Genomic DNA, 114,923 nt, shown 5'->3' with positions numbered 1-114,923 from the left:
CGGTCGCGTTGATGGGCGCAGTCAATGCCGTCGCCACCGCCGCCGCCGTTCTGGTGGCCGTGATCTGGATGTTGTCGCATCGGCCGAACAAGCGTTGGGTCGTCTTCGGTGCGTGGTGGTCGGGCTTTCTCGTACTCGCGACGCTGTGGTGGATCGTTCCACTGCTGTTGCTGGGCAAGGTCTCTCCACCGTTTCTCGATTACATCGAATCCTCCGGCACCACCACACAGTGGACGTCACTGACGGAAGTGCTGCGCGGCACCGGCAGTTGGACGCCGTTCGTCTCTCCCGAGCGAGTGGCCGGTGCCGTTCTGGTGACTCAGCCGGCGGCCGTCATCGCGACGGGTCTGATCGCGGCTGCTGGAATCGCGGGCCTGGCGATGCGCTCGATGCCCGCCCGCGGCCGATTGACGATCATGTTGTTCGTCGGTCTGGTCGGCCTCGGTGCCGGGTTCGTCGGCGAGCTGGACGGTCCGTTCGCGGGTGCCGTCCGGGTGTTCCTCGATTCGGCGGGCGCACCGCTGCGCAACATCCACAAGCTCGAGCCGGTCATTCGAATTCCGTTGGTGCTGGGCCTGGCTCACCTGTTGGCCCGAGTTCCGCTGCCGGGTTCCGCGCCGCGGACGCAGTGGCGATCGGCCGTCGCGCATCCCGAGAAAAATCCGATGATGGCAGTGACCGCGTTGATCCTCGTGGCCCTGACGCTGTCCACCTCGTTGGCATGGACGGGCAAGCTCGCGCCCCGAGGAGCGTACGAGGCCGTTCCGCAGTACTGGCACGACGCGGCGGACTGGCTCACCGAGAATGCCTCGGGATCCAGCCCGGACGGTTCCGACGCGCAGCGGGCCTTGATAGTGCCCGGCGCACCGTTCGCGCTGCAGACCTGGGGATTGACCCGAGACGAACCACTGCAGGCGTTGGCCACCACGCCCTGGGCCGTCCGCGACGCGGTACCGCTCACCCCGCCCGGTGCCATCCGCGCACTGGACTCCGTGCAACGACTGTTCGCCGACGGTCGGCCGTCGGCCGGGTTGGCCGATACCCTTCTGGGACAGGGCATCAGCTACGTCGTCGTGCGCAACGACCTCGATCCCGAGGACTCCCGATCCACCCGTCCCGCATCGGTGCACCAGGTGCTCGACGGTTCGCCGGGACTCGAGAAGGTGGCCGAGTTCGGTGAGGACGTGGCTCCGGGTCAGGTCGACGGCGTCGTGCTCGACGGTGATCTTCGACCGCCGTATCCGGCTGTGGAGATCTACGCGGTAGGTGATTCGGCAGGCATTCCCGCGTCCGGTCCCTACACCGTCGATCTCGATCGCGTCCCGGTGGTCCAGGGTGGTCCGGAGTCCATCCTGCGCTCGAACGAACTGCGGGAAAACGGGATTCGCAATCCTGTGCCGTCGGGCCCCACCCTGCTGGCCTCGGATGCAGCGGCGGCGGGCATCGCCGTGAACTCGGTGACGGTGACCGACACCCCGATGAACCGCGAGACGGACTTCGGTCAGGTCGACAATCACAGTTCTGCCCTACGGGCCGCCGACGAGCCGCGCCGTTCGCTCAACGAGGTATCCGATTACCCGGTGTACGGGGCCGAGACCGTGGACGCCGAGTGGGAGGGCGCGACCCTGACGGCGTCGAGCTCGGCGTCGGACGCAACGCAGATCGGCGGCAGCGCCCCGGGCAGCGGTGTCGCAGCGGCGGTGGACGGCGATCTGGCCACCAGCTGGATCAGCAACGGTATCGAACGTGCTGTGGGGCAATGGCTTCAGCTGGACTTCGATACTCCGGTGCGCGGCGGGCTGCTGCGCATGCGTACCAGCCCTGGGACGATCGGCGACCCGGTGAAGTGGGTGGAGATCACCACCCCGAACGGCTCGACCGCGGCGCGCGTCGACGAGCCGGGTGAGCCGATGACGGTGTCACTGCCTGGCGGTGAGACCCCGTGGCTGCGCATCACCGCGAAGTCGACGGTCGACGGAACCCGTGGCAGCCAGTTCGGCATCAGCGAGGTGTCGGTGGACGACTACTCCGACCGGGACAACCCGACGCAGGTACCGATCGTGCACCGCGCGGTACTGCCCGCGACTCCCGCCGGGGCGAGCGTCGACGCCTGGGAACTGGGCCAGGAATTCCCCGGCCGTTCCGGGTGCCTCGACACCGAGGATCGAATCCGTTGCAGCAGTGGACTGTCCAAGTCACCCGAGGAACTGGGCCGCTTCTCGCGCACGATCGACGTGCCGATGGGCACCGCCGTCATTCCGGACCTGACGGTGCGCACGCGTCAGTCCCCCGAACTCGAAGCGCTGCTGGCGCAGCCGGGGCGGCCGTTGGCCAGCGGCGCGTCGGACGTCGCCGATCTGCACGGTTCGGCGTTCGCCGCCACCGACGGTGATCCGCGCACGTCCTGGACCGCGCCGGAGAAGTCGATCACCGATCGAGCCGGAACCAACCCCACCCTGACCATCCAATTGCCTGCTCCCACACTGGTGGACGGGCTCGAACTCACCCCCAGCCTCGGCGAACTTCCGGCACACCCCACCCGGGTCGCGGTCAACCTCGGCAACGGCCCGATGGTGCGCGACGTCGACACCGACGGCTCGACGACCCTCGAGCTGGCACCCTTCGCGACCGACAGGATCGTGCTGTCGATCGTCGACTGGGACGGCGTCCTGGACCGAAACTCGTTGGGCTTCATCCAGTCTCAGCCTCCCGGCTTCGCCGAAGTGACACCGCTGTCCGGTGGTGAACCGATCGGCGCACCGTACGACGGCGATCGCCGGATCACCGTCGACTGCTTCGACGGCCCCATCGTCTCCATCGCCGGGCAAACGGTGCGCACGTCGGTGACGGCCACCGCGGACCAGTTCCGCTCCGGCGAGCCGCTGAAGGCGTCGGTGTGCGACGCCGACACCCCTTTGAACGAGAACTTCGTCAACCCGGTATCACTGCCCGAAGGACGCCAGGACGTGGTGGTGCAGCCGGGAGCATCGTTCTTCGTCGACGGTATTCGGTTGCGCACCATGCCCATTCCCGCCGATTGGCCGACGAGTTCGGCACCGCAGGCCGCGCGGACCACCGCCTGGAGCGCCGATCACCGCGAGGTGACGCTCACCTCCGCGACGGAGGATCGCTTGCTGGTGATTCCGGAAAGCAACAACAGTGGTTGGCGCGCAACAGCTCCCGGTGGCCTCGAGCTGTCCCCGGTAGTGGTCGACGGGTGGCAGCAGGCCTGGATCGTTCCGGCGGGGGCGTCGGGCACGGTCTCGCTGGATTTCGCCACCGACCGCTGGTACCGACTCGGCATCTTCGGTGGGCTTCTCCTACTGATCCCGTTGCTGTTCGCAGCGCTGCGTCGGCCACGAGGAGCGCGTGATGTCGGTCCGTCGCCGCGGCCGTGGCAGAGCGTTCCGGTCGCAGTCGTGGCGCTGCTGGGAGCAACGATCGTGTTGGCCGGAATCGCCGGTGTGGTCACCGTGGCCGTGATCGGCATCGTCGCGGTGTTCCTGGACCGCCGTTACGGTCGCACGGCGTCCTCACGTGTATTGGCCTGCACTGCAGGCGGACTCACGCTGCTGGCACCAGCGCTGCTCTCGCTCGGACCATGGCGATCTCCCGACGGCTACGTCGGCGGTTCCTACTGGGTGCAGCTGGCGTCCCTGATCGGAATCGTCGCGTTGGCGATCACGGCGATACGGAAGCCCTGACCGCTTTCTTGCGGGGGCCGAAGCGTCGTCGAGCAGGATCTTCCACCAGGGCGTAGCTCGCCGCTGCCACCGGAATCGACAGTGCGAGAGTCACCGGCAACACGAACCACATCCCACCGGAGAACGGGACAATGCCGAACACCGGGAACACGACGGCAAGCACAGCCAGATGCCAGATGAACAGTCCGTACGACCAGCGGCCCAGCGTCAGCATCACCGGATGCTCGAGGAAGCGATGCCGGCTCCCGTCCTCGGCGAGAATCAGCGGGGCGAGCATCGCGAAGGCCAGTATCGCGCCGAGCAGGATCTTGATCTCGAACTGCCAGGCCGCCGGACGCACCAAACCCTGCGGACCCGCCAGAGGAGTTGCCGACAAGGCGAACGCGGCAACCGCGATGGACGCCATGACACGTCGGCGACGAGCCAACCGATGCACCCAGGTCGTCGGCCCCACCGAGATCTCGGCGAGCAGCATCCCCGCCGCGAACCACGGGAAATAGCCGGGGAGCCAGTTGTCATGGTGAATGCCGTCGGGGGTCGACACCGGAACGAACGCCCACGACAGTGTCAGCACCGCAGCGCCCAGAATGACCGGGATACGGCGGGCGGCGGCCGCACCGCGCATACGCACCATCAACCAGGCGAACACCGGCAGCAGAAGATAGAAAGCGATCTCGACCGACAGCGACCACATCTGCGTCAAGCCCTGGGTCAGGGTCAGCGGCACGAACACCTGAGTGAACGACAGGTTCGCCAGCCACACGCGGTAGTCACCGCCGGCATCGGGAAGAAACAGCAGGATCAGCACCACGCCGACCCAGTAACCGGGCAGAATCCTCGCGAACCGCGAACGGAAATAGCGGCCGATCGGCTGGGCAGTCCCATGACCGCGAGCTGCCGCAGCGTGCGGACGCCACAGCAGGAATCCCGACAGCGAGAAGAAGATCGCCACAGTCAGGTCGAACCGTCCCCACACATGACCCAAGATCGGGGAGGTCGCGCCACCGGTCTGAAAGGCCACGTGGGTGACAACGATGCCGATACACGCGACGGCACGCATTCCCTCGAGTGACGGTACGAACCCACGAAGCGGGACAACGCTTGCCGAACGGGTCTGTGTGCTCATGGTGGCCTCAAGTGTGCCGTGTCGAACCGGCGCAGACGAGACCGGTGCCACTGTCGACTGTTACTGTCACCTGCGACGTGTCGTAATAAATCGGGCATCGGGTCGGGGTGAACGTGTTTCCCGCTCGCGGTGTCTTCCATGAAGCGGTCAACTAAGGAGATTCAGCATGGCGGAGCGCTCAGGGCCGAGCCGGATACTTGCCCTCGTACTCATCGGCTTGGGCGCGTTTCTGGTGGTCGCCGCCATTCTCATTCCCACATACACCATTTCGGCACTCGAGAAGACGCCGCTGGATCTCGAGGTGACCACTGTCTCCACCGGTGAGGGCAGCGTGCTCGATGCGACCTCCCTCGCCGCCGGCCGCGCAGTCGTCGACCAGAACGTTCCCCTCGTCTCGCAGCGATTCGTCACCGTCGAGGACCCCTCCGACGCCGACATCATGACGCTGCAAGCGGGCCAGACTCTGCGTCGCAGCGACAAGCAGGCCGACACCGGACTGCTGACCGCAAGCGTCGACCGCGTCACCATCGACCGCAAGACGTCCATGCCCGTCGAGAACCCGATCGGCACCATCCAGGTGGCCGGCAACGCGCCCGCCGAAGAGGTGGCCCACACCGGTCTGCAGTACAAGTTCCCGTTCAACTCGGAGCAGAAGAGCTACCCGTACTTCGACGTCAACGCGCGTGCGACCAAGGACATCGATTTCGTCGAGGCAACCGAGATCAACGGCACGCCGGTGTACCAGTACCAGCAGACCGTCGGCCCGGTCGACCTGTCGACCGTGGTGAACCTGCCGACCAACAAGGTCACCCTGCCCGCCGACACCTGGGGTGTCGAGGGTGGAGCCGCGCCGGTGACGATGACCCGCTGGTACGAGAACACCCGCACCCTGTGGGTCGAGCCCGAGACCGGCGTCGTCGTCAAGGGCGAGGAGCAGATTCACCAGTACTACGGACGTGAAGCGGGCAACGCCGAGGTCGACGTCCTCAACGCACCGATCACGTTCGACGAGAACACCGTCGAATACCAGATCCAGCAGGCCAAGGACGGCCAGGATCAACTCTCGCTCTTCGGCCGCACCGTCCCGATCATCGCCGGAATTCTCGGTGTCATCTCGCTGATCGCCGGAGTGTTCCTGCTCCTGCGCGGCGGCGGAAACGGCGGACATCGTCAGCCGGCCCGAACGGACAACACTCCGCGACCGACCCCCGGCGGCGGAACTGCACCCGCACCCGCGAGCAACCGCGACTGGACGACGGATCGCACGGAAGAGATTCCGAGGACGAACCTCAACAAGGAGTAAGTGCGCTACGCGCAGGAGTGGAGCCTGCGGAACGACGCAGATGAGCAGTGGCGTGGTTGAGTGCCTGTGGGGGGGCACGCAACCACGCCACTGGTCTATCTGGAGACGGGACCCAAACCAGCGATGCTCCCCGAATCGGTGCGGTCGTGTTGGCCGGGTCTCGTAGTCGACGGTCCGTTGTCCGGTGGTGTGCGGTTGACCTCGTTGTGGCCGAATGTCTTTGGTGCTGAAGCAGGATCTGCGATCAGGTTTTCAGGTCGACGGGCGATCCATGCGGTTTCCCCACAGCGCCAAACCACAGACCACCACCATGGTCACCGCGGCAGTCACTGCCGCGACGACGACGAACTGCGCGAGTGTCGACGCCACGAACAGCAACAGCAACACCTCGACACCGAGGGCGAACCAGGCGACGAGAGCGAGGTGGGTGTGCTCGCCCGCGATGGCCCACAGCAACGCGCTCTGCAGCACGGCCAGGCACGCGCCCTGCAGCACGAACAGCCAGACATATTCCTGCACACCGGAATACGTATCGCCCACCACCAACGGCAACAGCGGAGACGCCAGCGCACCACCGATCACCAGAACGGTACCGAGCCCCGCGACGACGGCCAACGCCGATCGCACCGCGGACGCAGAATGCAGCGGGTTCGCCATCCGCGGATACAGCACCACGCCGACAGCCTGCGGCAGCCAGAACGCCGCCTTGGACGCAACGGCCCCGACGGCGTACAGCCCGGCTTCGTTGGAGCTGAGCAGCGTGCGCGCCAGCACCAGATCCAACGCGGACATCGCGATCAACACCAACTGCACCTGCGACGCCTGCAGCACGGCCAGAACGGTGACCTTGGTTTCCGACACCGAGTTCACCGGTACCCCGGCCGTCCATCGCGCACCGAGTGCCACCACACCGATACCCGCGGCCGTGGCCAGCAGAACCGAACCGGGACCACCGCCGAGCACCAACACCAGCACCGCCGGTGCCACCTTGCCGAATCCTGCTGCGGCCAGCACGATACTCAGGGCTCCGAATCGCCCACGCCCCTGCAGCAAACCCTGCTCGGCAGCCAGCAGCACCAATACCGGCGCAGCGATGACCGCCGACACGGTCGCCGTCATCGAGACGTCCATGGCCGCGGACAGTGCGGGTGCCAGTGCCAGAGCAAGCACCCCCACCACCGCCGCACACCGGTACCCCACCGTTCGCAATTCGCGAGAACTGCGCCCGCGCACCACTTCACGCGCAACGACGGACTGCAACGCCAACGCCGGAACCGCGAGAACCAATTGCGCAGCAAGCAGACTCGCGAATTCTCCGTAGCCCTCGACGCCGAGCATCCGGCTCGCGAGCACCTGCAGCAGGTACGCCGCAACGTTCGCGAACATCGAACCGGCCGTCACCATCCCCATCCCGGCGACCGACGCACCCGCCGTGTGGTCTGCCTCGGACGAGGCGCGGAAAGACATGAGCCCACGGTATAGGGTGCCGATCATGGCGTGGTCGAGGTCGAGGTGGACACCGCCGCTCTACAGCCTGCTGCTCGCCGTGGTGATTGTCGGCCCGCTGCTCGACCCCGGCTACCTCCTGCTGCGCGACGCCGTCAGCACTCCCCGTTCCTACTTCACCGACTCCGCCTGGGGAATCGCCGACGCGGCCGCGCGGGCCGTCCCGCAGGACGCCGCGATCGCCGCGCTGTCGACGGTGTTCGACGGCGGACTCGTGGTCAAGACCATTCTGCTGCTCGCCCTGTGGCTGACCGGGTGGGGTGCGGCGGTCATGGCACGAACGGTACTGCCGACAGCCCCACTGCCCGCGCTGCTCGTGGCGTCGACGGTGGCCGTGTGGAACCCGTACGTCGCCGAGCGACTGCTGCAGGGACACTGGAGTCTGCTCGTCGGATACGCCACTCTGCCGTGGACGGTGGTCGCTGCACTCGCGGTCAGAGAGGGCCGTTCCTGGTGGGCACTCGCGGTCTGTCTCGCCGCCGCCGGGCTCACCCCCACCGGCGCGTTGCTCGCCGCGACCATTGCGCTGGTCGTCCTCGCCCTCCCCGGGGGTGCCCGACGCGGCCTGCGCGTGGTCGGCGCCCTCGGACTGGCGGCGGTGGCGTCGGCACCGTGGCTGGTGGCGACGGCGGTGTCAGGGAGTGGCGTCGAGCAGGCGGATCCGGCGGGTTGGGCGGCGTTCGCGGCGCGGGCCGAGCCGGGCTTGGGCACCCTCGGCAGCCTCGCCGGTCTGGGCGGAATCTGGAATTCCGATGCGGTACCCGCCTCTCGCACAGGGGCTTTCGCGTTCGTGGGCACGGCGCTGCTGCTGACCGTGGTCGCGTTCGGGGTGCGCCCGCTGATCAGGCGTCGAAGAAATCCGGTGATCCTGGGACTCGCTGTCGTCGCGTTGCTTGCCATCGCAGCGCCTGCGCTGGCAGCGACGGGACCAGGGTTGGCGATGGCCCGCGCGCTGGGCGAGACGGTGCCCGGTGCCGGTCTGCTCAGGGACTCACAGAAGTGGGTCGCGCTGGCGATGCCGATCTATGCGCTGGCGGCGGCGGCCGCGTTTTCTCCCCGTCGTCGACCGAATCGGGTGCAGCCAGCCGCGCTGAGCGCGGTCCAACGCACCCGATTCGGCAGTGCCGTGGCAATAGCGGCCCTGCTGATCGCACTACCCGACCTGGGCTGGGGCGTCGGGAACTCGATGCGGCCCGTGGTGTACCCGGAGTCCTGGCAGGCGGTCGCAGCCGAAGTGCAGAGCGGCGACGGCGATGTCGCGGTGCTACCGGCCGGGATGTTTCGCCTCTTTCCCTACAGCGGCAGTGCTCCCGTCCTCGATCCCGCGCCGCGCATGCTGCCACTGGATGTGTTGCAGACCGGCGAGCTCATCGTCGCGGGCGGCACGGTACGCGGTGAGGGAGTGCGCGCGACGGAGGTCCAGAATGCGCTGCTCGCAGGCGAACCCGTGGACGTCGTCGCAGAGCTGGGTGTCGGCTGGGTACTGGTGGAGAACACCACCCCCGGCGAACTCGGCGAATCCGCGCAAACGCTGAATTCACTGGACATCGCGTACTCCGACGACCAGCTCACGCTCTATCGAGTGCCCGATCCCGTGCTCACCGAGAGCAGGCCAGTGGCAGCCGTCGTCGTTGCCCACCTCGCATGGGCACTGCTACTTCTCGGCGGACTAGCGATAGGACTGCTGAGCCGAATCCGAGTGCTGCGCACCCACCAGACCTGACGACCACGTGCCACGCGTCGTGGCGGCGAGCACCGAGTACACACCGTCGGCGCACTGCTCCCAGGAGAACTCCCCCGCGCGCACTCGCGCCTTCTCGCCCAGGCGAGTTCGGGCTTCGGCGTCCTGCAGCAGCTCCGAGACGGCAGCGGTCAGACCGGAGACGTCTCGGTCCTCTTCACCATCCGAAAAGTCGCCCACCAGCACACCGGTGACGCCGTCGATGATGGAATCGGTGAGGCCCTTGGAACTTCGGTAGCCGACGGTCGGTACGCCGTGCTGCGCTGCCTCGACGACCGCGAGGCCCCAGCCTTCTTTACGCGAAGGCATCACGTGCACCCATGAGCGACCGAGCAGCGCGTGCTTGCGGTCCTCGTCCACGTGCCCGTGGAAGGTGACGTACTGCTCGATGCCCAGTTCGCTCACGTAATCGCGGAGGTTCTGCTCCCACCAGCCTCCGCCGATGACGTCGAGGTGGATATCGGGGATCCGTCCGCGCAGCGCAGCAACGGCGTCGAGCGCGTCCTCGATCTGCTTGTGCGGAACCAACCGGGACAGCACGGTCAGCGACGGGTGCGCGGTGCGGGTGCTCTCGTCACCCTCGGGCACAGACCTGGGAATCTCGTCGGCTCCGTTGCGCACCACGGCGATGCGCTCGCGGTCGACGCCCAGTGCGACCAACTCGTCCGCGGACGGCAACGACACCGTCAGGTACTGATTGCGGCGGTGGACTCGCGGAGACACCGTCGATTCGAGCCACCAGCCGAGCTTGGCCATCATCGGCCCCGCAACCGGCCACTGCTCCCGATGGCAGTGGTGCACCAGCAACGTCACCGGAACGCCGAAAGCAGCACGGGAGAAGAAGGGAATGCCGTTCTGGGTGTCGATCACCGCGTCGGGTGCGATGCCCTTGAGCGGGCCGAAACCGAGCCTTCCGGCCGCGATGGCGGCCAGCGCGCGGGGATACACCGACAGGCGTCCACCACCGCGACTGATGCGGATGCCGTCGACGATCTCCTCGGCGGGTGCTCCGGGATACGACGCCGTCCTCAGCGTGACGCGGACGCCGCGTCGAGCCAGACCTGCGCCCACCTGCTCGAGGTATCGCTCGCTGCCGCCGCCCTGCGGGTGCCCGGTATCGCGCCAGCACAGCAACAGAACCTCGCGCACAGCCCGCTTCACCCAATTTCCGCATGTTCGTTTCACGACCGCCGTCGATTACCGTTGCCACACTAACCGCTAGGGTTCGTCTTCGTGACTTCCGCCGTGACACGTTTGTTCGCCTCTCGCGCGACACTGCGTCGCTCGGTGAGTCTGCTGAAGGACTTCGGACATGAGCAGAGCGCTCCCGACATCTTCTACGGCGCACTGGCCCGCGATTCCGTGGAGCTGATCGGCGATCTGTACCGGGGCCTGACCGGCACCGACATGTCCGCGGCAACCGTGTTGGACGTCGGCGGCGGACCCGGATACTTCGCCGAGGTCTTCGGGGCCGGCTGCGCACGCTACCTGCCCGTCGAGCCCGACGCGTCCGAGATGCATGCGGCGGGACTGCAGATACCCGGTTCGGTGCGCGGCTCCGGGATGGCACTGCCGTTCCGCGACAACAGTGTCGACATCTGTTTCTCCTCGAACGTCGCCGAGCACGTCCGCGAACCGTGGACCATGGCCGAGGAGATGCTGCGGGTCACCAAGCCCGGCGGGTTGACGGTCCTCTCGTACACCATCTGGTTCGGTCCTTTCGGCGGCCACGAAACCCGGCCCTGGCATTACCTCGGCGGCGAGTACGCGGCCCGCCGCTACGCCCGTACCACCGGTCACGAACCGAAGAATCGATTCGGCGAATCACTGTTCGACATCAGCGCCGCAGACGGATTGCGTTGGGCACGAAGCACTCCCAACGCCACGCTGCTGGCTGCATTCCCGCGCTACCATCCCCGCTGGGCATGGTGGATGATGCGCGTTCCAGTACTACGAGAATTCCTCGGCAGCAACCTCGTCCTCGTTCTGAAACCCAACCCATAACCTGGAACGATGACGGCACTCGCACTCGACATCGGCGGCACCAAGATGACGGCGGCACTCGTCGGCGACGACGGGCGGCCGGAGAATCCGGTCACGGTGCCGACTCCCGAGTCCGATGTCTGGAACGCCTGTGCCGAGCTGCTTCGGAACACGGCCGAACCCGCCGCTGTCACCCGGATCGGCGTCGCCTGCTCCGGTCCGGTGGATCTCGAAACCGGGTCGGTTGCACCGATCAACATCGACGAATGGAAGAACGGCTTCGGTCTGCGCGATCACCTCGCCGAACTCTTCCCCGAAGCCGACATCCGCCTCGCGATGGACGGCAGCGCAGCGGCACTCGGTGAGCACCGCTTCGGTGCCGCCGTAGGAGTTCCGGACGTGCTGAGTCTGGTGGTGTCGACCGGCATCGGCGGCGGGTTGGTGCTGGGCGGGCAGATCGTCGCCGGTGCCAGCGGCAACGCCGGGCACATCGGACACATCGTCGTTCCCGGTTCTACGACGCCCTGCGCGTGCGGCGGAATCGGATGCGTGGAAACCGTGTCGAGTGGACCATCGGCGGTGCGGTGGGCGCGCGAGCTGGGGTGGACCGGAAGCACCGGGACCGAACTGGCCGCCGATGCGGCCGCCGGGGAGCCGGTCGCCATCACCTCGTTGCAGCGCGCCGGAGTGGCTCTGGGTCAGGCGATCGCGTCAGCCGTAGCCCTGGTGGACGTACGCATGGTGGTGATCGGTGGTGGCTTCGCCCAGGCCGGCCCGCCGCTGTGGAATCCGATTCAGGAGTCGATCGCGCTACATGCCCGTCTGAAATTTCTCGACGGCCTGCAGGTGGTTCCGGCGGCATTGGGTGGACTCGGAACGCTGGCGGGGGCAGCTGCGCTCACGGCCTGACCGGGGCATACCCACACAGCCAGAACGGGGCCCACCCCTCGGTGAGCCCCGTTCTGTGTTGTGAATACTACGCGCCCAGGCGCTGCTTGAGGGCGTCGAATTCGTCCTGAATTCCGGTGGGCAGCTTCTCGCCCACGAAGTCGAACCACTCCTGGATCAACGGGATTTCGGCCTTCCACTCGTCGGAGTTCACCGCGAGTGCCTCGGCCACATCCTCGACGGTGGTGTCCAACCCGTCGATGTCGAGTGCCTCGGCGGTGGGGACCACACCGATCGGTGTCTCGACGCCTGCGGCCTTGTGCTCGATGCGCTCGACGATCCACTTGAGCACGCGCGAGTTCTCACCGAATCCGGGCCACAGGAAGCGCTTGTCGTCGCCGCGGCGGAACCAGTTGACGTAGAACACCTTCGGCAGCTTCGACTCGTCGGCGTTCTTGCCCAGGTCGATCCAGTGCTGGAAGTAGTCGCCCACGTTGTAGCCGAGGAACGGCAACATCGCCATCGGGTCGCGTCGGACAGTTCCGACGGTGCCCTCGGCAGCAGCGGTCTGCTCGGAGCCGACGGTGGCTCCCATGAACACGCCGTGCTGCCAGTCGCGGGCCTCGGTCACCAGCGGAACGGTGGTCTTGCGACGTCCACCGAACAGGATTGCCGAGATCGGCACGCCCTGCGGGTCGTCCCACTCGGGAGCCATCGACGGGCACTGGGCCATCGGCACGCAGTAGCGCGAGTTCGGGTGCGCGGCATCGGTTCCGGACTCGGGGGTCCAGTCGTTGCCCTTCCAGTCGATCAGGTGATCGGGCTTGCCTTCGAGGCCCTCCCACCACACGTCGCCGTCGTCGGTCATGCCGACGTTGGTGAACACCGAGTTGCCCTGGTCGATGGTCTTCATCGCATTCGGGTTCGAGTCCCAGTTGGTGCCGGGTGCGACGCCGAAGAAGCCGAACTCGGGGTTGACGGCGTAGAGACGGCCGTCCTCGCCGAAGCGCATCCATGCGATGTCGTCACCGATGGTCTCGGCACGCCAGCCCGGGATGGTCGGCTGAATCATTGCGAGGTTGGTCTTGCCGCACGCGGACGGGAACGCCGCGGCGATGTAGTACGCCTTGTCCTCCGGGGAGATCAGCTTGAGGATCAGCATGTGCTCGGCGAGCCAGCCCTCGTCGCGGGCCATCGCCGACGCGATACGCAGCGAGTAGCACTTCTTGCCCAGCAGAGCGTTGCCGCCGTAACCGGATCCGTAGCTCCAGATCTCGCGATCCTCGGGGAACTGAGTGATGTACTTGGTGTCGTTGCACGGCCACGGCACATCGGCCTGGCCCTCGGCGAGCGGAGCGCCGAGCGAGTGCAGTGCCTTGACGAAGAATCCGTCGTCGCCGATCTTGTCGAGCGCGGCCTTGCCCATACGGGTCATCACGCGCATCGACACCACGACGTACTCCGAATCGGTGAGCTCGACGCCCAGCTTCGGGTCGGCTGCGCCGAGTGGGCCCATGCAGAACGGGACGACGTACATGGTGCGTCCGCGCATGCAGCCGCGGTAGAGCTCGGTCATGAGCGACCGCATCTCGGCCGGGTCCATCCAATTGTTGGTTGGACCGGCGTCGATCTCTTCCTTGGAACAGATGTACGTGCGCGACTCCACGCGCGCGACGTCCGACGGATCGGAGTTGCCGAGGAACGAGTTGGGCTTCTTCTCGTCGTTGAGACGAGTGAAGGTGCCTGCCTCGACCAGCTTGCCGGTCAGGCGCTCCCATTCGGCGTCGGATCCGTCAGCGAACACCACGGAGTCCGGTTCGGTCAGTTCGGCTACCTGAGCAACCCAGGCAAGCAGTTCTTTGTGTCGAGTCGGCACATTGTCGGTGCCGCTCAAACCGGGAATGGTCGCTGAGGTCATCTAACTCTCCTGGGGTTAGCCGGAACCGGGAAGAATCCGCACGATCGCTGTGGGCGACTACGCGCGAATGAATCTCGGTTTTCCCCTCTCGGCGGGGCGCTGCTCGGCCGTTCGAGCTGCAGTACACCATGTTACCGCGTACAGCAAGCCGAGGACCGAGCGCCGGATGTCCTGTTCATCAGGTTAACGCCGAGCGACGTGAATCCAGAAACAGGGTGTTGTCCGATTGGTCACAAGACCGATTCAGATAGGGAAAGTTCCGTGCAAGAAGGCCTCTACCAGCAACGATGCCAGGCCCGTGCACACGAGCTACAGCTCGCCCGATTCGGTCATTTCACCCCGGCCGATACCGTTCGCTTCTCGAAAAATCTCCCACGTTCGGTATTGCCCGTCACGTCCGAAGGCGGTGAACTTGTCTGTCACACCGTCTCCGTCGACGTCCGTCGCCACCGTCATCCCGGCGTCGGTATGCCGCACGGTGGTCTCGTAGTGGCCGTCGCCGTCGAGATCGAACAGGTCCGTCGAGACCGTGGGCGCGCCCGGATCGTCGACATCGTGGGGCTCGACCTCCTCGGTGAGGAAATCCCCTGCTGCGAAGCCATCCACCGCGATCATCGACGCCCCTCACTTCGAACCCGACACTGCACCTACTGACTCCGACGCACCGGCTCGTCGAACGGTTCCACGTGCTCGGAAGAGAAAGGAACGGATCCGCGGAATCGCTCGAGGCCCCGCTCCAGCGCAGACAGATCGCGATCGCAGGCAGACAGCAGCGCCGATCGGTGGTCGGCGAGCCGACGCAGCTCGGTGTCCACCTCGGCGAGTGCGACATCGATGCGGGCCACTGCGTCCCGGTCCGCACTCGCGACAGCGGCCGCGAGCATCGACTCGGCGTCGAGAATCCGCGAGAGCAATCGCTGCTCCACCGACGATTTCACCCGAGCCACGGTTTCCTGCGTCCAGCCGCGCAGGTGGGCGCGGTCGGCCACCAACGACCTCGAGCGCGTGATCCACCAGGCGAGCGCACCACCGAGAACGAGGGTGATCACGGTGTTGGCAACCGCCCAGGCCGGCACCAGCGCCATCGGCGACACCACCAGCCGCCCGAGTCCCACCCCCGCCGACGCGCCGACCACGATCATGACGACATCCTCGACGCCCCGACGCCGGGACGGCTCCCCGATATCGAGCGGGGCGTCCGCGACCGACTCCGCCTGCAGCGGCGTGAGCCCGAGCTCGGTCTCCACCGCCCGCAATCGGGCCGTGAGCGCCGCGTCGGCTCGATTCCGAGCGCCGCGCGCGGACTCGGCGACGTGCGCTGGAAGGTGAGTGAGTTCGGCACGCCCGGCTCCGTCGATCGTGCGCTTGACCTCGGCGGTCAGAGCTCGAAAGTCTTCGGCGGCGGTATGGACGGACTCCACGCGCACTCGTTGAATTCGATTGTGCAGCAGCGCCCGTCGATCACCACCGAGCTTGTCCCGTTCGCTGACGAGCTCGGCTCGCCGCGCACGGAGTTCGGCCGTATCACTGCCCCCGGTCACCGCGCGCGCTCTCGCCACGATCGAGGCTCTGGCTCCGGATGCGCAGTCCTGCACTGCCGCAGCATATTTACGCTCGGTTCCGAGAGCCGCGGTCTGCAGCAGCAACGCGCCGAGCCGGTCCGCCACTGCTCCGAGACCCGACTCAGCGGACATCGCCGCGTCACCGCTTTCCCGGCCGATCCGCGCCAACCGCACTGAGACCGGGTGGAACGTGCACCCCACCGCCCGTGGGACGCACTCGGCTACTACGTCGGCGTCGGCAGAAACCACCTCACGCCAATGCCGATGCACGTCGATCTTGTTCACCACGAACACGACCGGTGTGGATTCGAGGGCTGCTCGCCACTGCTCGACCTCGACGCGACCCACCGGAGCCGACGCGTCGACGACGATCATCACGACCGCCGCATCTGCCACCGAGTCCGTGAATTCGATGGTGGAACCGACGAGCCGGGACAGCTCACGGCGCAGTTCGGACTTGCCCGACCCAGCAGTACCGGTGAGGTGAACCCCGGCAGGTCGACTGACCCTGGCGCGCTCGATCTCGTCCAGGGCACCGGAATTCCAGCGTCGCAGAACGCTTTTCATGTCCTCCGACAGCGGGGTCATCGGCGCAGCATTCGCACGTGCCCTCGACACAGCGCGAGTGCCGCGCGGCGCACGTCGGGGTCACCGGCAGCGGCCGCCCGCCTCTTCCACAGCACCGCCTGCTCCAACGCGACCTGCTCCGAACCGGTCTCGATCGGCACCCCCAGACGTAGAGCCGCGTAGCGCATCTCGGCAGCCACCGCTTCGTCGGAGGCCAGGTACGACTCGACGGCGTCACGAACCCGCCGGTGGCCGGCGGAGATCTGTTGCACTGTGCGATGCAGCTCGGCGTCCCGAGCCGCTGCGGCCGCCGACACGGCCGTGCAGACCGCGGCGATCAGGGCGTCGGCACCGGTGGCGTCGGCCAGCATGCGCACCGCATCGCCGTCGGACACGGCGGGTCGCTGCCGCAGTACGTCGACCAGCAGGGCGAGACCACGCAGTTCGATGCATTCGATCAGAGCTTCTCTGCGACGCGTCGATACGTCGATGTCGACGGCGCGAAACCGATCGACGGTCATCAGATCGGCCGGGGACAGATCCGCTGCCGCAACGGCTCGCACGTCGGCCATGTCCAGAGGCGCGCCGGCTCCCCGCAATCCCGCCGCGGTCGCTCCCATCACCGGCAACACCGTCCGCCCCAGCTGCTGCGAGGCCGCTGCTGCGTCTGCTGCGGGATCGTCGAGTGTGTCCGCCTTCGTCAGCACGACGACGGTCCCGTCCAGAACATTCCTCGGCCTCGAACTCAGCAATGCGGTGTCGACCGGCGACACCGCTCCCGCGATCACGTGGACGAGCACTTCGCCGTCGCTGCTGTCCGTTCTGCCCTCGCGCCATCGGACATCGAGGCCGTCGGCGTCGAGCGGCACCGACTCGAGAACGGCGAGAACAGCGGATTTCCCGACGCCGGCGCGGCCGGTCACCCGTGCGATCAGCGGCCGCAGGCGATCCTGGACGGCGTTTTCGACGGCCTCGCGTGCGTCGGTCGACGCGACCCGGTCACGCAACAGGCCCAGACCGGCCTCGGCGACATCCATGATCGATTCCCCCCAGAACGATCCCGCCGCCACTTTCAGGACGCGACGCACAGCCCCCTGCTGCGGCACCGATTCTGGCACATGCTGGGGCTCGCGAGCCTATCGAAACGAATTGCATCGTTGTAATTAGTCGGGTGCGTCCTACCGCTGATCAGCGGTGGGACGGCAAGTCTCAACTTCAACTCGAGACCCACCTGTCACACGCCCCGCCGATGCGCGACAATGGACCGGTGAACGAGCCCCAGGACACCTCTGTCGACACCGAGGAGAACGCCGTGCAGACCCAGGAACGGGGCTCGCGGCTCTACCCACGCGTGACGAGTTTCCGCTCTCGGCGCGGAGCGCTGACCGAGGCGCAGCAGACCACATGGGACAGCCTGTGGCCGCGCATCGGTCGCGACGTCGCCGACGAGCAGATCGACATCGACGCCTGGTTCGGGCGCAGCGGCCCGGCGATTCTCGAGATCGGCTCGGGTACCGGCACGGCCACCACGGCGATGGCCTCGGCCGAGCCGCACGTCAACCTCATGGCCGTCGAGGTCTACCGCCCCGGCCTGGCGCAGACACTGCAGCAGATCGAACGAGAAGGCATCGAGAACGTTCGATTGCTGCGCGGTGACGCGATGGACGTGCTCGAGAACATGCTGTCCTCGGAGTCGCTGACCGGCGTCCGTGTCTTCTTCCCGGACCCGTGGCCCAAGGTTCGGCACCACAAGCGTCGGCTGCTGCAGGGGCCGACTTTCGCGATGATCGCGGATCGGTTGAAGCCCGGTGGCGTTCTGCACGTGGCAACCGATCATGCCGAATACGCTGAGTGGATTGCCGAGGCCGGGAACGCCGAGCCCGGTCTGACCGTTCTCGATTGGGAATCGCCCATGACACACGAGCGACCGGTGACCAAGTTCGAGGGCAAGGCACAGCTGGTCGGTAGCTCGGTGACGGAATTGATCTGGGGAAAGAAGACAGCATGAGCGTCAGTACGGACATGCCCGACACCGTGGTCGACCCCTCAGAACTCGGCGCCATCGGTGAAACGCGCCACAGCAAACGCGTCCTGCTGGTCTGGGATGCCCCGAACCTGGACATGGGACTGGGCGCAATTCTGGGTGGCCGACCCACCGCCGCCTACCGTCCGCGCTTCGATGCCCTGGGCCGATGGCTGCTCAGCCGCACCGCCGAACTCTCCACCTCGGGCACCGCGACGCTCGAACCCGAGGCCACGGTGTTCACCAACATCGCCCCCGGCAGCGCAGATGTGGTCCGACCCTGGGTCGAAGCATTGCGTAACGTGGGATTCGCGGTGTTCGCCAAGCCCAAGGTCGACGAAGACAGTGACGTCGACGCAGACATGCTCGACCACATCGACTTCCGCAACCGTGACGGCGGCCTTGCCGGTGTCATGGTCGCGTCCGCCGACGGTCAAGCGTTCAAGGGGCCGCTGGAGGCCATCGCAGCAACCGGAGTGCCCGTACAGGTACTGGGATTCCGGGAGCACGCAAGCTGGGCTGTCACGTCGGACATCCTGGAATTCCTCGATCTCGAGGACATCCCGGGCGTCTTCCGTGAGCCACTGCCTCGGGTGAGTCTCGATTCGCTCCCCGACGAGGGCGCGTGGCTGCAGCCCTTCCGACCGCTGTCCGCCCTGCTCGTCGGGCGCCAAGGAGTTTCTTAAGTGTTCGCCAGATGGGGAGACATCGTCTACCGGCTGCGGTACACCGTTATCGGTGTCATGGTGGCCGGACTGCTGGGCTTCGCCGCCTACGGTCTCGATCTCAACAGCCATCTCAGTCAGAGCGGTTGGGACGATCCGACGTCGGAGTCGGCTCAGGCTGCCCGTCTGGCAGACACCACGTTCGGTCGCGACAAGCAGGGCGACGTCATCGTCCTCTACACCGCTCCCGAGGGCTCGACCATCGACGATCCGGCGTTCCAGTCGGCGATCACCAATAATTTGAACTCCCTGGTTGCCGACCATCCGGACCAGATAGAGAAGATCAACGGCACGTACTTTCCCGGGACGGGCGCGCCCAACCTCGCTGCACTCGGCACCACCGACAAACAGCACGCCATCGCCAGCATCGCCATCGCCGGTGCCAACGACACCGAACTGACCAACAACTTCCAGGCCGTCAAGGACGTCTTCTACATCGACGGCGTGAACGTGCAGGTGACCGGTCTGCAGGCCGTCGCGGGGGCATTGCAGTCGACGATGGCCGGCGACATCCAACGCATGGAAATTCTGGCCATACCTGCTGTGGCGGTGCTGCTGTTCTTCATCTTCGGTGGCGTCGTCGCCGCCGCTCTTCCGCTGATCATCGGTGGCCTGACGGTCGTCGGAGCCAACGGCATCGTGAAGGTGTTCACCAACTTCACCGAGGTCAACTCGTTCGTCGCGCCCGTGGTCTCGCTCGTCGGACTCGGCTTGGCGATCGACTACGGATTGTTCATCGTCTCGAGATTCCGAGAAGAACTCGGCGACGGATACTCGACGCCACAGGCCGTGCGCCGGACCGTCATGACGGCCGGTCGCACCGTGGTGTTCTCCGCGACGATGATCGTCGCGTCCCTCGGTGGTCTGTTGCTGTTCCCGCAGGGCTTCCTCAAATCGGTCGCCTACGGCTCCATCGCCACCGTCGCGCTCGCAGCCCTGACGGCCATCACGATCCTGCCCGCGATGCTCGCCATTCTCGGCCCTCGCGTCGACGCGCTCGGTCTGAAGTTCATGCGCAAGACCAAGTCGAGCGAGGAGATCGAGAACGGCATGTGGGGCCGGCTCACCCGCTGGGTGATGCGCAACCCCGTCAAGGTCACCGTGCCCATCGTGCTCGGCCTGGTGCTGCTGACGCTGCCCGTCGGCAACATCAAGTTCGGCGGTATCAACGAGACCTATCTGCCTCCGAACAACGTCACCCGCGAGGCGCAGGCCGAGTTCGATTCGCTCTTCCCCGGCCAGCGCACAGAGCCCATCAAGCTGGTGATCAGCAATGCACAGGGGCCCAACCTCGCAGCGATCACCAACCAGGCCAACAATGCGCCGGGATTGATCGAGCAGTTCACGCCCAACGGGGCCAGCAAGGACGGCATCATCGTCTTCAAGGCCGGACTGGTCGATCGCAACGACTCCAAGCCCGCCATCGACTTCCTGCGCAGTATCGACGTGCCCGAGGGAGCGTCGGTTCTCGTCGGCGGAACCCCTGCCATCGAGCAGGACTCCATCAGTGCACTCATCGACAAGCTGCCGTTGATGGCCGTGCTCGTGGTGTTCATCGTGACGTTGTTGATGTTCCTGACGTTCGGATCGTTGGTGCTGCCGATCAAGGCGGTGCTCATGACCGTCCTCGGGCTCGGTGCCACCATGGGCATATTGACGTGGATATTCATCGACGGCAACGGGGCGGGGCTGATGAATTTCACCCCTGGTCCGATCATGGCTCCGGTGCTGGTGCTGATCATCTCGATTGTGTTCGGCTTGTCCACGGACTACGAGGTGTTCCTGCTCTCTCGCATGGTCGAAGCACGCGAAAAGGGTGCCAGCACAAGCGAAGCCATCCGCATCGGGACCTCGCATACCGGACGCATCATCACCGCCGCGGCCCTGATCCTCATCGTCGTCACCGGAGCGTTCGCGTTCTCAGACCTGGTGATGATGAAGTACATCGCCTACGGCATGATCGCCGCCCTCATCATCGACGCCACCCTCATCCGCATGTTCCTCGTGCCGGCCACGATGAAGCTGCTCGGCGACGACTGCTGGTGGGCTCCGCAATGGATGAAGCGAATCCAGCAGAAACTCGGACTGGGCGAGACCATCCTCGAGGACGAGCTTCTCCCCATGGGAGATGTGCCCGAGCTCGCGCTCGCAGGCGGTGCACCGTCGAGTACCGTCGCGCCGCCGATGCGTCCGGCACCGCGCCGCAACGAGCCCCTCACCGAACCCATTCCAGTGGTCGCACCGCAGGGTGGGGGTCCCATTCGGGCCACCCACGCCGCGAAAGAAGAATCCCGACGCAGTGTGACGGGGCGTCCGGCAACCCCACCGGAACCGACCCGCGCGGCGCCCACCACACCTCCGGCACCGGCTGCACGACCGACTCCGACGCCTCCCCAGGCCCAGACTCCTCCCCGGGCCCAGGCTGCTCCGCAGGACCGACCGGCTGCTCGGCCCGCCCCGAGCCGGCCGGTGGCACCGCGCCCGAACGTCGAGCCGGAGCCGACCCAGGCAGCAGAGATCGTCCGGCCCGCACCGCCGGTCAACCCGGTGGCTGCTCCCCCGTCGGCGGAGCCGCCTCGTGCACCGAGCGCACCGCGTCCGACCGTCGAGCCGCCGAGCCGAACCCGTGCTGCTCGCGCACCTCGCGCGGAGGAACCGGATTCGCGTTCCATCGAGAGCTGGCTCGCCGACCTGCGAGCACCCAGCGCATCACCGCCCCCGAGCACACCGCGCAACGGTTCGACCGCGAACGGTTCGAACCACAACGGTACGAACCACAACGGTTCGACTGCGAACGGCTCGAACCACAGCGGTGACGACGAGAACAGGTCGCCGCAGAACGGTTCCGAGCGCAACGGCCACAGCGGCGTCGAGTCCGAACGCAACGGCACCGAGCCGAACGGCACCGAACGCAACGGGTCCGCGTCGAGCGAGACACCGTCCGAGAAGCCGTCGGGCCGCCGGGCCGCACCGACCACCGAGGGCGGCGACAGCGGTCGTCATCGCGGCGGGGAGAACGGACACGTTCTCAGCGTCAGCGAACTGCTCGCGCGCGAGCGCAACCGTTCACGCTGACCCCGATGTGATTGGGGCGAAACAACTCCCGAGAACTCCCCCCTCCCCCACGCCGCGTCAATGAACCACTGCACCGTCGAGACGTATGCAACGGTCCATTCACGCGGTGCGGCCGGCCCAGGTCGGACGCGTCAATGAACCACTGCACCGTCAAGACGTATGCAACGGTCCATTCACGCGGTGCGGCCGGCCCAGGTCGGACGCGTGAATGAACCACTGCACCGTCGAGACGTATGCAGTGGTCCATTGACGCAGCAGGGGGATCAGCGGGAAGCCGCTGCACTTTCTCGGTCCGCGAACACCTTGGCGTATCGGGTACCGGCGATCAGGAGCAGTAGTCCCACGGCGATGAAGGCGATGACCCGGAAGAGTCCGTCCAGAGCGACGAGGTCGAACAAGAACAGTTTCGCGATGGCTGCGGCGGTCAGAGACAGTCCGGCCAGCAGCGCCAGATGAGCGTGGGTGACGCTGCGCAACCCGAAGGCCAGTAGCGCGAAGGCTGCGATCATCCACTCGATGGTTGCCGCGGTGTGGCCTGCGGTGAATCCTGTTGTTTCGCCGCCGATTCCGATGCCGAGGGTCACCGTTGCCGTCGTCAGGCCGTACAGCGCGAAGACGCCGGAGACGATGCCGAGGGTCTGCAGTCCGTCGTCGACCAGTTTCAGTTCGGCCAGTACGTAGACGAAGGCGAGTGCCGTTGCAGCGAGCAGGATTCCACCGAGAGAGATACCGACACTGCCGACGGCTAGATCGGAGTCGAGCAGCGCCTGCGGCGGGCTGACCGAGACGAACATCAACGTACCGATCACGCCGAATCCGCTGCCGATCGAGTATGCGAGAGTCGAGCGGGTGCTGTGGGCCACCGCGATCAGAGCCGAGGCGACTGCGAACATCACGACCGGGCGAATCTCGAGGGTCGTCGACTCGACTGCGGCCTGCAGCGTCGCCAGGGCTCCGACCACCGCGACGGTGATGCGAGCGTGCCCCGGCAACCAGTTCACCAGAATCACGATCGCCACAGCCGCAGCAGCAAGAACCAACTGGAGGGCGACGGTGGCCCCGCGATCGAAAACGTCCGCGGAGACCAGTACCGGCAGAGACGTGAGAGCGATCATCACGGTGGCGACCACATCGGAGACGTTGCGGCGCAACAACTCCAATGACGTGCCGATGCCGAGGACGGCCACCGCCACGACGATCAGGAACAGCCAGAGGTCGCCGGTGGATCCGGACAGATCGGCACTCGCGATGGCAGCCAGTACCGCGCCGACGAGCGGTACGGTCCGAACGACCTGCAGGAGTTGCCAATTCCGACCGATCTGCGCCGGGAAGCTCGAGACGTAGGTGGCGACGAGGAACGCGATCAAGGTCAGGGTCAGGCCGTCGGTCAGCACCGGTCCGCACACTGCGACTCCGGCGAGAATCAGCACCGCCATCGGCTGCGACTTCCACTGCACTGCGAGTGCCGTTCCGGCTGCGGCAATTCCGAATGCGGTGATCAGACCGAGCACCGGATCGAGCCAGCCGTACAGGACAGATGTCGCGAGTACATCGAGGTACAGGCCCGCGATGCCGGTGGCGGCCAGGGCGATCCCACCGATGCGCCCACCCGAGCGACCGAACACTCGAACGCCCGCACCGATCAGCGCGAGTGAGAACACTGCGCCCGCCGCAACCCGCAGCGGAGGGCCGAACCACCCGGCCTGGGCGGCGAGAACGAGCAGCATCACGACACCGACGAGAGTGACGCCTGCACCGGCGACTGCCAGCAGACGGCTGATGACACCGTCGCGCTGCCACCACGGTTCCCGCGGTGGAGCCGGGGGCCTGGGTGCGACGACCGGTCCCCTCGGCGGCGTGGGGTAGGGCGGGGCGGGCTGGGGCCGAACCATCTGCTGTCCCATCGGCTGACGGACAGCTTGGCCGAACGGCCGACCGTAGGGCTGAGGGGGCAACGGTGGCGACGCCACCGGCTGCGGCGCAGCAGGGGCTGGAGCAGGGGCCTGACGAGGGGCGGCACTCGCGGCACCGAGCTGCGACTGCAGTGTCTGCAGATCGACGGCCACCTGGCGCATGTGGTCGCCCAGGGAATCGAAGCGGCTGGACAGTCGCGCCACGAGTTGCGGATCCAGCCCGGAGTTCTGGGAAGAAGTCATGGGTTAGATCCTGCGAGCATTGCTGCCGAAAAGCGTGAGTAGTGCTACTCGGATTCCTCGAGTAGAAGCGCCTCGCTAGCCGAACATGCGGCGGAACGAGCTACCGAACGGATGCTTGGCGGTCACCGAGCCCAGGCGGACCTTGCCCGAGACCACGAGGTGCAGTGGCCCGTACGGCGGGCCGGTGCGGACCTTGTTGGTGGCGCTGCCCGCCACCGTGTCGACACCGTTGAGGTCGACGGTCGCCTCGGTCGGCACGATCAGGGTCACGGTGCTGCAGTAGTCGTCGACGTGTATCTCGACCACCTGGGTGGACATGACCGCCTGGGTGAAGTCGAGTGTCACCGTGGACATGCGGGTGGAGAGACGCAGGTTCGCCGGCACGTTCCACGGTCCCTTGCGGGTGATGGTGGACATGGTGCCGCGCAGTGTGTCCGACGCGCCGCTGCCGTGCCCCCAATGCTCCTGAACGACGCGGCGCGGGGTCGGTTGCGGGGTGGGCGCGGCGAAGGATCTCGGTGCCGGGCGATGTTCCTCGGCGATCTGCATCCCGGGCAGGTCGGCGAGGACCGAGTTCAGTTCACCGCGGGTCTTCGACGCCAATGCGGTGTCCATTCGCTCGGTGAACTCACCGAGCGAGAGCATGCCCTGGCCCACGGCGCGCTGCAGCAGCTCTCCGACGTGCTCGCGTTCGGCATCGGACACTCGCAGATCCCTTGCCTCCATGTGATCAGGGTAGCGAAGATCTCACGCTGCGCGACCGCCCAGGACGGAGAGCATTCCGGACACCGACGCGGGCCATCCGAACTGTTCGGCGCGCAACCTGGCGGCGATGCGGCGGCCGTCGACCGGCAATTCGAGTACTCGTTCTATCTCGGCGGCGAATCCGTCTGCGGTGTTCTCGGAGGATCCACCGCAGTGCGGGGTGACGATCTGCGCCAGCGCCGAGGTCTCGGAGACGACGACGGGCGTACCTGCGGCGAGCGATTCCAACGCGGCGAGCCCGAATGTCTCGTGCGGTCCAGGCGCGAGAGCGATGTCCGCGGAAGCCAGCAGGGCTGCGACGGCCGCTCTGCCGTCGACGAACCCGAGAAATTCGACGGGTAGACCGCGGGCGCGTCGTTCGAGGCCGGCTCGGCGGGGGCCGTCGCCGGCGATGACGAGCCGCGCCCGCATTCCCAAATCACAGAGTGCGGCAAGCGAATCGATGCTTCTCTCGACGTGCTTCTCCACCGACAGCCGGCCGCAGTGCACGAGCAGCCGGTCGGCGCTACCCAGCCATGCGGATCGTTCGCCGGCAATGCGGCGACGCGGATGGAACAGGTCGAGATCCACACCGAGCGGTACCCGATGCACGTTGCGAACGCCGATGCGCTCGAACTCCTGTTGCGCGAACTCGGTGGTGCACACGACGGCGTCGTACTGATCGGCGGTACGCCGGTTGGCCACGTCGGCCAACGGACGGGCACAGCGCATCGGCATCGTCTGGGCGAGCAGTCGGTCCAGGCGTTCGTGGGAGATCATCACGCTGCGTACGTCTCGTCGCGCTGCCCAGCCGCCCATGCCGCGCAGCGTCAGACGGTCCGATACCTCGATCACGTCGGGCCGCAGTCCGGCTGCCACCGAGGACACCCGGCGCGGGTCGGCCACTCGATACCCACCGGTGAGCGGGATCTGCGGGGCAGGCACCTCGATCCGCACCACTCCCGACGGCAGAAGCGTCTCGTTCCGTCGATCTCCCGGCACGATCAGAATCACCTCGTGGCCGGCCGCAACGTACCCCGATCCGAGCTGGTCGACGGCCGTCCGCAATCCCCCGGACCTCGGTCCGTAGAAGTTGGCGAGTTGGACGATGCGCACTCGACCAGTCTTCCCAGCGACAAGTCCGCCCGACGGCGTGGCGATGGATGGTGACCGAACCTTCGCGGAATTTCTGTGTGGGGATCGCTACCAACGGGTAGGTGGAACAGATGCGAGTGACACTGCAATCCACCGGTAACGCCCCCGCCGCCGAGGTCTGGGAGCGCTACATGGAACCGACGGCCTGGAGAACCTGGGCACCGCAGATCATCGGCGTCGAGTATCGCGGCGAGCGTTTGGACGCCGACACCACCGGCCGAGTGCTGGGGCCGTTGGGTGTGCCGATCGACTTTCGGGTGCATTCGGTCGACGAGCAGTCGTGGACGTGGGCGTGGTCGGCGTGGTTCCAGAACCAGGCCATCGGGGTCGACCTGACGCACGGCGTCGTCTCACGCCCCAACGGCACCAGGGCGTGGCTGACGATCGACGGCCCACTGCCGCTGGTTCTGCCGTACGTGCCGGTCGCCAAATTCGCGCTCGGCAGGTTGTGCGCCCAGTAGCTACTCGGACCGTGTGACGGTCTTCTCGTCCGACTTGTCGGCGACGTCGGTCGGCTCGGGCGTCGGTAGCGAGGAATCCTCACCCGATCCGTCCAGATGGCCGTCGAACTCGTCGATCGCCTCGTCACGCTCGTCGCCGGTCTGATCGAGATCGGCGTCGACACCCTTCGAGTGCTTCGCCGGGTCGACGGTGGTGTCCACTGATTTTTCGTTGTCGGTCATGGGATGCAGAGTGCCCCTGAGCTACCGACGCAAACCCTCACAGCCCTTTTTCGATGACGTATCGGGTCAGTTCGACGCGGTTGGCCAGTTGCAATTTTCGCAGGGTCGCCTGGACGTGATTTTCGACGGTGCGATGGCTCAGCGTCAGTCGGGTCGCAATCTGCTTGGCGCTCAGACCCTTTGCGACCAGGCGTAGCACTTCGGTTTCGCGGTCGGTCAGCGTCGGGCGAGTGTCGGATTCCGGTTGCGGCGACGACGACATCCGCCGGAACTCTCCGAGCACCAGGCCCGCGAGGCCGGGAGTGAACACCGCCTGCCCGGCCGACGTGGCGCGGACCGCGTCGAACAGCTCCTCGGCCGATGCACTCTTGACCAGGTAACCCGTCGCTCCGGCCTTGATGGCGTCGAGCACGTCGTTGCGTTCCGCGGACGCCGAGAGCACGAGAATCCTCGTCTGCGGCGACGCCTCCAGGACGGCGACAGTGGCGTCGGCTCCGTTGCCGTCGGGCAGATGCATGTCCATCAGCACTACGTCGGGAGTGGTGGCTCGGGCGCGGCGGCCGGCAGCGGCGACACCGTCTGCCGTCGCGACAACCCTGAATCCCGCGGCCTCGAGATCTCGGGCGACGCCGTCGCGCCACATCGGGTGATCGTCTACGACCATCACCGCGATGTCGGCATTCGTGTCCTCGGTCATCGAAGTCCCTTCGTTCGAGGAATGCGGATCTCCCATTCGGTTCCTTCGCCCTCCTCGGTGTCGAGTATCGCAGTACCACCGAGAGATTCGACGCGGCCGAGTATCGATTTCGAGACGCCCATCCGGCCCTCGGCTTCGGCGGCGGCGAGCCGTCCGGCCGGGATTCCGCGGCCGTCGTCGCGAATACTGACGATCAATTCCCCGTCGACGTCCTCGAGCAGCACGTAGGCCTTCGCATCGGCTCCGGCGTGCAGCTCGACGTTGGACAGTGCGGTCGCTACGACAGCGGCGAGCTCGTCGGCGATGTCGGAGTCGACGAGCACCGGATCGGCCGGAGTCGAGACAGCCACGGAGGTACCCGCCTGGGTTCGCAGCAGCGCCCTGACGTCGACGATCGAATCGGTGTGATCACCGCGCGGAGCTGCCTGTTCGGAGATCAGCACGCGCAGAGCGACTTCCTGCTCGCCGGCCAGCTCGGCGAGTTCGGCTGCCGGCCCGCCTATTTCGAGCCCACGCCGGCGCACCAGGGCCAGTACCTGCAGCACTCCGTCGTGCACCTGCCGGGCCAGCCGTTCACGCTCTTCGGTGATCGCAGCCGAACGTGCTGCCCGACGCAGTTCTTCGTGGGCGCGCCGGGCGGTGTTCGACGCCATCCCCAGCGCCAGTCCAGCAGAGAGCAGCACCGGGGCGGTGGCGTCGGACCAGAGGTCGGAGTCGAACCGGTCGCGGACGAGTGCGCTGACCACCGACATCGCCACTCCCGACGCGATCCCGCCCTTGGGACCCAACAGGATTGCGGCGGAGATGACCGCGTTGGTCGCCCACAGTGTGGTCGGCAATGTTTGCCGGGTGCTGTACCAGTCGTAATCGGCCACCAGCCGTGTCGACGCCATCAGGGCGACGACGATCACCTGATCGGCGAGCACCACCTGCCAGCGCGGAAGCGAGGCGCGCGCGAGCATCAGAGCCGACGCCCCCGACCACACGGCCATCAGCGCCACCAGCATCCAGCTCAACCGCGGATTGGTGTAATTGTCGACGGTGGCCACCTGGTAGCCGACGGCGTAGACGAGGGTGACCAGCCGAAAGACCTGGGAGGCACGCCACAGCGGGGTGTCGGGATCGGACGAGGTGAGCGTGGTCCTGGCCCGATCAGCCGTCTGCATCGGTCTTCTCGTTCGGAGTCTTCAACTCTCCCTTGGGGAGTCGCTCCGGCTCGTCGCTACCGGGAGGAGTGTGCGGGTCGCTCGGCTCGGCGGAGTACAGCGGGTCGGGCACCTCGAGTTCCTCGTAGACCTCGTCCGGGTCGGCGGCCAGCAGCGACCGCACAGCGGTGTTGAGGACGGCGACGATCGGTACGGCCAGCAGGCCTCCGACGATGCCCGCGAGCAGAATGCCGACGGTGATGGACAGGACCACCGCCAACGGGTGCAGTCGCACGGCGCGGCCCAGCAGGAGTGGTTGCAGCACATGGCCTTCGAGCTGCATGACGGCCACCACGATGCCGAGGGTGATGACCGCGGTGATCAGGCCCTTGGTGACGAGTGCGATGAACACCGCGACGAATCCGGTCAGCACCGCACCGATGATCGGGATGAACGCGCCGATGAACACCAACGAGGCCAGTGGGAGTGCCAGTGGCACACCGAGAATGGCCAGCCCGGCTCCGATGCCGATGGCATCGGCGGCCGCGACGGCAACCGTCGCCCGGACGTATCCCACCAGCGACCCGAAGCCCTGGATGCCTGCGGTGCGGATTCTTCTGCGTGCCGCGGTCGGCGCGAGGCGGGTGACGAACTGCCAGATCTGATCTCCGCCGTACAGGAAGAAGATGAGGACGAAGAGCGTGAGCAACGCGCCGGTGAGTATCTCGCCGATCACCGCCGCAGTGGTCAGCGCTCCGCTGGTGACGGCCTCCTGATTGTCCTGAACGACCTTCACGAGGCTGTCGGTGGCCTGCCTGATCTGATCCTCGCTGATGTGCAGCGGGCCGTTGCTGAGCCATTCCTCGATGCCGTTGATGGACTGGGTGAACTGATCACCCACCTGCGGTAGGCCCTCGATGAACTGCTCGACGATGAAGGTCATGATGCCGGCGACGACACCGATGCTGGCGATGATCACGACGATCACCGCGACGGCGCGTGGCACTCCGCGTCGGTGCATCCAATCGACGACGGGAACGAGCATCGCCGACGCCAGGAGCGCAAGTCCGAGCGGAATGACGACGGTGCTGAGTTTGGCCACCACCAGGCAGAACGTGATGAATCCGGCAAACAGGACAAGCAGTCGCCACGTCCATTCCGCGCCCACCCGCACCAGCGGATGCACCGAATCCGCAGCCGAACTGGGGCCCGGGGACGCCCCCGTACCTTGCGCCCGCAACTCGTCGGTGCTCACCCGCTAAATTTAACCCGTGCTGGCATCTTTCCGAGCGGTCTCGCTCACCCTGAAGAGTCGCTGGCCGCTCTATATGCTTTCGATGCTCATCGCCAACGTCTTCGGTGCGGTGCTCGTGTTCGCCTTCGTGCGATACGGCCTGCCCATCCCCGAATCGCAATCGATCGTCGCCGACCGCGTCCGCAACGTGTACATCTTCGGGGCGTACCTGCTGGTGGCCCTGGTCGTCAGCCTGATCTACGCGTACTTCCTCCTGCGTTCGGTGATCCGGTGGCAGCTCCGCGGTGGCCCACCCACCCGCAAGGAGCAGATGACGACGCTGCACGCGCCGTTGCGTCAGGCGATCGTGCACCTCATTCTGTGGATCATCGGCGGCATCATCTTCGTGCTGTTGACCATCGCGGAAATGCCGTCGCTGTCCATCGCCGTCATCGTCACCGTCGGTATGGCGGCCACCGTGACGTTCGGATTCACCTACATGCTCGGCGAGCGAATCCTGCGACCGGTCGCGGCACTGGCGTTGAGCGAGGGCAGATTCGACCGCACGATGACCCCCGGCGTCGGTACCCGCATGGCGATGACCTGGGGCCTGGGCACCTTGATGCCCGTCATCGGCATCATTCTGCTGTGCGCCACACAGCTGACCACCGATCTGGTGTTCTCCCCCAACGCGCTCGCCGTGGCCATCATCCTGCTCAGCGTGCTGGCCATCGTGCAGGCATTCGTACTCTCGATGCTGACCGCGAGCCAGATCTCCGACCCGATCAGTCAGCTGCACAGCGCCATCGAGCGAGTTCAGCGCGGCGAGACCGATGTCGAGGTCGACGTGTTCGACGGTTCCGAGATCGGACGCCTGCAGGTGGGCTTCAACCGAATGATGGAGGAATCGGCCGAGCGACGCGTCCTGCGAGAGTTGTTCGGCCAACACGTCGGTGAGGACGTGGCGCGTCGGGCATTGCAGTTCGGAACCGAGCTCGGCGGCGAGACCCGATTCGTCGCAGTGCTGTTCGTCGACATGGTCGGCTCCACCGCCACCGCGTCCGAGCGCCCACCGAGCGAGGTCGTGGTGTTGCTCAACGAGTTCTTCCGAGTGGTCGTCGACGTCGTCGGGCGTCATCACGGGTTCGTCAACAAATTCATGGGCGACGCGGCCCTCGCGATCTTCGGTGCCCCACTGGATCGTCCCGACGCGCCGACCGCCGCGCTCGCCGCCGCGCGTGAACTACGGTTCGCGTTGGACGAGATCACCGGGCTCGACATCGGCATCGGCGTATCGGCAGGACTGGCCGTCGCCGGCAACATCGGTGCGTCGGAGCGCTTCGAGTACACGGTCATCGGAGACCCGGTCAACGAGGCGTCCAGGCTCACCGAGCTGGCAAAACTGCGACCAGGACGCGTCCTGGCATCGACGTCGGCCCTGTACTTCGCCGACGACGAGGAACAGGAACAGTGGGAGCTGGGAGACCAGGTACAACTGCGTGGTCGACGACGTGCCACCCATCTGGCCTGGCCGGTGGAGTATCCCGACTCCTCTTCCAGCGACGGTTAGTCTGACAGGGTGCCCGACCCCAGCTCCACCAGCGGACCCGCAGTACGGCGTCCGCGCAACCGACTCCGGTGGGTCAAGTGGATCGCCGGAATCGCCCTGGTGGCCCTGCTGGTGGGCGAGGCGATCTACCTCTGGCCGCGGCTGCACGAATCCTGGACCGCCGTCCGTGAAATCCACTGGGGTTGGCTGGCGGCCTGTGTCTTCGCCCAGGCCGTGTCGCTGAGCGCATTCGGCCGAGTGCAGAAGCAACTGCTCGACGCAGGCGGTGTGAAGGTCCGCCAACGTAAGTCCGTGTCCGTCATCTACGGCAGCACCGCAATGGCGCTCACCCTCCCCGCAGGCCAGGTGTTCTCCACCGCGTTCACCTACCGCGAGACCCGCCGCTGGGGTGCGAGCCCGGTCGTCGCGTCCTGGCAGTTGGCCATCTCGGGCGTGATCGCCGCGGCAGGCCTGGCCGTCCTCGGCGTGGCCGGCGGACTGGTGGTCGGAAGTTCGTTCAACACGTTCACCCTGGTTCTGCCGATCGCCGGTGTCATCGCGATCGTCGTCGCCGTCCGCTACATCTCGAACCATCCGCAGTCGATCAAGAACATCGCGCGCTGGGGGCTGCGCCGATACAACGCGTTCCGCAACCACGAACTCGACGCCGGTGCCGAGGGTATCGACAAGATCATCGGTCAGATCCAATCCGTCCAGCTCGGCAAACGCGACGGCGCTCTCACTCTGTCGTGGTCCGCCGTGCATCGACTCGGCGACGTCGCATGCCTGGCGTTCGCCTGCTTCGCCGTCGGCGCGGATCCCCGATTGTCGGGATTGCTGATCGCATTCGCCGCGGGCAAGGCCGTGGGATCGGTTCCTCTTGCACCCGGCGGCCTGGTGGTGGTCGACGCGACCCTGATCGCGTTTCTCACCAGCGCTGCCTCGATCAGCGCATCGCAAGCCGTGGCCTCCGCCCTGGTGTATCGCGGCGTGAGCTTCATCCTCGTGGCCATCGTCGGATGGATCGTGTTCCTCGTGCTGTTCCGGGGGCATCAGCACGCCGATCTGGAATTCGACATCGCGCTCGAGCAGCAGGAGACCGCCGAGCTGCGGCGCACCGAGGGCATCCGCGACAGCAAGGGCGATCCGGAACCCGCATAGCTACCCCGCCCGGTATGGCGTCCGTCACTTTCTGTTCACCCGGAATATATACGGACCCCGGTCCGCTTGTGTACTATGAGTTTGAACCTTCAACCCAACTAGGAGTCCTCATGACCACCGCCATCGCACTTCCCGAGCTCACCGCGGGCACCTGGGCCATCGACCCGGCCCACTCCACCGTCGGATTCACCGTCCGCCACCTGGTGGTCAGCAAGGTCCGCGGCCGTTTCCAGGCCTTCACCGGCACGATCACCGTCGACGCCGACGGCACCCCGTCCGTCGACGCCGAGATCGACGTCGCGTCCATCACCACCGACAACGCGCAGCGCGACGGCCACCTCAAGACCGCCGACTTCTTCGAGGTCGAGAAGTTCCCCACCGCGACGTTCAAGTCCACCTCGGTCAAGGCCGACGGCGGAGACTTCATCGTCACCGGCGACTTCACCCTCCACGGCGTCACCAACTCCATCGACCTGAAGCTCGAGTTCAACGGCGTCAACGCCGGCATGGGCAACGGACCGGTCGCCGGCTTCGAGGCCAGCACCGTCATCAACCGCAAGGACTTCGGCATCAGCATCGACATGCCCCTCGAAGGTGGCGGCGCTGTCGTCGGCGACAAGATCACGCTGAACCTCGAAATCGAAGCGGGCCTGCAGGCGTAATCCCGCCCCGCTTCACCCCCGCCGCTTCACCCCCTCCCCCGCCGGATCAATGCGACTTCATTGCAGTCCAACTGACTGAAACCCACATTGATCCGCCCTGGGTGGACCTGCGAAAGGCCCGCATCGCATTCGTCGGTGCGGGCCTTTCGCCGTCGGTGTCTACAGTGGTGCGCGTGAAGTTTCGTTCTCCTGTAGTTGCCGGCGTCTTCGATCTGGCCATGGTTCTGCTGTTCGCCGCGATCGGTCGGCGCAGTCACGCCGAAGCCACCGCACTGTCCGGCCTGTTCCACACCGCGTGGCCGTTCGTCGTCGGTGCCGTCATCGGCTGGATCGTCGCGTTTGCTCTGTACCGCAACAAGTTCGACGCTTTTCTCATCGTTCCGACGGGCATCGTCGTGTGGGTGATGACGGTTGTCGTGGGCATGGTGCTGCGTGCACTGACCGGGCAGGGAACAGCCGGGTCGTTCATCGTCGTGGCAACGCTGGCCACGGCAGTTCTGCTACTGGGTTGGCGTGCACTGGCGAAATTCGTGCCGAGCGTTCGTTGACTCCGAGCTCGTCGAGTTCGTCGGGAACAGCCTCGACGCGATAGGATGATCCACGGTGCGCCGGGAAGTCTGGTCGGCAACAACTCTGTGCTGCGTACCCACTGCCTGATGTTCGGTCGGTTCGCAGCTCGACGAAGCTACCGAAAGGCGTTCTCTCCGTGACAGATCCATCAACCCCGAAAACGCGATTGCCGCTGTTCTCCCGGGGCTCCTGGTCCGAGGCAGATCGCGTCGCACAGATCCTCCGCAAGGAGACCGTCGGTGGCGCACTGCTCCTCGTCGCCACCCTCATCGCCTTGGTCTGGGCCAACTCACCGTGGTCCGCTGCCTACGACTCGCTGATGAGCACCCGCGTCGGACCGTCGGCGTTGCATCTCGATCTGACGCTCTCGACATGGGCCGCCGACGGACTGTTGGCCATCTTCTTCTTCGTCGTCGGACTCGAACTGAAGCGAGAATTCGTCGCAGGCGATCTCCGCGATCCCGCACGTGCCGCACTACCGGTGGCCGCGGCGATCGGCGGAATGGCAGTTCCGGCAGTCATTTTCGTGCTGATCAACCTCGGCACGGGAGACGGTGCCCTGCTCGGTTGGGCAATCCCCACCGCGACCGACATCGCGTTCGCCGTTGCCGTCCTCGCCGTGATCAGCACCCACCTGCCGACCGCGCTGCGTACCTTCCTACTGACGTTGGCTGTGGTCGACGACCTCCTCGCTGTAAGCGTCATCGCCATCTTCTATACCGACGACATCAACTTCATCGCGCTCGGACTGACACTGATTCCGCTCGCCCTGTTCGCGGTGGCCGTACAGATGCGCGTCCGCTCGTGGTGGATTCTCATCCCGCTGGCGGTCGTGACCTGGGTACTCATGCACGAGTCCGGCGTTCACGCCACCGTCGCGGGCGTGCTGCTCGGCTTCGCCGTCCCGGTCATGCGCAGCAAGGCCAACGGTGGTCCCGAAGCGGGCCCCGGCCTCGCCGAGCACTTCGAGCACAAGATTCGGCCGATCTCGGCGGGCATCGCGGTCCCCCTGTTCGCATTCTGTGCGGCCGGTGTCACCGTGGGCGGATTGTCCGGCCTGGCCAGCGCACTGACCGATCCGATCGCCATCGGCATCATCGCCGGCCTCGTCATCGGTAAGGCCATCGGCATCTTCGGCACCACCTACCTCGTATCCCGATTCACCCGGGCGACGTTGGACGCCGGACTGAAATGGCTCGATGTCCTGGGCGTCTCGATGCTCGCGGGTATCGGATTCACCGTCTCGCTGCTGATCGGCGACCTTGCCTTCGGCGAGGGAACTCAACGCGACGACCATGTCAAGGTCGGCGTCCTCACCGGTTCGATCATCGCGGCATCGTTGGCCGCCATCATCCTGCGCAGCCGCAACAAGGCCTACCGCGACATCCACACCGAAGAGACCCGCGACGACGACCACGACGGCATCCCGGACGTGTATCAAAAGTAGCGAGCGCTGGAATCCGGACCGATCCGATGACACGATGAGCCCGTGAGCGAAACCGTGCGCGAACTGTTGACCCGGCACATCGACGCTGGACTGATGCCGGGGGCAACAGCGCTCCTGGGTGGCCCCGATGCGGAACCCGTCGCGGTCGGGTCATCGGCGGTCGGCGGTCCACCGATGGCGGTCGACGCACTGGTCCGGATTCAGTCGATGACCAAGATCGTCACCAGCGTGGCCGCCCTGCGCCTCGTGGAGGCGGGGCGACTGACGTTGGACGACGACGTCGTGCCCTGGCTTCCCGAACTCGCCGGCTGCCCTGTACTCACCCGCCCCGACGCTGCACTCGACGACACTGTTCCTCGGGATCGACCGATCACGTTGCGGCACCTGCTCACCAACACCAGTGGGTACGGAATTCAGATGGGAGACACCCCGCTGGCCGAGGCGATGAGCGCCAACGACACCGAAGCCGGCCCAGCGCCGTCGCCACTCGGTGCGGACGAGTGGTTGGCGAAGATGGCCGAACTTCCTCTGGCTTTCCAGCCCGGTGCCGGGTGGCGCTACCACCACGGCTTCGCGATCCTCGGCATCCTCGTCTCTCGCATCGTCGGCCGGTCTCTGCAGGACCACCTCCGCGACGACCTGTTCGAGCCACTCGGCATGCCCGACACCGGACTGTGGGTTCCGAGCGACCGGTGTCATCGCCTGACGGCGGCCTACCGGTTGGAAGACGGGTCGTTGATCGAGACCGAACCCGCCGCGGGCGGATCCTATGCGGGACCGCCCCCAGTCGACGTGAGTCACGGTGAGCTGGTGTCGACCGTGACCGATTTTCACCGCTTTCTCCGTGCTGTCCCGACATCCGTGTCGACCGAGCACCTGGAGCTGATGACACACGACCAGGTGCCCGCGTCGATCAAGACCGACGAGAGTTTCTACCCGGGCTTCTGGCCGGGAACGGGGTGGGGATTCGGAGTCTCGGTCGTCACCGAAGGAGATCACCTCGGTCGTTACGGATGGTCCGGCGGGCAGGGCACCGACTTCTTCGTCGACCCGGACGGGACGATCGGCATCCTGCTGACGCAGACCGAATTAAGCGAGGCCACCTTCGCGCTGCTGTCGGAGTTCCAGGAACTGCGCTGACAGGATCTACGCTGAATCAAGTGCAGCACCTACAGTTGTCGCCGTGATCGAGAACCGGTTTCGGCCATGACGCAGCCGCTGGCCCGTCGCCTCGGGCTGTTCGACGCCATCGTCATCGGTGTCGGCTCGATGGTCGGGGCCGGGGTGTTCGCGTCGTTCGCGCCCGCGTCGGCCGTTGCAGGAGCGGGTTTGCTCATCGGTCTTGCCATTGCCGCGGTGGTCGCGTTCTGCAACGCCACCTCGTCTGCTCAGCTCGCCGCGCAGTATCCGACGTCGGGCGGCACGTACGTCTACGGTCGTGAGAGGCTCGGCGAGTGGCCGGGTTTCCTGGCTGGGTGGACGTTCGTCATCGGCAAGACTGCGAGTTCGGCGGCCATGGCACTGGTGTTCGCGGCCTACGTCGCACCTGCCGGTTACTCCGAACTCGTTGCGGTCCTTGCCATTGTCGCGTTGACGGCGGTGAACTACTTCGGCATCACCCGCACGGCCATGCTGACGAAGATCCTGGTCACCGCCGTGCTCACCGTCCTCGTCATCGCAGTGGTCCTCGGCCTCACCGGCTCGTCCGGTCCCGCCGTCGGCGGCCTCGGCTCGTTCACCGAGGACGGGTGGTACGGAATTCTGCAGTCGGCCGGCCTGTTGTTCTTCGCCTTCGCCGGCTACGCCCGCATAGCGACCCTCGGCGAGGAGGTCGTTCGACCCGAACGCACCATTCCGCGCGCCATCGTCTCTGCCCTGGGTATCGCATTGCTGGTCTATGCCGTGAGTGCCTTCACCCTGTTGTCGGTACTGGGCCCGGACTCACTGGCGTCGTCGTCGGCTCCTCTGGTCGATCTGGTTGTCGCATCGGGACATTCGTGGGCGTCACCGCTGATGCGCATCGGCGCAGCGCTGGCCGCGCTGGGCGCCCTCCTCGCGCTGATCGCAGGCATCGGCCGCACGTCGCTGGCAATGGCCCGCCACTACGATCTGCCGTCGTACCTGACCGCGGTGCATCCGCGCTATTCGGTTCCGCATCGTGCCGAAATCACTCTGGCAGTGATCGTCTGCGTCCTCGTTCTCGTAGTCGATCTGCGGAACGCCATCGGCTTCTCGTCGTTCGGGGTGTTGCTGTACTACCTGGTTGCGAACCTGAGCGCCTATACCCAGGACACCGAGAACCGGCGGTACCCGAAGGTTCTGCAGATCGTCGGCAGTATCGGATGCGTCGTCCTGATTGCCACGCTGCCCGCCACCTCCATCGCCGTCGGAACCGTCGTGGTCGTGCTCGGTGTCGCCTACCGACTGATTCGCGTTCGTCAACTGTTCGCTTGACGGCTGGTTCGATGAACGTCAATATAGACGCATGTCGAACCAAGACCGGTCGTCCGTCGACGGCGAGTGCTGCTCGCCGCTGATCCACGAACCCCTGACCGAGGACTGGGCCGGAGATCTGGCCCGGATGTTCAAGGCACTGGGAGATCCAGTCCGCCTGCGTCTGCTCAGCCTCGTTGCCAGCCATGCAGGCGGCGAAGCGTGTGTCTGCGACATCTCCCCCGCATTCGACTTGTCGCAGCCCACCATCTCCCATCACCTCAAGGTATTGCGCGAGGCGGGGTTGCTCGACTGCGAACGACGCGGCACCTGGGTCTACTACTCGGTGATTCCCGCTGCGCTGCAGCAACTGTCGGCAGTGCTGAACGCTGCAGAGTCAACGGAGGTCATGGTATGAGTACGACGACCGATACTGCCGTAGTCGGCAAGCTCTCCACCCTCGACCGGTTCCTGCCCGTATGGATCGGTGTGGCCATGGTCGTCGGCCTGATCCTCGGACGCATGATCCCCGGGCTGAACGACGCACTGTCGTCCATCTCCATCGACGGCGTGTCGCTCCCGATCGCCATCGGCCTGCTGATCATGATGTACCCGGTGCTGGCCAAGGTGCGCTACGACCGCCTCGACACCGTCACCGGAGACAAGCGCCTGCTGATCGGGTCGCTGGTCCTCAACTGGATCCTCGGCCCGGCCCTGATGTTCGCTCTCGCATGGCTTTTCCTGCCGGACCTTCCCGAATACCGAACCGGGCTCATCATCGTCGGCCTGGCTCGATGCATCGCGATGGTCATCATCTGGAACGACCTCGCCTGTGGAGACCGAGAAGCTGCCGCCGTGCTGGTGGCGATCAACTCGGTGTTCCAGGTCTTCATGTTCGCCATCCTCGGATGGTTCTACCTCTCCGTCCTGCCCGGCTGGCTCGGGTTGGAACAGACGACCATCGAAGCCTCGCCCTGGCAGATCGCAAAATCGGTGTTGATCTTCCTCGGAATCCCGCTGATTGCGGGATTCGCCTCGCGCTTCTTCGGTGAACGCGCCAAGGGTCGCGAGTGGTACGAGGAGAAGTTCATCCCCAGGATCGCCCCGTGGGCGCTCTACGGCCTGCTGTTCACCATCGTCATTCTCTTTGCGCTGCAGGGTGATCAGATCACGTCACAGCCCTTCGACGTGGTGCGTATCGCGCTGCCTCTACTGGTGTACTTCGCGGTGATGTGGGGCGGCGGCTACGCCCTCGGTGCCGCGATGAGTCTGGGCTACGAGCGCACCACCACCCTCGCGTTCACCGCTGCAGGCAACAATTTCGAGCTCGCCATCGCCGTCGCGATCGCGACCTACGGCGCGACATCCGGGCAGGCACTCGCCGGAGTCGTCGGACCACTCATCGAGGTGCCGGTACTGGTCGGCCTCGTCTACGTCTCGCTCGCACTGCGTAAACGCTTCGCCCCGAGTTCGTCCGCGACCACAGCGACAAAGGAGTCCTGATGTCCGACAACCCTTCTCCCAGCAGCCACCGCGCCCAGCCCGAACTGTTGATGCCCCAAGCAATTCTCTCCCGCACCGCAGAGAGACTCGCTGCGGAATACGAGGGCATCTTCTCCACCCAAACCGTCGAGCGTTACGTCTTCGAGTCCTACACCGCACTGCGTCGAACCTCGAAGATTCACACGCACCTGACCACTCTGGCCGGCAAGTTCGCCGCGGACCGTCTCACTGCACTCGCCCAATCACAGGGTGACGCACCGAAACTCGTGCCCGAGGTGCTGTTCATCTGCGTCCACAATGCCGGACGCTCCCAGATGGCCGCGGCCTTGCTCGAACACCACGGACGGGGACTGGTCCACGTCCGATCCGCGGGCTCGGCCCCGACCTACGAAATCAACCCGATCGTCGTGCAGGCGATGGAAGAACTCGACATCGACCTGGGCAGCGAATTCCCCAAGCCGTTGACCGACGACGTCGTCGCCGCCGCAGATGTCGTGGTGTCCATGGGATGCGGCGATGCGTGCGCGGTCTACCCCGGCAAGCGCTACCTGGACTGGCAACTGACCGACCCCGACGGCAAATCCATCGACGAAGTGCGTCGCATCCGCGATGATCTCGACGCGCGTGTCCGCCAACTGCTCACCGCGCTGACCACCACCACCGTACCGGCCTGAGGCATCGGCCTCCGCGCTCGAAAGGCATACGAATCCATGTCCGACACACCCAGCGTTCTCTTCGTCTGCGTCCACAACGCCGGTCGATCTCAGATGGCCGCCGGATTTCTGTCCCACCTCGCCGGCGATACCGTCGAAGTGCGTTCTGCCGGTAGCGCACCCGCAGAGACCATCAATTCCGCAGCGGTCGAGGCCATGGCCGAGGTCGGCATCGACATCTCGTCGCAGTCTCCGAAGATCCTCACACCCGAGGCCGTCGAGACATCCGACGTCGTCATCACCATGGGCTGCGGCGACGCCTGCCCGGTGTTCCCCGGAGTGAGTTACCGCGATTGGGCACTGGCCGATCCGGCGGGCAAAGGCGTCGAAGCGGTGCGGCCGATTCGCGACGAGATCAGAGGCCGAATCGAGGACCTGATCGCCGAACTGGTTCCAGCGAAGCAGGGTTCGGCGTCATGACGACACCCAGCGTGTTGTTCGTCTGCGTCAAGAACGGCGGCAAGTCTCAGATGGCCGCCGGTCTGATGCGCAAGGCGGCGGGCGGTTCGGTGGAGGTGCACTCTGCCGGAACGAAACCGGGTGGCGCCGTCAACGCGCTGTCGGCCGAGTCTCTTCTCGAAGTCGGCGTCGACCTGTCGGGCGAAGCACCCAAGCCGATCGATCCCGATCTGCTCGCCCGCATGGACTACGTCGTCACCCTCGGCAGCGAGGCACATGTGGAACCAGTGGACGGTCCGACGTTCGAGAACTGGAACACCGACGAGCCGTCCGAACGCGGTATCGACGGCATCGAACGCATGCGTCTGGTCCGTGACGATATTGCCGCTCGCGTCGAGGAACTCGCATCTCGCATGCGCGGCACCGACGCTTGACTCGAATGAAGTACGACGTGGTGGTGATCGGCGGCGGTCAGGCAGGACTGGCCGCCGGTTACTACCTGCGACGAGCCGGGCTCGAGTTCGTCGTTCTCGACGACCAGACGCATGCCGGAGGGTCCTGGCAGGACTACTGGCCGTCGCTGCACCTGTTCTCACCGGCGGAGTACTCGAGACTTCCCGGCTGGCCGATGCCTCCGTGGCACAACGGTTTCCCACCCGCGTCTCATGTGGTCGACTACTTGCGAGCGTACGAGAAGAAGTACGAACTGGCGGTGCACCGGCCCGTCCGGGTGACGGCCGTGCATCGGGTCCCGGGCGGCTACCGAATCGACACCGACGGTGAGTCGTACACCGCCACAGCAGTCGTCAACGCCACGGGAACATGGTCTCGACCCTTCTGGCCGAGCTACCCGGGCATGCGTGAATTCGGTGGGACCCAACTGCATGCCGCCGACTACCGCACATCGGATCGATTCGTGGGCAAGCGAGTAGGAGTCGTCGGGGGCGGAAACTCGGCTGCTCAGATACTTGCCGAGATCTCCACCGTGGCCGAGACCCTGTGGTTCACCGCCCGCGAACCGAAATTCCTGCCCGACGACGTCGATGGGCGTGTGCAGTTCGATGTCGCCAGCGACCGCGCCCGAGCGCTGGCAGCGGGTGACTCCGATACCGGCGGGGTCGCAGGCTTGGGCGACATCGTGATGGTCCCGCCGGTGAAGGAGGCCAGGGATCGCGGCGTCCTGCAGGCCCGGCCGATGTTCACGGCGATCACAGCCGACGGCGTGACGGACGGGCACACGACGGAGAAACTGGATGCGATCGTCTGGTGCACCGGCTTTCGGCCCGCGCTGCGGCACCTGCAGCCGCTGCACCTGCACACCGACGGACCTCGGATCACGTTGGAAGACAATCATATTCACGGCGAGTCGCCCCTGATGTTCCTGGGGTACGGCGACTGGACCGGACCGGCATCGGCAACGCTCATCGGCGTCGGCCGTACCGCACGCGCAGCAGTGAACACTCTCGCTCGACGAGGAAAGGTAGATCAGTCATGAACGAATACCCCGTAGTGGTGATCGGCGCAGGCCCCATCGGCCTTGCCGCCGCAGCACATCTCACCGAAACCGGCTCTGCCGTGGTCGTTCTCGAACGCGGGCCGTCCGCAGGCGCGGCAGTGTCCGAATGGAACCACGTGCGATTGTTCTCCCCGTGGTCCGAGGTCGTGGATCCTGCTGCCGCACGGTTGCTCGAGCCGACCGGCTGGACTGCACCGGACGGCGACACCTACGCCACCGGACGGGAATGGGTGGAGCAGTACCTCGCGCCCCTTGCCGCTGCCCTCGGAGACGCTGTTCGAGTCGACTCCGAAGTGGTCGGCGTAGCCCGCCGTGGACGCGACCGCGTCGTCGACGCCGGCCGCGACACCGAGCCGCTGTCCGTGCACATCCGGCATTCCGACGGCAGCGAGGAACGCGTTCTCGCCCGCGCGGTCGTCGACGCGTCGGGCACCTGGGGATCGCCGAATCCACTGGGTAGCGAGGGGCTTCCGGCCATCGGTGAGAAGTTCTCCGCCGACAGAATCGACTACCGGGTCCCCGATCTGACCGATCCGGCGATTCGCGCCCAGTTCGCGGGCAAGCACACGGTCATCGCAGGCAGCGGCCACTCCGCCCTGACCGCCGTCATCACCTTCGCCGAACTCGCGGCCGATGAACCGGGAACGACGCTCACCTGGGCCGTGCGCCGAGGCGTCACCGCAGACGTGTTCGGCGGCGGCGAAGCCGACGAACTCGCCGCCCGCGGCGCTCTGGGGCAACGCGCCAAGAAAGCCGTCGGCGACGGCTTCCTCACCGTGCAGTCGGGATTCCGCACCGAAACCGTTGCGGTCGAGGGTGATCGGATGACCCTCGTCGGCGATACCGGCGCTCGCATCGGAAATGTCGATCGCGTAGTCGCACTCACCGGCTTCCGACCGGATCTGTCGTGGTTGTCCGAGGTTCGCCTCGATCTCGATCCCACCCTGCAGGCACCCAAGTTCGTCGCCGAATTGGTGGACCCCAACATGCATTCGTGCGGATCGGTGTCACCGCACGGAGTCGAAGAACTCACCCAACCCGAGCCCGGCTTCTACCTGGTGGGTATGAAGAGCTACGGCCGCGCGCCGACGTTCCTCGCAATGACCGGATACGAGCAGGTTCGCAGCATCGCAGCCGAACTCGCCGGCGACCACGAGGGCGCACGAAAGGTCGAGCTGACGCTGCCCGACACCGGTGTCTGCGGCGGCGCGGGCCTGTTCGACGAGCCCGACGCCCCGTCGAGCGGCGGTTGCTGCGGTGCCCCTGCTGCGCCGGAGTTGATCACTCTCGGCGCACCCTCGCGTGACTGACTCTGCGGCAGTGGATTCGGCGTCGCCCTTGGAAATTTCGCACCCGGGGCGACGCCGAATCCTGTCGGTTCTGTGCGTCACGGAGATCACCAGCTGGGGAATTCTGTACTACGCCTTCCCCGTTCTGTCGCCTGCGATCTCCGCGGATACCGGATGGTCGACGACGTCGATCGTGGCCGCGTTCTCGATCAGCCAGTTCGTTGCAGCACTGGTCGGAGTTCCCGTCGGTCGCATCCTGGACCACCGCGGACCGCGCTGGGTGATGAGTGCAGGGTCGATTCTCGCGATACCCGCGCTGGTTCTCATCGCGACGTCCCCGACACTTCCGCTGTTCTTTCTCGGATGGTTCGTGGCCGGTATCGCCATGGGGGCGGTGCTGTATCCCCCTGCCTTCGCAGCATTGACACGGTGGTGGGGCACCGACCGCGTCCGAGCCCTGATGATCCTCACTCTGGCCGCGGGACTGGCCAGTACGGTCTTCGCTCCGCTGACCGCGATCCTGTCGAGCCACTCCGATTGGCGTCGAACGTATCTCGTACTCGCGGTCGTCCTACTGGTCGTTACCGTTCCAGCGCACACGATCGGGTTGCGCGGACCGTGGCCGTCGACGGATGTGTCCGCGCACGCGCGAGCAGTACCTACTGCTGCACAGACCGTCCGTAGTCGTCCGTTCGTCATGCTCACCGCGGCGATGAGCGTCACCGGCTTCGTCGCGTTCGCCGGAATCTTCAATCTGGTTCCGCTGCTGATCGAACACGGTGCCGATACCGCTCTCGCGGCAACGGCTCTCGGTCTCGGCGGAGCCGGGCAGGTGCTCGGCCGAATCGGTTACCTTCCGTTGCAACGCTTCACCGGTACCCGAACCAGGACCGTAGGGATCATCGCCGCAACTGCCCTGTCGACCATCCTGCTCGGCGTCGCCACCTCGGTCGTGGCGCTGATCGCCGTCGCGATCGGTGCCGGACTCGCGCGCGGACTGTTCACACTCGTCCAGGCCACCGCCATCACCGATCGCTGGGGTCCGAGCCAGTACGGGCATCTGAACGGCATCGTGTCTGCGCCGATCGTCATCGCGATGGCCTCGGCCCCCTGGGCCGGTGCCGTGCTCGCCGAATGGACCGGAAGCTACTCGGGTGCGTACGTGATTCTCGGCCTTCTGGCGCTGACCGCCGTCGGGCTGGCCGCGCTGAGCATGCCGACCACCGACCATCAGCCGAAGGCCTGATACCCCAGCCACCCGGCGAGGCCCAGTCCCAGAATTCCGACGCCGACGCGCAGGATGATCGGCGAGATCACCTTGACCGTCGGTGGCCCGCAGGCACCGCCGACGAAACATCCGATGGCCAGCGCAAGTGCCGCCCACCAGTGCACCTGACCGAAGAACGAAAAGATGATCGCCGCAATGAGATTGGCGATGCCGAGGAAGAAGCTCTTCAGAACGCTTGCGCGCCAGAAGGTATCCGAAGTACAGATCAACGCCAACGCCAGGAAGATGACGCCTGCCCCGGCCCCGAAGTAGCCGCCGTAGATCGCCACGGCGAACAGGGCCAGCGGATAGAGCGTCGGAAACTCTCTGCCGCCGGACAGCTTTCGAATACTCGGCTGCAGCAGGAGCGCAATGGCTGCCATCGCCACCAGGAACGGTACGACCACCTCGAACGAACCGTCCGGCGTATTGAGCAACAGAACCGCACCGGTGGTACCGCCGAGAGCCGAGTAGATCGCGTACCGAACCAGCTGCTTGCCGTCCTTGGCGAGCTCGGCCGAGGAACTCGCCGTCGCCCCGACACCTGCCGCGACCAATGCGACCGTGTTCGTCACGTTCGCAGACACCGCAGGCAGACCAACCGCAAGCAGCGCAGGATAGGAGACCAGCGATGCGAGCCCGGTGACGAACCCGATGAGCCCGGCGAAGAACCCGGCCACCACCAGGAGTCCGAAATCGAGCACAGTCACCGAATAAAACTACCGTGCCTAACGATCGACCCGAATCCCTGGTCATTTCGCAGGCTCCATTCCTGCCCTACTCGACGGGGTTCGCCATCTCCTGCAGCAACCGGCTCGTCATGCGCACTGCCTGATCCCCGCCGTCCGCGTCCTCGATGTAGACCGCGAACGCGACATCACCGCTGGTGGCGAGCACGAAGCGATCGTCGCCACTTTCCCCGGCGAATCCCTGCACCCCGTCGAACGTGTCGAGACCGCTACTGCGGGACGAGTCGGCAAGTATGCCGCGCAACCGATTTGCTGCATCCGACCCGAGTGCCCGGGACTCACGATTGGCGACCGCGGTCTGACCGGCGACGATCGTCGGAGTCGGAGCGCTGCCCCGTGAGATCGCGGCCGCCATCTGTGCGAGACCGAACGGAGTCACCGTCGCCTCGTCGCCGGAGGCGGTCGACACGGCCCTGATGCCGTCGATCGCGCTGCGACTGTCGGCGGGAGTTCCGGTGTAGGCGTCGAGTCCGGGCATCGAGTAGCTGATACCGAGACCCAGTGCCGCAGCTGCATCCTCGGCGCTGTCGTCGCCGCGATCGGACTGTGCCGCCTTGAGCAACTCCGACGCGGTGCCGGCCGGGTAGGAGCCCCCGAACACCACGTCGCCCTGCTCGTTCGCGTAACTGTTCTGTGCCGCAGCGAGAATCGCACCGGTCGAGGTGGACAGGGCGACGATCGACGCCGACGACCCCGCCATGACCACCGCATTCTCGGCGGCGAGTTGAACGCGCGGATCGAGCGTCGCGTGCAGGTCCGGGCCACCGGGCCCCTGGAAACCGACACGACGTTCACCGATTCCGTCGACGGTGTAGGTGTCGACGGCCCAGCCTGCGGTGGCGTCGCGTCCTTCCTGCCATGCGCTTCGCAACGAGTCGAGCACGGGTGAGGTGATCCGGCGGTCGTCGACGATGAGCTTGGGTTGCGGAGAAACCACCACTCCCGGCACGGCGCGCAGGTCGTCTTCGAGGACGGCGAAATCGTCGTCACGCAGGGTCACTGCGGTGATCGGTGCACCGCCGGACGAGTTCAGCTCGGCCAGCATCGATTCGGAGGTGATGAGCGGTGCGACGACATCGATGACGTCTGCGAGTTGCGCGGTGGACGCCACTGGATCGCTCGTCTGCGCCGGGTCGAGGGAGATGGCGTTGATGGTTCGCTCGCTCATCAGCACGTTGTTCGCGGCGTCGAAGATCAGCGGCGGGGCAGCGTCGGTCCGGGTGTATCGAACCGATCCGCCCGAGGTGAGGTCCGGGACGAGAGTGGCCGGATCCCACGCGATGCGCCAGCCGACGCTGAGTTTCTTGGTCGAGCCCTGAGCGCTGTACTTCCAGTCCTTGCCCTCACCGAAATTCCATGCCGACGCGAGAGTGAAGTAGCCACTCTCGTCGGAGAGGTCCATGTACTGGGTCAGGGCGAAATCCCCGGTGGACGTGCCGTCGGCCGACAAGCCGTCGAACATCTGGTTCAGTGCGGCCGTCGCGGCGTTGGGGTAGGTCGTCATCGCGGCAGCCGCAGCGACGTCTCGGTTGTCCAGGGCGTCGACGAATTTCGAGACCAGCATCTCGGCCTCGCTCGGCGGGCGATCGACCATCCAGAACGCTGCCGAGACCGTCAACGTCGCCGATGCTGCAACGGCGACGAGGTAGCGACCGCGGACCTTGCGCGGGCCACGACGGGCACGACTCATAGAACTCATGAGTCACAATATTCACTGTAGTCACACGAGTAACAAGCACGGGATTCATACGAGCCGGTCACGATTGGGATACGCCGTGGTCGGTTCACCGCAGGCTGTTCACCTCAGGAAGCGACCCGCAGCTTCGATGGCCGGGGTCGAACTGCCTGCGTCGTTGACGAACACCGCGAACGCGAGATCGCCGGAGATACCGACGAACCAGCCGTGCGCTCCTTCGTTGTTCGCACCGAATTCGGCGGTGCCGGTCTTGCCGAGCAACCCGGGGATGTCGTTCAGCGCTGTGGCCGTGCCGCCGGTGATCGTTTCGCGCATCATGGCTTTGATCTGCTCGGTGACCTGGGGGTTCACCGCTGCCGGCTGCATGTTTCCCACTCCCGGCTCACTGGGGACCACCGTCGGTGGGAGCAATCCGTTGTTCGCGATCGACGACGCGACCAGCGCCATTCCGAACGGCGACGCGGTCACCTGCCCCTGACCGATGGCGGATTCGACCCGCTGCGCCGGGGTGTCGGCGGACGGCACCGAACCGGTGACGGTCGTCAGACCGGGGGTGACGTAGTCGACGCCGAGGCCGTACTGCGCGGCCGCGTCGGTCAGCCCGTTCGGTGGGAGTGCCACGCCCAGGCGGCCCATCGTCGTGTTGCAGGACCTGGCGAAAGCGGTGTGCAGCGGCACGTTGCCGAGATCGAAGTTGTCGTCGTTCGGGATCTGCCGACCCTCGATGTTCTCGGTCGCCGGGCACGGCAGCACGGTATCGGGGGTGACTGCACCGGACTGCAGTGCAGCCGAGGTGGTCACCGTCTTGAACGTCGACCCCGGCGGGTACAGACCGGTGAGGGCGATCGGACCCTCGGCGTCCGCGGCGGCGTTCTGCGCCACGGCGAGAACCGCACCCGTCGACGGCCGAAGCGCAACGATGGCCGCCTGCTGCGGCAGCGACGCGAGAGCATTCTCGGCTTTGAGCTGCAGTGCCGAATCCAGGGTGGTCGCGATGTCGTCTCCCGTTGCGGCGTCGCGGCCGGCAAGCGGGGTGATGGAGCCGTCCGCGGCAACGGCCTGCACAGCCCATCCACGATTGGCGGCCTGCTCCTGCTCCCACAGCGTCGTCAGGTCGTTGAGGACCGGCGAAACGAGGTTCCGGTCGGTGGCGAGCAGCCGCGTCTGCGGAGCCAGGGTGACTCCGGGGACGGTCGCGAGCTGAGCCCCGATGGGGTCGATATCGGACTGACGAAGGGTGACGATCGTCGCTGAGTTACCTTGCGCGCCGGCAACAGTCGCTGCCACCGATTCGGCCGTGACACCCGGAACGACGGAGCCGACGAGATTCGCGACCGCTGCCGGATCGGCCGTCGCATCGGCGTTGACGAGGGTCACCACCTGCTGCGACATCAACTCGACGCCGTTGCCGTCGAAGATGCGCGGTGCGACGAGCGCATCGGTGGGAGTGAAACGCACCGACGAGTCGGCGGTCAGGCCCGGAACCAACATCGCCGGATCCCAGGTGATCTTCCAGCCCTGCTCGGTCTCGGCCGCTGTCGCAGAGGTCGTGTAGTTCCACTCCTTCGGTTCGCCGTCGGGTTCGGCGGTGCCGTCGGTGGTCGTCGAGAAGCGCCAGCCGGCATTCAACGTGAACGTGCCCGCATCCTCGTTGGCGTCGACGGCCTCGAAATCGGGAGTGGCCGTCACCGTTCCGCCGGCCGACAACCCGTCGTACAGCTCGGTGAGCGCTGCCGTCGCGCCTGCCGGGTCGGTGGTCAACGCGGCGGCCTGATCGATGTTCGAGCTGTTCACCGCCTCCGCGAACTGCTCGGCGACAGTCTGCGGCTGATCCGGCCCACTCTGCCCGCAGGCGGCGAGAACCAATGCCAATACGGACACGATCGCGGCCAGAGTCGTCGGTCTTCTCGAAGTGCGCACGGGGTCGATCATGCCCCAGTGCATCCGCGAAATACCGGTGGCACGATCTCGAAATGGGGTGTAATTATGTAATCAGTCTTACAACACCCACCGAGGAGTCCCCATGAAACCCAACGGTCGCTCGTTCGGTCGCCCCGGCGGCTGGCAGCACGCAGACATTCCGGATGCCACCGATGCAGCCGATTGGTTCGGTGGCCGACTCCCGGACACCTGGTTCGACGGTGCCGCCTCGGTCGAGGTCGACCGAGAGGAAATCGTCGTCGTCGGAACACTGCCCGTGGAGCAGGACAGTTCATCCGCAGCCACCGAGGGCCGCATCGCGCGATTCCGCGAAACCACCCGGGGCGACCGCATGCAGATCGCCGACGAGGCCGAGAAGCGATACGGCCGCAAGGTCGCGTGGGGCGTTCGGACCGGGTCCGAGGTGGTCCTGTTCACCCACCTCGCCGTCCCGGTCATGACACGCCTGCGTCAGCCCGAGCGTCGCGTCCTCGATACCCTCGTCGACGCCGGGGTCGCTCGCTCCCGCGCGGACGCCTTGGCCTGGGCAGTGAAGCTCGTCGGCGAACACACGCAGGAATGGCTGGACGAGCTCCGCGGGGCCATGGAGACTGTCGACGAGCTACGCAAGAAGGGGCCGTCGGTCTAATTCGATTGCGCGAACGTCAGGCTCAGGGTTACCGTGATCTTTGCCTTGTCGTCCACAGATTCGGAGAGGCCATTGCTCTTCCAAAGGTTCTAGACGCCTGCAGATCGTCCGCATGCACACCTTTGGAGCGCCCATGCCTCAATCATCCTCCCTTTCTGTCTCGAACCTGTCGTTCTCCTGGCCCGACGGCGACCCCGTGTTCGACGCCTTGTCGGCCATCTTTCCCAGCGGCACAACAGGTCTCATCGGCTCCAACGGTGCCGGAAAGTCGACGCTGCTGAAGTTGCTCGCCGGGGAGTTGACTCCACAGCGCGGTTCGATCTCGACTCCCGGCGTGCTGGGCCATCTACGCCAGGACGTCGCACTGGACCCCGATCTACCCGTGGATAGGGTGTTGTCCATCGAGTCGGTGCGAAAAGCATTGCATCGCATAGAATCCGGCTCCTCCACCGAGGACGACTTCACAATCGTCGGATCGGCGTGGGACGTCGAGGAGCGCGCTCTGGCACTGCTGGGCAAGCTCGGCCTCGGCAGCATCGTCGGGTCTGCGGGCGACCTGGATCGCCGCGTCGGCACCCTGTCTGGCGGCGAGACGACACTGCTGGCACTCACCGCACAATTGCTCGCCCAACCCGACGTACTGCTACTGGACGAGCCGACCAACAATCTCGATCAGGTTGCGCGAGAACGGTTGTACACGGCGGTCGACGGCTACCCAGGTGTGCTGATCGTGTGCACTCACGACCTCGAGCTGCTCGAACGCGTCGACACCATCGCCGAGGTGCGAGCAGAGCGCAGCGGAGTGTCCCGGCTGCGCATGTTCGGCGGCAACTACCAGCACTACCGCTCGATCGTCGACGCGGAACAGCAGGCGGCACGGGCGACGATCCGCGACGCGAAGAACGATGTCCGCAAACAGGAACGCGAATTGATCGACACCCGAATCAAACTCGACCGACGCCTGCGCTTCGGCAAGAAGATGGAAGAGCACAAGCGCGTGCCGCCGATCCTTGCGGGCCGACGCAAGCGGGCGGCCCAGGAATCGGCAGGCAAACTCCACGGTACCCACAGCGACCGCGTCGACGACGCCCGATCGTCCCTGTCGGCCGCCGAGGATCTCCTGCGCGACGACCGCGAGATACGCGTCGACCTCCCGGCGACGAAGGTCCACGCGGGACAGGTGGTTCTCGACCATCAGGAGCTCAGAGTCGTCGGACCCGAGCGCATTGCACTGATCGGACCGAACGGCAGCGGCAAGACCACGCTGCTGCGGGCCCTGGACGCCACCGGGGCAGAGGTGCCGTGGAAGTATGTGCCGCAGCGACTCGACGTCTTCGACGAATCCCGCACCGTCGCCGAGAACATTGCCGACGTCGCTCCGCAGGCCACGGCCGAACAGATCCGCGGCCAACTCGCCCGCTTCCTGTTCCGCGGATCCGACGCCGACGCCGTCGTCGCCACCCTCTCCGGTGGCGAACGACTGCGGGCCGCACTGGCCCGAATACTGCTGGCCGAGCCTGCTCCGAAACTCCTGATACTCGACGAGCCGACCAACAACCTCGACATCACCAGCCGACAACACCTCATCGACGCGCTCGACACCTTCGAGGGTGCGCTGATCATCGCCAGCCACGATCGACCGTTCCTCGACGCCATCGGACCCACCCGCACCGTCGACCTCACCCCGACCGTCGAGTCTCCCGAGTCCGCCGAAGAAGCGCCCGCCCGTAGGGAGTCAATGTGACTGTGGACGGGAGTGGAGCCTGCGGAACGACCCACAAGCGCAGTTCGGGGGTCAATGTCACATTGAGTGGACTTCGTTCGGGAGGATTGCGGGGTGGAGTACGCCTCGAATGCAGACGATGGGACACGGATCGCGTACACGGTGGTGGGGTCCGGGCCGCCGTTGTTGATGGTGCACGGCAGTTTTCTGACGCACACGATCTGGCGGACGTTCGGCTATGTGAAGGCGCTGCGCGGGGCTCGGCAGTTGATTCTGATCGACAGTCGGGGGCACGGCCGCAGCGAGAAGCCCCGCACTCCCGACGCGTATGCGATGAGCAAGATAGTCGGCGATCTGACGGCGGTGCTCGACGCGGTAGACGTCGATACCGTCGACTATCTGGGGTATTCGTTCGGGGCTCGGGCCGGCTTGGCGTTGACGGCGGCGGCTCCCGAACGAGTCCGATCACTGGCCGTCGGCGGCGGTAGTCACGGCGCTCAGGCCGGCGCGTTCGATCGCCTGTTCTTCCCCGGATGCGCAGACGTATTGGAGCAACGCGGCATGGACGGATTTCTCGAGGTCTGGACCAGCCACCGTATGTTCCCGATCGATGCCGGCACGCGAGCGGTGTTCTCCGCCAACGACGCCCAGGCCATGGCCGCGTACATTCGAGCATCCGACGCCGATCCGGGCCTATCCGACGACGCGTTGCAGCAGTTCACCCAGCCGTCACTGTTCTACGTCGGCAGTCAGGACGGCACCAGGCTCGACGACACCCGAGCTGCCGCGGCGCTGGTACCGAACTCCGAATTGCATGTCATCCGCGGATTCGATCACGCGACAACGATGGCGGCCACCCCGGAAGTGCTCGGGATTCTCGAACGGTTCTGGGACAAGTGACCTCAGTGTCACATCACCTCTTCAGTGCAGGGAACTGGTCGTCACGCCACTCGGTCTCCAGCGGTCCGACGGCCGCGTCCTCGCGGGCGCGCAGTTCCACTCGGCGGATCTTGCCCGAGATGGTTTTCGGTAGCTCGAAGAACTCGATTCGGCGCACCCGCAGGAACGGTGCCAGGTGCTCGCGGGCGTACTTGAGAATCTCGAACGCTGTGTCCTCGTTGGGTTCCCAGCCCGACGCCAATGCCACATACGCCTTGGGGACGGCCAGTCGCGTCTCGTCGGGGGCGGGCACCACCGCGGCCTCGGCAACAGCGGGGTGTTCGATGAGCACGCTTTCGAGCTCGAACGGGGAAATCTTGTAATCCGAGGCCTTGAACACGTCGTCGGTGCGGCCGACGTAAGTGATGTAGCCCTCGGAGTCCCTCGATGCGACGTCGCCGGTGTGGTAGTAACCGTCGGCCATGACAGCGGCGTTGCGTTCGGGGTCGCCGAGGTATCCGGTCATCAGGTTGAACGGCTGCTGCGCCAGGTCGAGGCAGATCTCGCCTTCGTCGGCGAGTTCGCCGGTGGTGGGGTCGACGATCACCACCGGTACGCCCGGCAGCGGCCTCCCCATCGAGCCGGAATTGAGTACCGCGCCGGGTGTATTGGCAACCAGCGCAGTGGTTTCCGTCTGGCCGAACCCGTCGCGAATGTTCAGACCCCACTCCTGCTGCACCCGCGAGATCACCTCGGGGTTGAGTGGCTCACCTGCTCCGATGGCCTCGCGTAGCGAACCACCGCCACCGGCGAGGTCGGCTTGAATCAGCATGCGCCACACGGTCGGTGGCGCGCAGAACGTCGTCACCTCGGCCCGGCGGATCTGCTCGAGCAACGCTTTCGCGTCGAATTTGCCGTAGTTGTAGATGAAGATCGTCGCCTCGGCGATCCACGGCGCGAAGAAGCAACTCCACGCGTGCTTGGCCCACCCGGGCGAGCTGATGTTCAGGTGCACGTCGCCTGGACGCAACCCGAGGAAGTACATGGTGCTCAGATGCCCGACGGGGTAGGAGATCTGAGTGTGTTCGACGAGCTTGGGCTTGCTGGTGGTGCCGGAGGTGAAGTACATGAGAAGGCGGTCGGTGGGAGCCGTCACGGACTCGAACGGCACGGCTTCGACAGAACGAGCCTCGGCATAGTCGACCCAACCATTTCGAGCGGAGGTGGCGATGCGCAGGTAGTCCCCGGGTACGTCGTCGAATTTGCCGGTGTCCGAGGGGTTCACGATCACTGCGCGCGCATTGCCGCGCACCACACGGTCGGTCAGGTCTGCGGGCCCGATGGCAGTGGTGGTCGGCATCAACACCGCGCCCAGTTTCATCACCGCGAGCATCGCTTCCCACAGTTCCACCTGATTTCCGAGCATCAGGATCACCGAATCGCCGCGGCCGATGCCCTGTTGCTCGAGCCACCTGGCGACCTGGTCGGAACGACGCGCGATGTCGTCGAAGCTGTACTTGGCCTCGCTGCCGTCCTCTTCGACGATCCACAACGCAGTGCCGTCGTTGCCACGGGCGATCGCGTCGAACCAATCGATGGCCCAGTTGAACGTCTCTCCGAACGACGGCCACTCGAAAGTCTCTACGGCGCGGTCGTACTCGCCGTAGGAGTCGAGTAGCAGGTCGCGAGCGTTCCTGAATGCCGTATGTGCCGATTCGGCCATGCTTCCTCCGTAGCCTGTGATGCTCATCACCGCCACGGTAGGGGAGATGAACAATCCCTCGCTACCCCTGAACGGGGGTGAGAACTCGGCTAGCCTCGGTCACCGTGGCCATCGGATACTTCGCGATCGCAGGTGCACTGGGGATAGTTCACGCCGCGTTTTCCGGCTACTGGGCTGCAGGTGGCCGATGGATGTTGAACACCGTCGGATCATTCGCCACGGAGTGGGTCGAGACCGAACCGCAGACTGCGCGAACGGCGCTGCTGGTGCTCACGCTGGTCAAACTTGCAGCGGCAATTCTTCCCGCTCTCGCCTACATGAACCGGCCGCGCCTGGCAGCACAGAACCGGACCAGGCTGCCGGCAATCGTCCTCGGCATATCCTGGCCCGGCTCGGTGCTGCTGATTCTCTGGGGCGGAGCATCGTTCGTCGGAGCGGTGATCGGATTGATCGCCTCGGACGAGAACCGGAGCGTCAAGTACGGCCACCTGTTCTTCGACGGCATCTTCCTGCTCTGGGGTGCCGCCCTGCTGACGGCGCTGATCCTCTCTCGGAAAGCGCCGTACCAGCCGCGCTAGATGCGCTCACCTGTTTCCGGGTGGAAGAGGTGAATTGCACCGTCGAGGCGCTTCAGTCCGATGCTCTCGCCGATCCTCGCCGGGGCACGCACTGCCGAACGCGCAACCAACGACACGGGTCCCCCGTCGAGTCCCTTCACCTTCGGGTCGTCGAGGTGCGAGTACACGTACGACTCGCTGCCGAGCTCCTCGATGAGATCGACCTTGCCCTCGAAGCCTTCGCCGCCGCCGTGGACGATGCCGATGTTCTCGGGCCGCATTCCGATGGTGACCTCGTCGATCCCCAGGCTCGCGAGCTTGGTCAGCTCGTCGCGCTCGAGCGGGAGCAGGAACTTACCGATCTGCACGCCGCCCGAGCCGATGGGTACCGTCATCAGGTTCATCGCCGGGGAGCCGATGAATCCTGCGACGAACGCGTTGACGGGGTGGTCGTACAGGTCTGTGGGAGAGGCGAACTGCTGCAGCTTGCCACCACGCAGGACGGCGACGCGATCACCCATCGTCATGGCCTCGACCTGATCGTGGGTGACGTAGACCGTCGTGGTGCCGAGCCGACGCTGCAACGCCGCGATCTGCGTACGCGTCTGCACCCGCAGTTTCGCGTCGAGGTTGGACAGTGGCTCGTCCATGCAGAACACCTGCGGCTCACGAACGATGGCGCGGCCCATGGCAACTCGCTGACGCTGGCCGCCCGAGAGCTTGCCGGGCTTGCGATCGAGGTACTCGGTGAGATCGAGCAGACGGGCCGCTTCGGCCACGCGTGCCTGACGCTTCTCGAGGCTCACTCCGCGCATCTTGAGCGCGAAGCCCATGTTCTCGCCGACGGTCTTGTTGGGGTAGAGCGCGTAGTTCTGGAACACCATGGCGATGTCGCGGTCCTTGGACGGGACGCCCACCATGTTCTTGCCGCCGATTTCGATTGCGCCGCCGTCGATCTCCTCCAGACCGGCGAGCATCCGAAGTGCGGTGGACTTGCCGGAGCCGGACGGTCCGACCAGGACGACGAACTCGCCGTCCTTTATGTCGAGGTCGAGGGAATCGACGGCGAGCGAATCGGCACCTTCGTAGACGCAGGATGCCTTCTTGTACGTGATTGCAGCCATGAGACTTTCTCCTATTTGATGGCGCCGAAGGACAGACCGCGCACGAGCTTGTTCTGCGCGAACCATCCGGCAAGGACGACGGGGAGTGCTGCGAACGTCGCAGCGGCGGAAAGCTGGGCCCAGTACAGGCCCTGGCCGGTGATGAATCCGACGAGGTACACCGGAATCGTCTGGGCCTGAACGGCAGTGAGGTTGACGGCGAAGAAGAACTCGTTCCACGAGAAGATCACGCAGATCAACGACGTCGCTGCGATACCGGGAGAGACGAGCGGCAGGATCACCTCGCGGACCGACGTCCACAGCGACGCACCGTCCATGCTGGCGGCCTCGAGCAGTTCCGACGGCACCTCCATGAAGAACGAGCGCATCATCCACACGGCGATAGGCAGATTCATCGCGGTGTAGAGAATCACCAGTGCCCAGATGTTGTCGAGCATGCCGATGTCACCGACGATGACGTACAGCGGAACGATGACGGCCACGACGGGCAGCATCTTGGTGGAGATGAAGAAGAACAGCACGTCCTGGGTTTTCTTCACCGGCCGCAGCGACAGCGCGAATGCTGCCGGAACACCCAGCAGCAGAACGAAAATCGTCGAGACGATCGTCGCGAACGCCGAGTTCAGCAGGGTGGTGCCGATGCCGCTCTCGAGGACACCTCGATACTGATCGAGGGTGGGGGTGAAGATCAGCTTCGGCGGGTTGGAGTAGGCGTCGGCCTCCTGCTTGAAGCCGGTGATCACCATCCAGAGAACCGGGAAGAAGAACGCGATACCGGCCACCCAGGCAACGAACGACCAGATCGTGCCCGGGCCCCACTTGCTCTTCTTCCGGATCTCCTGCCCGTCGGAGGTCTGCGCGACGGCCTTCTTCTTGCTCGTGGTTGCCGTGCTCATCACGCCGCCTCCTCGTTTGCGCTGAAGCTCTTGAAGATCAGTCTCAGCGCCAGTGTGCTGAGAACGATGGTTGCCACCACGGTGACGACGCCCATGGCCGCGGCCTGACCGATGTCGAAGCCGAGGAAGGCGCGCTGGTAGATGTAGAACGGCAGGTTCGCCGACGCGACTCCCGGTCCACCGGAGGTCATCATGTAGACGGCATCGAAGGTGTTGACCAGATAGATCGCACCGAGGACGGTGCCGAGTTCGATGAAGCGGCGCAGGTGCGGCAACGTCAACTCACGGAAGAGTTTGAACGGGCCTGCCCCGTCGACACGCGCAGCCTCGGCGATGTCCTTCGGCATGGACTGCAGGCCGGCGAGGATCAGCAGCATCATGAACGGCGTCCACTGCCACACGAGGTTCGTCATGACCGCGGCCAGGGGGAACCGCGATACCCAGTCGATCTCACCGACTCCGAACGGGCTCAGCGCGAAATTGATCAGGCCGAAGACGGGATCGAACATCGTCGTCTTCCAGATCAGCGCACCGGCGACCGGGGTGACGAGAAACGGGGTGATCAGCAGCGTGCGAATCAGACTGCGTCCGATGAACTTTCGATCGAGCAGCAGAGCGAGGGCCAGGCCGAGGACCACCGAGATGATCACGGTTCCGACGATCATGATCACGGTGTTCATCGCGACCTCGCGGAACTGACTGTCGCGGAACACGTCGATGTAGTTGTTCAGACCGTTGAACTCACGCGAACCCGGACGAACGAGGTTCCAGGACTGCGTCGAGTAGTACAGCGTGAACAGGAACGGGATCTGCGTGACGATGATGGCGAACACCAACGCCGGCAACAGTGGCCCGCGTCGACGCCACCCCTCTGCCTTGGAGATCGTTCTCGGTCTCGGTACGAACTTCTCCGGTTCGGCCGGAGCCGTCCGTTCTTCGGTGGTGGTCATCCCTGGTCCTCCTGGTACGTCCTGCCGACCACTTCGGCGTATTGCTGCGCTTGGTCGAGCGCGTCGTCGACGCTGATCTGTCCGGCGATCGCGGCACTGATCTGTTGGCTGACCCGGGTACCGAGGTCCTGGAACTCCGGAATGGTCAGGAACTGGACTCCGGTGTACGGAACCGGATCCACGGTGGGGTCGTTCGGGTCGGCACTGTCGATGGAGTCGAGGGTCAGCTGACCGTAGGCCGCCGACGCCTCCGCGTACTCGGGAATCTCGTAGGTCGAGAGTCGACTTCCGGGAGGCACACGCTCCCAACCGAGTTCGTTACCGACCTTGTTCAGGTATTCCTTGCTGGTCATCCACGAGACGAACTTCCATGCCTCGTCGGGCGCCTCGCTGGTCTTGGGGATGCCCAGTGCCCAGGAGTACAGCCAACCGTTGTCGCCCTTGGCCGCCGACGGGGCCTTGGCGTAACCGATCTGCCCGACGACGTTGCTCGACGACGGGTCCTCGAGGACCGAGACGGCCGAGGTGGCGTCGTACCACATGGCGGTGTTGCCCTGGGAGAGTTGCGTTCCGCACTCACTGAACCCACTGGTCGCCGCGCCGGCCTGACCGTGCTCACGCACGGTGTCGACGTAGAACTGCACGGCTTCGCGTACCTCGGGACTGTTCAGCTGGGCGTTCCAGTTCTCGTCGTACCAGCGGCCGCCGAACGCGTTGATGACCGTGTTGAGCGGTGCGAGCACCTCACCCCAGCCGGGCTTGCCGCGCAGGCAGATTCCGGACAGGCCCGGGCTGTCGAGAGCGGCTGCGGCGTCGGCCACCTGCTGCCAGGTGGGCTCGGCAGGCATGTCGATACCGGCCTGCTCCATCAGATCCTTGCGGTACATCAGGAACGACGATTCACCGTAGAACGGCACCGAGTACATGCTGCCCTCGTACGACAGCGACTCCTTCAGCGTGGGAATGAAGTCGTCCTCGTCGTAGCCCGGCGTGGCGTCGGCGTACTCGGAAAGATTGGTCAGCCAACCGTTCTCGGCCCACTGCGGGGTCTCGAAGTTGCTGATCATCACCACGTCGAACTCACCGCCGCCGGTGGCGACCGAGGCCGTGATCTTGGCTCGGGCCTCGTTCTCCGAGAGCGACACGAACTTCAGGTTGATACCCGGGTTCTCCGCCTCGAACTCCGGAGCAAGCGAAATGGCATCGGACATCTGCGAATTCGAGACGATCGCGACGGTGACCGTCGTACCGTCACCATCACCACCGAACGAGCCGGCACCGGCACATCCGGACACCACCAAGGTCGTCGCGAGCGAGGTCGCGACAACCACCTTCGGTAGAACTTTCACTGAGATACCTTTCCATTCGACGCTGATGTGGATCGATCCACAAGCCAACGCGCACTTTCGATGTCGGTGACCAAGATCGATGCCAGTCCACCGCGCAGTGCACCGAGCAGCGCTTCGTGTTTTCGTTTTCCGCCCGTGACGAGCACCGCCCGATCGCAGGCCCTGATGGCGTCGAGCCCCACCGACACGGTTCGGCCGGGGAGTGATCCTCCGGTGTCCTTGCCGTCGGCGTCGTAGAACCGTCCGCCGATCTCACCGACCGCACCGAGTCGGCGCAGTTCGTCGAGCACCTCGAGGTCGATGAAGCTGCCCTCGAACAATGTGGTGGACGTGGAAACGGGACCGATGCCGTACATCATCACATCGGCATCGGTCCCGGCTTTGAGTGCGCGAGAGATCACGGAGTCCTGCTCCAACGCAACGACAGTCGCCTGATCGGCGTACAGCGGCGCATTGAGCCTGATGGGTGTCGCCTGCAGGTACGCAGCGCACCGTCCGAGTGTGTACTCGACGCCGGTCTGGTAGTCGGCCGAGGTGATGGAACCGTCGAGTTGCACCACCGCAGCACATTTGGTGGACCTGGTCTTGAGCGAGCTGGCGACCGCCACCGTCTCGGGTCCCCAGGTGAAGCCCAGCACATCCTTGTCCTGGAGCCGACGAGAGAGCAGCGTCGCCGCTGCCCGGCCGAGGGAACCGTAGCCGGCGTCCGTGCCGTCGATGACGTCCGAGACGACGAGCACCTCGGTCAGCCCGAACTGCGCTTCGAGTTCACGCTCGATGTCGGCGTGCACGGTGCCCTGCAGGTCGTCGGGAACGTTGATCTCGATGGTCACCAGTCCCTGGGTGCGAGCGCGTGCAACCAACCGCCCTGCTGTGGGGCGTGAGACACCGAGCTTCACGGCGATCTCGGCCTGAGTCGCGCCTTCGAGGTGGTACATGGTCGCGGCGCGCAGAGCCAGGCGCAGATCCTCTCCGGACCGCGGAGACTTCGACCCCGCCGGACCGGATGACGATCCATCCATTTCGCCTCCCAAGTTGTGAGCAGATGCTCAGCTCGTGTTCATCTGCTCACTAAGCTAACATTAAGGTGTGATCTACACAACACCCCCCGACGGCGGGCGACCCGTGCCACAGTCCATGCAGGCCAGCGTCCTCACCGCAGCACAGGAGATACGACTCGAAGAACGGCCCGTCCCCACCCCCGCGCCCGATCAGGTCCTCGTACAGGTCACGGCGGTCGGGGTGTGCGGTTCCGACGCGCACTACTACCGGGAGGGGCGCATCGGCGAGTACGTGGTCGACGGCCCCCTGGTACTCGGGCACGAGGCCGCGGGCGTCATCGTGGCCGTGGGCAACGACGTCTCCGACACCCGCGTCGGGCAGCGCGTGTCCATCGAGCCGCAGCGCCCCGATCCCACCAGCGCTCAGTCCCGCGCAGGCCGCTACAATCTGTGCCCGGCCATGGAGTTCTTCGCGACGCCGCCCATCGACGGCGCGCTCGCGGAGTACGTGTTGATCCAATCGACCTTCGCCCACGACGTCCCCGACGACATCTCCGACGAGGCTGCTGCGCTCTTCGAGCCGCTGTCGGTGGGCATCGCGTCGGCCCAGAAAGCACGGATCTCCGCGGGCTCGAGCGTGCTCATCGCGGGAGCGGGGCCCGTCGGGCTCGTCACCGCGCAGGTCGCGCGTGCGTTCGGTGCCACCGAGGTGATCGTCACCGACATCGACGCCTCCCGCCGGGCCAACGCGCAGAGGTTCGGCGCGACTCGCGTGCTCGACCCCGCCGCTGAGGACGTGCGCTCTCTGACGGTCGATGCGTTCATCGACGCGTCCGGTGCGGCCCGAGCCGTGATCGACGGCATCCACGCGGTCCGGCCCGCAGGTACGGTCGTCCTCGTCGGCATGGGTGGATCAGATTATCCGCTGCCGATCTCGCTGATCCAGAACCGAGAATTGCTGCTCACCGGCGTCTTTCGCTACGCCAACACATGGCCGATCGCACGCGCGCTGGTGGCGTCGGGCATGGTGGATCTCGACGCGATGGTGACGGCGCGATTCGGGCTCGATGGCGTCGAGGATGCATTGAACGCGGACAGGCAACCCGGAAGCATCAAAGCCGTAGTGATTCCAGGACTTTCGAAGGAGAACGACGCATGAAGTTGAACTCGCAGAACCTCGCCGACTTCATCGAGGACGTCGCGGTTCCGACGTACGACCGATCCGAGGTGACGGTCGGCATCGTGCATTTCGGTGTCGGCGGCTTCCATCGCGCCCACCAGGCGATGTACGTCGACCGTCTGTTGCAGCAGGGGCAGGCGCTGGACTGGGGAATCTGCGGCGTCGGCGTACTGCCCGGCGACCGGAGAATGAACGACGTCATGCAGGCACAGGACTGCCTGTACACGTTGGCGCTCAAGCATTCCGACGGGACGTGGGACACCCGCGTCATCGGTTCCATCGTCGAGTATCTCTTCGCACCGGACGACGCCGAGGCCGTGATCGAGAAGATGGCAGCCGACACGACGAAGATCGTCTCGCTCACCATCACCGAGGGTGGCTACAACTTCTCCGCGACGACGGGCGAGTTCGACGCCGACAATCCGGCCATCGTCGCCGACCTCGCCGACGGCGCTGTTCCCGCAACGACATTCGGGCTCGTGATCGAAGCGTTGGCTCGACGCAAGAGCCGCGGAATGGCACCGTTCACCATCATGTCCTGCGACAACATCGAGGGCAACGGACACATGGCGCAGTCGACGTTCACCGCGTTCGCGCGCCTGAAGGATCCGGCGTTGGCCGACTGGATCCAAGCCGAAGGCGCGTTCCCCAATTCGATGGTCGATCGCATCACGCCGGTCACGACACCGGAAGTGACCGAACAGCTTTCGTTGCGCTACGCCATCGACGATCAATGGCCCGTTGCGGGCGAACCGTTCACGCAGTGGGTGCTCGAGGACAATTTCACCCTCGGCCGTCCGCCGCTGGAAGAGGTGGGCGTGCAGGTGGTCGAGGACGTCACCCCCTACGAGCTGATGAAGCTGCGGTTGCTCAATGCCAGCCACCAGGCGCTCGCGTACTTCGGTTACCTCAGCGGCTATCGCCTCGTCCACGAGGTGTGCCAGGATTCGCTGTTCGCCGATTTCCTGCTCGCCTACATGGACGAGGAGGCAACCCCGACGCTGCAGCCGGTCCCCGGCATCGATCTGACCGACTACAAGAAGACGTTGATCGAGCGGTTCTCCAACCCCGAGATCCGCGATACCGTCGCTCGCCTGTGCGCCGAGTCCTCGGACCGAATTCCCAAGTGGCTCTTGCCCGTCATCCGCAAGAACCTCGAGACCGGCGGTGAGATCACCCGCTCCACCGCAGTGGTGGCCAGTTGGGCTCGATACGCCGAGGCCGTGGACGAGTCCGGCGAGCCCATCGAGATCGTCGACCAGCTCAAGGATTCACTGGTGCCGATCGCGCAGAGTCAGCGCGAGAACCCCACGGCGTTCATCGCCAACCGCGCGGTGTTCGGGGATCTGATCGACAACGAGCGGTTCGTGGCCGAGTACACGAAACAACTGTCGTCTCTGCAGGAGCGGGGAGCACGCGAGACGCTGGAATCGCTCAGGTCGACTCACTGAATCGTTCGGCGTCTCGAACCTGACCGGAGACGATGACGGTATCGCCTGCACCGATCACCGTGTCGGCCGTGGCGTAGGTGAATCCTTCGCCCTGTCGCTTGACCGCGACGACGGTGACGCGATGTTTGGTGCGTATTCCGCTTTCGCCCAGCTTCTTTCCGATGATGGAGGCGGGCGGAGAGGTCTTGATCATGGCGAAACCGTCGTCGAATTCGATGTAGTCCATCATTCGGCCGCGCACCAGATGGGCGACACGCTTACCCATGTCGTGCTCGGGCCGCACCACATGGTGCACGCCGATCTGGTTGAGGATCTTGGCGTGCGCGTTGCTGATCGCCTTGGCCCAGATGTTGGACACCGACAGGTTGATCAGCGCGGACGCGGTCAGCAGACTTGCCTCGAGATCGGATCCGATGCCCACGACTGCGCGGTCGTACTCGTGAACCGACAGTTGGCGCAACGACTCCTCGTCGGTGGTGTCGGCCACGGCCGCGTGTGTGAGTCGGTCCGAGACACGTTGCACCACAGCCTCGTCGGTGTCGATGCCGAGGACCTCGACGCCCTGGCCCATCAGTTCCAGCGCCAGCGACTTGCCGAAGCGGCCGAGGCCGAGGACGACGACGACGTCGGAGGACGGTTTCCTAGCCAATGAACGGCCTTTCCGTGGGGAGCGTGTAGCGCCGACCGCGGTCGCGGGCGGCGAGGGCGCTGACGAGAGTGATGGAACCGATGCGGCCCAGGTACATCAGCACGATCAGGATCATCTGTCCCCACCCGGGCAACTGTGCGGTGATACCGGTCGACAGACCGACGGTGGCGAAGGCCGAGACGACCTCGAACAGCAGGACGTCGAGGTCGAAGTCCGTGCCCGCCAGCAACGCGACGACCGGGAGCATGACCAACGCGACGCCGATCAGTGCCACGGTCAACGCCTGACGTTGCACGCGCGCGTCGATCCGACGATCGAACACCGTCACCTCTCGGTCGCCTCGGATCTCGGCCAGGATGACGAACAGCAGCAGTGCGAACGTGGTGACCTTGATGCCGCCTGCGGTTCCGCCGCTGCCACCACCGATGAACATCAGGACGTCGGTGACCAGCAGGGTTGCGTTGTCGACATCCGCGTAATCGACACTGTTGAACCCTGCGGTGCGGGGCATGATTCCCTGGAACGTCGCGACGAGCATCTTGTCCCAGAAGCCGAATCCTCCCAGCGTTCTGGACCACTCGAAAAGCATCACGACCGTCGGTCCGAGTACCAACAGAACTCCGGTGACGGTCAGCGTCAGTCGTGTGTGCAGCGACCAGCGGTGGGGCGCGCGACCGCCCTTGGCTCGGGACCGAACTCGACGCGCGATCTCGAAGAGAACCGGAAATCCGATGCCGCCCAACACGACCGCGATCAACAGTGGAATGCAGATCCATGGATCGGTGGCGAACCCGATCATGTTGTCGCTGAACAGCGCGAAGCCGGCGTTGTTGAACGCGGAGACCGCATGAAAGGTCCCCAGCCACAGAGCACGACCGAGAGACTCGTCGTATCCGAGGAAGAAGCGCGCCGCGAGGGCTGTCGCGACGACGCTCTCGATGATCAGACTGGTGCGGAACACGCCGACGACGACGCTTCGGACATCACCCAGACCCGAGGTGCGCACCTCTGCGGCCGCGTTGAGCCTGCCGCGCAGACCTATTCGATCGGCAAGGACCAGACCGACCAGGGACGCGATCGTCATGATCCCGAACCCGCCGATCTGAATCAGGGTAAGGATCACGCCCTGCCCGAATCCCGACCAGTACACCGGAGTGTCCACCACGATCAGGCCGGTCAGACTGACGGCCGAGGTGGACGTGAACAACGCCTGCAGAAACCCGGTCTCGCTGCCGGGCACGGTCGCCGCCGGCAGCGACAGCACGCCCGCACCTATCGCGATGGCGAGCGCGAACCCTGTGGCCATGACCCGAACCGGCGTCGGCCTGAAGATCGCGGACCATCGCGATGCCTGGTGAGCGTCTGTCACCCGAGAAACAGTACGCTCCGCCTCGCCCCATGTGAGTGGAAGAGCCGCTTCGCGGCACGTGCACGAAAACTCGTAGCAGAGGTCGAGTTTCCGTGCACCTGCGCGTCAGCGCTCCCGCGTCAGCGCTCGATGCGTCAGCGCACCACTACCTTTGCCACCGTCCACGCACGACCCTGTTCACTCAACGTGAAGCCCAATCCCGGGCGCGCGGACAGATGCATGCGCCCATCTCGTGTTTCGAGGTGTTCGTCGAACAGCGGGTCCAACCAGTCGAAGTGCTCCACCCACGTCTGCAGTGGATACACCGCCGCGAGGTGCAGATGGATCTCCATGGCGAAGTGCGGGGCGAGTTGCAGATCGTGATGCTCTGCCAGCGTGGCCAACTTCAGGAACTGCGTGATTCCGCCGATGCGGGGAGCGTCGGGTTGCAAGATGTCGACCGAGCCGGCCTCGATGAGCCGGACGTGCTCGCCGACGCTCGCCAGCATCTCTCCCGTCGCGATCGAGGTATCCAGGCTGCGAGCGAGCTGGGCGTGCCCCTCGGCGTCGTAGGCGTCGAGGGGTTCCTCGATCCACACGAGGTCAAATTGCTCCAGGATTCGGCCCATGCGCTGCGCGGTCGGGCGGTCCCACTGCTGATTGGCGTCCACCATCAACGGGACGTCATCGCCGAGAAATTCACGGACCGCTGTGACGCGGGCGATATCGGTACGCCAATCCGGTTGGCCCACCTTCAGTTTGATGCCGCCGATGCCGTTGGCCAGTGAGATGGCGGCGTTCTCCATGACCTCCTCGATGGGAGTGTGCAGAAAACCACCCGAGGTGTTGTACGTCTGCACCGAGTCGCGCGCCGAGCCGATCAGCTTGGGCAGCGGCAACCCCGCACGCTTGGCTTTGAGATCCCACAGCGCGATGTCGATCGCGGCAATCGCCTGCGTCGCAACACCACTGCGGCCCACCGAGGCACCGGCCCACACCAGCTTGTTCCAGATCTTGCCGATGTCGTTCGGGTCCTCACCGATGAGGACCGGAGCAATCTCCTGGGCATGCGCAAACTGGGCGGGGCCGCCCGCACGCTTGGAATAACCGAAACCGATTCCCTCATGGCCCTGTTCGGTGCGAATCTCCGCGAACAGGAACACCACCTCGGTCATCGCCTTCTGCCGACCCGTGAGCACCTTGGCATCGCTGATCGGATTCTTCAGCGGCAACACGATCGAGGACAATGTCACCTCGACGATGCGGTCGAGGCTTGCATCCCCAGGAGCCAGTGCCCTGACGGCGGCGTCCGGTGCGGCGAGTCCACTGGTGGGCTTGTCCGTTGCGATGGTCATCGTGCAACTCCTGAGTTCGTCGATTATGTTGCCTCCCAGCCTATTTCGGCGAACTATGCACGTCCAACACCTTTTACCGGCTCAACGATGCCGCCAATGCACGGATGTTCGACGCGATATCGGCGACTCGGCCCACGAACGTGTGGTGCGTGACGCCCGACGAGTGGGGCGTCATCAGCACGTTGTCGAGTTCGCGAAACGGCAGCGAACTCGGTTCGCCCACACCGTCCGGCCCCGGGTAGCGGTACCAGACATCGATGGCAGCTGCGGCGATCTCGTCGCGAGACAGTGCGTCGAACAGTGGCTGTTCCTGCACCAAGGGCCCACGGCCGACGTTGACGAGTATCCCGTCCTCACCCAGCCTCCGAAGTTCGTCGGCACCGATCATCCCGCGAGTGTGCTCGTTCAGCGGTGCGGAGACCACGACAACATCCGCGAAATCGGCGAGCCTCGTCAAACCCCCTGCATCAGCGACCCATTCGAGGCCCTCATCCGGAGCTCGTCCACTCCCGGTGACCGCAGCGCCGGTTGCCCCATAGGCCTGGAACAGTTGCCAGGTTCTTCGACCGATATGCCCGAAGCCGACAAATCCGATGCGGGCACCGCTCAGCGACAACGGTTGCGCGATGGTCGGGTCGTAGACGGCGGTCACGAACCGCCCCTCGCGCAGCGCCCGATCCTGTTGCAGAAACTTACGTCGCAACATCACGGTCGCAGCAACGACATACTCGGCAATCGACTGCTCGTGGTGAAACGTGTTGCACACCTGCACATCGTCTGCCAATCCGGAACGATCGACATTGTCCGTTCCAGCGCCCGCGACGTGCACCATACGCAGATTCGGCGCAGCGGCACCCATGGCCGCACTGAACTTGCCGCCGACGTAGACGTCCGCGTCGGCAAGTTCGTCGATGACCCGACTCTCGTCGAACGGTACGCACCACACCACCTCGGCATCGGCGGGCAGACCCGACTCGAACTGCTCCCGATGCGGCAGCACATTACGGTCGCCGACGACGATCTTCATCCGCGCACCGGAACTCATCGCACCAGGGCCGGCCGCTTGCTGTCGAACGTCCATCCCTCGATCAGGTACTGCATACCGATGGAGTCGTCGCGGGAACCGAGACCTTCCTTCTGGTACAGCTCGTGCGCCGCATCGATCTGCTCGAAGTCGAGCTCGACACCCAGACCCGGCTTGTCGGGCACGGTGAGGTAGCCGTCCTCGATCGTGAACGGCTTTTTGGTCACTCGCTGTCCGTCCTGCCAGATCCAGTGCGTGTCGATGGCCGTGATCGTTCCTGGAGCGGCCGCGGCGACGTGGGTGAACATGGCCAGTGACACGTCGAAGTGATTGTTGGAGTGCGAACCCCACGTCAGACCCCACGCATCGCACAGCTGCGCTACGCGGACAGAACCGGCCATCGTCCAGAAGTGCGGGTCGGCCAACGGGATGTCCACGGCACCGGATCGGATGGTGTGGCCCATCTCGCGCCAGTCGGTGGCGATCATGTTGGTCGCGGTCTGCAACCCGGTGGCGCGCTTGAATTCGGTCATCACTTCTCGACCGGAGAATCCGCCCTCCGGTCCGACGGGGTCTTCGGCGTAGGCCAGGACATCGCGCAGTCCACGGCACGTCTCGATGGCGTCCTTCAACAACCAACCGCCGTTGGGGTCCAACGTGATTCGAGCCTCGGGGAATCGCTCGGCCAGTGCGCGCACCGCAGCGGCCTCCTCGGCGGCGGGCAGCGCACCACCCTTGAGCTTGAAGTCCTGGAATCCGTACCGGGCCTGCGCCGCCTCGGCGAGGCGCACGATCGACTCGGGATCCATGGCCTCCTCGTGCCTGATGCGCATCCAGTCGTCGGCCCCAGCGGCCTCGTCGGCTGCACCACGGTAGGCGAGGTCGGTCTTGGTGCGATCGGCGACGAAGAACAGGTAGCCCAGAGCCTGGACCTTGTCACGCTGTTGACCGTCTCCCAGCAACGCGGCGACGCTGACGCCGAGATGCTGGCCGAGTAGATCCAGTAACGCCGATTCCACCGCGGTCACAGCGTGAATCGCGATCCGCAGATCGAAGGTCTGCGCGCCACGGCCCCCGGCATCACGATCCGCGAACGTGCGGCGCATCTCGGCCAGCACGGCGTTGTACCGTCCGATGCCCTGGCCCTCGACGAGTACCCGCGCATCCTCGAGAGTCTGCCGAATCGCCTCTCCACCCGGCACTTCACCGACGCCGATGCGCCCATCCGAATCGGTGAGCACCACCAGATTGCGGGTGAAGTACGGGGCGTGGGCTCCACTGAGGTTCAGCAGCATGTCGTCGTGACCGGCAATGGGAATGACGCGCATCTCGGCGACGACGGGGGTGCTCGTGGGGACGCTCATGTCCGACCTCTCTCATACGCCATCGGTGACTCGGCTCACAGACGAGACTAGGACTCCCGATCGATTCATGTCCAAGACCATCTGCGCATCGACCGATGCAGTAGTGGCATCGGTACGCACAACGGGAGCCCATCACACCTGGCAGCGCGATCGATACCGAGAGTGGATCGAATACGACTTTTTTAGACTTGGACATGTATCGATCGCCCTTCTACCGTGGTGAGCTATGAGCCAGGTCACGCCTCGGCGTCAGTGCACGCACCGCATCACAGCCCTAGGAGTCACCCCATGACAGCGTCGACGACACAGTCCACCAATCTCACCGGCCGGATGATCATCGCCGGCGTCCCGGTATTCGGTGCCGGCGCGCAGATTCACGGAATCGACCCCAGCACCGGCAGAGATCTCGAACCCGCCTATGGGCACGGAGACAACAACGACGTCGAGAAGGCCTGTGCCGCAGCGGCCGACGCGTTCGCCGACTACCGGGCCACGTCCTCGGAGACCCGCGCGCAGTTCCTCGAGACCATCGCCGACAACATCGCAGCGCTCGGCGACACCCTGATCGAGCGCACCGTCGCCGAGTCGGGGCTTCCGCTGGCCCGCATCACCGGCGAGGTCGGCCGCACCACCGGGCAACTGCGTCTGTTCGCTTCCGTTCTGCGCGAGGGTAGTTGGAACGGAGCCCGTATCGATCCGGCCCAGCCCGAACGCGCGCCCCTCCCCCGCGCCGACATCCGCCAGCGACAGATCCCCCTGGGACCGGTAGCAGTGTTCGGAGCCAGCAACTTCCCACTCGCCTTCTCCGTCGCCGGCGGCGACACCGCGTCCGCCCTCGCAGCCGGATGCCCCGTAGTGGTCAAAGCACACGACGCCCACCCGGGAACGTCCGAGTTGGTCGGCCGCGCAATCGCCGACGCGGTGTCCTCCACCGGAATGCCCTCGGGAACGTTCTCACTGCTGTTCGGCTCCGGCCGCGGACTCGGTACCGCTCTGGTGACGGACCCTCGCATCAAGGCCGTCGGCTTCACCGGATCACGCTCGGGCGGAACGGCTCTCGTCGCCGCGGCGGCCGGTCGCCGCGAGCCCATCCCGGTGTACGCCGAGATGAGTTCCATCAACCCCGTGTTCGTCCTGGACGGCGCACTCGCCGCCCGGGGAGCCGAACTCGGCCGCGCCTTCGTCGCATCGCTGACCATGGGCTCGGGCCAGTTCTGCACCAACCCCGGTCTCGTCATCGCCGTGGACGGCCCCGGCCTGCAGTCCTTCACCGAGGCAGCAACCGCCGCTGTCCAGGAGTCCACACCCACCACGATGCTGACCCCGAACATCGCCGCGAGCTACGCCGAGGGCGTCGACACTTTGAGCGAAGTCGTGACCGAGCTCGCCAGGGGTACCGACGCACAGGCCCCGAACGCCTGCCGCGCAGCACTGTTCGCCACCGACGCCGATACGTTCCTCACCTCCGATGCAGCGCAGGCCGAGGTGTTCGGCGCGTCGAGCCTCATCGTTCGCTGCACCGATGCACAGCAGGTTCGCGACGTCGCCGCGCTCCTCGAAGGGCAGCTGACCGCCACTGTCCATGCCGACGAGTCCGATCACGCCGAGGCAGGCAAACTCCTCTCGGTTCTCGAACTCAAGGCCGGCCGCATCCTGTTCGACGGTTGGCCCACCGGCGTCGAGGTAGGCCACGCAATGGTCCACGGCGGCCCCTTCCCCGCCACTTCCAATTCCCGCACCACCTCGGTCGGATCTCTGGCCATCGAGCGCTTCCTGCGTCCTGTTTCCTACCAGGATGTGCCGAAGTCTCTGCTGCCCAGTGCAATTGCCGACGGCAACCCAGAGGGCATCTTCCGCCGCGTCGACGGCCAGCTCACCCAAGACTGACTCACCCCCACCTAGTTCTCGAGGAGACCACCATGCTCGACGGAGTCCTGTTCTTTCCCGTCACCCCGTTCACTGCCACCGGTGAGGTCGATTACGACCTGCTGGCCGCGCACATCGCGAAGGGTGTCGATGCGGGACCCGGTGGGGTGTTCATCGCGTGCGGCACCGGCGAATTCCATGCTCTCGAAAGCGAGGAGTTCGGCAAGATCGTGCGCACCGCGGTCGACGTCGTTGCCGGCCGCGTACCCGTGTACGCCGGTGCAGGCGGATCCGTCGCCCAGGCAAAGGCATTCGCGGCGAGCGCGAAGACCAACGGAGCCGACGGCATCCTGTTGCTGCCGCCGTATCTGGTGACGATGCCGCAAGCCGGGTTGGTCAACTACACCAAGGCCGTTGCCGGCGCCTCGGATCTGCCACTGATCGTCTACAACCGCGGCAACGCTCGCTTCACCGAGGACTCGGCCGTCGAGGTGGCGCAGCTGCCCACCGTCGTCGGATTCAAGGACGGCACAGGCGATCTCGATCAGGTCGGCCGCATCGTTCGCGCGGTACTGGACGCGCTGGAACCGTCGGGCAAGCCCTTCCAGTTCTTCAACGGCCTGCCCACCGCCGAGGTCTCGCAGCAGGCCTACCGGGCCATCGGTGTCACGCTGTACTCCTCGGCAACGTTCGCCTTTGCGCCCGAGCTTGCGCTGGCGTTCTACCGATCCCTCGACAGCGGAAACGAGAAGCTCACAGCCGCACTGCTGCGCGAGTTCTTCCACCCGCTGGTTCGCCTGCGCGACAAGGTTCCCGGCTACGCCGTCTCTCTCATCAAGGCAGGCGTGACGATGGAGGGCATCGAGGCAGGCCCCGTGCGTCCGCCACTGGTGGACATCAGTGCACCGCACCTCGAGGAACTGACCGCGATCGTCGCCGCCGGCCGGGCCGTGCTGGCGGACGAGCTCGCGGTGCACTGATGCAGGATCCGATTCTGATCACCGGCGCTCGGATCACCCCGATCGCGTTCGCCGACCCTCCGTTGCTCAACACCGTCGGTGTACATCAGCCGTACGCACTGCGCGCCATCATCCAGCTCGATACCGATGCAGGCGTCGTCGGACTCGGTGAAACGTACGCCGACACCGCACACCTGGCTCGTCTCGACGCGGCGGCCCAGGCCATCACCGGCCTGGACGTGTTCGCACTCAACGTGATTCGTGACGCCGTCGACTCCGTACTCGGAACCCTGTCGATCACCGGTGGTGACGGCGTCGCCGGAATGATCACCACGGCCAGCACCACCGACCGTGTGTTCTCACCCTTCGAGATCGCCTGCCTGGACGTCCAGGGAAAAGTACTGCAACGTCCGGTGTCGGATCTGCTCGGCGGCGCGGTTCGGGACTCGGTTCCCTTCAGCGCGTACCTGTTCTACAAGTGGGCAGCGCATCCCGGGCAGCAGCCCGACGAATGGGGCGAGGCAATCGATCCGGAGGGTCTGGTTCGCCAGGCTCGAAAGATGATCGACGAGTACGGCTTCGAAGCCATCAAGGTCAAGGGCGGTGTCTTCCCGCCCGACGAGGAGATCGCCGGAATCAAGGCGCTCAGGGAGGCATTCCCGGAGCTGCCGCTCCGGCTGGACCCCAACGCGGCGTGGACGGTCGACACGTCCATCCGCGTTGCCGCCGAGCTCGACGGCATCGTCGAGTATCTCGAGGACCCGACACCAGGACTCGACGGGATGGCCGAGGTCGCGCGGGAGGCGAAGATGCCACTCGCGACCAACATGTGCGTCGTCGCGTTCGATCATCTACGGCCCGCGGTGGTGAAGGATTCGGTGCAGGTGGTGCTGTCCGATCATCACTACTGGGGCGGCCTGCAACGATCGAGGTTGCTCGCCGGCATCTGCGAGACCTTCGAGCTGGGTCTGTCGATGCACTCGAACAGCCACCTCGGCATCAGCCTCGCCGCCATGGTTCATCTCGCCGCGGCGACGCCGAACCTGACCTACGCCTGCGATACACATTGGCCGTGGAAGAACGAGGACGTCGTCGTGCCGGGCGTCTTGAACGTCGTCGACGGCGCAGTGGCGGTTCCCACCGGCCCGGGGTTGGGCGTCGAGATCGACGAGGCCGCCCTCGCAACGCTGCATCAGCAGTACCTCGACTGCGGTATCCGCGACCGCGACGACACCGGCTACATGCAGAGCATCGATCCGAGCTTCGAGAACACGTGCCCACGCTGGTAGGGGGCTAAACTCGCCAGCAGGTCGTGGGGACCGTGCGAGAGGCTAGTGGTGTGAACAGTGGCTGGCAGTACTCTCCTGCGTCGGTAGCGCGGACGTCCGGGGTCAATTGCCTCGTCAGCGGGTTGGTCGGTGTCGTCATCGTCGTCGCGGCGTCCCCCCGGGCCGCCGCGGTCCTGTGTGCGTTGGCTGTGCTGTGGTGCGCACTGGGCGTCTACATGATCGCCGCAGCACCGGTACTTTCCCGGCGGCTGTACCTGTTGATGCATCTGTCGGGCCTGACGAGTATCGCCTTGTTCTGCACCGCTGCGGGCGGCGAGATCGCGGCTTTGTCCGGGATCTTTCTCCAGCTACTGTTGGTGACGCCGGCGTTCATCGTCCTGCCCAACCGTATCGCCTGGCGTACAACGGTTCTCAACGCGAGCTACATCGCGTACCTGGGCCTCGTGGTGGGAGACCTGCACCCTGTTCTGGTGGTCAACGCCGAGCTCGTCCTCGTGGCAATCGCGATCTCTGCGGCCTGGGTCCAGAGCGTTGCATCGACCTCCGAGATCGACGATCTGACCCGACTCGCGAACCGGCGGCGATTGACCCGAGAGCTGGACGCTCGGCCGGGAACGGTCGCGAGCGGAAAGATCGACGCCGTCGCCGTGGTGGACATCGATCACTTCAAGGTGATCAACGACGACTTCGGGCACGCGGCAGGCGATCACGCACTCGTCACCGTCTCGGATGCATTACGCAACTGCCTCCCGCCGCAGCATCTGCTGAGCCGCTCGGGCGGCGACGAATTCACCGTGCTGTGCGTCACCGGCACGGGTGCCGAGCTGCGCACCGCCATCGATCGAGTGCGGACGGAGTTGCCCGCGGACCTGACGATCTCGGTAGGGGTGGCATGTCGACAGGACGGAGAGACCGCCCGCGCGACCCTCGAGCGCGCCGACCGAGCGCTGTACGAGTCGAAGAAACTGGGCCGAAACCGAACGACCATGCACGACTGACGTTCCAGCGATCCGACGACCGTCAGACGCCGACCTTGCGGAACAGCAGATCGATGATCGCGCGTTTCGACGCCTCGTCCTGTGGGTGCGTCAACATGGCCTCGACGACGAAGACGATCATGCGAGTCGCCGGTTCGATCTCGGCTTCACCGACCTCCTCGCGGCGTAGCTCGGCGGCGATCCACTGCTCCCACAACGAGTGAAAATTGTTGTGCCATTTGTCGAGACACGAGGATACCGAGGTGCGGGAGTGCACTGTGTCGACCAGCCGGTGATACTTCTCGAGCTCCTCCACCACCCAGAGGACCTGCTCGTTCACCGAGAGCCCGGTGAGCGCGGCGAACCGAGTCAGCGCATCGGCGTGAATCTCGTCCAGCACCCCGACGAGTAGCTCGTCCTTGTCACCGAAATACCAGTAGATCGTATTGGTGGTCACTCCGGCTGCAGTCGCGATCCGCCCCATCGGCGTGTGCTCGTAGCCGTCGTCGACGAACAGCGACCGAGCGGCGCTCACGATCTCGGAGCGCTTCTCGGCGCGATCGACGGGTCGACGGTTGCGCGGCATGTCGACATTCTATCTTGATCATCATTCAAGACAGTGCTAGCTTCTTGAATGCCGATCAAGGACCAGACGAAGGACCACCACATGAGTGCCGACGACCAGGCCGGATACACCCGCACCGACGAATGGTTCGACTCCGAGGGAGTGCGCTGCGCCGCTGCGGTGTATCGGCCGACCGGAGCCACCGCCGACACACCGGCCGTGGTGATGGCCCACGGATTCGGCACCCCGCGTGCCATTCGCCTGTTCGCCTACGCGGAGATCTTCGCCCGCGCCGGCTACACGGTTCTCGTCTTCGACTACCGCCACTTCGGCGACAGCGACGGCCAGCCGCGGCAGCTCCTGGACATCGGCAAGCAGCTCGTCGACTGGACCAACGCCGTCGCCTACGCCAGGACTCTCGACGGTGTGGACTCCGCTCGCATCGTCGGTTGGGGCACCTCCTTCGCCGGCGGACACGTGCTCACCAGGGCAGGTGCCGGAGAGAATTTCGCCGCTGTCATCGCTCAGGTTCCGCACGTCGACGGCATCGCAGCCGTGCGCGCCACCGGACTTCGGCGCACCGTGAAGCTCGCCCCATCGGCGGTGATCGACCAGATTCGCGCAGTGCGCGGCAAGTCCCCCCGCTACGTCGAATCCGTCGGCTACCCCGGTGATGTCGCTGTGATGGCCACGCCCGACGCCGCGCCCGGTCGCGACAAACTTCTCGCCGAGTCCGGGCTCCAATCCGGCGCCTACCCCGAAACCGTTGCAGCACGGATCCTTCTACGCATCGGGCTGTACTCGCCGGGTAGAACCGCGTCGAAGATCACCTGTCCGGTACTGGTACAGATCATGTCGGAGGACGCCATCACGCCGGCGCCGGTGTGTCAGAAGGTCGCGCGCAGGATTCCCGACGCCACCGTGCACATCCACAAGGGTGGACACTTCGACCCCTACGTGCAGCCGCTGTTCCCGACCATCATCGAGGAACAACTCGCATTCCTCAAAAGGGTTGTGCCGGTGCAGTAGACCCTCACCGGGGAAGCCTGATCTCGAATCGAGCTCCCCCGGTGGCGGCATCCGTCACCCGCACGCTACCGCCGTGCGCGGCTACAGTATCGGCGACGATCGCCAGGCCGAGACCGGCACCTCCCTCGTCCCGGGTTCGCGACGAGTCCAGCCGAACGAAGCGATCGAACACTCGCGTCCGCTCGGCCTTCGGCACTCCCGGACCGTCGTCGTCGATCACGATCACCGCATCATCTCCGGACTCCGAGCAGGACAGCATGATTCGTGATTCCGCGTGCCGAACGGCGTTGTCGACGACATTGCGCACCATGCGGGCCAACGCGTAGGGGTCGCCGCTCACTCGGACCGGAACGATGGACAACTCCGTCGCTACATCGGACGTGGCCTGAACACGTTTGGCCTCCTCGTACAACAGATCCTCCAGATCCACGTCACCGGAGACGGCAGCAGCGTCGGTTTCGTCGGACCGTGCGAGAACCAACAGATCTTCGATGAGCCGGCGCATCCGCCGCGCCTCGGGAAGCAACGAATCGTTCACCAGCGCCGCATCGCGCAGTTCGGGTCTCGCCTCCGCCAACTCCAATGCCGCCGTGATCGTCGCCAAGGGACTCCGCAATTCGTGTGAGGCATCGCTGACGAAGCGTTGCTGAGCGCGCTGGCCCGCCTCCAGCCGCTCGAGCATGTGGTTCATCGTGAGTGCGAGACGGGCGATCTCGTCGTGCGTGTCGGGAACCGGAACACGTTCGGTCAGTCGAGCTCCCGAGATCGAAGCGACCCGAGACCTGATGTCCTCCACCGGACTCAGGGCGGCACCGACCAGCCGATACGTGGCGAAGGCCACCAGAGCGACGACGAAGGGACCGACCGCGACGAGCAGGAGCGCCACCGTGCCCACCACCTTCTCGACCGGCTCCCGGTCGGCCCCGACCACCACGGTCGCCCCGCCCCGAGCCGACGTCACTCCCGTCGCGAACACCCAGAACTCACCGATTCCGCGGATATCCACTCGGCCGAGGTCCTGCACCCCCGACGACGGAACCTGCTGCGTCGTCAGCGGTGTGGTCGCATCACCGCGTGAACTCTCCAGCACCGCCCCCGATGCGTCGACGACCTGCACGATGCCCACCTGCCCATCCGTCGCGAGCAGAGAGTTCTCGACGCGCGGCCCCCTGTCGTCGTCTCGATCCTCGGATTCCCATTGTTGAGCGATGAGCGCCACGCGGGCAGAGGCCGCCGACACGGCCGACCTCTCGAGCGAGGAGTAGAGGACACCGACCAGCGCACCACCCGCCGCGATCAGGCACACAGCCACGACGAGCGTCGACGCCACCGCCGATCGCACGCGAACCGTCCACGATCGAGGCCGAAGCATGTCTGTGTGCAGGCGCATCAGAAGTCAGTGCCCCGCAGCGATGCGGTAACCGGCACCACGCACCGTCTCGATCAGTCTGGTCTCGAACGGGAGATCCACCTTCTTGCGCAGGTAGCCGATGTAGACCTCCACGATGTTCTCGTCTCCGTCGTAGTTGGCGTCCCACACCGAACGTACGATCTCGGATTTGTTCGCCACCACGCCGTTTCGCCTCATCAGGTATTCGAGCACGCTGTACTCCCGCGGAGTCAGCGCCAATTCCGTCCCCTGCCGGGTCACGCGGTGGCGAGAGGGGTCGAGCTCGAGGTCCCCGACCGTCAGAACCGCCGGGCGCGCCGGTGCACCCCGTCGAACGAGGGCACGCAGCCGAGCGACGAGAACAACGAACGAGAACGGCTTGACGAGATAGTCGTCCGCACCGAGATCGAAGGCATCGGCCAGGTCGTATTCACCGTCCTTCGCCGAGAGCATCAATATCGGCGTCCACACCCCTTGCTTACGCAGGTCTCGAACGACGTCGTACCCCTGCTTTCCCGGCAGCATGATGTCGAGCACGATCGCGTCGAAATCGCCGGTGACCGCACTGTCGAAGCCGTCGATGCCGTTGTACTCGACTTCCACGACGAATCCTTCGGCATCGAGACCACGACGGATGGTCTCCGCCAGGCGTTTCTCGTCCTCGACCAGTAGTACTCGCACAACGCCCTCTCGAATCGTTGGGGCGGCAGGGAACACGAGTACATCAGATCGACGGCCCATCCGTGCAGGATCTTTCAGCGATCCTTCAGCTCCACCGCCGCACACTGGTCTCCATGAACACACCGGAGCAGGGGTACCGCCGCACCCGCATCGCGACTGCGGCGATCGCAGCCCTCGGCATCACCGTCTTCGGCGGAACCGCGACACTCGCGTACCTCGACACACACGAACCCGAGTCCACGGCAACGGTGGCCGACACGGTGGACAGCGACGATGCAGCCACCGCACCGACATTCGGTTCGGCCCCTCGCGTCACGACGCCCAGCACCACATCCGGCTCCGGTGCCACACACGCCAGGACCCAGGGATCGTGACCGGCGTCGCTGCAGGGACGACCACGGCCTCCAGGAGCTGGTCGGTGTGGGGCTGCGCAGCCGAGCTGTCGGTCACCGAACCCGGCACCATCGAACACGCAGAACGCATCGTGCGTGCCGAACTCGCCGCGGTCGATGCCGCCTGCAGCAGATTCAGGCCCGATTCGGAACTGTCGATGCTCGCGCGGGCCGGCGGTCGTCCCACCTCCATCAGCCCGACTCTGCACGCTTTTCTCGAGGCCGCACTCTCCGCCGCGCGACTGACCGGCGGAGACGTAGATCCCACCGTCGGTTCGGCACTGGTGCACCTGGGATACGACCGAGATTTCGCTGATCTCGGTCCGACGGTCCCGCCCTGCGGTGAGATCGAATCTGCCATCAGCAGAACCGGATTCGTCACGGAAAGCGACTGGTCGATGGTCACCCTGGGCGAGGATCACGTCACGATCCCCGACGGCGTCGGTCTCGACCTGGGTGCCACGGCCAAGGCACTGACGGCCGATCGGTGTGCCCGCGCAGTACACGACGAGCTCGGGACCGGCGTGCTCGTCTCCCTCGGCGGCGATATCGCCACCAGTGGGCCGTATCCCGACGACGGCTGGCGTATCGAGGTGTGCGACGGTGAGGGCGAACCTTCGACCGTCGTCGTCATCGGATCCGACACCGGGGTGGCGACATCGAGCACCCTCCGACGACGCTGGATGCACGAGGGGCAGATGCTCCATCACATTCTCGATCCGCAGCTGGCGCGTCCGGCCGAACCCTTCTGGCGCACAGTGACAGTGATTGCCTCCAGCGCTCTCACCGCCAACACGGTCAGTACCGCGTGCATCGTTCGAGGGCCGGCCGCGACGGCCTGGCTCGACCGGATCGGACTGCCCGCCCGGTCGGTGGCCGCCGACGGCACGATCATCCACAGCGGCCACTGGCCCGACGACGGAGAGGACCGATCATGAGTGAGGCACTATGGGCACTGGGCCGTGGCTCGGGCATGGCCGCCCTGGTCTTGCTGACCCTCGCGGTGGCGTCGGGAATCCTCACTCGGTCGGGGCGACCCCTGTTGACCGTGCCCCGGTTCGGGGTCGTCGAATTGCACCGCAGCACCGCACTTCTGGGATCGATGTTCGTCGGCATTCACATCGTGTCACTGTTCTTCGACCCGTATGCGCAACTGCACCTGATCGACGCGATCGCTCCCTTCGCCGGGGCGTACAAGCCGTTCTGGCTCGGACTGGGCACCCTCGCATTCGATCTGCTGATCGCGATAACTCTGACCGGGTTACTCCGACACCGACTGGGGCTCCGCACTTTCCGGGCAGTGCATTGGCTGTCGTACGCACTGTGGCCGATCGCGTTGGCCCACGCTCTCGGCAACGGAACCGATTCGGGGAGCGGATGGTTCCTGGCCACCGCGTTCGCCTGCACGGTGGTCGTCGCCTCGGCCACGACCTGGCGACTGCGCCGCAACTTTCAAGAACACCAGCACACCAGAGTGAAGGTAAGCCGATGACCGCACCGACATATCTCGTCGATTCGCTGCTCGCACAGGACGGCACGAACGATCTGCGCCGTCACACCGAGCTCTACGGCGCACGTCCACCCGACGACGGGTCCCTGGTGGATGCCGTCGTTCGGTCCGGCCTCCTCGGGCACGGCGGCGCGGCATTCCCCACCGGCGCGAAGATGAGCTCGATCACCGGCCGCAACGCAGTACTCGTCGCCAACGCTGCCGAGGGAGAACCGTTGAGTCGCAAAGACCATGTGCTGCTCGATCGGTCGGTGCATCTGGTGCTCGACGGTATCGCCGCGACAGCGTCCGCCATCCGTGCCCGAGACTGCTACCTGTATGCGCCCCCGGAGCGCGTCGACGCCGTCCAAGCGGCCGTCGACGAACGACGTCGTACCGGCTGGGATCGCACCGACATCCAGGTGATCGCGGCCGCTCCCGGCTTCGTCTCCGGCGAGAAGTCCGCGGTGATCTCTGCGATCGAGGGCGGTCCGGCACTACCCCGGGACAAGAAGGCACACGCGTCGGAGGCCGGGGTTCGTGGACGACCCACCCTGGTGCTCAATGTCGAAACTCTGGCCCACATCGCCCTGATCGAGCGACGGGGACCGCAGTGGTTCCGTTCGCGGGGAACGGCATCGGAGCCCGGCACCATGCTCGTCACTTACTCGGGCGCAGTGCGACGCCCCGGTGTTGCCGAGGTCCCTCTCGGTGCGTCGATCGAGGAGATGCTCACCCATGGTGCAGGCGTCGACCTACGCTCGGTGCGAGCAGTGCTACTCGGCGGATTTCACGGCACCTGGGCAGACCGTGACGCACTGACCGGGCGCGCCCTGTCCCAGGAATCGTTGGCAGACATCGGTTCTCGACCCGGCGCGGGCATCGTCCACGTCCTGGGGACCGGCTCGTGCGGCCTGCTGGCCACCGCCGAGTTCGTCCGCTGTCTGGCGAACGAGAGTGCCGGGCAATGCGGTCCCTGCCTCAACGGTCTGCCGCGATTGGCCGACGCGTTCTCACGGCTGTCGATCGGCGACGACGCCGACGGCGCGATCACCGAGATCGCGCGCTACACGCGACTGGTCGACGGCCGAGGCGCGTGCCATCACCCCGACGGAACCGCCCGCCTGATCCGATCGGCGATGTCGGTCTTCGCTCAGGACGTACACCTGCATCGACTGGACACGTGCGAGATTCACCGAGGACGGATCCGATGACCGCCGAAGGCCGACGCGGGACGGCCCTACACATCGACTGGACACGCTGCGACGGACGCGGCGTGTGCACCGAACTGCTCCCCGACACTCTCATCAGAGACGAGTGGGGTTATCCACTCGCCCGCCACGGTGGGAGCACCGTCGTCCTCGAAGGAAGCGATGCGCGGCGAGCCGCGGATGCCGTTCGTCTGTGTCCACGAATGGCGTTGCGCATCAGGTAGATCGAGTGGGCGGCAGGGCGAGGGGCGCGACGATGTTGGCCAGCATGGTCGCAATGGTCGCAACGACGATGCGTCGGTCTGCGGCGTAGCCGCTCTGATACCAGGTCATCGCGGTGTGGCTGATGCCGCCGATGGCCGCGGTGGCGAGCAGGTCGACATCCAGATCGGGGCCCGAGGGAACATCGCCCGCGAACGTGCGAAGGTAGCCGAGCAGCAGTGTTCCGAATTGCTGCATCACCGTCAGGTACGTCTGCTCGACGCGGGGGCTGACCCCGAGCACCTCCATCCACACCACTCGGGCCAGGTGCGGATCTTCGATGACTCGAAAGAAGGGGTCGAGCAACTGCTTCGCAACATCCCTGAGATCACTGTCCCGGTCCGCCTGCACGATTGCGTCGGATACCGAATCGGTCAGGTGTGCAATGCATTCGGTGTAGACGGCCAGCAGGAGGTCCTCGGTCTTGTCGAAGTGCCGATAGAAGTCTCGATCGGCGATCTTGGCCTCGCGGCACAGTCCGCGGACCGTCGCGGCGCGGTATCCGACGCTGCCGAACACCCGTAGCCCGGCGTCGAGCAGCTGCCGCCGCCGGCGATCGTCGCGGTCGGCCGCGCTCTCACCGCCGTAGGCGCGACCTGCGGCTTCGGACACCGTGCTCATGACCGTCGGGCATCCAATTCGGCAGTCAGACGGATCAATTCGGCGTCCCGTTCCATCGCGGCGTCCATGATCGGGTTCACGACGCCGCGCAGTATCGAGATCGGGATCCAGCGACCGGGGACGGCGATACGCGCAGCCCGCCGTCCGATACCTCGAACGGCCACGCGCGCGAGCTTGTCCGGCGTGATCGGACGGAGCAGGGGCGAGGGAAAAGCCCGGTCGATCATGGCCGTCGCCACGTCGTCACCGCCGAACGCGACCTCGGCGATCGGCGTCGCCACCCATCCCGGATACAGCACTCCAGCAGTCGCTTTCGTGCCCGCAAGTTCCGCGCGCAAAGCACGACCGAGCTGCTCGACCGCCGCCTTCGAAGCCGCGTACGGCGCATTCGCCAGGCCGTTGAGGTACGCGTACGTGGACGAGGTGAGCAGCACGTAGCCCCCGGACTCGACGATGTGCGGCAGAGCGGCCCGCACCGTGTTCCACACGCCGATCAGGTTGACGCCGATGACCCGCTCGAAGACTCCGTCGTCCACGGAGCGAACGGTCGATGCCCGCGCACCACTGGAGATTCCGGCGTTGGCCATCACTACGTCGAGCGTGCCGAAGGTGTCGATCGCGGTTGCGACGGCTGCGTCGAGCTGCTCGCGCACCGTGACGTCGGCGTACGCGATCGCCACGCGCTGGTTACCCAGCTTCGCCGCCACCGATTCGAGATCGGTCGACTTCATGTCGACCAGAACGATCGAAGCACCACGTCGATGCAGCGCAGTGGCGACGGCGGAACCGATACCGCCTGCCGCGCCGGTGATCAGCGCGACCTGGCCGGTGTGCTTGCTCATGCCGATACCTCGTCCTTCGTCGTCGCCTCGGTGGACGACCGGTGGATGTGATGAGCCTCGGGTCGAAAACGCTTGGCCCACCGGCGGAATGTGAAGCTGAACCCGGGGAACATGGCAACGACGTGCCCGGATTTGGACTGGTACCAGCTGTGGCAGCCACCGTCCTTCCAGACGGTGCCCTCCATCTCGCGATGAATCGTGTCGGTGTATTCCTGCTCGGCAGCTGCGGTGACCTCGATGGCCGTCGCACCCACCTGCCGGACGGCGTCGACGGCCCGCACGATGTACTCCATCTGCGCCTCGATGAGGAAGATCGCAGAGGTGTGGCCGATTCCGGTGTTCGGCCCGGTGACGACGAACAGGTTGGGGAATCCAGGAATCGTGGTACCGAGGTAAGCGCGCGGGTACGGATCCCAGACGTCGGACAGGGCTCGGCCGTCACGTCCGATCACCGGGTACGAGATGACGCCGTCGGTGGCGTCGTATCCGGTGGACCACACCAGAAGATCGACATCGACGCGTTCGCCTGTGGTGGTGACAATTCCGGTCTCGGTGATTTCCGAGATGCCGTCGTTCTTGTCGTGCAGGGTGACGTTCGCCTGCCCCAGCGCGGGATAGAGCGTGTTGGACAGCAGAACCCGCTTGCACCCGATGACGTAGTCCGGGGTTACTTTCGCTCGAAGCTCGGGATCCGGCACCTGAGACTCGATGTGCTTCAACGCAGTTCGCTGCGCCACCGCCTTCAACATCGTCCGCGAATACTTGAAGCCGATGATGCGAGTTTCGAGACTCCAGTAGATCCCCGCGCGGACCAGCCTGCGGATCGGTTCCAACTTCAGCAACCTGCGCTGCCACGGCGTGAATTCGCGGTCGTGACGGGGCATCACCCAGTGCGGGGTGCGCTGGAAAACGTGCAGCTGCTCCACGTCGGGTTGGATCGCAGGGATCACCTGCGCGGCACTGGCACCGCTGCCGACGATGGCCACCCGCTTGCCGGCGTGGTCGTACCCGGTGTCCCAGTCGTTCGTGTGAAACTGCTTGCCCCGAAACTTCTCTCGGCCAGGGAACTGCGGTACGACGGGGGTGCTGAGGGGTCCCGAGGCATTGACCACGAACTTCGCCGCATACTCGCCGCGCGAGGTGGAGATCGCCCAGTGATCACCGACCCATTCGATCTTCTGCACATCCGTGTTCGCATGTGTTCGGGCAGGCAGCCCGTTGGAATCGAGCACGTGCTGGGTGTACCGGTCGAGTTCCTCACGTTCGGCGAACATCCGCGTCCACTCGAACGGCTCCGACGCAATCGAGTAGAGCGGACTCTGCACGTCGACGGCTGCACCCGGGTAGCGGTTCTGCTTCCACGTGCCACCGAGGAAGGGACGCCTTTCGAGAATCACGAGGTCGTCGATTCCCCGATCGAGCAGTGCTTTCGCGGCGCACTGGCCACCGAAACCGCTGCCGATGATCACCGCGGTGTGAATGTGCATGCTGACGAACCCCTCCCGCACGAGACGCGATCCGATGACGCGCGTCATCACTTTAAAGTGATGACGCGCGATTCCGCAATGGTTTCGGAACCGGACTTGCTGCGTCAGTGCCCGCCGGACAGCTGCCCACTCAATCGAACGTGCCGTTCGGCAGATGAGGCGTTCAGGCCGACGATCTCCACCGTCTTGCCCTTCGCGGCGTACTTGGTGGTGATGGCATCGAGGGTCGCGACGGTCGACGCGTCCCAGATGTGCGACTCGGACATGTCGATGACGACGTTCTTCGGATCCCCCACGTAGTCGAACTGATAGACCAGATCGTTGCTCGACGCGAAGAACAACTCCCCCTTCACCGCATAAGCCCGAGTCTCCTCGTCGGGATGGGCCACATCGACGACCTCGGTCAGGTGGGCGACCCTGCGGGCGAACAACACCATCGCGGTGACCACTCCCACCACGACTCCGTAGGCCAGGTTGTGGGTGGCGACGGTGACGACCACGGTTGCCAGCATGACTGCCGTTTCACTTTTGGGCATGCGCCGCAACGTCTTCGGATGAATGCTGTGCCAATCCATCGTCCCGATCGCGACCATGATCATGACGGCCGCCAGAGCGGCCATCGGAATCAACGCCACGACATCGCCGAGTCCGACCACGAGGATCAAGAGAAACACACCGGCGAGGAACGTCGAGATGCGCGTCCGGGCACCCGAGGCCTTGACGTTGATCATCGTCTGGCCGACCATCGCGCAACCACCCATGCCGCCGAAGAAGCCGGTGATGACGTTGGCTGCGCCCTGACCCCAGCTTTCCCGGGTCTTGTTCGAGTGCGTGTCGGTGACGTCGTCGACGAGCTTGGCGGTGAGCAGCGACTCGAGCAAACCGACGATGGCCATGGCGAACGCGTACGGAGCGATGATGCTCAGGGTTTCGAGATTCAGGGGAACGTCGGGAAACAGCAGTGCGGGCAGGCTCGACGGCAATTCGCCCTCGCCGCCGACGTTGGGGACGTTCAGCGCGAACACCATCGTGGCAACGGTCAGCAGCACGATGGCGACCAGAGGTGCGGGAACGACGGAGGTGACCTTGGGGAGCAGGAACATGATCAGCAGACCGACGGCCACCAGCGGGTACACCAGCCACGGAACTCCGATGAGCGACGGGAACTGCGAGGTGAAGATCAGAATTGCCAGTGCGTTGACGAAGCCCACCATGACGCTGCGAGGAACGAAGCGCATCAGCTTGGCAACGCCGAGGACCCCGAGAACCACCTGGAGGACGCCGGCGAGGATGACGGTGGCGATGAAGTAGTCGAGGCCGTACTGCTTGGCGACCGGGGCGATGACCAGCGCAATCGCACCGGTGGCCGCGGAGATCATCGCGGGACGACCACCCAGGAACGCGATGGACACGGCCATCGTGAAGGACGCGAACAGGCCCACTCGCGGATCGACACCGGCAATGATCGAAAAGGCTATGGCCTCGGGAATCAGCGCCAACGCGACAACCAGGCCGGCCAGCACCTCGGTTTTGAGCATTCGGGGGGACCGCAGGGCACCCATGACGGTAGGAATCCGCTCGGCGGAGTCGCTCATATCTCTCCATTCGTGATCGATGGACTTCACGTGCCGACCAACGGCCGCTCTCGTCCATGGGTGGGCGCATCGCTGCGCCCGAAGGCTTTGTTCGTGGAGCCCGATGGGCATCTCACGCGTCCCGCACACATCAGGTGGGGAGAAACAGTCGGGAAACTGATCCCTACTCTTACGCAACAGTAGAGTTGACGCAAATCGGCAGTCTTCGGACCGGGGTCGACACCAGGTCGGAGGCCCCCCGTAGCGTAAGAGGCATGTCGAGATCACCACGGAACCGCAGATCCCCCGCCGCACCGAGAAAGCGATCCTCCTCCGCGCTCCAGGCAGGGCACCTTCGCGTGATCGCGACCGGCGGTCTCGGCGAGATCGGTCGGAACATGACCGTCTTCGAATACGACGGAAAACTGCTGATCGTCGACTGCGGCGTCCTGTTCCCCGAAGAGCACCAGCCCGGCGTCGACGTGATCCTCCCCGACTGGAGTTGCATCCGCGATCGTCTCGACGACGTCGTCGCGATCGTCCTCACCCACGGACACGAGGATCACATCGGTGGCGTCCCGTACCTGCTGCGCGAGCGCGGTGACATCCCCGTCATCTCGTCACGTCTGACACTGCACTTCCTCGCTGCCAAGTTCGAGGAGTTCAAGGTCTCGACAAAGCTGATCGAGGTCGAGGCGGGCCAAACCCGTCAGGAAGGCCCGTTCGAGCTCGAGTTCATCGCCGTCAACCACTCGATTCCCGACGGTCTCGCCATCGCCATTCGCACCGACGCCGGGCTAGTGCTGCACACCGGCGACTTCAAGATGGACCAGTTCCCGCTGGACGGCCGGATCACCGATCTCCGCAGCTTCGCACGCCTCGGCGAGGAAGGGCTCGATCTGCTCCTCGTCGACTCCACCAACGCCGAAGTTCCCGGGTTCATGGTCTCCGAACGCGATCTGGTCCCGGCCATCGAGAAGGTGTTCCGCGAAACGACGGGGCGCGTGATCGTGTCGAGCTTCGCCAGTCACGTGCACCGCATTCAACAGGTACTCGACGCCGCGCATGCGCAGGGCCGCAAGGTTGCGTTCGTGGGCCGATCGATGGTGCGCAACATGAAGATTGCGACCGATCTGAACTACCTCGATGTGCCCGACGGGCTCGTCGTCGATCTACCGAAGCTCAACAGACTCCCGGCGAACAAGATCACGCTGATCTGCACCGGATCGCAGGGCGAGCCTCTCGCGGCGCTGTCGCGGATGGCGTCGGGTGAGCATCAGATCAAGGTCGGCGACGGCGACACCGTGCTGATGGCGAGCAGCCTCATTCCCGGAAACGAGAACGCGATCTACCGCGTCATCAACGGTCTCGTCGACAAGGGTGCACGCGTGGTGCACAAGGGAAATGCGAAGGTGCACGTCTCCGGTCACGCCAGCGCAGGTGAGCTCGTCTACTGCTACAACATCCTCGAACCCGCCAATGTGCTTCCCGTACACGGTGAGTCGCGACATCTGCGCGCCAACGCCGATCTCGCGATCAGGACCGGCGTTCCCCGCGATCGAGTGTTGATCGCCGAGAACGGAAGCGTCATCGACCTGTTCGACGGCGTCGCGCAGATCACCGGCTCCGTCCCCATCGAACTGATCTACGTCGACGGCAGTGCCGTCGGCGGTGTGACGGAGGATTCGCTGGCGGAACGTCGCCTGCTCGCGAACGAGGGCGTGCTGACGGTCATCGCGATCGTGGACCCCGACACCGGCCTGCTGGTCGACGACGTCGACTTCATCGGACGCGGATTCGCCCACGAGGCCAACGCTTTCGACTCACTCGCCAAGGCGATCGGCAAGACTCTGACCCGCGAGAGCGACGGTAACGTCGCCTCACGCGAGCACATCGAGAAGCGCATCGTGCAGGAATCGGCGCGATGGGCCAAGCAGACCCTGGGCCGTCAGCCCCTCATCGTCCCGGTGGTCGTCGACGGCTAGAGGATCTCTTGTCAGTGGCGAGGTGACGTGACGCTGAAACATTTCATCATGGTTCGATCCGAGAAAAGAGTGCGTTCGGCCCCTGTAGATGGTTCCGGCCCCTAGAGTCGTTTGGAAAGCTCCGGTAACGATCCGGAACTTGGACCGGGGGGTCTCAGATGGGGAAGTTCGCGAAGTTCGGCCGTCGGTGTGCAGCGGCGGTCGCTGCGGTTTCGTTGGTGGTGTCGGTCGGGCAATGGTCGGCGGGTGCCGATCCACTCGGCGATTTCCAGAATCCACCGCGAACCGCCGAATCGATCGCCGCGACACCGCTCGACGATCCGTGGGTCGTTCCGCCGCCCGGATACGAAACAGCCGCTCCCGGAACAGTTCTGCGGACCCGCAGCGTCACCGTCGGACCACTTGTCACCCCGGTCACCACCACCCAACTGCTGGTCGCCTCGACCGACGCGAAGGACCGCCCCGCTGCCATCGTCACCAGCGTCATCGTCCCGACCGCACCCTGGACCTCGCCGGGTCCGCGCCCTGTTGTTGCCTACAACATGGCCATCGATTCGCTCGGTGCCACGTGTGAGCCATCGTGGACCATGCAACGGGGCATCGCTCCGGAATTGGCGCCCGTGCAGCTGCTTCTGGCGCGGGGCTACGCCGTCGTAGTCACCGACCATCAGGGGCCACGCCATGCGTACGCCGTCGGACCGATGGCGGCGCACGCCGTACTCGACGGTCTGCGCGGCGCGGTCACGACCGCCGCGCTCGGCCTGGATCCGACTGCTCCCCTCGGCATTACGGGCTACTCGGGTGGGGCGATCGCATCGGGCTGGGCCGTGCAGGAGGCTCCGGCCTACGCCCCCGAACTGAACATCGTCGGCGCAGCGTTCGGCGGAACGCCCACCGACTTCGCGCTGCTACGTCAGTCCATGAACGGCAACGCAGCGTCGGCGGTGTTCCTCGCGGCAGCGATGGGCGTTGCGCGCGAGTACCCGGAGATGCTGTCGCTCTACAACGACGACGGGTGGCGGCTCGCACAGGCGTCGAAGGACCTGTGCATCGTCGGGATTGCACCGTTCGGAATCGTTGCTCCGATCCGCATCGAGTCACTGTCCATCACTCCCGATGCGTTCGATTCGCCGCTGGCGCGCGCGGTTGCCGATCAGAATCGATTGGGAGACGGCGGAACCCCGACGGCACCGGTGTTCGTATATCACGGACAGCAGGAGTTCTGGATTCCGAAGGAAGGTCCCGAGGCCGTGTTCGACAAGTGGTGTTCACGCGGAGCCGACGTCCGCCTCGAGGAATACCTGGGTGAGCACAGCATCGTTGCCGGCAGTGGAGCTCCCGGTGCACTCGCGTGGTTGGACGACCGCCTCGCGGGAATTCCGGTTCGACCTGGATGCAGTAGCTTCGGCCGCTAGAGCCGAACCTACTCGCTCCGGGCTGCTGCCCCGCGAGTCGACAGCACCTCGGTCAGTTCCTCGGCGTAGGCGAGCTGCCGCCGCAACGTGCGGCAGCTTTCCTCTGCCTTGGCGTGGCATTCACGAACGAAAGCCGCGGCCGACGACCGATCGTCGTCGGTCGCGTTCGCATCGCCCAGAACGTCGAGGGATTCGAGTAGCTGCTTCATCTCGGCCAGCGTGAAGTCCAGAGGCTTCATCCGACGGATGACGAGCAGGCGTTCGACATCGGACTCGGTGTACAGCCGAAAGCCGCCGACGGTCCGAGCAGAGGGCGTGACCAGGCCGACGTCGTCGTAGTGACGCACCGTACGGATGGACAGCTCGGTTCTCTGAGCTACCTGTCCGATCTGCATGTGCATGCCGTCGTCTGCCATGTGCCGCCTCTCCTCGATCGCCCACCCTAGTCAGTGTTCGGCACCGAGGTTTCCACTGAGGCGGTCGTGCCGCTCGATCGACGACGCGTTCAGGCCGATGATCTCCACCGTCTTGCCCTTCGCGGCGTACTTGGTGGTGATGGCATCGAGGGTCGCCACGGTCGACGCGTCCCAGATGTGCGACTCGGACATGTCGACGACGACGTTCTTCGGATCTCCCACGTAGTCGAACTGATAGATCAGATCGTTGCTCGACGCGAAGAACAACTCACCCTTCACCGCGTACACGCGAGTGTCCTCGTCGGGATGAGCCACATCGACCACCTCGGTCAGATGCGCGACCCGTCGAGCGAACAACACCATCGCGGTGACCACACCGACCAACACGCCGTAGGCGAGGTTGTGGGTGACGACGGTGACCGCGACCGTGGCCACCATGACGAGAGTCTCGCTCTTGGGCATGCGCCGCAACGTCTTCGGATGAATGCTGTGCCAGTCGAAGGTGCCGATGGAGACCATGATCATCACCGCGACGAGTGCGGCCATCGGAATGAGCGCGACGATGTCGCCGAGACCGACGACCAGGATCAGCAGGAAGACTCCGGCCAAGAATGTCGAGATCCGCGTACGCGCACCGGAGACCTTGACGTTGATCATGGTCTGGCCGATCATCGCGCAACCGCCCATGCCGCCGGTGAATCCGGTGACCAGATTCGCCACGCCCTGGCCCCAACCCTCGCGGGTCTTGTCGGAATGCGAATCGGTGATGTCGTCGACGAGCTTCGCCGTCATCAGAGACTCCAGCAGGCCGACGAGCGCGATCGCAAGTGCGAACGGCGCGATGATCGACAGTGTGTCGAACGTGAACGGCACGTCCGGAATCAGGAACGACGGCAGCGAGGACGGCAGTTCACCCTCGTCGCCCACGTCCGGAACTGCCAACGCGAAGACGAGTGTGACGCCGGTGAGTATCACGATCGCGATCAGCGGTGCCGGCACGATGGTCGTCATCTTGGGCAGGAAGAACATGATGAGCAGGCCCACGGCGACCATCGGGTAGACCAACCACGGCACCCCGATCAGATACGGAACCTGGGAGCTGAAGATCAAGATCGCCAGCGCGTTGACGAATCCGACCATCACGCTGCGCGGAATGAATCGCATCAACTTCGCGACGCCGAGAACGCTGAGCACGATCTGCATCACTCCGCCGAGAATCACCGCTGCGATCAGATAGTCGAGGCCGTACTCGCGTGCCAAGGGGGCGACGACCAGGGCAATCGCTCCGGTGGCCGCGGAGATCATTGCCGGCCGGCCCCCGACGATGGAGATGGTGACGGCCATGGTGAACGACGCGAACAGCCCGACGCGAGGATCCACGCCGGCGATGATCGAGAACGAAATGGCCTCCGGAATCAACGCCAGCGCCACGACCAGGCCTGCGAGCACTTCGGTCTTCAGCCGCTTCGGCGAGCGCAATGCACCCAGCACCGAGACGTCTTCGACGGCGGTGGCAGGCACCTGGGCAGCTCGAGACACGACGGCTCCATTCGATGAGTGCAGGGGACGTCCTGCGCGGGCGACTCTACTCTTACCGGAGGGAAGGTTGCTACTCGTCGCGCTGTCGACTCTCCGCTAGATTGATATGACAAGGCATGCCGAAACCGCCAGCGCGATGCAAGGAATGAATCGATGTTCTCGCTCAACAGGTTGTCCTGCTTCATCGCCGTCGCCGAGGAACTGCACTTCGGCCGCGCTGCCGAGCGTCTGCACATGACGCAGCCGCCGCTGAGCAGGCAGATTCAACAGCTCGAGAGTGAGGTCGGGGTCCAGCTGATCGACCGCACCAGCCGATCGGTGACCCTGACGGCAGCAGGCCTGGCCTTCCTTCCCGAGGCCCGACGCATCCTCGACCTCGCCGAGGGCGCATTACTGACGGTGCGACGCGTCCCCACCGGCGATCTGGGGACCGTCGTCGTCGGATTCACCGGCGCATCGGCGCATGCGGTGCTGCCGCAGCTGCTCGACGCCGCACGCGAGAAGTTGCCCGACGTGAAACTCGTTCTACGCGAAATGGTCTCGGCGGTGCAGATGGAGTCCTTGGCCGTCGGCGATATCGATCTCGGGTTGGCCAGGCCACCGCTCAAGCGTCCGGGCATCGCGTCGCGGCCGGTGCTGCACGAGTCGTTGATCGCGGCGATGCCCGACACTCATCCGCTGGCCGAGAAGAGCGAACTGTCGGTGGAGGACTTCGACGAGCAGCCGATCATCATGTATTCACCGGTCGACGCGCGGTACTTCCACGAACTGCTGATCAGTACCTTCACCATCGTCGGGGTGTCTCCGCGCTACGTGCAGTACGTGACCCAGGTGCACACGATGCTGGTGCTCGTTCGTTCCGGAATCGGATTGGCACTGGTACCGGAGTCGGCATCGACCATGCGGCCGGAAGGTGTTGTGTTCCGGCCGGTTCGGACGGTCAAGGAACGCCCCGTCGAACTCGACGCGGCCTGGCGAGTGGACAACGACAACCCGGCACTGCACCGCTTCATGACCGATGTGCTGCCGACGCGGGAGTGGTCGTGATTTTTTCCTGCTGATCGAGCCGTGGTTCGACAGTGCCCGAAGCCGGTCTCGGTCGAGTGCTCGTGTGAATACGGCGCGCCTCGAAAGCCAACGAAGGCCCGCACCTGGCTGGGAGCGGGCCTTGTCGGGTTCGTGGGTTGCTCAATCTTTGGGCGGCTTGGTGTCTTTGCCAGCTGCGACGTCACGGAGCCATTGCGGGACGGGCTTCTTGTCGTACTCGCGGAGCTTGATGGATGCTTCGGCGGCTGCGGACCGGACTTTCATCGAGCGTCCACGGCCCGCGGGGCGGTTCTCGGTGGTGGTCATCGGGGGTCCTCCGTCTCTGTGTCGTTTTCATTGTCGCCGGTTTCGGCAGGTTCCGCCAGGTCGTCCTGTGGCTTCACGGTGAGATCTGCGATCGCCTGCAGCGTGTCGCGATCGGAGCGCGCGATGAACGGAGTCGTGGCAACGGTGCCGAACACTTTCCAGCCGAGTGCGGCTTCGTCGTCGTTCTCGCTGACGGTCCTCTCGAGGCACCAGGTGATGCGTTGCCAGGATTGAGAACGGTTGTCCGCACGAGTGCGCTGGCTGACGGTTCCCACCACGCCGACGACGGCAATCAAACCGACGATGAGGGTGATCCAGGCTTGTGCTGGCACCTGGCAGGTTCCTTCCAGATGGGGTCGAGACATCGTGGGTGGGGACCTTGCCGAGCCGTTGGCGTCAGATCGCCGGACGCTCCCGCCACGCTCTCCCCCGTGAGTACGTAAACCGTAGCCCGACCCACCGACACGAAATCGACATGCCAATTCGAGCACCAGCGAGGTTCGAGAAATCGCTACGCGAGATTCTTGGATAGATGGATCGTCTGCATGACAGGGGTGGCGGACGGTCGTTACTTTGACTTAGGATTTACCAGTGCGGCTTCCGGTAAAGGTTTCGGACGCCGCCACATCGCTTATCACTCAGGAGGGCCCGATGGACACTGTTTTCTGGACACCGCGTTTCGCTGCTGTGTACTTCCTCGCGGCTCTCGCGGCGTTCATCTTGTTCACTGCGATCGGCTCGAACATGGCGATAGTTGCACCATTGATTCTGACCCTGATCGGACTGGGTATCGCGGTGTTGATTCGACACGGCAGGACCCGCCGATGAAGCGCACTCAACGCGGCGTCCCCACCGGCGGCTTGACGGCCGTCACCGGGCAGTGCGCCTCGAGGAGAACGCGCTGAGAGATGCTGCCCATGAACAGCTTTCCGACGGGTGATCGACGTCTGATGCCGATGACGACCAGTTGCGTCTGCTCCTCGAACGACAGGTCGATCAGATTGTCGGCATGCGAGCGGCCCGCTTCGTTGTCGTGGATCTTCGTCGTGACTCCGATGGCCGACGCCTCCTCGCGGGCGGATTCGACGGCCGCACCGAAGTCGGCATCGGATGCACTGCTGTCCTCGGCGACGACGATCAGGTCCGTCCCACGCATATGTGCCTCGCGAAATGCGAACGGCAGTGCGCCTTTTCCCTCGGTGGTCGGCGAGTAGCCGACGACCACGGTCATCGCGTCACCGGCGTGACGAGGGTGCCGTCGGCCAGAAAGCGATCGAGGTTCTCGAGCGTGAGCGCTTCCATCGCAGCCCGCGTCTCCACCGTTGCGCTGCCCACGTGCGGCAGCAGCACAACGTTGTCCATCGCCAACAGGGCGTCGGGCACGTCCGGTTCGTGCGCGAAGACGTCCAGGCCCGCTCCGGCGAGCTTCCCCGCAGCGAGCAACTCGATGAGGGCCTCCTCGTCGACGACGCTCCCGCGGGCCACGTTGATCAAGTACCCCTGCGGTCCCAGAGCTTCGAGCACTGCGCGGTCCACCAGATGCGCAGTCCCCGAACCGCCGGATGCGGCGATGATCAGTACGTCGACGTTCTCGGCGAGCGCTGTCGGGCTGGCAGCGTAAACGTAGGGCGAACCGTCTATCTCGTTGCGATTGTGGTACGAGATCTCGCAGCGAAAACCGTTGAGCCGATCGGCAATTGCCGAGCCGATGCGACCCAGTCCGATTATTCCGACGCGCTTTCCGGTGACCTGACGCGTCAGTGGCGTGTTTCCCTCGGTGGGCCAGCGGCCGGCGCGCACGAATCGCTCGGCCGAGGACAGGCCGCGCACGGTGTCGATCACCAGACCGACGGCGAGGTCGGCCACACAGTCCGTCAACACGTCGGGGGTGTTGCTGACGACGACGCCGCGTTCGGCTGCCGCGTCGACGTCGGTGGTGTCGTAGCCGACGCCGAAGTTCACCACCGCTCCCAGCTGCGGCAACCGGGCCATCAAGGCGGCATCGACGCCGGTGCGGCCGGAGGTGACCACCGCAGAGATCGACGCACCGTGCTCGGACAGGAACTCGTCGCGATCGTCGCCCTCGGGCAGTTCCAGCGCGTCGTACTCGGTAACCAGGGTGTCCATCAACGACGGCTTCAGCGGTCCCACTCGGAGAACTCGACCGCTTCGTTGCGAATCGGATTGAGACACAGAGGTTTTCTGCGAGCTGACGGTGACCATGGTTCTCCTCGCGAGATGGTGGAGCGTGCGCGTTTCCTGTACGGTATGCCGCCCTTCGAATACCTGTCCAACACGGAAATAACATGGACCGATACCCAAACGGCATGAACGACGCGTCGCCGATGCAGCTCTGCCGGGGTTGTCATGCATCTTGCCTGGTCAGTCCAGCAATGCTGTGACTCGGACCGCAGTCAAGCCGTCACTGTGACCCACAGAACTGGACGAAAAGTCGATTTCGTCCGGTTGACGGTGGAGATGACCCGCTCATACCGTGTGTCTACCGTCACAGATTCGGCTGCGACTTGCAGACGCGGATCCTTTTTCCCACTGGAGGCCACCATGAGCCCTGCACTCTTCGTGCAGCAGGGACGGACCCACCGTGTCGCCGCAATAGCCGTTGGCGCGCTGTCACTTTCACTTGTCGCGAGCGGATGCACAGTCGCCAACTCCAACAACGGCGGAGCCGCCCGCGCAGATACTATTCGCATCGTTCTGCCGCAGGAGCCGCCGACCCTCGAAGCCTGCGACGTCTCGCTCACGTCGGTGGGCGTGGTGACGCGCTCGAACATCACCGAGCCGCTCATGGAACGCAACCCCAGCACCGGCGATCTCGAGCCCAAGCTCGCCGATTCGTGGGAGCAGACCTCCGACACCGAATGGACGTTCACCATCCACCCCGGCGTGACGTTCAGCGACGGCAGTCCCTTCGAGGCCGAGGACGCCGCGTTCTCGATCGATCGCACCGTCAATTCCGAACTGGGCTGCAACGTCGAGGGATACGTCTTCGGCGACGCGAACCTGGTGGTCACCGCAGTCGACCCGATGACGCTGACCGTGCAGTCGCCCGAGCCCGATCCCATTCTGCCGCTTCGGCTCTCGTTCGTGGAGATGGTGCCCCGCACCTCGAGCTACACCGAGCGGGTACGCGAGCCGATCGGAACGGGACCGTTCGCGATCGAGCGCTGGGATTACGGCCAGAAGCTCTCGCTGGTGCGCAACGAAACCTACTGGGGCCCGAAGCCCGAGTACGCCAGGGCCGAGTACCAGTGGCGCAGCGAGGGCAGCGTTCGCGCCTCGATGGTCACCAACGGTGAGGCCGAGATCGCCACCTCGGTCGGACCGGAGGACGGTGCAGGCGATCTGGGAGTCGCGTACCCCAACAACGAAACCACGGCGTTGCGCATCCAGGCCATGCAACCGCCCCTGGACGACATGCGCGTACGCCAGGCGATCAACTACGCCATCAATCGCGAGGGCATCGTCAAGGCACTGTTCCGTGGACTCGGTTCCCCTGCAGAACAATTGATCTCCGAGGGTGTCGTCGGCTTCAACGAGGACTTGACACCGTGGCCCTACGACATGGACCAGGCCCGCACACTGATCGACGAGGCCCGGGCCGATGGAGTACCCGTCGATACCGAGATCCGCCTGATCGGACGCACCGGGCAGTTCCCGAAGATCAACGAGACGGTAGAGGTCATCCAGAACTCACTGTCCAAGATCGGCATGAACGTCACGATCGAAATGATGGACGCCGCAGGCACCGCCGAGTACCAGGAGCGGCCGTTCCCCGACGTCGGCCCGTATCTGCTGGTGATTCAGCACGGCAATCAAGCCGGCGACTCCGCGTTCACCGTCGATCAGTACTTCACCAGTGACGGATTCCAGAGTGCCTACGGCACAGCTGAATTCGACCGGAAGATCGCTGCCGCAGGGGCTCTCACCGGCGAGGACAGGCAGGCCGCCTACGCGCAGGTGTTCGCCGACGAACCGAAAGACATCATGCAGATGGCCTACATCGCGCACATGAACGGGGTGCTCGCCAAGGCATCCTCGGTCGATTACACCCCCAACTCGGCCACGGTCGACGAAATGCACCTCGCCGCCATGACCCGCGCCGACACCGAGAGGCCCTGACATGTTCAGATTCCTGCGCCGACGGATCTACACCAGCCTGATCCCGCTGTTCGTCGTTCTGCTGGGCGTGTTCTTCCTCGCTCGGCTCACCGGCGACCCCACCAGCCTGTACCTACCCGAGTCGGCCACCCAGGCCCAACGCGAAGCGTTCCGCGCCACCAACGGCTTCGATCAGCCGGTGCTGACGCAGCTGATGGACTACTTCAAGGGCGTCGTGCAACTCGACTTCGGGCAGTCGCTCCGCACCGGCGAGGACGCGTCGGCGATGGCACTACGCGCGTTCCCCGCGACGCTGCAGTTGGCGTTCGCGACGATGTTCCTCGCCATCCTCGGCGCTGTGATCATCGGGTGCTGGGCTGCCTACCGACCCAACTCGCTGGCCGATCGCATCTCGAGCCTGCTGTCGATGACGGCCGCGTCCATCCCCGATTTCTGGTTCGCCATCATGGGTGTCTACGTCTTCGCCATCCTGTTCGGCTGGCTGCCCACCTCGGGCGTCGACAGCGGAATGCTCTCCTGGGTACTGCCGATCGCCACCCTGCTCATTCGCCCTCTCGGCGTACTGACTCAGGTGGTACGCGGCGCGATGGTCTCGGCGCTGTCGGCACCGTACGTGCGACTGGCCAGAAGCAAAGGGGCAGGCGATCTTCGGGTCGTCACCCACCACGCTCTGCGCAACGCCGCTGCACCGGCGCTGACCGTTGCCGGCGACCTCATGGTCGGGCTCGTCAACGGCGCGGTGGTCGTCGAGGCCATCTTCGGCTGGCCCGGCATCGGAAAGTTGATGATCGACGCCATCCTGCAGAGAGATTTCGCTGTTCTGCAGGCGGCCGTGTTGTTGACCGCGGTGAGCATATTCGTGCTCAACATCGTCATCGATGCCTGCTACGCACTGCTCGACGCCCGGGTTCGCGACAAGGTGAAGGTCTAGGTAAGAACATGTCACTCGACTTCGAAGCACCGAAAACATCCGAGCCCGAGGATGTTCCACCGTCGGTTCCGGTGGAAGCCCGCAAGGCGTCGGCCCCGCTGTGGAAGCTGCTGCTGCGCGACAGGGTCGCCACCGTCGCCGCCGCGATTCTGGTACTGGTCTTCCTCACCGCGATCTTCGGCCCGATGCTCGTCGGCGACGCTGCCACCGATCAGGATCTGGACCGCTCGAATCTGCCGCCGTTCACCCTCGACACCGGGTGGATGAACATCCTCGGCACGGATCCGCTGGGACGCAGCATGCTGGCCCGGCTGATCGTGGCCAGCAGAACCACACTCTCGGTGGCTATTCCGGCCGTGATCCTCTCGGCGATCATCGGCTCGTTCATCGGCATGTGGGCCGGCTTCCATCGCGGTTGGCGTGAGACCGCGGCCATGCGCGTCGCCGACGTGATCCTCAGCTTCCCGTCGCTGCTGATGGCCGTCGTGGTGCTCTACGTCTTCTCGCCCAGTGCCGCGAACATCGTTCTGGTCCTCACTGTCACGCGCATTCCGATCTACCTGCGCACCGCCCGCGCCGAGTCCGCGGAACTGCAGAGTCGGTTGTTCGTGGATGCCGCCCGTACGTTCGGTGCGAAGAGCGGATCGGTGATCAGACGGCACGTGGCCCCGATTCTGCTCCCGACCCTGCTCACCGTCGCGACCCTGGACTTCTGCTTCGTCATTCTCGCCGAATCGTCACTGAGCTTCCTGGGCATCGGCATTCAGCCGCCCGACGTCTCCTGGGGCCTGATGGTCTCGCAGGGCCGTACCTACCTGCAGACCGCCTGGTGGCTCTCGTTCTTCCCCGGTCTGGCCATCGTGCTCACCACCGTTTCGGCCACCGTTCTCGCTGCCTGGGCCCGTATCGCCACCGATCCGGCGCAGCGGTGGCGACTCAACGTCCCCCGCTCCAAGCGGTCTCGCCTGCTCCCCGTACGAAAGGTCGTTTCATGAGCGCACCGGCAACCGCACCACAGCGACCCGACACCGGCAGCGTCGCCCTCGACGTTCGCGGACTGACCGTCGATCTGCGGACTCCGTCCGGCGTCATTCGCGCTGTCGACAACGTCACCTTCACCGCCCGACGCGGTGAAACCCTCGCTCTGCTCGGTGAATCGGGCTGCGGTAAGTCCATGACGGCACAGGCCATCGTCGGATTGCTCGAGCCGATCGCCGACATCACCGGCGGCTCGGTGGAGATGGGTGAGGTGGACCTGGTCACCGCCAAGACCAAGGTGCGGCGCACCATCGCCGCCACCGAACTGGCCATCGTCTTCCAGGACGCACTGACGGCCCTCAATCCCGTCTATACCGTCGGAACCCAACTGGCCGAACCATTTCGGATTCACCGGGGTATGTCCGGTAAGCAAGCACGCGCGGAAGCCATCGCGCTGATGACCCGAGTGGGAATTCCCGAGCCCGAATCACGCGCGGACTCGTACCCACACCAGTTCTCCGGCGGTATGCGCCAACGTCTGCTGATCGCGATGGCCGTGGCACTGAGTCCGTCGGTACTGCTGGCCGACGAACCCACCACCGCGCTCGACGTGACGGTCCAGGCCCAGATCATGGCTCTGCTCAAGGAATTACGTACCGAACACGACATGGCCGTCGTGCTGATCACCCACGACCTCGCGCTGGTGGCCGAGGAGGCCGATCGGGTCGCCATCATGTATGCGGGCAACGTGGTCGAGACCGGACCGGTGTCCGAGGTGTTCGGTGAACCGCGCCATCCGTACACGAAGGGACTGCTCGACTCGGTGCCGGTCCACGCCGTCCGCGGTGAGGATCTGAAGTCGATCGGCGGCACGCCACCGGACCTGCATTCCATTCCCGACGGGTGTGTGTACCAGGCCCGCTGCCCCCTGGCCCGCGACATCTGCATCAGTGCTCGCCCGCCGCTCGAATCCGTCGGTACCGGTCGAATGTCGGCCTGCCACTTCCCGAACGAGGTAACCAGCCATGTCTGAGCAACTGTTGACCGTGCGCGGTCTGAACAAGACCTTCGACGTCGGCCGCGGCAAGCTCCGTGCCCTCGACGCCATCGACCTGGATCTGCGACGCGGTGAGACCCTGGGGCTGGTGGGTGAATCCGGTTGCGGCAAATCCACTCTCGCGCGCACCCTGATGATGCTCGAACGACCCGACTCGGGCACGGTCGCCTTCGACGGCATCGATCCGTTCGCGCTGCGCGGCAAGGAACTACTCGCGTGGCGTCGACGCGTGCAGATGGTGTTCCAGGACCCGTACGGTTCCCTGAACTCACGCATGACGGCAGGCGACATCATCGGCGAGCCATGGCGAACCCACAAGGGCCTGTACAAGACTCGCCGCGATCGCTCGGCACGGGTCCGCGAACTGCTGCACCTGGTGGGCCTGCGCCCGAGCGACGAGAACCGCTTCCCGCAGGAGTTCTCCGGTGGTCAGCGCCAACGCCTCGGCATCGCGCGGGCGCTGGCGCTGAACCCCGACGTGATCATCTGCGACGAGCCGGTCTCTGCACTCGATCTCTCGGTACAGGCGCAGGTGCTCAACCTGCTCAACGATCTGCAGAAGCAACTCGGCATCTCCTACGTGTTCATCTCGCACGATCTGTCGGTCGTGCGGCACGTCGCCGACCGTGTTGCGGTGATGTACCTGGGCCGCATCGTCGAATCCGGAGCCACCGAGGCAGTATTCGAGCGTCCCGCCCACCCGTACACCGCGGCGTTGATGTCGGCCGCACCCACTCTTGACGCGTCGAACCGCGGGACGAAGATTCTGCTGAAGGGCGAGGTACCGTCGCCGCTGAATCCGCCGTCGGGATGCCGTTTCCGCACGCGCTGCTGGAAGGCAACCGACCTGTGTGCCAGTGAGGCACCCCCGGTGGCGCTCGACGCGGACGAGGCCGATCACATCGCCGAATGCCACTATCCCCTCGTCGCAGGCAATCTCGGCCTCGTCGCCGCCGGGACGTGATGGCGACACACCTGAGCGTCACCGGATTCGTCGTCGTCGCCCTGGCCATCTTCTTCGCGTCAGCGATGCAGGCGTCCATCGGATTCGGGATGGGCATGCTCGCCGCGCCCATCGTGGCGATCGTGGACCCCGGCCTGATCCCGGCGACGCTCATCATGCTGGCCGTCGTGGTCAGTGTGCTCGTTCTGATTCGTGATCGCACTGCCCTGGACCTCTCGGGTGCAGGGTGGGCGCTGGCCGGTCGGCTACCCGGTTCGGTGGTGGGCGCACTACTGCTCGTGCTGTTGCCCGAGCGCGGACTGGCCATCCTGCTGGCGCTGGTGGTGCTGGGCGGCGTCGCACTGACGTCCTTCGGTTGGGTCCCGTTGCCGCACAGACGAAATCTGGTGATGGCCGGGGCCGCGTCGGGAATTCTGGGAACGGCCACCTCGATCGGCGGACCCCCGATGGCCCTGGTGTGGCAACGCAACACCGGGGCCGAGCTGCGCAGCACCATGAGTTGCTTCTTTCTCGTCGGCTCGATCATTTCGCTGGCGGTACTCGCGGTCGCCGGCGCGGTGGATGCCCATACGGCAACGCTGTTCGTGTTCCTGGCCCCGGCGACGATTCTCGGTTTCCTGCTCTCCCGGGTGGTCAACAAGGTCCTCGATCGTCGACGGCTGCGCATCGCCGCGATCACCGTCTCCGCCGTCGGCGCGCTCGTGCTCGTTGTCCAGCAGGTGTCGGCGCTCGCCTAACTCACGAAATAGTGAGTTGAATCGCCATCTCGTGTCGGAACGCGTCGATCGGGTAGTCGGTGTCGATGACTACGAACAACACCCGCGCATTGATCGTCGGTGCCACCGGCATCTCCGGACAAGCTCTGTGCCGCGTTGCTCTCGACGCAGGCTGGGACACGTACGGACTCAGCCGTAGTGGCAGCACTCCGGTCGACGGCGTCATCGGTGTGGCCGCCGATCTGCTCGACCCGGCCTCGCTCGAGGAGGCGCTGACGGACCTGCGCCCTGAGGTCGTGTTCTTCACCGCATGGATGAAGAAGGACTCCGAGCAGGAGAACATCGAGGTCAACTCGGCGACGCTACGCAACGTGCTGAACGTGCTCGGCCCCCTCGACTCGGTGAAGCACGTCGCGTTGATGACCGGCCTCAAGCACTACCTCGGGCCGTTCGACGCCTACGGCGAGGCAGTGATGGCCGAGACGCCGTTCCACGAGACCGAGGATCGCCTCGACACCCCGAACTTCTACTACGCCCAGGAAGACGAACTGTTCGCCGGGGCCGAGAAGTTCGGATTCGGCTGGAGCGTGCACCGCGCCCACACCATCTCGGGATTCGCGGTCGGCAACGCGATGAACATGATGTTGACGCTGTCCGTGTACGCGTCGATCTGCAAGGAGCTCGGCGAGAAGTTCGTCTTCCCCGGTTCCGAGACCCAGTGGAACGGGCTCACCGACCTCACCGACGCGGACCTGCTCGCCGAGCAGATGGTGTGGGCTGCGACCGATGACAACGCGCACAACGAGGCGTTCAACATCGCCAACGGTGACGTCTTCCGCTGGCGCTGGCTGTGGCCGCAGTTCGCCGCGCACTTCGGCGTCGAGCCCGAGGGCTACGACAGCGAGCCGCGTCCGCTCGAATCCCGCATGTCCGACGCGGCCGCAACATGGAAGCGCATCGCCGAGAAGCACGATCTGGTCGAAAGCGATGTCTCCCGCCTGGCGTCGTGGTGGCACACCGACGGTGACCTCGGCCGCGACATGGAATGCCTGACCGACATGAACAAGTCGAAGAAGGCCGGTTTCCTCGGCTTCCGATCCACCCCGGATGCCATTGCCTCGGTGATTCAGCGATACCGAGATGCGCGTCTGATTCCCTAGTGCGCTACGCGCAGTGGTGCGGTTAAGTGCCCTCTGCGGCACTCAACCACGCCACTGCGGCGCAGCCGCATACTCGGCGTAGCGCTCCCGCACCGCCGGGGTCGGGTCGGCCTCGTATGTCTTCGACTTTGCCTGCGCCCAGGTCGGCGGCTCGCTGGTCCCGGCCAGTGTCCACGCCGCCTGGCGCGCGGCACCGTCGGCGACGTATTCACCCGGCTCGGGCACGATCACCGGAACGCCGAGAATGGCCGGGGCCAACTCGCGCAATGCAGCGGACTTCGCGCCGCCGCCGATGAGCAGCACCCGCTTCGTCTCGACCCCCTGCGAACGCAGATGGTCGATACCGTCGGCCAAACCGCACAGCAGTCCCTCGACGGCAGCGCGCGCGAGGTGGCCCGGTGTCGAATTGTTCAGTCGCAGGCCATGAATCGCACCGGATGCATCGGGACGATTGGGGGTGCGCTCGCCCTCGAAGTACGGCACCATCACCACACCGTCGCTCGTCGTCGACAGCGCCAACCGCGACAGTTCGTCGTGATCGACGCCCAGCATCCGCGCTGTCGCATCGAGGACGCGAGCAGCGTTGAGAGTGCACACCAACGGCAACTGCCGGCCGGTGGCGTCGGCGAATCCGGCGACCAGACCCGAACCGTCTGCGGCCGCAACCGAGGTCACGGCAGATACGACACCCGACGTGCCGATCGAGACCACCACATCGCCGGGCTGAGCGTCGAGGGCGAGGGCTGCCGCGGCATTGTCTCCGGTCCCCGGCCCGATCAGTGCCCCACCCGACGTGCGGCCTATCGCCTCGTTCGGCGCAGCCACGCGGGGCAGCAGTGGGTTACGACCCCGAAAACCGAACTGCAGCAGATCCGTTCGATATTCGCCAGTGGCCGCGGAGAAGTATCCGGTGCCACTGGCGTCGCCTCGATCGGTGGCCAGAGCGTCGAGCCCTGATGCCCCGCCGAGCTGCCAGCTCAGCCAATCGTGCGGAAGGCACACCGCCGCAGTGCGATCGGCGTTCTCGGGCTCGTGGTCGGCGAGCCATCGCAACTTGGCGACGGTGATCGAAGCCAACGGAACCACTCCGACGGCGTCGGCCCAGGCCTGCCCGCCGTCGGTGCCTTCTTTTTCGCCCAACTCGGACACCAGGTCCGTCGCGGCCTGCGCCGATCGAGTGTCGTTCCACAGCAGGGCTTTACGGACCACGGATCCGTTGTCGTCGAGGCAGACCATGCCGTGCTGCTGCGCGCCCACCGACACCGCGTCCACGTCGTCGAGTCCGCCCGCGGCAGCGATAGCCTCGTCGAGCGCATCTTTCCATCGCTGCGGGTCGATCTCGGTACCGTCGGGATGGGCGGCTCGCCCCTGGCGGACCAACTCCCCCGACTCGGCGTCACGAACGAAGACTTTGCACGATTGGGTGGAGGAGTCGATTCCGGCAACGAGAGCCACGGTGAGCGGGTCCTTTCCTACGCAAGTGTGATCTACGACCCTACCCGCGAGGCGCGGTTGCCTCGGTCACCAACGTGCGCGCGTAGGCGATGGCCTGCGGCGTGGTCTCGAAAACACGGCGCGCTTCGTCGTCCTTGGTGGTGAACACGCCCAGCGCCGTCAGCGGACGCAGGTGTTCGGGTTTGGCTGCGGAGATGAGGACGGTGATGCGGCGATGTTCGAGTTCGGTGATCGTGTCCTTGAGGACCAGAGCTCCGGTGGCATCGATGGTGGTCACTCGCGACATGCGCAGGATCACCACTTTCACGTCCGACACGTCGGCGAGCTCGAGCAGGAAGCTGTGCGCAGCTCCGAAGAACAGTGCACCGTCGATCCGGTAGGCGACGATGTGTTCGCGCAGCAGGCCTTCTTCTTCCTTCGAGACCGCGTCGAGTGCATCGAGCGGTACCTGCTCGACCGTGGCCGATCGCGCGACGGCGCGCAGTGCCAGCACCGCAGCGAACCCGACGCCGACCGCCACAGCCGTCACCAGATCGAACAGAACCGTGACGAGAAAGGTCGACGCCATCACCACGGTGTCGCCGCGACCGGCGCGGGAAATTGCTCGGATGGAGGCTGTTTCGACCATTCGCACGGTCGTCGCCAGGAGCACCCCGGCCAGAGCCGCGAGGGGAATGTCGGCCACCAAGCCCGCGGCGGAATACATGATGGCGGCGAGGATCACCGCATGGGTGAGCGCGGCGAGCCTGGTGCGCGCTCCGGACCGAACGTTGACGGCAGTACGGGCGATGGCACCGGTGGCGGGGATCCCGCCGAACAACGGCGCGGCGATGTTGGCCAGTCCCTGCCCGAACAGTTCACGGTCGGGATTGTGCCGCGGGCCGACGCCCATCGAGTCCGCCGCGGTCGCGGACAGCAGCGATTCCAGTGCAGCCAGCGCAGCGACGGCGAACGCCGGTGCCAACAACGCCGTCACGTCACCGAGGTGGAAGAAGCTCAGGCTCGGGGCGGACAACGACGACGGAATGGTGCCGATGCGGGCGATGTCGAGGTCGAACAACTGAGTGACCACCGTTGCTCCGGCGACCGCAACAAGGGAGAACGGGATTTTCGGAGCCAAGCGGCCGCCGACCAGCATGACGATCGCGACCGTGACGGCCACGGCGGGCGTCAGAACGCTCGCATTCGAGACGAACGAGCGCACCGCGTCGAACGCGGACTGCCATACCTTCTCGCCCTCGGCATCGGTGATACCCAGGGCCGACGGAACCTGTTGCAGCGCAATGACGACGGCGATGCCTGCGGTGAACCCCTCGATGACGGGTGCCGGCATGTATCGGACGGCTCGTCCGACGCCTGCACCGGCGAGCGCCAGCAGAATGATTCCGGCCATCAGCCCGACGGCGAGCACTCCGGTCGGCCCGTACTCGGCGACGATCGGCACGAGCACCACCGTCATGGCACCGGTCGGCCCGGACACCTGAAATCTCGATCCGCCGAACACCGCGGCGACGACTCCCGCGATGATCGCCGTGGTCAGACCCGCCGCCGCACCCAGCCCGGTGCTGACGCCGAAGCCGAGTGCCAGAGGCAACGCCACCAGTGCCACGATCAGGCCGGCCAGCAGATCCGCGCCGGGTGCGCGGAAGGCCGGTTTCCACTCGCTCCACCTGGGCAGCAGCGCGGTCACAGCCCTGACGGCGTCGGTCGTGCGGGAAGGTTTCGTCGGTTCGGACATGTGACGCTTTCTGAGAACTCATCGATCCTGATCGAGCTACTTGCTAAGTTTAGCAAGTAATGAATCAGGTGAACAGGGACGTGAGCCAGACCATCCCGGGCCGTCGAGTCAGGTACGTGCTCCGGACTCGCCGTCCAGCAGCTCGGCCTGGTTGGCCACCACTCCCGTGAGTATTTCCCGCGCGACGACCAACAGGTCGGCCACCTTCGGCGACGTCAACGTGTAGGACACCGACAGGCCTTCCCGCGTGCCTTCGATGAGACCGGCGCGCCGCAGGATGGACAACTGCTGAGACAGATTGGCCGGCTCGATGCCGATTTCCGGAAGCATCTCGGACACGGCGTGCTCACGCTCGCTCAACAACTCCAGCACGCGAATACGCGCGGGATGCGCCAACGTCTTGAAGAAATCGGCTTTCATTCTGTAGAGCGGCCGGCTCGAATCCGTGGCCATGAAGTCCTCCCGTGACACCCGCCACCGCGCAGCAGGCTACTTGCGAACACTAGCAATCAACAGACCGAAGTGGACGACCTCCCTGCCCGTCCCGAAACTCGGCTACCTTCACTCCCATGCGCGGAGACCCCGAAGAATCCACCGACTTCAGGCTCACCGTGGCCACGGCGGCCCTCGACCTGTTCTCCGTCAAGGGCTACGAGTCGACGACGGTGGACGACATCGCCGGTGCCGCAGGCATCTCGCGTCGGACATTCTTTCGTCAGTTCCGCGCCAAGGAAGACGTCGTCTTCGCCGATCACGAAATACTGCTCGAGCAGGCCGACGCATTCCTGGTCGCGAACGAGGGCGATCCCTGGCGGGCCGTGTGCGACGCCGCGCAGTTGGTGTACGAGCGGTTTTCCGACTGGCAGGACATGTCGCGCCTGCGCTACCAGGTGGTGCACAAGATCCCCGCACTGCGCGATCGAGAAATCGTCACCGTGTTTCGCTACGACAGACTCTTCGTCGACTATCTGCAGCGTGTTCTGCCCGATCACCCTCACCTCGAGATCCTGCAGTTCTCGGCCACGGTGACCGCGACGCACAACTACATCCTTCGTCGGATGATCCGCGACGGCCTCCCGACGTCCGTGGAGGATCTGCGTTCGGCACTCGCGCAAGTGCGCGCGCAGTTCTTCGGTGAGATCGTCGTCGCGTCGTTCCCCCGGGGCACGTCCGTCAGCAAAGTCGTCGACGCCTTGGCCGATCACACAAGCACCTGACGTACCCGACTCGATGGCACTGAGTGCCGGATGCCGGAGACCCGGTCTTGAACGGGTCCGGTTTCGGACGTACACTGGGGCAATCCTTGGCACTGAGTGCCCTCCGTGGGCAGTGCCACCCCCGACACACCGAGGAGCGTGGCCGACATGGCCGGAAATCCCGACTTCGATCTGTACCAATCGCCCGACGAGCACAACGAACTGCGCGCAGCCATCCGGGCGCTCTCGGAGAAGGAGATCGCTCCGTACGCCAAAGAGGTCGACGAGGACTCCCGCTTCCCCGAGGAAGCACTCAAAGCGCTCAACGCTTCCGGCTTCAACGCCATCCACGTTCCCGAGGAATACGACGGCCAGGGTGCCGATTCCGTCGCTGCCTGCATCGTCATCGAAGAGGTCGCACGCGTCTGCGGCTCGTCCTCGCTGATCCCTGCGGTGAACAAGCTCGGCACGATGGGCCTGATCCTCAAGGGTTCCGAGGAACTCAAGAAGCAGGTCCTGCCGTCCCTCGCCGGTGGCGCGATGGCGTCGTACGCCCTGTCCGAGCGCGAAGCGGGATCCGACGCGGCGAGCATGCGCACCCGGGCCAAGGCCGATGGTGACGACTGGATCCTCAACGGCTCCAAGTGTTGGATCACCAACGGCGGCAAGTCCGATTGGTACACCGTCATGGCCGTGACCGATCCCGACAAGGGTGCCAACGGCATTTCCTCGTTCATCGTGCACAAGGACGACGAGGGATTCGTCGTCGGCCCCAAGGAGAAGAAGCTCGGCATCAAGGGTTCGCCCACCGCCGAGCTGTACTTCGAGAACTGCAAGATTTCCGGCGATCGCATCATCGGCGAGCCCGGTACCGGCTTCAAGACTGCGCTGGAAACACTCGACCACACGCGCCCCACCATCGGCGCACAGGCCGTCGGCCTGGCACAGGGTGCCCTCGACGCGGCCATCGCATACACCAAGGACCGCAAGCAGTTCGGCACCTCGATCTCGAGCTTCCAGGCAGTGCAGTTCATGCTCGCCGACATGGCGATGAAGGTCGAAGCCGCCCGCCTGATGGTCTACAGCTCCGCAGCCCGCGCCGAGCGCGGCGAGAAGAACCTCGGGTTCATCTCCGCGGCTGCCAAGTGCTTCGCCTCGGACGTGGCCATGGAGGTCACCACCGACGCCGTGCAGCTCTTCGGCGGTGCCGGCTACACCACCGACTTCCCGGTCGAGCGCATGATGCGCGACGCGAAGATCACCCAGATCTACGAGGGCACCAACCAGATTCAGCGTGTCGTCATGTCGCGGGCGCTGCTCAAATGAGCGACATCAACCTCGTAGGCGTCATCGGCGGCGGCACCATGGGTGCCGGCATCGCCGAAATGTGTGCTCGCTCCGGCAGTTCCGTACTGATCCTGGAAACGAGCCAGGCGACGGCCGACGCCGCAGAGGCTCGCCTCGACAAGTCCTTCGCTCGCGCCGTCAAGTCCGGTCGCATCGAAGCCGACGCAGCCGAGAAGGCCCGCGCTGCAATCACGTTGACACTCGAGATCGACGACTTCGCGGACCGCGATCTCGTGGTCGAGGCAGCACCGGAGATCGAGTCGCTCAAGCTGGACCTGTTCGGCAAGCTCGATTCCCTCGTCAAGCCCGAGGGAATCCTGGCCACGAACACCTCGTCGATCCCGGTCATCAAGATGGCCAACGCGACGAAGCGTCCCGACAAGGTGGTCGGCGTGCACTTCTTCAACCCGGTGCCGGTACTGCCGTTGGTGGAGATCGTCGTCAGCCTGCTCACCAGCGAGGAAACTGTCGCAGCGGTGACGGACTACGCCGGAAACACGCTGGGCAAGAAGACGATTCGCGCCGGAGATCGCGCCGGATTCATCGTCAACGCACTGCTCATCCCGTACATGGTCTCGGCCATCCGCATGCTCGAGTCCGGCTTCGCCAGCGCCGAGGACATCGACGAGGGCATGGTCAACGGTTGCGCACACCCCATGGGACCGTTGCGTCTGACCGACACCGTCGGCCTCGACGTCACCCTCGCGGTCGCAGAGTCGCTGTACGCGGAGTTCCGCGAACCGCACTACGCGCCGCCGCCGCTGCTGCAGCGCATGGTGGACGCCGGAATGCTGGGTCGCAAAACCGGTAAGGGTTTCTACTCGTATTCGTAGTAGTCCCCCGCCCGCTTCTGCGTGAATGGTCCATTCACCCCCGTCAGGGCCGGTGAATGGACCATTCACGTCTTCGAAAGGCGCACACTGGAGTCGTTCCACAACTCTGGGAGGCTTCATGAACATCGATCTCGACGGCCGCACCGCTTTGATTTCCGGCTCCAGTCAGGGCATCGGATTGGCGATTGCCACCGAATTGGCCCGCGCCGGTGCGCGCGTGGTCCTCAACGGCCGCAGCGAGTCGGCGCTGGATTCGGCCGAGGAACAGTTGCTGACGGCAGTGCCCGGTGCGCGGGTGATCGTCGTCGCTGCCGATCTCGCGACGGCCGACGGAGTCGAGACGTTGCTCGCGAAGGTGCCGGTGGTCGACATTCTGGTGAACAACCTCGGTATTTTCGGAGCCAAACCCGCTCTCGACATCGACGACGACGAATGGCGACGCTATTTCGAGGTGAACGTACTCTCGGCAATCCGGCTGATCCGCACGTATCTGCCGGCGATGACCGAGGCGGGCTGGGGCCGAATCCAGAATATCTGCAGCGATTCCGCGGTCGTGATTCCCGAGGAGATGATCCACTACGGAATGACGAAGACCGCACTACTCGCAGTGACCCGTGGATTCGCGAAAGCTGCTGCAGGAAGCGGAGTCACGGTCAATTCCGTGATCGTGGGCCCCACCCACACCGAGGGCGTCGAGAAGTTCGTCGGCGAGCTCGTCGGCGACGACCTCCCCTGGGACGAGGCGCAGGCGCAGTTCATGAAGGAGCACAGGCCACAATCGCTCATCGGACGCCTGATCGAGCCGAGGGAGATCGGCAACATGATCGTCTACTTGAGCTCCGAGCAGGCCTCTGCGACCACCGGTGGCGCTCTACGCGTCGACGGCGGCTACGTCGACGCGATTCTGCCCTGAGTCTTTCGTAGGGCTGGTCCGGTCGGTCACAGTTTGTGGCCGACCGGTTCGGGGCATGCGTGAGATACACGGAATCAAGCAGAGGTTCTTCACGCATTTCACCGTATTCGGAGACGATTCCACAGTGAGCGATCAGTACACCTTCACCAACCCCGTCACGCAGTACCGCCAGGACGGCTTCCCGGAGCAGCACCAGGATCCGCCCGGCCTGGCCGCAGATCTTCAGCCCCTCGCCGACCACGGTGAGCAGACGTACCGCGGATCCGGACGCCTCACCGGCCGCAAGGCCTTGATCACCGGGGCCGATTCCGGAATCGGACGAGCAGCAGCGATCGCCATCGCACGCGAGGGCGCCGACGTGGTTCTCAATTACCTACCGGCAGAAGAGAAGGACGCGCAGGAGGTTGCACAGTTGATCCGCGACGCCGGCCGCACCGCAGTCCTGGCACCGGCAGATCTCACCGACGAGCAGGCCGCGCGCGGCATCGTGCGCACTGCCGTCGACGAGCTCGGTGGCCTCGACCTGCTGATCAACGTCGCAGGTAAGCAGCAGTTCGTCGAAGATCTGGCCGACCTGACGTCCGAGCAATTCGATCAGACGTTCAAAACCAACGTCTACGCACTGTTCTGGATCATCCAGGAAGCGGTGCCGCACATGCCCGCCGGCTCCACCATCGTCAACACCAGCTCGATCCAGGCATACACACCGTCACCCGGACTGGTGGACTACGCGACCACGAAGATGGCCATCAACACCATCAGCAAGGCCCTCGCACAGCAGTTGGCACCGAAGGGAATCCGCGTCAATGTCGTTGCGCCGGGACCGTTCTGGACACCGCTGCAGGCAGCCGGCGGCCAGCCGACCTCGGCACTGCCGGAATTCGGCAAGGAAACACCGCTCGGACGCGCAGGGCAGCCCGCCGAGATCGCCGGCGCGTACGTCTATCTGTCGTCGGCCGAATCGGGTTACGTCACCGGCGACACACTGAACGTCAACGGTGGTATGCCGACGCCGTAGATCGTCACCCGTATTGAGTGAATGGACCATTCACACCCGTCTGGGCTGGTGAATGGTCCATTCACGCGTTCAGGAGAGGTCAGTCCTTGGGCCCACCGGCGGCGTAGACGACCTGACCCGAGATGAAGCCGGCACCCTCGCTGACGAAGAACGACGCCAGGTGCGCGATGTCATCGGGATGTCCGACGCGATTGACCGGAATCTGCGACGCAGCAGCGGCTTTGAAGTCCTCGAACGGCATGCCGACGCGTTCTGCGGTGGCTGCCGTCATCTCGGTCTCGATGAATCCCGGGGCGATGGCGTTGGCGGTGACGCCGAACTTGCCGAGCTCGATGGCGAGGGTCTTGGTGAAGCCCTGCATGCCGGCCTTGGCTGCGGAGTAGTTGGCCTGTCCGCGGTTGCCGAGAGCAGACGTACTCGACAGGTTGACGATGCGGCCCCACTTGGCGTCGATCATGTGCTTCTGGACCGCGCGGGTCATCAGGAACGATCCGCGCAGGTGGACGCCGAGCACGGAATCCCAGTCCTGCACCGTCATCTTGAACAGCAGGTTGTCGCGAGTGATGCCCGCGTTGTTGATCAGTACGGTCGGCGCACCGAATTCGCTGGCAATGCGATCGACGGCGGTCTGCACCGATTCCTCGTCGGCAACGTTGGCACCGATGGCCACTGCCTGCCCGCCTGCCGCCTGAATCGCGCCGACGGTGTCGCTGCACGCGGCCTCGTCGAGGTCGACCACGGCAACTCCGAAACCGTCCTTGGCCAGCCGCTTGGCTACCGCAGCACCGATTCCCCGTGCACTACCGGTGACAATGGCCGTCTTGATCTGATCACTCACGAATATCTCCCTTACGACGCCGAACTCGATAACTGTCCTCTGTTTCTATCAACACCGACAATGCGATCAGTACGCAGCCACCGCTCCGTCGAGTGCCTTCTGCATTCCCTCTGCCACCACCCGGGTGAAGTCGATCGGCTTCTCGGGCAAATCGGTGATGGGCGTGTCGATGTAGACGCTGGCCTGCTTCACCTTCGGCGCACCGGGACCGTAGCTCAGACCGATACAGATCAGCACCGGCTCGACCCCGAGCTTGCGCGCCCGCATCGCGATGTGGCCGATACCGCTGCCGACGTGCTGCACCGTCGTCGGATCCTCGAGATTGCAGGTCCCCTCGGGGAACACCGCAAGATCGTCGCCTCGCTTCATTCGCTCGGCACTGACGTCCATCATGCGGTTGCCCGCGGCGCTGACGGCCCGCATGCCGTGATTCTTGCCGCGGAAGACGGGGATACCGCCCATCATGTCGATTCGCTTGCGCTGCTTGGGTTCCTGGAACAGCTCGTCCTTGGCCAGCACCCGGGTGCGACCGATGACCGGACGCAGCGGCGACGCCCATGCCGCCGCTGCGAGGGTGTACGGATCGTTCTCGGTCAGATGATTGACCGCGATGAGCAGACGCGTGTTGTCGTAGACGAGACGACGCAACTCCTCACGGGCACCGTCGGGATACGACACCCGCGGACGGAATCGCCTGGCCAGGGTGGCATAAGCCAACCTCGCGACCTGACGATTCTGCTGATGACGCAGATAGAAGTCGTACACGGTCACATCGTTTTCGAGAATTACCGCAGGCCGATCCATGAGCCGAGCTTAGCCTCACACCCGCGAGGAACCCATAGCCCGGATCCCGACGGTAAGTCCGACCGCAGCGGTAGCCACGGCCGCGAAGACACCGGCCGTCACCGTCGAACTCGTGAAGTCTCCCGCGAACAGTGCACGTTCGGCATCGACCAGGTACCCGAGCGGGTTGATGTTCACCAGGAACTGCATCCACCCCGGTGCGGCCGTCAGCGGCAACATCGTGCCCGACAGGATGAGCAGCGGGAACATCAGAGTCTGCTGTATCGACCAGAACACCCAATCCTGGCCGCGCACAGCCAAAGCCAGCGTGTAGGACAGTGCGCCGAGCCCGACACCGAACACCCCGAGCAGCATGATGCCCACGACCGCACCGGTCGGATTCACGGACAGGCCGAGCGGTAAGGCGACCAGGATGATCAAGACGGCCTGCGCAGCCAGCGGCACCATCTCCTTGAACGCGCGCCCGACGAGCAGCGCCGATCGCGGCAACGGGGTCACCAACATCCGTTCGTGAGACCCCTGCTGCAGCTCCGCCAACAAATTCGAGCCCGTCATGGAGGTTCCGAAAATGGTGATCATCGCGAGGACCCCCGGAACGAACCAGTCCCAGACGCTTCCGTCCCCGAGGCCGGGTACCTCGGTGAGCAGTGGGCCGAACAGTGCGAGCAGGATCAACGGTTGGATGAGACTGAAGATCAAGGTGAACGGATCGCGGACCATCGGCCGCAGTTCGCGGCCCATCACCAACGTACTTCCCGACAGAACGTTCATCGGAGTTCTCCTGCCGTGCTCGCGGTTTCGAGAGGTGCGGAATCCGTCGCGGCGCTCTCACGAAGACTGCGCCCGGTGAGGCCGAGGAACACGTCGTCGAGGGTCGGTCTCGTCATATCCGCCGTGAGCACCCTGATGCCGTGGGAGTCGCTGAGCCGCAGGAGATCCGGGAGAACCACCTCGGCGCGCTCGACCCTGATGTTCAGACGCGAACCCGCCACCGTCACGTCCCTGATGCCGGCCACACCACCGAGAAGCGCAGCCAACGCCGAGGCGTCGGACACGGTGAGGACGATCAGATCACCTGCCAGTTCCGATTTCAGTGCGGTGGCGGTGTCGTCGGCGATGACGGTGCCGCGATCGACGACGATTACCCGCTCGGCCATCGAATCGGCCTCGTCGAGATAGTGCGTGGTGAGCACGATGGTGGTGCCCATCTCTCGCCTCAGCCGCAGAATGTGGTCCCACAGGTTCGCCCGGCTCTGCGGGTCCATGCCGGTGGTCGGTTCGTCGAGAAACAGCAACGGCGGCCGATGCACCAGACCCAGTGCGATGTCGAGTCGTCGACGCTGCCCGCCGGACAGCGTCGACACGGTACGAGTCGCGAGCTCGCCGAGTTCGAGTGCCTCGATCAATTCGTCTGCGCGACTGTCTGATCGGCGACGCGTCATGCCGTAGCACTGCCCTTGCACCACCAGCTCGTCCCGGACGCGCTGATTGTGGCCCGCACCGTTGCCCTGTCCCACGTAGCCCAGGCTGCGGCGGACTCGGTCCCGGTCTTTGCCCACGTCGAATCCGGCGATGCGGGCCGATCCCGACGTCGGTGCCAGCAACGTGGTCAGCATCCGCAGGGTGGTCGATTTACCGGCCCCGTTGGGGCCGAGCAGAGCCACCAACTCTCCCTCACCGATCGTCAGATCGATGCCGCGCACCGCCTCGACGGTCTTCTTGCCTTGCTGAAAAGTCTTGGTCAATCCCGAAGTTTCGATCATCTGTGACGCCCCTCGTCGTAGCGGTGAATCCCTACGACGGAGACGTTAGAAACGATCGCGGTCAGCTTCGGTCCGCGATGCCACTGCGGCGGTCGATCAACCGAAGACGGGGAACTTTCGTTTGCGGGCCAGGGCATCCATCCCGGACTGAATGCTCGCGCGCACCTCGTCGTACTTGGCGTCGACGTACGCCTCGTCCTCGCACCGCGCCGGATCGTGGTCCAGTTCGACCGGCGGCATGAAACGAGTGCGAATCTTCGCGGGCAACGGAATCTGAGGTAGCGCCGCGGGCGCAATGATCCACGGCAGCGAGATCGCGATCGGAAAGACCTTCAGCCGCGCAATCTTGTCCAGCTTCAACGCTTTCGACAGCTTGTCGCCGCGAATGAGCACCGGCATCGCGTCTGCCCCACCCACCGTCGCCACCGGCACGATGGGCACACCCATCCGAATGGCGAGCTTGATGAAGCCGGTTCGGCCACCGAGGGTTGCCTCGTCCCGTTTGCTCCAGGGCCGCAATGAATCGACCTCGCCGCCCGGCCACACGATGACGTCTCGGCCCTCGGCCAGTGCCGTCGACATCGAGTCCGGTGCCGCGGGAAGCACCCCCATGGATCGAAAGACTTTTCCGATCAACGGGAACGCCATCAAGGCATCGTGCGCGGTGCCGTGCAGAATGCGTCTTTCACCGAAGTGCCGCCACCACTGAGCGCCGACGGTCCACGCGTCCCAGACGAACGGCGCACCCGAATGCACGCCGACGACGAGCACCGGAGACTCCGGGATGGTCTCCCAACCGTCGATCTCCATCCGGAAGTAGCGGTCCATCACCCCGTTCCAGAGTCGCTGCTGCCGGTCCATCGCCACGGTGTTCTGATCGTCGAGGTCCCAGCCGCCTGCGCGTTCGGCAACCACCGCTCCGAGGCCCCCGGACGACTTCTCCCGACGCTCTTTCATCTTCAGACGCGCCGCCGCGGCGTACCGCTGCGCTTGCTCGCGCAGCTGCTCCTTCGTCGGTTCTTCGGAGCCGTCCCCACCCAGTACGTGATCCCCATCACTCATACCCGCACCGTACTCCACCCGTCCGAAGCCGACTCACAACCAGCGCTCGTAACCCCGCGCGACGTCCCGAGTGTCCGTTATGGTCAGAATTCGAGCCGAGCGAACGAGGTATACCGATGGATCCGATCGAACCGGCATACGGAACGACAGCTCTGCTGCTGATCGCCGCCGCAGCCGTTGCAATCCTGCTTTTCCTCATCATGAAGGTGAAACTGCACGCTTTCGTATCCCTGGTCCTGGTCAGCGCGGTCACTGCCGTCGCGGCCGGGATCCCGCTGGCGGACGTGCCGTCGGCCCTGCTCTCGGGCTTCAGTTCCACGCTCGGCTCGGTGGCGCTGCTCGTCGCGCTCGGCGTGATGGTCGGCAGACTGCTCGAAATCACCGGTGGTGCACAGGTATTGGCCGATACCCTGATCAACCGATTCGGGGCCAAACGCGCACCTCTGGCGCTCGGTGTCGCCGCACTCATCTTCGGCTTCCCCATCTTCTTCGACGCGGGCCTCGTCGTCTTCCTGCCGATCATCTTCACCGTCGCCAAACGTTTCGGCGGATCGGTGCTGCTGTATGCCCTCCCGACCGCAGGCGCATTTGCCGCGATGCACGCCATCGTTCCCCCGCACCCCGGTCCGGTCGCTGCC

The 114,923-nt window shown here is 65.3% G+C and carries 106 protein-coding genes (2 of these 106 cut by a window edge); 57 read left to right on the top strand and 49 right to left on the bottom strand.

Annotation, left to right across the window (positions count from 1 at the left end; all coding sequences use genetic code 11):
* A protein-coding gene (locus QM615_RS08765; protein ID WP_394855455.1) for an alpha-(1->3)-arabinofuranosyltransferase domain-containing protein crosses the window boundary here: on the top strand, positions 1 to 3,704 show its 3' portion. Its footprint begins 544 nt before the window's first position; 3,704 of the gene's 4,248 nt are visible here — the last part of the coding sequence; the start codon falls outside the window, past its left edge; it ends in the stop codon at positions 3,702 to 3,704.
* Here the strand turns inward: QM615_RS08765 and QM615_RS08760 are convergent.
* Positions 3,682 to 4,830 (bottom strand): acyltransferase family protein, encoded by a 1,149-nt coding sequence (locus tag QM615_RS08760; RefSeq protein WP_283347246.1) that lies wholly within the window; start codon positions 4,828 to 4,830, stop codon positions 3,682 to 3,684. The two genes, QM615_RS08765 and QM615_RS08760, sit on opposite strands and share 23 nt — an antisense overlap.
* Positions 4,831 to 4,996: 166 nt before the next feature.
* Here QM615_RS08760 and pgfA point away from each other — a divergent pair, with 166 nt between their 5' ends.
* Entirely contained in the window at positions 4,997 to 6,133 is a 1,137-nt protein-coding gene (gene pgfA / locus QM615_RS08755) for a cell envelope lipid trafficking protein PgfA (protein ID WP_149406979.1), read from the top strand.
* 252 nt (positions 6,134 to 6,385) lie between these two features.
* Here pgfA and QM615_RS08750 read toward each other — a convergent pair whose 3' ends face one another.
* Positions 6,386 to 7,600, bottom strand: coding sequence for an MATE family efflux transporter (locus QM615_RS08750; RefSeq protein WP_283347245.1), 1,215 nt, complete (start codon positions 7,598 to 7,600; stop codon positions 6,386 to 6,388).
* Between the two features lie 25 nt (positions 7,601 to 7,625).
* Here QM615_RS08750 and QM615_RS08745 point away from each other — a divergent pair, with 25 nt between their 5' ends.
* Positions 7,626 to 9,362 carry an MmpA family trehalose lipid delivery protein gene (locus tag QM615_RS08745; protein ID WP_394855456.1) on the top strand — a complete coding sequence of 579 codons (1,737 nt, stop codon included), beginning with the start codon at positions 7,626 to 7,628 and terminating at the stop codon, positions 9,360 to 9,362.
* On the opposite strand, the gene QM615_RS08740 is transcribed toward QM615_RS08745, so the two are convergent.
* Positions 9,309 to 10,529, bottom strand: coding sequence for a glycosyltransferase family 4 protein (locus QM615_RS08740; RefSeq protein ID WP_283347284.1), 1,221 nt, complete (start codon positions 10,527 to 10,529; stop codon positions 9,309 to 9,311). The two genes, QM615_RS08745 and QM615_RS08740, sit on opposite strands and share 54 nt — an antisense overlap.
* Before the next feature lie 84 nt (positions 10,530 to 10,613).
* On the opposite strand from QM615_RS08740, the gene QM615_RS08735 reads away from it, so the two are divergent.
* On the top strand, positions 10,614 to 11,384 hold the full coding sequence (locus tag QM615_RS08735) for a class I SAM-dependent methyltransferase (protein WP_283347243.1): 771 nt from the start codon (positions 10,614 to 10,616) through the stop codon (positions 11,382 to 11,384).
* Between the two features lie 9 nt (positions 11,385 to 11,393).
* Positions 11,394 to 12,272, top strand: a complete 879-nt coding sequence (locus QM615_RS08730) for an ROK family protein (RefSeq protein WP_283347242.1) — start codon at positions 11,394 to 11,396, stop codon at positions 12,270 to 12,272.
* 67 nt (positions 12,273 to 12,339) lie between these two features.
* Here the strand turns inward: QM615_RS08730 and QM615_RS08725 are convergent, their stop codons facing one another.
* The 4 genes from QM615_RS08725 to QM615_RS08710 all read right to left on the bottom strand — a co-directional run bounded on the left by QM615_RS08725 (position 12,340) and on the right by QM615_RS08710 (position 17,335).
* On the bottom strand, positions 12,340 to 14,169 hold the full coding sequence (locus tag QM615_RS08725) for a phosphoenolpyruvate carboxykinase (GTP) (protein WP_269594485.1): 1,830 nt from the start codon (positions 14,167 to 14,169) through the stop codon (positions 12,340 to 12,342).
* Between the two features lie 309 nt (positions 14,170 to 14,478).
* Positions 14,479 to 14,784: a DUF6802 family protein gene (locus tag QM615_RS08720; protein WP_094687087.1), complete on the bottom strand. Its 306-nt coding sequence runs from the start codon at positions 14,782 to 14,784 to the stop codon at positions 14,479 to 14,481.
* A 32-nt stretch (positions 14,785 to 14,816) separates the two neighbouring features.
* The gene (locus QM615_RS08715) at positions 14,817 to 16,319 is read right to left on the bottom strand and encodes a P-loop NTPase family protein (protein ID WP_283347241.1); all 1,503 of its coding nucleotides are present in this window, start codon (positions 16,317 to 16,319) and stop codon (positions 14,817 to 14,819) included.
* A complete protein-coding gene (locus tag QM615_RS08710) occupies positions 16,316 to 17,335 on the bottom strand; it encodes a hypothetical protein (RefSeq protein WP_283347240.1) in 1,020 nt (339 codons plus the stop codon). Before QM615_RS08710 ends, QM615_RS08715 begins: the two co-directional genes overlap by 4 nt.
* A gap of 212 nt (positions 17,336 to 17,547) precedes the next feature.
* Here QM615_RS08710 and trmB point away from each other — a divergent pair, with 212 nt between their 5' ends.
* The 3 genes from trmB to QM615_RS08695 are packed head-to-tail and all read left to right on the top strand — an operon-like array spanning position 17,548 to position 22,121.
* Positions 17,548 to 18,306, top strand: coding sequence for a tRNA (guanosine(46)-N7)-methyltransferase TrmB (trmB, locus tag QM615_RS08705; protein ID WP_068049111.1), 759 nt, complete (start codon positions 17,548 to 17,550; stop codon positions 18,304 to 18,306).
* The gene (locus QM615_RS08700; RefSeq protein WP_094671015.1) at positions 18,303 to 19,007 is read left to right on the top strand and encodes an NYN domain-containing protein; all 705 of its coding nucleotides are present in this window, start codon (positions 18,303 to 18,305) and stop codon (positions 19,005 to 19,007) included. Before trmB ends, QM615_RS08700 begins: the two co-directional genes overlap by 4 nt.
* A complete protein-coding gene (locus tag QM615_RS08695; RefSeq protein WP_283347239.1) occupies positions 19,008 to 22,121 on the top strand; it encodes an MMPL family transporter in 3,114 nt (1,037 codons plus the stop codon). It abuts the gene before it with no gap.
* Between the two features lie 263 nt (positions 22,122 to 22,384).
* Here QM615_RS08695 and QM615_RS08690 read toward each other — a convergent pair whose 3' ends face one another.
* From QM615_RS08690 to QM615_RS08680, 3 genes are all read right to left on the bottom strand, one after another.
* A complete protein-coding gene (locus QM615_RS08690; protein ID WP_188078741.1) occupies positions 22,385 to 24,277 on the bottom strand; it encodes a DUF2339 domain-containing protein in 1,893 nt (630 codons plus the stop codon).
* Between the two features lie 75 nt (positions 24,278 to 24,352).
* Positions 24,353 to 25,003, bottom strand: coding sequence for a DUF1707 SHOCT-like domain-containing protein (locus QM615_RS08685; RefSeq protein ID WP_149406972.1), 651 nt, complete (start codon positions 25,001 to 25,003; stop codon positions 24,353 to 24,355).
* 21 nt (positions 25,004 to 25,024) lie between these two features.
* On the bottom strand, positions 25,025 to 26,137 hold the full coding sequence (locus QM615_RS08680) for a glycosyltransferase (RefSeq protein WP_149406971.1): 1,113 nt from the start codon (positions 26,135 to 26,137) through the stop codon (positions 25,025 to 25,027).
* A 110-nt stretch (positions 26,138 to 26,247) separates the two neighbouring features.
* Between QM615_RS08680 and QM615_RS08675 the strand changes: the two genes are divergently transcribed.
* Entirely contained in the window at positions 26,248 to 26,637 is a 390-nt protein-coding gene (locus QM615_RS08675) for an SRPBCC family protein (protein WP_149406970.1), read from the top strand.
* Here QM615_RS08675 and QM615_RS08670 read toward each other — a convergent pair whose 3' ends face one another.
* The 4 genes from QM615_RS08670 to QM615_RS08655 are packed head-to-tail and all read right to left on the bottom strand — an operon-like array spanning position 26,638 to position 29,887.
* Positions 26,638 to 26,859: an autophagy-related protein 2 gene (locus QM615_RS08670; protein WP_068049063.1), complete on the bottom strand. Its 222-nt coding sequence runs from the start codon at positions 26,857 to 26,859 to the stop codon at positions 26,638 to 26,640. It abuts the gene before it with no gap.
* Positions 26,860 to 26,896: 37 nt separating this feature from the next.
* Positions 26,897 to 27,523 carry a response regulator gene (locus QM615_RS08665; RefSeq protein WP_188078757.1) on the bottom strand — a complete coding sequence of 209 codons (627 nt, stop codon included), beginning with the start codon at positions 27,521 to 27,523 and terminating at the stop codon, positions 26,897 to 26,899.
* A gap of 29 nt (positions 27,524 to 27,552) precedes the next feature.
* Complete coding sequence (macS, locus tag QM615_RS08660; RefSeq protein ID WP_149406968.1) at positions 27,553 to 28,722, bottom strand: MacS family sensor histidine kinase; 1,170 nt, start codon at positions 28,720 to 28,722, stop codon at positions 27,553 to 27,555.
* Positions 28,709 to 29,887 carry an AI-2E family transporter gene (locus QM615_RS08655; protein ID WP_149407095.1) on the bottom strand — a complete coding sequence of 393 codons (1,179 nt, stop codon included), beginning with the start codon at positions 29,885 to 29,887 and terminating at the stop codon, positions 28,709 to 28,711. Before QM615_RS08655 ends, macS begins: the two co-directional genes overlap by 14 nt.
* 142 nt (positions 29,888 to 30,029) lie before the next feature.
* Here QM615_RS08655 and QM615_RS08650 point away from each other — a divergent pair, with 142 nt between their 5' ends.
* The 15 genes from QM615_RS08650 to QM615_RS08580 all read left to right on the top strand — a co-directional run bounded on the left by QM615_RS08650 (position 30,030) and on the right by QM615_RS08580 (position 44,423).
* A complete protein-coding gene (locus QM615_RS08650; RefSeq protein ID WP_068049088.1) occupies positions 30,030 to 31,505 on the top strand; it encodes an adenylate/guanylate cyclase domain-containing protein in 1,476 nt (491 codons plus the stop codon).
* Between the two features lie 9 nt (positions 31,506 to 31,514).
* Entirely contained in the window at positions 31,515 to 32,645 is a 1,131-nt protein-coding gene (locus QM615_RS08645) for a lysylphosphatidylglycerol synthase transmembrane domain-containing protein (protein WP_149406967.1), read from the top strand.
* A 110-nt stretch (positions 32,646 to 32,755) separates the two neighbouring features.
* Entirely contained in the window at positions 32,756 to 33,307 is a 552-nt protein-coding gene (locus QM615_RS08640; protein ID WP_149406966.1) for a YceI family protein, read from the top strand.
* A 167-nt stretch (positions 33,308 to 33,474) separates the two neighbouring features.
* Positions 33,475 to 33,855, top strand: coding sequence for a DUF3054 domain-containing protein (locus QM615_RS08635; protein WP_410482253.1), 381 nt, complete (start codon positions 33,475 to 33,477; stop codon positions 33,853 to 33,855).
* Positions 33,856 to 34,013: 158 nt separating this feature from the next.
* Entirely contained in the window at positions 34,014 to 35,324 is a 1,311-nt protein-coding gene (gene nhaA / locus QM615_RS08630) for a Na+/H+ antiporter NhaA (RefSeq protein WP_149406965.1), read from the top strand.
* 42 nt (positions 35,325 to 35,366) lie between these two features.
* A complete protein-coding gene (locus QM615_RS08625) occupies positions 35,367 to 36,464 on the top strand; it encodes a serine hydrolase domain-containing protein (protein WP_223145656.1) in 1,098 nt (365 codons plus the stop codon).
* Positions 36,465 to 36,530: 66 nt separating this feature from the next.
* Positions 36,531 to 37,778 (top strand): APC family permease, encoded by a 1,248-nt coding sequence (locus QM615_RS08620; protein ID WP_149406964.1) that lies wholly within the window; start codon positions 36,531 to 36,533, stop codon positions 37,776 to 37,778.
* 31 nt (positions 37,779 to 37,809) lie between these two features.
* The gene (locus QM615_RS08615; protein ID WP_149406963.1) at positions 37,810 to 38,175 is read left to right on the top strand and encodes an ArsR/SmtB family transcription factor; all 366 of its coding nucleotides are present in this window, start codon (positions 37,810 to 37,812) and stop codon (positions 38,173 to 38,175) included.
* Positions 38,172 to 39,260 carry an ACR3 family arsenite efflux transporter gene (gene arsB / locus QM615_RS08610; protein ID WP_149406962.1) on the top strand — a complete coding sequence of 363 codons (1,089 nt, stop codon included), beginning with the start codon at positions 38,172 to 38,174 and terminating at the stop codon, positions 39,258 to 39,260. Before QM615_RS08615 ends, arsB begins: the two co-directional genes overlap by 4 nt.
* On the top strand, positions 39,260 to 39,934 hold the full coding sequence (locus QM615_RS08605) for an arsenate reductase ArsC (RefSeq protein WP_149406961.1): 675 nt from the start codon (positions 39,260 to 39,262) through the stop codon (positions 39,932 to 39,934). The genes arsB and QM615_RS08605 overlap by 1 nt, the downstream gene beginning before the upstream one ends.
* 36 nt (positions 39,935 to 39,970) lie before the next feature.
* Positions 39,971 to 40,393 carry an arsenate reductase ArsC gene (locus tag QM615_RS08600; RefSeq protein ID WP_149406960.1) on the top strand — a complete coding sequence of 141 codons (423 nt, stop codon included), beginning with the start codon at positions 39,971 to 39,973 and terminating at the stop codon, positions 40,391 to 40,393.
* Entirely contained in the window at positions 40,390 to 40,806 is a 417-nt protein-coding gene (locus QM615_RS08595; protein ID WP_068049029.1) for an arsenate-mycothiol transferase ArsC, read from the top strand. Before QM615_RS08600 ends, QM615_RS08595 begins: the two co-directional genes overlap by 4 nt.
* Before the next feature lie 5 nt (positions 40,807 to 40,811).
* Positions 40,812 to 41,867, top strand: a complete 1,056-nt coding sequence (locus QM615_RS08590; protein ID WP_149406959.1) for an ArsO family NAD(P)H-dependent flavin-containing monooxygenase — start codon at positions 40,812 to 40,814, stop codon at positions 41,865 to 41,867.
* Positions 41,864 to 43,198 carry an FAD-dependent oxidoreductase gene (locus tag QM615_RS08585; RefSeq protein WP_149406958.1) on the top strand — a complete coding sequence of 445 codons (1,335 nt, stop codon included), beginning with the start codon at positions 41,864 to 41,866 and terminating at the stop codon, positions 43,196 to 43,198. The genes QM615_RS08590 and QM615_RS08585 overlap by 4 nt, the downstream gene beginning before the upstream one ends.
* Positions 43,191 to 44,423, top strand: a complete 1,233-nt coding sequence (locus QM615_RS08580) for an MFS transporter (protein ID WP_149406957.1) — start codon at positions 43,191 to 43,193, stop codon at positions 44,421 to 44,423. Before QM615_RS08585 ends, QM615_RS08580 begins: the two co-directional genes overlap by 8 nt.
* On the opposite strand, the gene QM615_RS08575 is transcribed toward QM615_RS08580, so the two are convergent.
* The 3 genes from QM615_RS08575 to QM615_RS08565 all read right to left on the bottom strand — a co-directional run bounded on the left by QM615_RS08575 (position 44,408) and on the right by QM615_RS08565 (position 48,821).
* Entirely contained in the window at positions 44,408 to 45,154 is a 747-nt protein-coding gene (locus tag QM615_RS08575) for a sulfite exporter TauE/SafE family protein (RefSeq protein WP_068049019.1), read from the bottom strand. The two genes, QM615_RS08580 and QM615_RS08575, sit on opposite strands and share 16 nt — an antisense overlap.
* A gap of 67 nt (positions 45,155 to 45,221) precedes the next feature.
* Positions 45,222 to 46,883 (bottom strand): NTF2-like N-terminal transpeptidase domain-containing protein, encoded by a 1,662-nt coding sequence (locus tag QM615_RS08570; protein ID WP_188078756.1) that lies wholly within the window; start codon positions 46,881 to 46,883, stop codon positions 45,222 to 45,224.
* Between the two features lie 108 nt (positions 46,884 to 46,991).
* Positions 46,992 to 48,821: a penicillin-binding transpeptidase domain-containing protein gene (locus tag QM615_RS08565; protein WP_149406956.1), complete on the bottom strand. Its 1,830-nt coding sequence runs from the start codon at positions 48,819 to 48,821 to the stop codon at positions 46,992 to 46,994.
* 91 nt (positions 48,822 to 48,912) lie between these two features.
* Here QM615_RS08565 and abmR point away from each other — a divergent pair, with 91 nt between their 5' ends.
* The 3 genes from abmR (at position 48,913) to QM615_RS08550 (ending at position 52,081) form a co-directional block, all read left to right on the top strand.
* Positions 48,913 to 49,458, top strand: coding sequence for an ATP-binding transcription factor AbmR (abmR, locus tag QM615_RS08560; RefSeq protein ID WP_149406955.1), 546 nt, complete (start codon positions 48,913 to 48,915; stop codon positions 49,456 to 49,458).
* A gap of 133 nt (positions 49,459 to 49,591) precedes the next feature.
* Complete coding sequence (locus QM615_RS08555) at positions 49,592 to 51,202, top strand: ABC-F family ATP-binding cassette domain-containing protein (RefSeq protein WP_149406954.1); 1,611 nt, start codon at positions 49,592 to 49,594, stop codon at positions 51,200 to 51,202.
* A gap of 66 nt (positions 51,203 to 51,268) precedes the next feature.
* Complete coding sequence (locus tag QM615_RS08550) at positions 51,269 to 52,081, top strand: alpha/beta fold hydrolase (RefSeq protein ID WP_410482249.1); 813 nt, start codon at positions 51,269 to 51,271, stop codon at positions 52,079 to 52,081.
* A 13-nt stretch (positions 52,082 to 52,094) separates the two neighbouring features.
* Here QM615_RS08550 and QM615_RS08545 read toward each other — a convergent pair whose 3' ends face one another.
* Positions 52,095 to 53,810 (bottom strand): AMP-binding protein, encoded by a 1,716-nt coding sequence (locus QM615_RS08545; protein ID WP_410482248.1) that lies wholly within the window; start codon positions 53,808 to 53,810, stop codon positions 52,095 to 52,097.
* Between the two features lie 77 nt (positions 53,811 to 53,887).
* On the opposite strand from QM615_RS08545, the gene QM615_RS08540 reads away from it, so the two are divergent.
* Entirely contained in the window at positions 53,888 to 54,361 is a 474-nt protein-coding gene (locus QM615_RS08540) for a DUF3995 domain-containing protein (RefSeq protein ID WP_082898697.1), read from the top strand.
* Here the strand turns inward: QM615_RS08540 and QM615_RS08535 are convergent.
* From QM615_RS08535 to QM615_RS08515, 5 genes are read right to left on the bottom strand one after another with little or no spacing between them, the layout of a single operon-like run.
* The gene (locus QM615_RS08535; protein WP_149406953.1) at positions 54,358 to 55,464 is read right to left on the bottom strand and encodes an ABC transporter ATP-binding protein; all 1,107 of its coding nucleotides are present in this window, start codon (positions 55,462 to 55,464) and stop codon (positions 54,358 to 54,360) included. The two genes, QM615_RS08540 and QM615_RS08535, sit on opposite strands and share 4 nt — an antisense overlap.
* A gap of 11 nt (positions 55,465 to 55,475) precedes the next feature.
* On the bottom strand, positions 55,476 to 56,360 hold the full coding sequence (locus QM615_RS08530) for a carbohydrate ABC transporter permease (RefSeq protein ID WP_149406952.1): 885 nt from the start codon (positions 56,358 to 56,360) through the stop codon (positions 55,476 to 55,478).
* Positions 56,360 to 57,310, bottom strand: a complete 951-nt coding sequence (locus tag QM615_RS08525; protein WP_037196012.1) for a carbohydrate ABC transporter permease — start codon at positions 57,308 to 57,310, stop codon at positions 56,360 to 56,362. Before QM615_RS08525 ends, QM615_RS08530 begins: the two co-directional genes overlap by 1 nt.
* Positions 57,307 to 58,659, bottom strand: coding sequence for an ABC transporter substrate-binding protein (locus QM615_RS08520; RefSeq protein ID WP_441344161.1), 1,353 nt, complete (start codon positions 58,657 to 58,659; stop codon positions 57,307 to 57,309). The genes QM615_RS08525 and QM615_RS08520 overlap by 4 nt, the downstream gene beginning before the upstream one ends.
* On the bottom strand, positions 58,656 to 59,681 hold the full coding sequence (locus tag QM615_RS08515) for a sugar-binding transcriptional regulator (RefSeq protein ID WP_094640484.1): 1,026 nt from the start codon (positions 59,679 to 59,681) through the stop codon (positions 58,656 to 58,658). The genes QM615_RS08520 and QM615_RS08515 overlap by 4 nt, the downstream gene beginning before the upstream one ends.
* Before the next feature lie 115 nt (positions 59,682 to 59,796).
* On the opposite strand from QM615_RS08515, the gene QM615_RS08510 reads away from it, so the two are divergent.
* Both QM615_RS08510 and QM615_RS08505 read left to right on the top strand, forming a co-directional pair.
* Positions 59,797 to 60,819, top strand: a complete 1,023-nt coding sequence (locus tag QM615_RS08510) for an NAD(P)-dependent alcohol dehydrogenase (RefSeq protein ID WP_149407089.1) — start codon at positions 59,797 to 59,799, stop codon at positions 60,817 to 60,819.
* Positions 60,816 to 62,291 carry a mannitol dehydrogenase family protein gene (locus QM615_RS08505; protein ID WP_149406951.1) on the top strand — a complete coding sequence of 492 codons (1,476 nt, stop codon included), beginning with the start codon at positions 60,816 to 60,818 and terminating at the stop codon, positions 62,289 to 62,291. The genes QM615_RS08510 and QM615_RS08505 overlap by 4 nt, the downstream gene beginning before the upstream one ends.
* On the opposite strand, the gene QM615_RS08500 is transcribed toward QM615_RS08505, so the two are convergent.
* From QM615_RS08500 to QM615_RS08480, 5 genes are all read right to left on the bottom strand, one after another.
* Positions 62,275 to 62,940, bottom strand: a complete 666-nt coding sequence (locus tag QM615_RS08500; protein ID WP_149406950.1) for a potassium channel family protein — start codon at positions 62,938 to 62,940, stop codon at positions 62,275 to 62,277. The two genes, QM615_RS08505 and QM615_RS08500, sit on opposite strands and share 17 nt — an antisense overlap.
* The gene (locus QM615_RS08495) at positions 62,933 to 64,246 is read right to left on the bottom strand and encodes a TrkH family potassium uptake protein (RefSeq protein ID WP_149407088.1); all 1,314 of its coding nucleotides are present in this window, start codon (positions 64,244 to 64,246) and stop codon (positions 62,933 to 62,935) included. The genes QM615_RS08500 and QM615_RS08495 overlap by 8 nt, the downstream gene beginning before the upstream one ends.
* Positions 64,247 to 64,443: 197 nt before the next feature.
* Positions 64,444 to 65,643: an L-talarate/galactarate dehydratase gene (locus tag QM615_RS08490; protein ID WP_149406949.1), complete on the bottom strand. Its 1,200-nt coding sequence runs from the start codon at positions 65,641 to 65,643 to the stop codon at positions 64,444 to 64,446.
* A gap of 73 nt (positions 65,644 to 65,716) precedes the next feature.
* A complete protein-coding gene (locus QM615_RS08485) occupies positions 65,717 to 66,670 on the bottom strand; it encodes a 2-hydroxyacid dehydrogenase (protein WP_149407087.1) in 954 nt (317 codons plus the stop codon).
* Positions 66,671 to 66,684: 14 nt separating this feature from the next.
* Positions 66,685 to 68,031 carry an enolase C-terminal domain-like protein gene (locus tag QM615_RS08480; protein ID WP_149406948.1) on the bottom strand — a complete coding sequence of 449 codons (1,347 nt, stop codon included), beginning with the start codon at positions 68,029 to 68,031 and terminating at the stop codon, positions 66,685 to 66,687.
* 288 nt (positions 68,032 to 68,319) lie between these two features.
* On the opposite strand from QM615_RS08480, the gene QM615_RS08475 reads away from it, so the two are divergent.
* From QM615_RS08475 to QM615_RS08460, 4 genes are read left to right on the top strand one after another with little or no spacing between them, the layout of a single operon-like run.
* Positions 68,320 to 69,918, top strand: coding sequence for an aldehyde dehydrogenase (NADP(+)) (locus QM615_RS08475; protein ID WP_149406947.1), 1,599 nt, complete (start codon positions 68,320 to 68,322; stop codon positions 69,916 to 69,918).
* A gap of 32 nt (positions 69,919 to 69,950) precedes the next feature.
* Positions 69,951 to 70,877 carry a 5-dehydro-4-deoxyglucarate dehydratase gene (locus QM615_RS08470; protein WP_068048978.1) on the top strand — a complete coding sequence of 309 codons (927 nt, stop codon included), beginning with the start codon at positions 69,951 to 69,953 and terminating at the stop codon, positions 70,875 to 70,877.
* Positions 70,877 to 72,145, top strand: coding sequence for a glucarate dehydratase family protein (locus QM615_RS08465; RefSeq protein WP_149406946.1), 1,269 nt, complete (start codon positions 70,877 to 70,879; stop codon positions 72,143 to 72,145). The genes QM615_RS08470 and QM615_RS08465 overlap by 1 nt, the downstream gene beginning before the upstream one ends.
* 50 nt (positions 72,146 to 72,195) lie before the next feature.
* Positions 72,196 to 73,143, top strand: a complete 948-nt coding sequence (locus tag QM615_RS08460; RefSeq protein WP_149406945.1) for a GGDEF domain-containing protein — start codon at positions 72,196 to 72,198, stop codon at positions 73,141 to 73,143.
* A gap of 22 nt (positions 73,144 to 73,165) precedes the next feature.
* On the opposite strand, the gene QM615_RS08455 is transcribed toward QM615_RS08460, so the two are convergent.
* A complete protein-coding gene (locus QM615_RS08455; RefSeq protein ID WP_149406944.1) occupies positions 73,166 to 73,708 on the bottom strand; it encodes a TetR/AcrR family transcriptional regulator in 543 nt (180 codons plus the stop codon).
* Between the two features lie 81 nt (positions 73,709 to 73,789).
* On the opposite strand from QM615_RS08455, the gene QM615_RS08450 reads away from it, so the two are divergent.
* Positions 73,790 to 74,716, top strand: a complete 927-nt coding sequence (locus QM615_RS08450) for an alpha/beta hydrolase (protein WP_149406943.1) — start codon at positions 73,790 to 73,792, stop codon at positions 74,714 to 74,716.
* A gap of 4 nt (positions 74,717 to 74,720) precedes the next feature.
* Here the strand turns inward: QM615_RS08450 and QM615_RS08445 are convergent, their stop codons facing one another.
* Entirely contained in the window at positions 74,721 to 76,106 is a 1,386-nt protein-coding gene (locus QM615_RS08445) for a sensor histidine kinase (RefSeq protein ID WP_188078740.1), read from the bottom strand.
* 6 nt (positions 76,107 to 76,112) lie between these two features.
* Complete coding sequence (locus QM615_RS08440) at positions 76,113 to 76,787, bottom strand: winged helix-turn-helix domain-containing protein (protein ID WP_149406942.1); 675 nt, start codon at positions 76,785 to 76,787, stop codon at positions 76,113 to 76,115.
* A 113-nt stretch (positions 76,788 to 76,900) separates the two neighbouring features.
* Between QM615_RS08440 and QM615_RS08435 the strand changes: the two genes are divergently transcribed.
* From QM615_RS08435 to QM615_RS08415, 5 genes are read left to right on the top strand one after another with little or no spacing between them, the layout of a single operon-like run.
* On the top strand, positions 76,901 to 77,161 hold the full coding sequence (locus QM615_RS08435; protein ID WP_149406941.1) for a hypothetical protein: 261 nt from the start codon (positions 76,901 to 76,903) through the stop codon (positions 77,159 to 77,161).
* Complete coding sequence (locus tag QM615_RS08430) at positions 77,158 to 78,117, top strand: FAD:protein FMN transferase (protein ID WP_149406940.1); 960 nt, start codon at positions 77,158 to 77,160, stop codon at positions 78,115 to 78,117. Before QM615_RS08435 ends, QM615_RS08430 begins: the two co-directional genes overlap by 4 nt.
* Positions 78,114 to 78,671 (top strand): ferric reductase-like transmembrane domain-containing protein, encoded by a 558-nt coding sequence (locus QM615_RS08425; RefSeq protein WP_149406939.1) that lies wholly within the window; start codon positions 78,114 to 78,116, stop codon positions 78,669 to 78,671. Before QM615_RS08430 ends, QM615_RS08425 begins: the two co-directional genes overlap by 4 nt.
* Complete coding sequence (locus QM615_RS08420; RefSeq protein ID WP_149406938.1) at positions 78,668 to 79,882, top strand: NADH-ubiquinone oxidoreductase-F iron-sulfur binding region domain-containing protein; 1,215 nt, start codon at positions 78,668 to 78,670, stop codon at positions 79,880 to 79,882. Before QM615_RS08425 ends, QM615_RS08420 begins: the two co-directional genes overlap by 4 nt.
* Positions 79,879 to 80,103, top strand: a complete 225-nt coding sequence (locus QM615_RS08415; protein ID WP_149406937.1) for a ferredoxin — start codon at positions 79,879 to 79,881, stop codon at positions 80,101 to 80,103. Before QM615_RS08420 ends, QM615_RS08415 begins: the two co-directional genes overlap by 4 nt.
* Here QM615_RS08415 and QM615_RS08410 read toward each other — a convergent pair.
* The 4 genes from QM615_RS08410 to QM615_RS08395 are packed head-to-tail and all read right to left on the bottom strand — an operon-like array spanning position 80,096 to position 84,685.
* On the bottom strand, positions 80,096 to 80,761 hold the full coding sequence (locus tag QM615_RS08410; RefSeq protein ID WP_149406936.1) for a TetR/AcrR family transcriptional regulator: 666 nt from the start codon (positions 80,759 to 80,761) through the stop codon (positions 80,096 to 80,098). The genes QM615_RS08415 and QM615_RS08410 overlap by 8 nt on opposite strands.
* On the bottom strand, positions 80,758 to 81,603 hold the full coding sequence (locus QM615_RS08405) for an SDR family NAD(P)-dependent oxidoreductase (protein WP_149406935.1): 846 nt from the start codon (positions 81,601 to 81,603) through the stop codon (positions 80,758 to 80,760). Before QM615_RS08405 ends, QM615_RS08410 begins: the two co-directional genes overlap by 4 nt.
* Complete coding sequence (locus QM615_RS08400) at positions 81,600 to 83,138, bottom strand: flavin-containing monooxygenase (protein WP_283347238.1); 1,539 nt, start codon at positions 83,136 to 83,138, stop codon at positions 81,600 to 81,602. The genes QM615_RS08405 and QM615_RS08400 overlap by 4 nt, the downstream gene beginning before the upstream one ends.
* A 56-nt stretch (positions 83,139 to 83,194) precedes the next feature.
* Positions 83,195 to 84,685, bottom strand: coding sequence for a SulP family inorganic anion transporter (locus tag QM615_RS08395; protein ID WP_149406934.1), 1,491 nt, complete (start codon positions 84,683 to 84,685; stop codon positions 83,195 to 83,197).
* 377 nt (positions 84,686 to 85,062) lie between these two features.
* Here QM615_RS08395 and QM615_RS08390 point away from each other — a divergent pair, with 377 nt between their 5' ends.
* On the top strand, positions 85,063 to 86,649 hold the full coding sequence (locus QM615_RS08390; protein WP_373454847.1) for a ribonuclease J: 1,587 nt from the start codon (positions 85,063 to 85,065) through the stop codon (positions 86,647 to 86,649).
* Positions 86,650 to 86,807: 158 nt separating this feature from the next.
* Complete coding sequence (locus tag QM615_RS08385) at positions 86,808 to 88,064, top strand: lipase family protein (RefSeq protein WP_149406933.1); 1,257 nt, start codon at positions 86,808 to 86,810, stop codon at positions 88,062 to 88,064.
* 8 nt (positions 88,065 to 88,072) lie between these two features.
* Here the strand turns inward: QM615_RS08385 and QM615_RS08380 are convergent, their stop codons facing one another.
* Together QM615_RS08380 and QM615_RS08375 are read right to left on the bottom strand one after the other, a co-directional pair.
* Entirely contained in the window at positions 88,073 to 88,480 is a 408-nt protein-coding gene (locus tag QM615_RS08380) for a MerR family transcriptional regulator (RefSeq protein WP_149406932.1), read from the bottom strand.
* A 30-nt stretch (positions 88,481 to 88,510) separates the two neighbouring features.
* The gene (locus tag QM615_RS08375; RefSeq protein WP_262498491.1) at positions 88,511 to 90,019 is read right to left on the bottom strand and encodes a SulP family inorganic anion transporter; all 1,509 of its coding nucleotides are present in this window, start codon (positions 90,017 to 90,019) and stop codon (positions 88,511 to 88,513) included.
* A gap of 153 nt (positions 90,020 to 90,172) precedes the next feature.
* Between QM615_RS08375 and QM615_RS08370 the strand changes: the two genes are divergently transcribed.
* A complete protein-coding gene (locus QM615_RS08370; RefSeq protein WP_068048920.1) occupies positions 90,173 to 91,066 on the top strand; it encodes a LysR family transcriptional regulator in 894 nt (297 codons plus the stop codon).
* Between the two features lie 141 nt (positions 91,067 to 91,207).
* Here the strand turns inward: QM615_RS08370 and QM615_RS08365 are convergent, their stop codons facing one another.
* Entirely contained in the window at positions 91,208 to 91,372 is a 165-nt protein-coding gene (locus tag QM615_RS08365; protein WP_188078739.1) for a hypothetical protein, read from the bottom strand.
* The gene (locus tag QM615_RS08360) at positions 91,369 to 91,704 is read right to left on the bottom strand and encodes a hypothetical protein (RefSeq protein WP_149406931.1); all 336 of its coding nucleotides are present in this window, start codon (positions 91,702 to 91,704) and stop codon (positions 91,369 to 91,371) included. Before QM615_RS08360 ends, QM615_RS08365 begins: the two co-directional genes overlap by 4 nt.
* A gap of 319 nt (positions 91,705 to 92,023) precedes the next feature.
* Between QM615_RS08360 and QM615_RS08355 the strand changes: the two genes are divergently transcribed.
* Positions 92,024 to 92,200, top strand: coding sequence for a hypothetical protein (locus QM615_RS08355; RefSeq protein ID WP_188078738.1), 177 nt, complete (start codon positions 92,024 to 92,026; stop codon positions 92,198 to 92,200).
* Between the two features lie 7 nt (positions 92,201 to 92,207).
* Here QM615_RS08355 and QM615_RS08350 read toward each other — a convergent pair whose 3' ends face one another.
* The gene (locus QM615_RS08350) at positions 92,208 to 92,603 is read right to left on the bottom strand and encodes a universal stress protein (protein WP_149406930.1); all 396 of its coding nucleotides are present in this window, start codon (positions 92,601 to 92,603) and stop codon (positions 92,208 to 92,210) included.
* Positions 92,600 to 93,595: a 2-hydroxyacid dehydrogenase gene (locus QM615_RS08345; protein ID WP_149406929.1), complete on the bottom strand. Its 996-nt coding sequence runs from the start codon at positions 93,593 to 93,595 to the stop codon at positions 92,600 to 92,602. The genes QM615_RS08350 and QM615_RS08345 overlap by 4 nt, the downstream gene beginning before the upstream one ends.
* Positions 93,596 to 93,934: 339 nt before the next feature.
* On the opposite strand from QM615_RS08345, the gene QM615_RS08340 reads away from it, so the two are divergent.
* The 7 genes from QM615_RS08340 to QM615_RS08310 all read left to right on the top strand — a co-directional run bounded on the left by QM615_RS08340 (position 93,935) and on the right by QM615_RS08310 (position 101,318).
* On the top strand, positions 93,935 to 95,512 hold the full coding sequence (locus QM615_RS08340) for an ABC transporter substrate-binding protein (protein ID WP_149406928.1): 1,578 nt from the start codon (positions 93,935 to 93,937) through the stop codon (positions 95,510 to 95,512).
* A 1-nt stretch (position 95,513) separates the two neighbouring features.
* Positions 95,514 to 96,443, top strand: coding sequence for an ABC transporter permease (locus QM615_RS08335; protein WP_068048905.1), 930 nt, complete (start codon positions 95,514 to 95,516; stop codon positions 96,441 to 96,443).
* 8 nt (positions 96,444 to 96,451) lie between these two features.
* Complete coding sequence (locus QM615_RS08330; protein ID WP_149406927.1) at positions 96,452 to 97,438, top strand: ABC transporter permease; 987 nt, start codon at positions 96,452 to 96,454, stop codon at positions 97,436 to 97,438.
* On the top strand, positions 97,435 to 98,454 hold the full coding sequence (locus QM615_RS08325; RefSeq protein ID WP_149406926.1) for an ABC transporter ATP-binding protein: 1,020 nt from the start codon (positions 97,435 to 97,437) through the stop codon (positions 98,452 to 98,454). Before QM615_RS08330 ends, QM615_RS08325 begins: the two co-directional genes overlap by 4 nt.
* Positions 98,447 to 99,442, top strand: a complete 996-nt coding sequence (locus QM615_RS08320; RefSeq protein ID WP_149406925.1) for an ABC transporter ATP-binding protein — start codon at positions 98,447 to 98,449, stop codon at positions 99,440 to 99,442. The genes QM615_RS08325 and QM615_RS08320 overlap by 8 nt, the downstream gene beginning before the upstream one ends.
* On the top strand, positions 99,442 to 100,179 hold the full coding sequence (locus QM615_RS08315) for a sulfite exporter TauE/SafE family protein (protein ID WP_149406924.1): 738 nt from the start codon (positions 99,442 to 99,444) through the stop codon (positions 100,177 to 100,179). Before QM615_RS08320 ends, QM615_RS08315 begins: the two co-directional genes overlap by 1 nt.
* 65 nt (positions 100,180 to 100,244) lie before the next feature.
* On the top strand, positions 100,245 to 101,318 hold the full coding sequence (locus QM615_RS08310) for an SDR family oxidoreductase (RefSeq protein ID WP_149406923.1): 1,074 nt from the start codon (positions 100,245 to 100,247) through the stop codon (positions 101,316 to 101,318).
* A gap of 42 nt (positions 101,319 to 101,360) precedes the next feature.
* Here QM615_RS08310 and QM615_RS08305 read toward each other — a convergent pair whose 3' ends face one another.
* The 3 genes from QM615_RS08305 to QM615_RS08295 all read right to left on the bottom strand — a co-directional run bounded on the left by QM615_RS08305 (position 101,361) and on the right by QM615_RS08295 (position 104,964).
* Positions 101,361 to 102,773, bottom strand: a complete 1,413-nt coding sequence (locus QM615_RS08305; RefSeq protein ID WP_149406922.1) for a xylulokinase — start codon at positions 102,771 to 102,773, stop codon at positions 101,361 to 101,363.
* Positions 102,774 to 102,813: 40 nt separating this feature from the next.
* Positions 102,814 to 104,511, bottom strand: a complete 1,698-nt coding sequence (locus tag QM615_RS08300; RefSeq protein WP_149406921.1) for a SulP family inorganic anion transporter — start codon at positions 104,509 to 104,511, stop codon at positions 102,814 to 102,816.
* Between the two features lie 108 nt (positions 104,512 to 104,619).
* The gene (locus QM615_RS08295) at positions 104,620 to 104,964 is read right to left on the bottom strand and encodes an ArsR/SmtB family transcription factor (RefSeq protein ID WP_149406920.1); all 345 of its coding nucleotides are present in this window, start codon (positions 104,962 to 104,964) and stop codon (positions 104,620 to 104,622) included.
* Between the two features lie 116 nt (positions 104,965 to 105,080).
* On the opposite strand from QM615_RS08295, the gene QM615_RS08290 reads away from it, so the two are divergent.
* The 5 genes from QM615_RS08290 to QM615_RS08270 all read left to right on the top strand — a co-directional run bounded on the left by QM615_RS08290 (position 105,081) and on the right by QM615_RS08270 (position 109,818).
* On the top strand, positions 105,081 to 105,728 hold the full coding sequence (locus QM615_RS08290) for a TetR family transcriptional regulator (RefSeq protein ID WP_149406919.1): 648 nt from the start codon (positions 105,081 to 105,083) through the stop codon (positions 105,726 to 105,728).
* A 147-nt stretch (positions 105,729 to 105,875) separates the two neighbouring features.
* The gene (locus tag QM615_RS08285) at positions 105,876 to 107,033 is read left to right on the top strand and encodes an acyl-CoA dehydrogenase (RefSeq protein WP_149406918.1); all 1,158 of its coding nucleotides are present in this window, start codon (positions 105,876 to 105,878) and stop codon (positions 107,031 to 107,033) included.
* A gap of 5 nt (positions 107,034 to 107,038) precedes the next feature.
* A complete protein-coding gene (locus QM615_RS08280; protein ID WP_283347283.1) occupies positions 107,039 to 107,887 on the top strand; it encodes a 3-hydroxybutyryl-CoA dehydrogenase in 849 nt (282 codons plus the stop codon).
* Positions 107,888 to 108,005: 118 nt separating this feature from the next.
* Positions 108,006 to 108,800, top strand: a complete 795-nt coding sequence (locus tag QM615_RS08275; RefSeq protein WP_149406916.1) for an SDR family NAD(P)-dependent oxidoreductase — start codon at positions 108,006 to 108,008, stop codon at positions 108,798 to 108,800.
* Positions 108,801 to 108,855: 55 nt separating this feature from the next.
* Positions 108,856 to 109,818, top strand: coding sequence for a glucose 1-dehydrogenase (locus QM615_RS08270; protein ID WP_082898694.1), 963 nt, complete (start codon positions 108,856 to 108,858; stop codon positions 109,816 to 109,818).
* Between the two features lie 79 nt (positions 109,819 to 109,897).
* Here the strand turns inward: QM615_RS08270 and QM615_RS08265 are convergent, their stop codons facing one another.
* From QM615_RS08265 to QM615_RS08245, 5 genes are all read right to left on the bottom strand, one after another.
* On the bottom strand, positions 109,898 to 110,656 hold the full coding sequence (locus QM615_RS08265) for an SDR family oxidoreductase (protein WP_032396725.1): 759 nt from the start codon (positions 110,654 to 110,656) through the stop codon (positions 109,898 to 109,900).
* A 66-nt stretch (positions 110,657 to 110,722) separates the two neighbouring features.
* Complete coding sequence (locus tag QM615_RS08260) at positions 110,723 to 111,460, bottom strand: lysophospholipid acyltransferase family protein (RefSeq protein WP_149406915.1); 738 nt, start codon at positions 111,458 to 111,460, stop codon at positions 110,723 to 110,725.
* Between the two features lie 15 nt (positions 111,461 to 111,475).
* Positions 111,476 to 112,231, bottom strand: coding sequence for an ABC transporter permease (locus QM615_RS08255; protein ID WP_149406914.1), 756 nt, complete (start codon positions 112,229 to 112,231; stop codon positions 111,476 to 111,478).
* Positions 112,228 to 113,223 carry an ATP-binding cassette domain-containing protein gene (locus QM615_RS08250; protein ID WP_149406913.1) on the bottom strand — a complete coding sequence of 332 codons (996 nt, stop codon included), beginning with the start codon at positions 113,221 to 113,223 and terminating at the stop codon, positions 112,228 to 112,230. The genes QM615_RS08255 and QM615_RS08250 overlap by 4 nt, the downstream gene beginning before the upstream one ends.
* A gap of 96 nt (positions 113,224 to 113,319) precedes the next feature.
* Positions 113,320 to 114,285 carry a lysophospholipid acyltransferase family protein gene (locus QM615_RS08245; RefSeq protein ID WP_149406912.1) on the bottom strand — a complete coding sequence of 322 codons (966 nt, stop codon included), beginning with the start codon at positions 114,283 to 114,285 and terminating at the stop codon, positions 113,320 to 113,322.
* 116 nt (positions 114,286 to 114,401) lie between these two features.
* Here QM615_RS08245 and QM615_RS08240 point away from each other — a divergent pair, with 116 nt between their 5' ends.
* Positions 114,402 to 114,923: the 5' portion of a GntP family permease gene (locus QM615_RS08240; RefSeq protein ID WP_094640457.1), read on the top strand. 882 nt of this gene lie beyond the right edge of the window; the window shows 522 of its 1,404 coding nt (coding positions 1-522); it begins with the start codon at positions 114,402 to 114,404; the stop codon falls past the right edge of the window.

The organism is Rhodococcus sp. IEGM 1341, from assembly GCF_030056895.1.
In the GTDB taxonomy this organism is placed as follows: Bacteria; Actinomycetota; Actinomycetes; order Mycobacteriales; family Mycobacteriaceae; genus Rhodococcoides.
This window is presented reverse-complemented; position numbering and strand designations above follow the sequence as displayed.

What these genes read in the sequence shown, in the direction of transcription:
- QM615_RS08760 (WP_283347246.1), bottom strand. Translation starts at nt 4,830, where the DNA reads ATGAGCACACAGACCCGTTCGGCAAGCGTTGTCCCGCTTCGTGGGTTC.
- pgfA (WP_149406979.1), top strand. Translation starts at nt 4,997, where the DNA reads ATGGCGGAGCGCTCAGGGCCGAGCCGGATACTTGCCCTCGTACTCATC.
- QM615_RS08750 (WP_283347245.1), bottom strand. Translation starts at nt 7,600, where the DNA reads ATGTCTTTCCGCGCCTCGTCCGAGGCAGACCACACGGCGGGTGCGTCG.
- QM615_RS08745 (WP_394855456.1), top strand. Translation starts at nt 7,626, where the DNA reads ATGGCGTGGTCGAGGTCGAGGTGGACACCGCCGCTCTACAGCCTGCTG.
- QM615_RS08730 (WP_283347242.1), top strand. Translation starts at nt 11,394, where the DNA reads ATGACGGCACTCGCACTCGACATCGGCGGCACCAAGATGACGGCGGCA.
- QM615_RS08725 (WP_269594485.1), bottom strand. Translation starts at nt 14,169, where the DNA reads ATGACCTCAGCGACCATTCCCGGTTTGAGCGGCACCGACAATGTGCCG.
- QM615_RS08720 (WP_094687087.1), bottom strand. Translation starts at nt 14,784, where the DNA reads ATGATCGCGGTGGATGGCTTCGCAGCAGGGGATTTCCTCACCGAGGAG.
- QM615_RS08715 (WP_283347241.1), bottom strand. Translation starts at nt 16,319, where the DNA reads ATGACCCCGCTGTCGGAGGACATGAAAAGCGTTCTGCGACGCTGGAAT.
- QM615_RS08710 (WP_283347240.1), bottom strand. Translation starts at nt 17,335, where the DNA reads ATGGATGTCGCCGAGGCCGGTCTGGGCCTGTTGCGTGACCGGGTCGCG.
- trmB (WP_068049111.1), top strand. Translation starts at nt 17,548, where the DNA reads ATGCGCGACAATGGACCGGTGAACGAGCCCCAGGACACCTCTGTCGAC.
- QM615_RS08700 (WP_094671015.1), top strand. Translation starts at nt 18,303, where the DNA reads ATGAGCGTCAGTACGGACATGCCCGACACCGTGGTCGACCCCTCAGAA.
- QM615_RS08690 (WP_188078741.1), bottom strand. Translation starts at nt 24,277, where the DNA reads ATGACTTCTTCCCAGAACTCCGGGCTGGATCCGCAACTCGTGGCGCGA.
- QM615_RS08685 (WP_149406972.1), bottom strand. Translation starts at nt 25,003, where the DNA reads ATGGAGGCAAGGGATCTGCGAGTGTCCGATGCCGAACGCGAGCACGTC.
- QM615_RS08675 (WP_149406970.1), top strand. Translation starts at nt 26,248, where the DNA reads ATGCGAGTGACACTGCAATCCACCGGTAACGCCCCCGCCGCCGAGGTC.
- QM615_RS08670 (WP_068049063.1), bottom strand. Translation starts at nt 26,859, where the DNA reads ATGACCGACAACGAAAAATCAGTGGACACCACCGTCGACCCGGCGAAG.
- QM615_RS08665 (WP_188078757.1), bottom strand. Translation starts at nt 27,523, where the DNA reads ATGGTCGTAGACGATCACCCGATGTGGCGCGACGGCGTCGCCCGAGAT.
- macS (WP_149406968.1), bottom strand. Translation starts at nt 28,722, where the DNA reads ATGCAGACGGCTGATCGGGCCAGGACCACGCTCACCTCGTCCGATCCC.
- QM615_RS08650 (WP_068049088.1), top strand. Translation starts at nt 30,030, where the DNA reads ATGCTTTCGATGCTCATCGCCAACGTCTTCGGTGCGGTGCTCGTGTTC.
- QM615_RS08640 (WP_149406966.1), top strand. Translation starts at nt 32,756, where the DNA reads ATGACCACCGCCATCGCACTTCCCGAGCTCACCGCGGGCACCTGGGCC.
- QM615_RS08620 (WP_149406964.1), top strand. Translation starts at nt 36,531, where the DNA reads ATGACGCAGCCGCTGGCCCGTCGCCTCGGGCTGTTCGACGCCATCGTC.
- QM615_RS08615 (WP_149406963.1), top strand. Translation starts at nt 37,810, where the DNA reads ATGTCGAACCAAGACCGGTCGTCCGTCGACGGCGAGTGCTGCTCGCCG.
- arsB (WP_149406962.1), top strand. Translation starts at nt 38,172, where the DNA reads ATGAGTACGACGACCGATACTGCCGTAGTCGGCAAGCTCTCCACCCTC.
- QM615_RS08605 (WP_149406961.1), top strand. Translation starts at nt 39,260, where the DNA reads ATGTCCGACAACCCTTCTCCCAGCAGCCACCGCGCCCAGCCCGAACTG.
- QM615_RS08600 (WP_149406960.1), top strand. Translation starts at nt 39,971, where the DNA reads ATGTCCGACACACCCAGCGTTCTCTTCGTCTGCGTCCACAACGCCGGT.
- QM615_RS08595 (WP_068049029.1), top strand. Translation starts at nt 40,390, where the DNA reads ATGACGACACCCAGCGTGTTGTTCGTCTGCGTCAAGAACGGCGGCAAG.
- QM615_RS08590 (WP_149406959.1), top strand. Translation starts at nt 40,812, where the DNA reads ATGAAGTACGACGTGGTGGTGATCGGCGGCGGTCAGGCAGGACTGGCC.
- QM615_RS08585 (WP_149406958.1), top strand. Translation starts at nt 41,864, where the DNA reads ATGAACGAATACCCCGTAGTGGTGATCGGCGCAGGCCCCATCGGCCTT.
- QM615_RS08570 (WP_188078756.1), bottom strand. Translation starts at nt 46,883, where the DNA reads ATGAGTCGTGCCCGTCGTGGCCCGCGCAAGGTCCGCGGTCGCTACCTC.
- QM615_RS08565 (WP_149406956.1), bottom strand. Translation starts at nt 48,821, where the DNA reads ATGATCGACCCCGTGCGCACTTCGAGAAGACCGACGACTCTGGCCGCG.
- abmR (WP_149406955.1), top strand. Translation starts at nt 48,913, where the DNA reads ATGAAACCCAACGGTCGCTCGTTCGGTCGCCCCGGCGGCTGGCAGCAC.
- QM615_RS08555 (WP_149406954.1), top strand. Translation starts at nt 49,592, where the DNA reads ATGCCTCAATCATCCTCCCTTTCTGTCTCGAACCTGTCGTTCTCCTGG.
- QM615_RS08545 (WP_410482248.1), bottom strand. Translation starts at nt 53,810, where the DNA reads ATGAGCATCACAGGCTACGGAGGAAGCATGGCCGAATCGGCACATACG.
- QM615_RS08535 (WP_149406953.1), bottom strand. Translation starts at nt 55,464, where the DNA reads ATGGCTGCAATCACGTACAAGAAGGCATCCTGCGTCTACGAAGGTGCC.
- QM615_RS08530 (WP_149406952.1), bottom strand. Translation starts at nt 56,360, where the DNA reads ATGAGCACGGCAACCACGAGCAAGAAGAAGGCCGTCGCGCAGACCTCC.
- QM615_RS08525 (WP_037196012.1), bottom strand. Translation starts at nt 57,310, where the DNA reads ATGACCACCACCGAAGAACGGACGGCTCCGGCCGAACCGGAGAAGTTC.
- QM615_RS08515 (WP_094640484.1), bottom strand. Translation starts at nt 59,681, where the DNA reads ATGGATGGATCGTCATCCGGTCCGGCGGGGTCGAAGTCTCCGCGGTCC.
- QM615_RS08510 (WP_149407089.1), top strand. Translation starts at nt 59,797, where the DNA reads ATGCAGGCCAGCGTCCTCACCGCAGCACAGGAGATACGACTCGAAGAA.
- QM615_RS08505 (WP_149406951.1), top strand. Translation starts at nt 60,816, where the DNA reads ATGAAGTTGAACTCGCAGAACCTCGCCGACTTCATCGAGGACGTCGCG.
- QM615_RS08495 (WP_149407088.1), bottom strand. Translation starts at nt 64,246, where the DNA reads ATGGCCACAGGGTTCGCGCTCGCCATCGCGATAGGTGCGGGCGTGCTG.
- QM615_RS08490 (WP_149406949.1), bottom strand. Translation starts at nt 65,643, where the DNA reads ATGACCATCGCAACGGACAAGCCCACCAGTGGACTCGCCGCACCGGAC.
- QM615_RS08485 (WP_149407087.1), bottom strand. Translation starts at nt 66,670, where the DNA reads ATGAAGATCGTCGTCGGCGACCGTAATGTGCTGCCGCATCGGGAGCAG.
- QM615_RS08480 (WP_149406948.1), bottom strand. Translation starts at nt 68,031, where the DNA reads ATGAGCGTCCCCACGAGCACCCCCGTCGTCGCCGAGATGCGCGTCATT.
- QM615_RS08475 (WP_149406947.1), top strand. Translation starts at nt 68,320, where the DNA reads ATGACAGCGTCGACGACACAGTCCACCAATCTCACCGGCCGGATGATC.
- QM615_RS08470 (WP_068048978.1), top strand. Translation starts at nt 69,951, where the DNA reads ATGCTCGACGGAGTCCTGTTCTTTCCCGTCACCCCGTTCACTGCCACC.
- QM615_RS08465 (WP_149406946.1), top strand. Translation starts at nt 70,877, where the DNA reads ATGCAGGATCCGATTCTGATCACCGGCGCTCGGATCACCCCGATCGCG.
- QM615_RS08455 (WP_149406944.1), bottom strand. Translation starts at nt 73,708, where the DNA reads ATGCCGCGCAACCGTCGACCCGTCGATCGCGCCGAGAAGCGCTCCGAG.
- QM615_RS08450 (WP_149406943.1), top strand. Translation starts at nt 73,790, where the DNA reads ATGAGTGCCGACGACCAGGCCGGATACACCCGCACCGACGAATGGTTC.
- QM615_RS08445 (WP_188078740.1), bottom strand. Translation starts at nt 76,106, where the DNA reads ATGCGCCTGCACACAGACATGCTTCGGCCTCGATCGTGGACGGTTCGC.
- QM615_RS08435 (WP_149406941.1), top strand. Translation starts at nt 76,901, where the DNA reads ATGAACACACCGGAGCAGGGGTACCGCCGCACCCGCATCGCGACTGCG.
- QM615_RS08425 (WP_149406939.1), top strand. Translation starts at nt 78,114, where the DNA reads ATGAGTGAGGCACTATGGGCACTGGGCCGTGGCTCGGGCATGGCCGCC.
- QM615_RS08420 (WP_149406938.1), top strand. Translation starts at nt 78,668, where the DNA reads ATGACCGCACCGACATATCTCGTCGATTCGCTGCTCGCACAGGACGGC.
- QM615_RS08415 (WP_149406937.1), top strand. Translation starts at nt 79,879, where the DNA reads ATGACCGCCGAAGGCCGACGCGGGACGGCCCTACACATCGACTGGACA.
- QM615_RS08410 (WP_149406936.1), bottom strand. Translation starts at nt 80,761, where the DNA reads ATGAGCACGGTGTCCGAAGCCGCAGGTCGCGCCTACGGCGGTGAGAGC.
- QM615_RS08405 (WP_149406935.1), bottom strand. Translation starts at nt 81,603, where the DNA reads ATGAGCAAGCACACCGGCCAGGTCGCGCTGATCACCGGCGCGGCAGGC.
- QM615_RS08400 (WP_283347238.1), bottom strand. Translation starts at nt 83,138, where the DNA reads ATGACGCGCGTCATCGGATCGCGTCTCGTGCGGGAGGGGTTCGTCAGC.
- QM615_RS08395 (WP_149406934.1), bottom strand. Translation starts at nt 84,685, where the DNA reads ATGAGCGACTCCGCCGAGCGGATTCCTACCGTCATGGGTGCCCTGCGG.
- QM615_RS08390 (WP_373454847.1), top strand. Translation starts at nt 85,063, where the DNA reads ATGACCGTCTTCGAATACGACGGAAAACTGCTGATCGTCGACTGCGGC.
- QM615_RS08385 (WP_149406933.1), top strand. Translation starts at nt 86,808, where the DNA reads ATGGGGAAGTTCGCGAAGTTCGGCCGTCGGTGTGCAGCGGCGGTCGCT.
- QM615_RS08380 (WP_149406932.1), bottom strand. Translation starts at nt 88,480, where the DNA reads ATGGCAGACGACGGCATGCACATGCAGATCGGACAGGTAGCTCAGAGA.
- QM615_RS08370 (WP_068048920.1), top strand. Translation starts at nt 90,173, where the DNA reads ATGTTCTCGCTCAACAGGTTGTCCTGCTTCATCGCCGTCGCCGAGGAA.
- QM615_RS08365 (WP_188078739.1), bottom strand. Translation starts at nt 91,372, where the DNA reads ATGACCACCACCGAGAACCGCCCCGCGGGCCGTGGACGCTCGATGAAA.
- QM615_RS08355 (WP_188078738.1), top strand. Translation starts at nt 92,024, where the DNA reads ATGGACACTGTTTTCTGGACACCGCGTTTCGCTGCTGTGTACTTCCTC.
- QM615_RS08350 (WP_149406930.1), bottom strand. Translation starts at nt 92,603, where the DNA reads ATGACCGTGGTCGTCGGCTACTCGCCGACCACCGAGGGAAAAGGCGCA.
- QM615_RS08345 (WP_149406929.1), bottom strand. Translation starts at nt 93,595, where the DNA reads ATGGTCACCGTCAGCTCGCAGAAAACCTCTGTGTCTCAATCCGATTCG.
- QM615_RS08340 (WP_149406928.1), top strand. Translation starts at nt 93,935, where the DNA reads ATGAGCCCTGCACTCTTCGTGCAGCAGGGACGGACCCACCGTGTCGCC.
- QM615_RS08335 (WP_068048905.1), top strand. Translation starts at nt 95,514, where the DNA reads ATGTTCAGATTCCTGCGCCGACGGATCTACACCAGCCTGATCCCGCTG.
- QM615_RS08330 (WP_149406927.1), top strand. Translation starts at nt 96,452, where the DNA reads ATGTCACTCGACTTCGAAGCACCGAAAACATCCGAGCCCGAGGATGTT.
- QM615_RS08325 (WP_149406926.1), top strand. Translation starts at nt 97,435, where the DNA reads ATGAGCGCACCGGCAACCGCACCACAGCGACCCGACACCGGCAGCGTC.
- QM615_RS08320 (WP_149406925.1), top strand. Translation starts at nt 98,447, where the DNA reads ATGTCTGAGCAACTGTTGACCGTGCGCGGTCTGAACAAGACCTTCGAC.
- QM615_RS08315 (WP_149406924.1), top strand. Translation starts at nt 99,442, where the DNA reads ATGGCGACACACCTGAGCGTCACCGGATTCGTCGTCGTCGCCCTGGCC.
- QM615_RS08310 (WP_149406923.1), top strand. Translation starts at nt 100,245, where the DNA reads ATGACTACGAACAACACCCGCGCATTGATCGTCGGTGCCACCGGCATC.
- QM615_RS08300 (WP_149406921.1), bottom strand. Translation starts at nt 104,511, where the DNA reads ATGTCCGAACCGACGAAACCTTCCCGCACGACCGACGCCGTCAGGGCT.
- QM615_RS08295 (WP_149406920.1), bottom strand. Translation starts at nt 104,964, where the DNA reads ATGGCCACGGATTCGAGCCGGCCGCTCTACAGAATGAAAGCCGATTTC.
- QM615_RS08290 (WP_149406919.1), top strand. Translation starts at nt 105,081, where the DNA reads ATGCGCGGAGACCCCGAAGAATCCACCGACTTCAGGCTCACCGTGGCC.
- QM615_RS08285 (WP_149406918.1), top strand. Translation starts at nt 105,876, where the DNA reads ATGGCCGGAAATCCCGACTTCGATCTGTACCAATCGCCCGACGAGCAC.
- QM615_RS08275 (WP_149406916.1), top strand. Translation starts at nt 108,006, where the DNA reads ATGAACATCGATCTCGACGGCCGCACCGCTTTGATTTCCGGCTCCAGT.
- QM615_RS08270 (WP_082898694.1), top strand. Translation starts at nt 108,856, where the DNA reads ATGCGTGAGATACACGGAATCAAGCAGAGGTTCTTCACGCATTTCACC.
- QM615_RS08260 (WP_149406915.1), bottom strand. Translation starts at nt 111,460, where the DNA reads ATGGATCGGCCTGCGGTAATTCTCGAAAACGATGTGACCGTGTACGAC.
- QM615_RS08255 (WP_149406914.1), bottom strand. Translation starts at nt 112,231, where the DNA reads ATGAACGTTCTGTCGGGAAGTACGTTGGTGATGGGCCGCGAACTGCGG.
- QM615_RS08250 (WP_149406913.1), bottom strand. Translation starts at nt 113,223, where the DNA reads ATGATCGAAACTTCGGGATTGACCAAGACTTTTCAGCAAGGCAAGAAG.
- QM615_RS08245 (WP_149406912.1), bottom strand. Translation starts at nt 114,285, where the DNA reads ATGAGTGATGGGGATCACGTACTGGGTGGGGACGGCTCCGAAGAACCG.